General features: G+C 70.3%; 100 protein-coding genes (1 of these 100 only partly in view). 60 read left to right on the forward strand and 40 right to left on the reverse strand.

The genetic code is table 11. The features are described 5' to 3' along the window. Window positions 1–1,134: serine/threonine-protein kinase (locus KRR26_RS04570; protein ID WP_217079206.1), on the reverse strand; the 1,134-nt coding region annotated here is incomplete at its 3' end. A 206-nt stretch (window positions 1,135–1,340) separates the two neighbouring features. After that, window positions 1,341–2,441 carry a hypothetical protein gene (locus tag KRR26_RS04575; RefSeq protein ID WP_120201162.1) on the reverse strand — a complete coding sequence of 367 codons (1,101 nt, stop codon included), beginning with the start codon at window positions 2,439–2,441 and terminating at the stop codon, window positions 1,341–1,343. 215 nt (window positions 2,442–2,656) lie between these two features. On the opposite strand from KRR26_RS04575, the gene KRR26_RS04580 reads away from it, so the two are divergent. The 4 genes from KRR26_RS04580 to KRR26_RS04595 all read left to right on the forward strand — a co-directional run bounded on the left by KRR26_RS04580 (window position 2,657) and on the right by KRR26_RS04595 (window position 5,784). Then, window positions 2,657–3,628, forward strand: a complete 972-nt coding sequence (locus KRR26_RS04580; RefSeq protein ID WP_236068314.1) for a zinc-binding dehydrogenase — start codon at window positions 2,657–2,659, stop codon at window positions 3,626–3,628. Next, window positions 3,625–4,443: a glycerophosphodiester phosphodiesterase gene (locus KRR26_RS04585; RefSeq protein WP_217079208.1), complete on the forward strand. Its 819-nt coding sequence runs from the start codon at window positions 3,625–3,627 to the stop codon at window positions 4,441–4,443. The genes KRR26_RS04580 and KRR26_RS04585 overlap by 4 nt, the downstream gene beginning before the upstream one ends. Window positions 4,444–4,457: 14 nt before the next feature. Next, window positions 4,458–5,231 (forward strand): deoxynucleoside kinase, encoded by a 774-nt coding sequence (locus tag KRR26_RS04590; RefSeq protein WP_120201168.1) that lies wholly within the window; start codon window positions 4,458–4,460, stop codon window positions 5,229–5,231. 79 nt (window positions 5,232–5,310) lie between these two features. Then, the gene (locus tag KRR26_RS04595; RefSeq protein WP_120201170.1) at window positions 5,311–5,784 is read left to right on the forward strand and encodes an acyl-CoA thioesterase; all 474 of its coding nucleotides are present in this window, start codon (window positions 5,311–5,313) and stop codon (window positions 5,782–5,784) included. A gap of 74 nt (window positions 5,785–5,858) precedes the next feature. On the opposite strand, the gene KRR26_RS04600 is transcribed toward KRR26_RS04595, so the two are convergent. Continuing rightward, window positions 5,859–6,242 carry a HesB/IscA family protein gene (locus KRR26_RS04600; protein WP_120201172.1) on the reverse strand — a complete coding sequence of 128 codons (384 nt, stop codon included), beginning with the start codon at window positions 6,240–6,242 and terminating at the stop codon, window positions 5,859–5,861. Window positions 6,243–6,370: 128 nt separating this feature from the next. Here KRR26_RS04600 and moeB point away from each other — a divergent pair, with 128 nt between their 5' ends. Together moeB and KRR26_RS04610 are read left to right on the forward strand one after the other, a co-directional pair. After that, complete coding sequence (gene moeB / locus KRR26_RS04605) at window positions 6,371–7,531, forward strand: molybdopterin-synthase adenylyltransferase MoeB (RefSeq protein WP_217079209.1); 1,161 nt, start codon at window positions 6,371–6,373, stop codon at window positions 7,529–7,531. A 27-nt stretch (window positions 7,532–7,558) separates the two neighbouring features. Next, window positions 7,559–7,891 (forward strand): rhodanese-like domain-containing protein, encoded by a 333-nt coding sequence (locus KRR26_RS04610; protein ID WP_120201176.1) that lies wholly within the window; start codon window positions 7,559–7,561, stop codon window positions 7,889–7,891. Here KRR26_RS04610 and KRR26_RS04615 read toward each other — a convergent pair. Continuing rightward, window positions 7,885–10,131, reverse strand: coding sequence for a serine/threonine protein kinase (locus KRR26_RS04615; RefSeq protein WP_217079210.1), 2,247 nt, complete (start codon window positions 10,129–10,131; stop codon window positions 7,885–7,887). The genes KRR26_RS04610 and KRR26_RS04615 overlap by 7 nt on opposite strands. Window positions 10,132–10,245: 114 nt before the next feature. On the opposite strand from KRR26_RS04615, the gene KRR26_RS04620 reads away from it, so the two are divergent. The 13 genes from KRR26_RS04620 (at window position 10,246) to KRR26_RS04680 (ending at window position 25,380) form a co-directional block, all read left to right on the forward strand. Next, window positions 10,246–11,034 carry a hypothetical protein gene (locus tag KRR26_RS04620; protein WP_217079211.1) on the forward strand — a complete coding sequence of 263 codons (789 nt, stop codon included), beginning with the start codon at window positions 10,246–10,248 and terminating at the stop codon, window positions 11,032–11,034. Window positions 11,035–11,245: 211 nt separating this feature from the next. Continuing rightward, window positions 11,246–12,406: a hypothetical protein gene (locus KRR26_RS04625; RefSeq protein WP_120201181.1), complete on the forward strand. Its 1,161-nt coding sequence runs from the start codon at window positions 11,246–11,248 to the stop codon at window positions 12,404–12,406. A 14-nt stretch (window positions 12,407–12,420) separates the two neighbouring features. After that, window positions 12,421–13,134, forward strand: a complete 714-nt coding sequence (locus tag KRR26_RS04630) for a VTC domain-containing protein (RefSeq protein WP_217079212.1) — start codon at window positions 12,421–12,423, stop codon at window positions 13,132–13,134. 6 nt (window positions 13,135–13,140) lie between these two features. Further along, window positions 13,141–14,847 carry a dTMP kinase gene (tmk, locus tag KRR26_RS04635; RefSeq protein ID WP_217079213.1) on the forward strand — a complete coding sequence of 569 codons (1,707 nt, stop codon included), beginning with the start codon at window positions 13,141–13,143 and terminating at the stop codon, window positions 14,845–14,847. Window positions 14,848–14,859: 12 nt separating this feature from the next. Continuing rightward, window positions 14,860–15,564, forward strand: coding sequence for a DUF4956 domain-containing protein (locus KRR26_RS04640; protein ID WP_120201186.1), 705 nt, complete (start codon window positions 14,860–14,862; stop codon window positions 15,562–15,564). Window positions 15,565–15,662: 98 nt separating this feature from the next. Then, window positions 15,663–16,979 carry a metallophosphoesterase gene (locus KRR26_RS04645; protein WP_236068315.1) on the forward strand — a complete coding sequence of 439 codons (1,317 nt, stop codon included), beginning with the start codon at window positions 15,663–15,665 and terminating at the stop codon, window positions 16,977–16,979. Beyond that, window positions 16,970–18,421, forward strand: coding sequence for an RsmB/NOP family class I SAM-dependent RNA methyltransferase (locus KRR26_RS04650; RefSeq protein ID WP_217079215.1), 1,452 nt, complete (start codon window positions 16,970–16,972; stop codon window positions 18,419–18,421). The genes KRR26_RS04645 and KRR26_RS04650 overlap by 10 nt, the downstream gene beginning before the upstream one ends. A 24-nt stretch (window positions 18,422–18,445) precedes the next feature. Beyond that, the gene (locus KRR26_RS04655; protein WP_120201192.1) at window positions 18,446–20,224 is read left to right on the forward strand and encodes a M61 family metallopeptidase; all 1,779 of its coding nucleotides are present in this window, start codon (window positions 18,446–18,448) and stop codon (window positions 20,222–20,224) included. Window positions 20,225–20,271: 47 nt separating this feature from the next. Beyond that, complete coding sequence (locus KRR26_RS04660; RefSeq protein WP_236068316.1) at window positions 20,272–20,721, forward strand: carboxypeptidase-like regulatory domain-containing protein; 450 nt, start codon at window positions 20,272–20,274, stop codon at window positions 20,719–20,721. A gap of 270 nt (window positions 20,722–20,991) precedes the next feature. Beyond that, window positions 20,992–21,861 (forward strand): ribonuclease HII, encoded by an 870-nt coding sequence (locus tag KRR26_RS04665; RefSeq protein WP_217079216.1) that lies wholly within the window; start codon window positions 20,992–20,994, stop codon window positions 21,859–21,861. Continuing rightward, window positions 21,858–22,493, forward strand: coding sequence for a hypothetical protein (locus KRR26_RS04670; RefSeq protein WP_120201198.1), 636 nt, complete (start codon window positions 21,858–21,860; stop codon window positions 22,491–22,493). The genes KRR26_RS04665 and KRR26_RS04670 overlap by 4 nt, the downstream gene beginning before the upstream one ends. A gap of 170 nt (window positions 22,494–22,663) precedes the next feature. Further along, entirely contained in the window at window positions 22,664–24,964 is a 2,301-nt protein-coding gene (locus KRR26_RS04675; RefSeq protein WP_217079217.1) for a glycosyltransferase, read from the forward strand. Then, window positions 24,964–25,380: a hypothetical protein gene (locus KRR26_RS04680; RefSeq protein ID WP_147422841.1), complete on the forward strand. Its 417-nt coding sequence runs from the start codon at window positions 24,964–24,966 to the stop codon at window positions 25,378–25,380. The genes KRR26_RS04675 and KRR26_RS04680 overlap by 1 nt, the downstream gene beginning before the upstream one ends. An 8-nt stretch (window positions 25,381–25,388) precedes the next feature. On the opposite strand, the gene KRR26_RS04685 is transcribed toward KRR26_RS04680, so the two are convergent. The 3 genes from KRR26_RS04685 to KRR26_RS04695 all read right to left on the reverse strand — a co-directional run bounded on the left by KRR26_RS04685 (window position 25,389) and on the right by KRR26_RS04695 (window position 28,893). Continuing rightward, window positions 25,389–25,814, reverse strand: a complete 426-nt coding sequence (locus tag KRR26_RS04685) for a hypothetical protein (protein WP_147422842.1) — start codon at window positions 25,812–25,814, stop codon at window positions 25,389–25,391. Between the two features lie 578 nt (window positions 25,815–26,392). Continuing rightward, on the reverse strand, window positions 26,393–28,348 hold the full coding sequence (gene acs, locus KRR26_RS04690) for an acetate--CoA ligase (RefSeq protein ID WP_217079218.1): 1,956 nt from the start codon (window positions 28,346–28,348) through the stop codon (window positions 26,393–26,395). A 59-nt stretch (window positions 28,349–28,407) separates the two neighbouring features. Beyond that, window positions 28,408–28,893 carry a hypothetical protein gene (locus tag KRR26_RS04695; RefSeq protein WP_233576513.1) on the reverse strand — a complete coding sequence of 162 codons (486 nt, stop codon included), beginning with the start codon at window positions 28,891–28,893 and terminating at the stop codon, window positions 28,408–28,410. A 72-nt stretch (window positions 28,894–28,965) separates the two neighbouring features. Here KRR26_RS04695 and KRR26_RS04700 point away from each other — a divergent pair, with 72 nt between their 5' ends. The 3 genes from KRR26_RS04700 (at window position 28,966) to KRR26_RS04710 (ending at window position 31,773) form a co-directional block, all read left to right on the forward strand. Then, window positions 28,966–29,388, forward strand: a complete 423-nt coding sequence (locus tag KRR26_RS04700; RefSeq protein ID WP_120201210.1) for an NUDIX domain-containing protein — start codon at window positions 28,966–28,968, stop codon at window positions 29,386–29,388. Window positions 29,389–29,400: 12 nt separating this feature from the next. Then, a complete protein-coding gene (locus tag KRR26_RS04705; RefSeq protein WP_217079219.1) occupies window positions 29,401–31,005 on the forward strand; it encodes a site-2 protease family protein in 1,605 nt (534 codons plus the stop codon). Window positions 31,006–31,110: 105 nt separating this feature from the next. Continuing rightward, window positions 31,111–31,773: a hypothetical protein gene (locus KRR26_RS04710; RefSeq protein WP_217079220.1), complete on the forward strand. Its 663-nt coding sequence runs from the start codon at window positions 31,111–31,113 to the stop codon at window positions 31,771–31,773. A gap of 6 nt (window positions 31,774–31,779) precedes the next feature. Here KRR26_RS04710 and KRR26_RS04715 read toward each other — a convergent pair whose 3' ends face one another. From KRR26_RS04715 to KRR26_RS04765, 11 genes are all read right to left on the reverse strand, one after another. Next, entirely contained in the window at window positions 31,780–32,442 is a 663-nt protein-coding gene (locus KRR26_RS04715) for a molybdenum cofactor biosynthesis protein (protein WP_120202256.1), read from the reverse strand. Between the two features lie 11 nt (window positions 32,443–32,453). Next, the gene (locus KRR26_RS04720) at window positions 32,454–34,244 is read right to left on the reverse strand and encodes a PKD domain-containing protein (protein ID WP_236068317.1); all 1,791 of its coding nucleotides are present in this window, start codon (window positions 34,242–34,244) and stop codon (window positions 32,454–32,456) included. A 21-nt stretch (window positions 34,245–34,265) separates the two neighbouring features. Then, entirely contained in the window at window positions 34,266–34,982 is a 717-nt protein-coding gene (locus KRR26_RS04725) for an MXAN_2562 family outer membrane beta-barrel protein (RefSeq protein ID WP_120201217.1), read from the reverse strand. After that, complete coding sequence (locus tag KRR26_RS04730; protein ID WP_147422843.1) at window positions 34,979–35,986, reverse strand: MXAN_2561 family MXYO-CTERM-anchored protein; 1,008 nt, start codon at window positions 35,984–35,986, stop codon at window positions 34,979–34,981. The genes KRR26_RS04725 and KRR26_RS04730 overlap by 4 nt, the downstream gene beginning before the upstream one ends. Before the next feature lie 149 nt (window positions 35,987–36,135). Next, the gene (locus KRR26_RS04735) at window positions 36,136–37,167 is read right to left on the reverse strand and encodes an aspartate-semialdehyde dehydrogenase (protein WP_120201220.1); all 1,032 of its coding nucleotides are present in this window, start codon (window positions 37,165–37,167) and stop codon (window positions 36,136–36,138) included. Window positions 37,168–37,219: 52 nt separating this feature from the next. Next, the gene (gene tsaB, locus KRR26_RS04740) at window positions 37,220–37,954 is read right to left on the reverse strand and encodes a tRNA (adenosine(37)-N6)-threonylcarbamoyltransferase complex dimerization subunit type 1 TsaB (RefSeq protein WP_199723636.1); all 735 of its coding nucleotides are present in this window, start codon (window positions 37,952–37,954) and stop codon (window positions 37,220–37,222) included. A gap of 14 nt (window positions 37,955–37,968) precedes the next feature. Continuing rightward, window positions 37,969–38,439 carry a septal ring lytic transglycosylase RlpA family protein gene (locus KRR26_RS04745; RefSeq protein ID WP_120201224.1) on the reverse strand — a complete coding sequence of 157 codons (471 nt, stop codon included), beginning with the start codon at window positions 38,437–38,439 and terminating at the stop codon, window positions 37,969–37,971. 4 nt (window positions 38,440–38,443) lie between these two features. Further along, complete coding sequence (rseP, locus tag KRR26_RS04750; RefSeq protein ID WP_120201226.1) at window positions 38,444–40,075, reverse strand: RIP metalloprotease RseP; 1,632 nt, start codon at window positions 40,073–40,075, stop codon at window positions 38,444–38,446. Window positions 40,076–40,159: 84 nt separating this feature from the next. Then, complete coding sequence (locus KRR26_RS04755; RefSeq protein WP_120201228.1) at window positions 40,160–40,990, reverse strand: phosphatidate cytidylyltransferase; 831 nt, start codon at window positions 40,988–40,990, stop codon at window positions 40,160–40,162. Continuing rightward, entirely contained in the window at window positions 40,987–41,778 is a 792-nt protein-coding gene (gene uppS, locus KRR26_RS04760) for a polyprenyl diphosphate synthase (RefSeq protein ID WP_120202258.1), read from the reverse strand. The genes KRR26_RS04755 and uppS overlap by 4 nt, the downstream gene beginning before the upstream one ends. Window positions 41,779–41,912: 134 nt before the next feature. Further along, on the reverse strand, window positions 41,913–44,132 hold the full coding sequence (locus tag KRR26_RS04765; RefSeq protein WP_217079222.1) for a serine/threonine-protein kinase: 2,220 nt from the start codon (window positions 44,130–44,132) through the stop codon (window positions 41,913–41,915). A 134-nt stretch (window positions 44,133–44,266) separates the two neighbouring features. On the opposite strand from KRR26_RS04765, the gene KRR26_RS04770 reads away from it, so the two are divergent. Both KRR26_RS04770 and KRR26_RS04775 read left to right on the forward strand, forming a co-directional pair. Next, window positions 44,267–45,385: a serine/threonine-protein kinase gene (locus tag KRR26_RS04770; protein ID WP_120201232.1), complete on the forward strand. Its 1,119-nt coding sequence runs from the start codon at window positions 44,267–44,269 to the stop codon at window positions 45,383–45,385. Then, window positions 45,382–46,332, forward strand: coding sequence for an RluA family pseudouridine synthase (locus KRR26_RS04775; RefSeq protein WP_120201234.1), 951 nt, complete (start codon window positions 45,382–45,384; stop codon window positions 46,330–46,332). Before KRR26_RS04770 ends, KRR26_RS04775 begins: the two co-directional genes overlap by 4 nt. A 4-nt stretch (window positions 46,333–46,336) precedes the next feature. Here the strand turns inward: KRR26_RS04775 and KRR26_RS04780 are convergent, their stop codons facing one another. Beyond that, the gene (locus KRR26_RS04780) at window positions 46,337–46,750 is read right to left on the reverse strand and encodes a secondary thiamine-phosphate synthase enzyme YjbQ (protein ID WP_217079223.1); all 414 of its coding nucleotides are present in this window, start codon (window positions 46,748–46,750) and stop codon (window positions 46,337–46,339) included. Window positions 46,751–46,792: 42 nt separating this feature from the next. Between KRR26_RS04780 and dinB the strand changes: the two genes are divergently transcribed. Next, a complete protein-coding gene (gene dinB, locus KRR26_RS04785) occupies window positions 46,793–47,995 on the forward strand; it encodes a DNA polymerase IV (protein WP_120202260.1) in 1,203 nt (400 codons plus the stop codon). 140 nt (window positions 47,996–48,135) lie between these two features. Here dinB and pcnB read toward each other — a convergent pair whose 3' ends face one another. The 7 genes from pcnB to KRR26_RS04820 form a co-directional block, all read right to left on the reverse strand. Continuing rightward, window positions 48,136–49,821 (reverse strand): polynucleotide adenylyltransferase PcnB, encoded by a 1,686-nt coding sequence (pcnB, locus tag KRR26_RS04790; protein ID WP_217079224.1) that lies wholly within the window; start codon window positions 49,819–49,821, stop codon window positions 48,136–48,138. Between the two features lie 451 nt (window positions 49,822–50,272). Next, window positions 50,273–51,316: a phosphatase domain-containing protein gene (locus KRR26_RS04795; RefSeq protein ID WP_120201239.1), complete on the reverse strand. Its 1,044-nt coding sequence runs from the start codon at window positions 51,314–51,316 to the stop codon at window positions 50,273–50,275. Then, window positions 51,313–52,347, reverse strand: a complete 1,035-nt coding sequence (plsX, locus tag KRR26_RS04800; RefSeq protein WP_120202263.1) for a phosphate acyltransferase PlsX — start codon at window positions 52,345–52,347, stop codon at window positions 51,313–51,315. The genes KRR26_RS04795 and plsX overlap by 4 nt, the downstream gene beginning before the upstream one ends. A 10-nt stretch (window positions 52,348–52,357) precedes the next feature. Beyond that, complete coding sequence (locus KRR26_RS04805; RefSeq protein ID WP_456237606.1) at window positions 52,358–53,554, reverse strand: MFS transporter; 1,197 nt, start codon at window positions 53,552–53,554, stop codon at window positions 52,358–52,360. A gap of 180 nt (window positions 53,555–53,734) precedes the next feature. Further along, window positions 53,735–55,804 carry an adventurous gliding motility protein GltC gene (gene gltC / locus KRR26_RS04810; RefSeq protein ID WP_407931709.1) on the reverse strand — a complete coding sequence of 690 codons (2,070 nt, stop codon included), beginning with the start codon at window positions 55,802–55,804 and terminating at the stop codon, window positions 53,735–53,737. Beyond that, entirely contained in the window at window positions 55,801–56,679 is an 879-nt protein-coding gene (locus tag KRR26_RS04815; protein ID WP_120201246.1) for an outer membrane beta-barrel domain-containing protein, read from the reverse strand. Before KRR26_RS04815 ends, gltC begins: the two co-directional genes overlap by 4 nt. After that, on the reverse strand, window positions 56,676–57,506 hold the full coding sequence (locus KRR26_RS04820; protein WP_120201248.1) for an outer membrane beta-barrel domain-containing protein: 831 nt from the start codon (window positions 57,504–57,506) through the stop codon (window positions 56,676–56,678). The genes KRR26_RS04815 and KRR26_RS04820 overlap by 4 nt, the downstream gene beginning before the upstream one ends. A gap of 289 nt (window positions 57,507–57,795) precedes the next feature. Between KRR26_RS04820 and cglC the strand changes: the two genes are divergently transcribed. The 6 genes from cglC (at window position 57,796) to ybaK (ending at window position 63,290) form a co-directional block, all read left to right on the forward strand. After that, a complete protein-coding gene (gene cglC, locus KRR26_RS04825) occupies window positions 57,796–58,293 on the forward strand; it encodes an adventurous gliding motility lipoprotein CglC (RefSeq protein ID WP_120201250.1) in 498 nt (165 codons plus the stop codon). Window positions 58,294–58,383: 90 nt separating this feature from the next. Further along, a complete protein-coding gene (locus KRR26_RS04830; RefSeq protein ID WP_217079225.1) occupies window positions 58,384–59,808 on the forward strand; it encodes a vWA domain-containing protein in 1,425 nt (474 codons plus the stop codon). Between the two features lie 122 nt (window positions 59,809–59,930). After that, window positions 59,931–60,983 (forward strand): NAD(P)-dependent alcohol dehydrogenase, encoded by a 1,053-nt coding sequence (locus tag KRR26_RS04835; RefSeq protein ID WP_120201254.1) that lies wholly within the window; start codon window positions 59,931–59,933, stop codon window positions 60,981–60,983. 183 nt (window positions 60,984–61,166) lie between these two features. Next, entirely contained in the window at window positions 61,167–61,670 is a 504-nt protein-coding gene (gene purE / locus KRR26_RS04840; RefSeq protein ID WP_120201257.1) for a 5-(carboxyamino)imidazole ribonucleotide mutase, read from the forward strand. Beyond that, window positions 61,667–62,809, forward strand: a complete 1,143-nt coding sequence (purK, locus tag KRR26_RS04845; RefSeq protein WP_120201258.1) for a 5-(carboxyamino)imidazole ribonucleotide synthase — start codon at window positions 61,667–61,669, stop codon at window positions 62,807–62,809. The genes purE and purK overlap by 4 nt, the downstream gene beginning before the upstream one ends. Before the next feature lie 4 nt (window positions 62,810–62,813). Continuing rightward, entirely contained in the window at window positions 62,814–63,290 is a 477-nt protein-coding gene (ybaK, locus tag KRR26_RS04850; RefSeq protein ID WP_120201260.1) for a Cys-tRNA(Pro) deacylase, read from the forward strand. 7 nt (window positions 63,291–63,297) lie between these two features. Here ybaK and KRR26_RS04855 read toward each other — a convergent pair whose 3' ends face one another. After that, window positions 63,298–64,332 (reverse strand): zinc-binding dehydrogenase, encoded by a 1,035-nt coding sequence (locus KRR26_RS04855; RefSeq protein WP_236068318.1) that lies wholly within the window; start codon window positions 64,330–64,332, stop codon window positions 63,298–63,300. A gap of 76 nt (window positions 64,333–64,408) precedes the next feature. Between KRR26_RS04855 and KRR26_RS04860 the strand changes: the two genes are divergently transcribed. After that, entirely contained in the window at window positions 64,409–65,701 is a 1,293-nt protein-coding gene (locus KRR26_RS04860) for a coiled-coil domain-containing protein (RefSeq protein ID WP_236068319.1), read from the forward strand. 242 nt (window positions 65,702–65,943) lie between these two features. Then, on the forward strand, window positions 65,944–67,062 hold the full coding sequence (locus tag KRR26_RS04865; RefSeq protein ID WP_328707058.1) for an EAL domain-containing protein: 1,119 nt from the start codon (window positions 65,944–65,946) through the stop codon (window positions 67,060–67,062). Between the two features lie 48 nt (window positions 67,063–67,110). Here the strand turns inward: KRR26_RS04865 and KRR26_RS04870 are convergent, their stop codons facing one another. The 6 genes from KRR26_RS04870 to KRR26_RS04895 form a co-directional block, all read right to left on the reverse strand. Beyond that, window positions 67,111–67,389 (reverse strand): hypothetical protein, encoded by a 279-nt coding sequence (locus KRR26_RS04870; protein WP_120201265.1) that lies wholly within the window; start codon window positions 67,387–67,389, stop codon window positions 67,111–67,113. 76 nt (window positions 67,390–67,465) lie between these two features. Continuing rightward, window positions 67,466–68,152 (reverse strand): hypothetical protein, encoded by a 687-nt coding sequence (locus tag KRR26_RS04875; RefSeq protein WP_120201267.1) that lies wholly within the window; start codon window positions 68,150–68,152, stop codon window positions 67,466–67,468. A 2-nt stretch (window positions 68,153–68,154) separates the two neighbouring features. After that, window positions 68,155–69,531, reverse strand: coding sequence for an alkaline phosphatase (locus KRR26_RS04880; RefSeq protein WP_120201269.1), 1,377 nt, complete (start codon window positions 69,529–69,531; stop codon window positions 68,155–68,157). 23 nt (window positions 69,532–69,554) lie between these two features. Further along, the gene (locus KRR26_RS04885; RefSeq protein ID WP_217079227.1) at window positions 69,555–71,069 is read right to left on the reverse strand and encodes an alkaline phosphatase; all 1,515 of its coding nucleotides are present in this window, start codon (window positions 71,067–71,069) and stop codon (window positions 69,555–69,557) included. Between the two features lie 158 nt (window positions 71,070–71,227). Then, window positions 71,228–71,776, reverse strand: coding sequence for a DUF192 domain-containing protein (locus tag KRR26_RS04890; RefSeq protein WP_120201271.1), 549 nt, complete (start codon window positions 71,774–71,776; stop codon window positions 71,228–71,230). Continuing rightward, a complete protein-coding gene (locus KRR26_RS04895; protein WP_120201273.1) occupies window positions 71,773–72,174 on the reverse strand; it encodes a TIGR02266 family protein in 402 nt (133 codons plus the stop codon). The genes KRR26_RS04890 and KRR26_RS04895 overlap by 4 nt, the downstream gene beginning before the upstream one ends. A 25-nt stretch (window positions 72,175–72,199) precedes the next feature. Between KRR26_RS04895 and KRR26_RS04900 the strand changes: the two genes are divergently transcribed. The 3 genes from KRR26_RS04900 (at window position 72,200) to KRR26_RS04910 (ending at window position 75,688) form a co-directional block, all read left to right on the forward strand. Further along, the gene (locus tag KRR26_RS04900; RefSeq protein WP_217079228.1) at window positions 72,200–74,557 is read left to right on the forward strand and encodes a hypothetical protein; all 2,358 of its coding nucleotides are present in this window, start codon (window positions 72,200–72,202) and stop codon (window positions 74,555–74,557) included. Between the two features lie 55 nt (window positions 74,558–74,612). Next, window positions 74,613–75,143 carry a hypothetical protein gene (locus tag KRR26_RS04905; protein ID WP_120201277.1) on the forward strand — a complete coding sequence of 177 codons (531 nt, stop codon included), beginning with the start codon at window positions 74,613–74,615 and terminating at the stop codon, window positions 75,141–75,143. Between the two features lie 74 nt (window positions 75,144–75,217). After that, the gene (locus KRR26_RS04910) at window positions 75,218–75,688 is read left to right on the forward strand and encodes a YybH family protein (RefSeq protein ID WP_120201279.1); all 471 of its coding nucleotides are present in this window, start codon (window positions 75,218–75,220) and stop codon (window positions 75,686–75,688) included. Between the two features lie 18 nt (window positions 75,689–75,706). Here the strand turns inward: KRR26_RS04910 and KRR26_RS04915 are convergent, their stop codons facing one another. Next, a complete protein-coding gene (locus tag KRR26_RS04915) occupies window positions 75,707–76,675 on the reverse strand; it encodes a homoserine kinase (protein WP_120201281.1) in 969 nt (322 codons plus the stop codon). Between the two features lie 134 nt (window positions 76,676–76,809). On the opposite strand from KRR26_RS04915, the gene KRR26_RS04920 reads away from it, so the two are divergent. Then, window positions 76,810–78,399, forward strand: a complete 1,590-nt coding sequence (locus tag KRR26_RS04920; protein ID WP_217079229.1) for a tetratricopeptide repeat protein — start codon at window positions 76,810–76,812, stop codon at window positions 78,397–78,399. Here KRR26_RS04920 and KRR26_RS04925 read toward each other — a convergent pair. The 3 genes from KRR26_RS04925 to KRR26_RS04935 are packed head-to-tail and all read right to left on the reverse strand — an operon-like array spanning window position 78,391 to window position 82,397. Further along, on the reverse strand, window positions 78,391–78,885 hold the full coding sequence (locus tag KRR26_RS04925; protein WP_217079230.1) for a hypothetical protein: 495 nt from the start codon (window positions 78,883–78,885) through the stop codon (window positions 78,391–78,393). The two genes, KRR26_RS04920 and KRR26_RS04925, sit on opposite strands and share 9 nt — an antisense overlap. A gap of 1 nt (window position 78,886) precedes the next feature. Then, window positions 78,887–80,230 (reverse strand): cyclic nucleotide-binding domain-containing protein, encoded by a 1,344-nt coding sequence (locus KRR26_RS04930; protein WP_120201286.1) that lies wholly within the window; start codon window positions 80,228–80,230, stop codon window positions 78,887–78,889. A gap of 52 nt (window positions 80,231–80,282) precedes the next feature. After that, window positions 80,283–82,397, reverse strand: a complete 2,115-nt coding sequence (locus KRR26_RS04935; protein WP_120201288.1) for an FHA domain-containing protein — start codon at window positions 82,395–82,397, stop codon at window positions 80,283–80,285. A 172-nt stretch (window positions 82,398–82,569) separates the two neighbouring features. On the opposite strand from KRR26_RS04935, the gene KRR26_RS04940 reads away from it, so the two are divergent. The 21 genes from KRR26_RS04940 (at window position 82,570) to zwf (ending at window position 107,259) form a co-directional block, all read left to right on the forward strand. Continuing rightward, entirely contained in the window at window positions 82,570–84,051 is a 1,482-nt protein-coding gene (locus tag KRR26_RS04940; protein ID WP_217079231.1) for a TldD/PmbA family protein, read from the forward strand. A 27-nt stretch (window positions 84,052–84,078) separates the two neighbouring features. Beyond that, entirely contained in the window at window positions 84,079–85,428 is a 1,350-nt protein-coding gene (locus KRR26_RS04945; RefSeq protein ID WP_120201292.1) for a TldD/PmbA family protein, read from the forward strand. A gap of 131 nt (window positions 85,429–85,559) precedes the next feature. Continuing rightward, window positions 85,560–86,558 carry a ParB N-terminal domain-containing protein gene (locus KRR26_RS04950; RefSeq protein WP_217079232.1) on the forward strand — a complete coding sequence of 333 codons (999 nt, stop codon included), beginning with the start codon at window positions 85,560–85,562 and terminating at the stop codon, window positions 86,556–86,558. A 48-nt stretch (window positions 86,559–86,606) separates the two neighbouring features. After that, window positions 86,607–88,001: a sigma-54-dependent transcriptional regulator gene (locus KRR26_RS04955; protein ID WP_120201296.1), complete on the forward strand. Its 1,395-nt coding sequence runs from the start codon at window positions 86,607–86,609 to the stop codon at window positions 87,999–88,001. 195 nt (window positions 88,002–88,196) lie between these two features. Next, window positions 88,197–89,123 carry a type II secretion system protein GspC gene (gspC, locus tag KRR26_RS04960; protein ID WP_199723639.1) on the forward strand — a complete coding sequence of 309 codons (927 nt, stop codon included), beginning with the start codon at window positions 88,197–88,199 and terminating at the stop codon, window positions 89,121–89,123. Window positions 89,124–89,149: 26 nt separating this feature from the next. Continuing rightward, the gene (gene gspD, locus KRR26_RS04965; RefSeq protein ID WP_120201300.1) at window positions 89,150–91,747 is read left to right on the forward strand and encodes a type II secretion system secretin GspD; all 2,598 of its coding nucleotides are present in this window, start codon (window positions 89,150–89,152) and stop codon (window positions 91,745–91,747) included. 4 nt (window positions 91,748–91,751) lie between these two features. Then, entirely contained in the window at window positions 91,752–93,569 is a 1,818-nt protein-coding gene (gspE, locus tag KRR26_RS04970; protein ID WP_120201302.1) for a type II secretion system ATPase GspE, read from the forward strand. A gap of 44 nt (window positions 93,570–93,613) precedes the next feature. Beyond that, window positions 93,614–94,870 (forward strand): type II secretion system inner membrane protein GspF, encoded by a 1,257-nt coding sequence (gene gspF, locus KRR26_RS04975; RefSeq protein WP_120201304.1) that lies wholly within the window; start codon window positions 93,614–93,616, stop codon window positions 94,868–94,870. Window positions 94,871–94,885: 15 nt separating this feature from the next. After that, window positions 94,886–95,029, forward strand: coding sequence for a hypothetical protein (locus KRR26_RS04980; protein WP_199723640.1), 144 nt, complete (start codon window positions 94,886–94,888; stop codon window positions 95,027–95,029). A gap of 67 nt (window positions 95,030–95,096) precedes the next feature. Next, on the forward strand, window positions 95,097–95,504 hold the full coding sequence (gene gspG / locus KRR26_RS04985) for a type II secretion system major pseudopilin GspG (protein ID WP_199723641.1): 408 nt from the start codon (window positions 95,097–95,099) through the stop codon (window positions 95,502–95,504). A 60-nt stretch (window positions 95,505–95,564) separates the two neighbouring features. After that, window positions 95,565–95,999 carry a type II secretion system protein GspG gene (locus KRR26_RS04990; RefSeq protein ID WP_233576523.1) on the forward strand — a complete coding sequence of 145 codons (435 nt, stop codon included), beginning with the start codon at window positions 95,565–95,567 and terminating at the stop codon, window positions 95,997–95,999. Further along, window positions 95,996–96,727, forward strand: a complete 732-nt coding sequence (locus KRR26_RS04995) for a type II secretion system protein (RefSeq protein ID WP_120201308.1) — start codon at window positions 95,996–95,998, stop codon at window positions 96,725–96,727. Before KRR26_RS04990 ends, KRR26_RS04995 begins: the two co-directional genes overlap by 4 nt. After that, entirely contained in the window at window positions 96,724–97,653 is a 930-nt protein-coding gene (locus tag KRR26_RS05000) for a type IV pilus modification PilV family protein (protein WP_120201310.1), read from the forward strand. Before KRR26_RS04995 ends, KRR26_RS05000 begins: the two co-directional genes overlap by 4 nt. An 8-nt stretch (window positions 97,654–97,661) precedes the next feature. Then, entirely contained in the window at window positions 97,662–98,336 is a 675-nt protein-coding gene (locus KRR26_RS05005) for a PulJ/GspJ family protein (protein ID WP_120202269.1), read from the forward strand. Next, window positions 98,336–99,739: a type II secretion system minor pseudopilin gene (locus KRR26_RS05010; protein WP_120201312.1), complete on the forward strand. Its 1,404-nt coding sequence runs from the start codon at window positions 98,336–98,338 to the stop codon at window positions 99,737–99,739. Before KRR26_RS05005 ends, KRR26_RS05010 begins: the two co-directional genes overlap by 1 nt. A 1-nt stretch (window position 99,740) precedes the next feature. Next, complete coding sequence (pilM, locus tag KRR26_RS05015; RefSeq protein ID WP_120201314.1) at window positions 99,741–101,351, forward strand: pilus assembly protein PilM; 1,611 nt, start codon at window positions 99,741–99,743, stop codon at window positions 101,349–101,351. A 3-nt stretch (window positions 101,352–101,354) separates the two neighbouring features. After that, the gene (gene gspM / locus KRR26_RS05020) at window positions 101,355–101,912 is read left to right on the forward strand and encodes a type II secretion system protein GspM (protein ID WP_120201317.1); all 558 of its coding nucleotides are present in this window, start codon (window positions 101,355–101,357) and stop codon (window positions 101,910–101,912) included. A 3-nt stretch (window positions 101,913–101,915) separates the two neighbouring features. After that, complete coding sequence (gene gspN, locus KRR26_RS05025; RefSeq protein ID WP_120201319.1) at window positions 101,916–102,899, forward strand: type II secretion system protein GspN; 984 nt, start codon at window positions 101,916–101,918, stop codon at window positions 102,897–102,899. Window positions 102,900–102,999: 100 nt separating this feature from the next. Further along, a complete protein-coding gene (locus KRR26_RS05030; RefSeq protein ID WP_217079233.1) occupies window positions 103,000–104,637 on the forward strand; it encodes a sigma 54-interacting transcriptional regulator in 1,638 nt (545 codons plus the stop codon). Between the two features lie 126 nt (window positions 104,638–104,763). Then, complete coding sequence (gene gnd, locus KRR26_RS05035; protein ID WP_120201323.1) at window positions 104,764–105,786, forward strand: phosphogluconate dehydrogenase (NAD(+)-dependent, decarboxylating); 1,023 nt, start codon at window positions 104,764–104,766, stop codon at window positions 105,784–105,786. 3 nt (window positions 105,787–105,789) lie between these two features. Next, window positions 105,790–107,259 carry a glucose-6-phosphate dehydrogenase gene (zwf, locus tag KRR26_RS05040; RefSeq protein WP_217079234.1) on the forward strand — a complete coding sequence of 490 codons (1,470 nt, stop codon included), beginning with the start codon at window positions 105,790–105,792 and terminating at the stop codon, window positions 107,257–107,259. Window positions 107,260–107,268: 9 nt separating this feature from the next. On the opposite strand, the gene KRR26_RS05045 is transcribed toward zwf, so the two are convergent. Beyond that, complete coding sequence (locus KRR26_RS05045; protein WP_217079235.1) at window positions 107,269–109,281, reverse strand: APC family permease; 2,013 nt, start codon at window positions 109,279–109,281, stop codon at window positions 107,269–107,271. 314 nt (window positions 109,282–109,595) lie between these two features. Between KRR26_RS05045 and KRR26_RS05050 the strand changes: the two genes are divergently transcribed. After that, window positions 109,596–110,105 carry an RNA polymerase sigma factor gene (locus tag KRR26_RS05050; protein ID WP_217079370.1) on the forward strand — a complete coding sequence of 170 codons (510 nt, stop codon included), beginning with the start codon at window positions 109,596–109,598 and terminating at the stop codon, window positions 110,103–110,105. Window positions 110,106–110,118: 13 nt separating this feature from the next. On the opposite strand, the gene KRR26_RS05055 is transcribed toward KRR26_RS05050, so the two are convergent. Continuing rightward, window positions 110,119–110,778 (reverse strand): hypothetical protein, encoded by a 660-nt coding sequence (locus tag KRR26_RS05055; protein ID WP_120201329.1) that lies wholly within the window; start codon window positions 110,776–110,778, stop codon window positions 110,119–110,121. Continuing rightward, window positions 110,778–112,955, reverse strand: a complete 2,178-nt coding sequence (locus tag KRR26_RS05060; RefSeq protein ID WP_217079236.1) for a S46 family peptidase — start codon at window positions 112,953–112,955, stop codon at window positions 110,778–110,780. The genes KRR26_RS05055 and KRR26_RS05060 overlap by 1 nt, the downstream gene beginning before the upstream one ends. Window positions 112,956–113,076: 121 nt before the next feature. Between KRR26_RS05060 and KRR26_RS05065 the strand changes: the two genes are divergently transcribed. Continuing rightward, window positions 113,077–113,367 carry the start of a M50 family metallopeptidase gene (locus KRR26_RS05065; protein ID WP_120201333.1) on the forward strand. Its footprint extends 447 nt past the window's final position, so 291 of the gene's 738 nt are visible here — the first part of the coding sequence; its start codon is at window positions 113,077–113,079; its stop codon lies beyond the right edge, outside the window.

A 113,367-nucleotide genomic window follows, 5' to 3' on the forward strand; every position in this document is an offset into this window, starting at 1 on the left:
CGGCACCGTCGTGCTGCTCGCGCGCGCGCCCGGCGTGGGCGTGGCTGTGGCGACCGGCGGGCGCGGCGGCGGCGCCGTGGGCGAGGGCCGAGACACCGGCGCGGTGGGCTCCGCGGAGATGGGCGGCGTGGCGCGCGGGGCCGACAGCGGCACCGTCGCGTCCTTGCGTCCCGCGGGCGCCGCCACCGGGATGTGGAGGATGGTCCGCTCCTCCTCCTCCCCGAGCAGCCGGGAGATGTAGTCGGCCACGTCCGTGCTCTGGCGCAGCGTGCCCGAGGCGAGGAACGCGTCCAGGTCCGCCTGCACGTCCGCGGCGCGCTGGTAGCGCTGCGCGCGGTCCTTGGTCAGGCACCGCATCACGATGCGCGAGAGCACCTCCGGGTAGTCCGGGCGCATCAGGTGCGGCGGCGAGGGGTCCTCATACCGGATGGCGTAGAGGATGCCCTCGGTGGTGGGCTTGGCGAAGGGCTGCCGGCCCGTGCTGATCTCGTACAGCATGGAGCCCAGCGCGAAGATGTCCGCGCGATGGTCCAACCGCTCCTGCATGACCTGCTCGGGCGCCAGGTACAGGAACTTGCCCTTGATGACGCCGGGCTTGCTGCGCTCCATGAACGCGCCGGCCTTGGCGATGCCGAAGTCGACGAGCTTCACCCGCCCGTCGTAGGCAATCATCACGTTCTGCGGGCTGACGTCCCGGTGGATGAGCTCCAGCGGGCGCCCATCCACGCCCCGGCTGTGGTGCGCGTAGTCGAGCCCGCCCGCCACCTGCGCGCAGATGCGCGCCGCCACCCCGTACGGAATCGCCGTGCCGAACTTGGACTCCTCGGCCATGACGCGCCGCAGGTCCACGCCCTCGACGTACTCCATGGCGATGAAGATGTTCTCGCCCAGCTTCCCCAGCTCATGCACCTGCACGATGTTGGGGTGATGGAGCTGCGCGGCGATGCGCGCCTCGTCCAGGAACATCTGGACGAACTCCGGCTCCTCCGAGAGGTACGGGAGGATTCGCTTGAGGACCACCAGCTCGGGGTTCGGCGGCTCCTGGGCCAGGAACAGCTCTGCCATCCCTCCCACCGCGAGCCGCTTGATGAGGAGGTACTTTCCGAACGGAATGGCCGTCTGGGGCGAGCTCACGGGAACTTGGGTGTGCCTTCTGGTTGAACGGTGGACCTTTTCCGGAGCTTACCTGCAATCAGGAGTCAGGGGGAGCAACGGCACCTCCCGACGGACAGCCTGGATCCAGGAGGGGCCCCCTGGAAATAAAAAACCGCCCCCCGCGACAGGCGCGAGGGGCGGCATGAGGGCAGGCCGGCGCGAATGCCCGGCCCAGGCCCCAAGGCCTACGGGGGGCTCCCAGCGTCGAACTCGCCCACCGCGTCGCCGCAGTTATCCGGGTAGATGACGTAGGTGAACTTCTTGGTCGAGCCCGGCACCGTGCCGTTGAGGCGGCGGCAGGTCAGGACGTCCGTGTTGTTGTCCGTGCCGTCGCACTGCGCGAACGAGTACGTGTCCCAGACGCCGCTGATGCCGTTGGGGAACCGGACCGTGCCGCCGTTGCGCACCGCCGCCTGCCAGTCACACCGGATCACCGTGCCGCCATCCGACAGGTGCTGGTCGCGGGTGTTGTCGTGGTTCACGAGGATGCCGTCGGCGACCTCGAAGCCGTAGAACACCGCCGGCCCCCCGTCCGTGCCGGGCGCGTCGATGCGCGCGAACGCCGCCGGGGTCGGGTTGGTCATCGCGATGTCGCCCGTCAGGTGCACGCGCGTGCCCGCGTAGCCGGCATCCGCCTGGCTGGAGGCCTGCATCGCGTCCTTCAGGTTCTGCACCGTCACTTCGTTGTCCGCCGGGCGCGACGCCTTCACCTTGAAGGTGATCTTCAACGGCTTCGAGTTCTTGAAGTCGTTGACGACCTTCTGGCGGTAGGCGCGGAACTGCTCGTAGGGGAGGTCCGTGTTGACGAAGCCTTCCACGTCAATCTTGTCACCCACCGTCGGGTGATAGTCCGTGGGCGTGTCGCTGTAGAACTTGTCGACGAAGATGCCCTCGGTGGGACGCGCGGGGTCCGTCACCCAGAAGCGCGAGCGCCAGTCCTTGCCGTTCTGGTCGCTGAGCTTCTCGTACTCGATGCTGGTGATGACCACGTCGTGCAGCGTGACCGGCGTGGCGAACTTGAGCTTGCGGATCTCCGGAATCGTCGGGCCCGTGTTGCTCCCGGCATCCGTGCCCGCGTCCGGCTTGATCTCCGTGCCCGAGTCCGGCTTGATCTCCGTGCCCGAGTCCACGCCGGCATCGAACCCGGCATCCTGGCTGCACACGCCGGTGCAACCCGGGTTCTCGGGGCCAGGGCCCTCTTCATCGCGCCCCGAACATCCCGCCGAAACCATCATCGCGGTAGCCGCAACCACCGCTGCGGCGCCCAGCGCCTTGCGCAGTTCCATCACTGAAGTTCTCCTATTCGTTGGGGCGCCACACTTCTTGAAGTCCGACGCCGGTCGGCCTGAGGATGACGGGCCTTATACCGGCGCCCCGCGGGGGGCGGCAAGGAACGCCGCGGCATGCTGCCGGTGACACCTCTGTGAACCCGGGAGACATCCGCATGAAGGCCGTGGCGTTTCAGCAGCACGGAGACGAGAGAGTCCTTCAAGTCGTGGAAATGGCAGACCCTCCCGTGGGCGCGCGAGAGGTGCGAGTCCGGGTCAAGGCCGTGGCCCTCAACCATCTGGACGTGTGGGTCCGCCAGGGCTGGCCCGGGCTGAGGCTGGAGCTGCCGCACGTGCTCGGCAGCGACATCGCTGGCGTGGTGGATCAGGTGGGTGCGGAGGTCACCGACCTGGCGCCGGGCACCGAGGTGCTCGTCAATCCGGGACTCTCGTGCGGCGCGTGCGAGCGGTGCCTCACGGGCGAGGACAACCTGTGCCGTCAGTACCGGCTGCTCGGTGAGCACGTGCGTGGCGGTTACGCCGAGTACGTGAGCGTGCCGCGCCAGAACATCCTGCCCAAGCCCAGGGAGCTGACGTTCGCGGAGGCTGCCTGCCTGCCCCTCACCATGCTCACCGCGTGGACGATGCTGGTGCGCCGCGCGGAGCTCAAGCCAGGGGAGACGGTGCTGGTGCACGCGGCGGGCTCGGGCGTGGGCAGCGCGGCGGTGCAGATCTGCAAGCTCATGGGCGCCACCGTCATCGCCACGGCCTCCACGGAGGAGAAGCTGCGGCGAGCCAGGGAGCTGGGCGCGGACCACACCATCAACTACGTGGAGCAGGACTTCTTGGAGGAAGTGAAGCGGCTCACCTCGCGGCGCATGGTGGACGTCGTCTTCGAGCACACGGGCGCGGCCACCTTCGACAAGAGCGTGGCGTGCCTGCCGTACGGCGGGCGGCTCGTCACCTGCGGCGCCACGTCTGGCCATGAGGTGAAGCTCGACCTGCGGGTCCTCTTCTACAAGCGCATCTCGCTCCTGGGCTCCACCATGGGCTCCAAGGGCGACCTGTTCCGCGTGCTCAAGCTCGTGCAGGACCAGAAGCTGCGGCCCGTGTTGGACCGGACACTCCCTCTGGCCGATGCCGCACACGCGCATCAATTGCTGAAAGACCGCTCGCAGTTCGGCAACATCGTCCTCATCCCATGACGTTCCGCCCCGCCTTCCTCCACGGACTGAAGCCCACGCTGCACATCGCCCACCGAGGCGGTGCACTCCTCGCGCCGGAGAACACCTTGGTGGCCTTCCGCCAGGCCGTGGAGCGCTACCACACGGACATGCTGGAGCTGGATGTCCACCTGTCGCGCGACGGCGAGTTGGTGGTGGCGCACGACGAGACGCTGGAGCGCTGCACGGACGGCACGGGCCCCCTGGCCGCGCTGACGCTGGCCGAGCTCCAGCGCCTGGACGCGGGGCACGGCTTCACGCCGGATGGCGGCGCCCACTTCCCCTTCCGAGGCCAGGGCGTGCGGCTGCCCACGCTGCGCGAGGTGCTGCGCGCCTTCCCCTCCCTGCGCCTCAACGTCGAGCTGAAGCCAGACACCCCGGGCATCGAGCACGTGTTCGCGTCGCTCCTGCGCGAAGAGGGCGCGATGGACCGGGTCTGCATGGGCAGCGAGTTGGACGCGGTGGGCGAGAGGCTCGTCACCGCCCTCCCCGATGCGTGCCACTTCTACCCGCGCGATGCGCTGGCCGCCGCCGTGCTCAGCTTGAAGGCGGGCGAGCCCCCACCGGAGGACTCGCGCTACCACGTGCTCGACATGCCGCTGTTCTTCGGCGAGGTGCGGCTGGTGGACCCGGAGCTGCTCGCCTGGGTGGCGTCGCGCGGCAAGTGGCTCAACGTGTGGACGGTGGATGATCCGGAGCAGATGGACCTGCTGCTCCAGGAAGGGGTGGGTGGAGTCATGACCGACCGACCCGACCTGCTGCGCCAACGAATGGACGCCTTCGGCAAGCCGGGTTAAGCCCAGGGGCCCCTATGCCCCGTCCCAGCGCACGCAAGCGCCCGCGTTCGGTCGCGTCCCCTCCCCCGCCGGCTCCCGCCTCCACGCCGGAGCCGACTCCGTCCCCCGCGCCGCCCGAGGCTCCCGCGCGCAAGCCGCGCAACACGGTGCGCACCAAGGCGCCGCTGTCCCGGCGCTTCCTGGCGCTCGCGGGGAACATCGGCGCGGGCAAGACGACGGCCGCGAAGATGCTCAGCCAGTCCTTCGGCTTCGAGCTGTTCGACGAGCCCGTCATCGACAACCGCTTCCTGCGTGACTACTACACCGACATGAAGCGGTGGTCGTTCACGCTCCAGTTGGAGTTCCTCATCCGGCGCGTGGAGCACCACGAGCTCATCCACTCGGTGCGCAAGAGCTGCGTGCAGGACCGGACGCTCTACGAGGACCCGGAAATCTTCGCCAAGTACCTGCACGGCCTGGGGCACCTGACGGACTCGGAGCTGGACCTCTACTACGAGTACTTCCAGCGGCTGTCGCGCAACATCGTGCGGCCCGACAAGGTCATCTGCTTCGAGGTGGGTTCGGTGGACATCCTCCTGGACCGCATCCGCACGCGCGGGCGCGAGGAGGAGAAGGGCATCGGGCGCGACTTCCTGCGCGGGCTCAACGGCTACTACACGAGCTTTCCCCAGGTGCTCCAGGAGAAGTACGGCGTGGACTGCCTGGTGCTGGACGTGTCCCAGCAAGACATCCGGCGGGGCCGCGGCCGCGAGGAGTTCCTCGACCGCGTGTCTTCCTTCCTGGCCTGACGGGCATCCGTCACGCCGCATCCCAGGTGTACCCGTGCATTCGACGACGCCGAAGAAGTCCCGCGACTCGGAAGTGGTGATGACGCAGCTCATCCTTCCGCCCGACGCCAACAACCTGGATGCCGCGTTCGGTGGAAAGGTGATGCAGTGGATCGACATCTGCGGCGCCATCGCGGCCCAGCGTCACTGCCGCGAAGTCGTCGTGACGGCGTCCATGGATGACCTGCACTTCCACGCCCCCATCCGCGTGGGGTGGATTGCCCTCTTGCACTCGCGCGTGCTGGCCACGTTCCGCACGTCCATGGAAGTGGGCGTCACCGTGCACGCGGAGAATCCGCTGACGGGCGAGCGGCACCTCACCACCAGCGCCCTGCTCACCTTCGTGGCGTTGGACAGCGCGGGGCAGCGCGTGCCCGTGCCCGGGCTCATCCTGGAGACGGACTCCGAGCGGGCGGCTTTCGCCGAGGCCGAGGCTCGGCGCGCCCAGCGCATCGCGCGCCAGAAGGAGAGCCAGTCCTGGCTGAAGGTGATGACCCCGTTCGCCGGGGCCTGAAACACCCCGGGCCGGGAGGGGCGCCATGAGCACCCGCTTCCGGCCCGCGAGTTGTCATCGGAATGCGGCGTGGCTCAGGTCGTGAACGACGTGCCGCAGCCGCACGAGGACTTCGCGTTCGGGTTGTTGAACTTGAAGCCCGCGCCGGTGATGGCGGAGACGTAGTCAATCTCCGTGCCCAGCAGGTAGTTGGCGCTCAGGGCGTCCGTGGCGATCTTCACGCCGTCCTGCTCCCACATGGAGTCGCCGGCCTTGCACTCCTTCACCAGGTTCAGGTCGTAACCCAGGCCGCTGCAGCCGGCGGGGACGACGCGGATGGAGAAGTAGTAGCCCTCGAAGCCCTGGGCCTGGATGACGCTCTTCACCTGGGCGATGGCGGCGCTCGACAGGCGAACCGGAACTTCGGGGCTGGGCTGGAAGGCCGGCGCGGCGGTGGGCGTGGAAGGGGTGGTATCCATGTCCTTGAGTCTCCTCTGAAAAAAGCCTCATAACGCCCTGGCCCGCTGAAAACCAGCGGCCGCGCGCCGGAGCGCCCCCTTCTTCAACAGGAGGACGCCCTCCGAGCCCCGGGTTATACCCGGCGGACATGGCGCCCACCTTTCGAGAGCTCCTGGCGGCGGTGAAGTTGGAGATTCGCGAGGTCTCCGTGGAGGAGCTGCGCCAGTTCCTGGACGCCCGGACGCCCGTGAAGCTGGTGGACGTGCGCGAGGCGGACGAGTACGCGGGCGGCCGGCTGCCCGGCGCCCTGCACATCCCCCGAGGATTCCTGGAGCTGCGCATCGAGGAGCGTGCCCGGCGGGACGAAGCGCTCGTCGTGTACTGCGCGGGTGGAACGCGCTCGGCGCTCGCGGTGAAGACCCTGCGGGACATGGGCTACGTCAACGTCGCCTCCCTGGCGGGTGGGTTCAACCGGTGGAGCGACGCGGCCCTGCCGGTGGAGAAGCCCGTCGTCTTGAGCGCCCAGCAGAAGGAGCGCTACCGCCGCCACCTCATGCTCCCCGAGGTGGGCGAGGAGGGACAGGCGCGGCTGCTCGGCGCGCGCGTGCTGCTCCTGGGCGCGGGCGGGCTCGGCTCTCCCGCCGCGCTGTACCTGGCCGCCGCGGGCGTGGGCACGCTGGGCCTCGTCGACTCGGACGTGGTGGACTTGAGCAACCTGCAGCGGCAGGTGATTCACACGCAGGAGCGCCTGGGGCAGCCGAAGGTCGAGAGCGCGCGGGCGGCCCTGGAGGCCCTCAACCCGGACGTGAAGGTGGTGCCCATCCAGGAGCGGCTCACCGCGGCCAACACGCTGCGCATCCTCGAGGGGTTCGACCTGGTGCTCGACGGGGGCGACAACTTCCCCACGCGCTACCTGCTCAACGACGCCTGCGTCCTCACGGGAAAGCCCAACATCCACGGCTCCATCTTCCGCTTCGAGGGACAGGTCACCACGTTCCTCCCCGGCCAGGGGCCCTGCTACCGTTGCCTCTATCCCGCGCCGCCGCCGCCGGAGCTGGCGCCCTCGTGCGCCGAGGCGGGCGTGCTCGGCGTGCTCCCCGGCGTCATCGGGCTGCTGCAGGCGACCGAGGCGATCAAGCTCATCCTCGGCCAGGGCGAGCCGCTCGTGGGCCGACTGCTCACCTTCGACGCGCTCGGCTCGCGCTTCCTGGAGCTGCGCTCGCGAAGGGATCCGAGCTGCCCCACGTGCGCGCCCGGCGCCCGCGTGGACCTGGTCGACACCGAACGCTTCTGCTCCACTGGCGGGTAACACCCGCGCGCCCGAAGGACGCACGCCATGCCCATCCCCGAAATCATGCCGGCCGACCTCGCGCGCCTCCTCGCGGGCCCCGCCGAGTCGCGCCCCGCGCTGCTCGACGTGCGGTTCCCCGAGGAGCACGAGATGGTCGCGCTGCCCCACTCCGTGCTCATTCCGCTGCCGGAGCTGCCGGATCACGACGAGGCGCTGGAAGCCTTTCGGGGCCGGCCCGTGGTCGTCTACTGCCACCACGGCGTGCGCAGCCTGGATGGCACCGCGTACCTGCTGTCACGCGGGCTGGAGGCGGTGTCGCTGCGCGGTGGCATCGACTTGTACTCGCGGACGGTCGACCCCGCCCTGCCCCGCTACTGACCCAGGGCGGAGGTGACGTCCAGGGTGACCTCCGTCGTCTCCCCTGGCTTGATGATGGCCTCGAAGAAGACGGGGTCCTTGAACTTGGGACCGCGCAGCTCGAGCTTCTGCTTGCCCTCCATCAGCGACAACTGGCTGCCGGGGAGCCCCACGCGCTGATTGTCACGCATGATGGTCAGCCCCGTGAGGCCCTTGGGGGTGATCTTCAAGCGGAGGTTGCCCTCCTTGAACGTGCGGTCCAGGACCTTCACGTCCCCGGGCTCACCGAAGGCGAGCACGTCCGGATCCTCGACGTAGATGCCCCGGTCCTCGTTCTCCAGGATGAGCGTGTCCTGCAGGTGCGCCCCGTCCTTGCGCGTGAAGGGCGCGAAGCCCAGCACCGTCACGGGCTCGGCCGCGCTACAGCGCTCGGTGTGCTTCACGGACACCTTGACCTTCTCATTGGTGTTGACCGTGAGCCACACGCCCTGCCCGTCCGACGCGGTCGAGTTGAGCACCTTCAGGATGGGCTTGTGGAACACGCCGAGCACGCCGAGCAGGCCCACGATGAAGCCAATCATCGCGACGTTCCGGAACTCGATGCCCCGGCGCATCTTGCGGTCGTCGGCGGCGATGACGCGCTCAGGACGGCGCTCGGACTCCTCGGAGTCCTCATCGCGAGGCGCGGGCCGAGGCCGAGGCGCGGCCGCGACTTGATCCACGCGGCTGGACGTGCGGCGACGAGGCGGCTCCGACTCGGCGGCGGCCTGCACCATGCCCGTGCGGCGGCGCGGGGGCGGCTCCGGCGGCGGCAACATGGTCCGCTCGTCGTCCGCCTCCTCATCCATCGGGTGCACGCCCGAGCGTGAGCGAGGCGGCGGCTCCTCGGCCATGGGCGCGACGCGCGACTGCGTGCGCCGGGGCGGAGACGAAGGCTCAGCCCCCCCCGCGCGGCTCAGGTCCGAGCGGGAGCTGGTGCGCGCCACCTGGGTGGCGTTGGGATTGGACGTGGACGTACCCCGGCGCGCCGCGGGCTCCGCCACGCTGGTGCGACGCCGAGGAGGCACCTCGACGCCCGTGCCCGAGGGGGCCTCCCACTCGTTCGGCTCCTCGGGCTGGACTGCCGGAGCCACGCTGCTGCGGCGCGGAACGGACGTGCGAGACGGAGACGAAGCGCGCGAGCGATCACGCGGAGCCGACTCACCCGGAGGAGCCTCCCAGCTCATGTCCATGGTGGCCGGGCGGTTGCGGCCCCGGTCCGGCTGCGCGGGAGGGCTCGAGCCCGAGCCGCTCGCCTCTTCGTCCACCGGCACGAACTGGCCCTGCTTGCGCTCCTCCTCCAGGCGGTCCGCGAACAGCGTCTCCATCAACTCGGAGATCTGCACCGAACCCGCCACCCAGCGCTGGCTGACGAGCAGCTCCTCCAGCGCCGTCTGGAACTGGCGGGCCTCGCGGTAGCGGTCGTCGGCGTTCTTCGCCAGCGCCCGCATCACCACCGCGTCCATGTCCTCGGGCACGTCCGCCACGGCGGAGGGCACCTGGATGGCGCACTCCATGGCGGCCTGGAGCGTGGCCAGCTCCGAGTCGCGCTTGAGCGGCCGGTGTCCGGTGAGCAGTTCGTACAGCACCAGGCCGATGGCGAAGATGTCCGCGCGCGCGTCCAGCGGCCGGCCCGCGGCCTGCTCGGGCGCCATGTACGCGAACTTGCCCTTGATGGCGCCGGACTTGGTGAGCGAGGCCTGGTCCGCCGCCTTCGCGATGCCGAAGTCCACCAGCTTCACCGAGCCGTCGAAGCTGATGAGGATATTCTGCGGCGAGATGTCCCGGTGCACGACCTTGAGGGGACGCCCCGCGTCATCCGTGCGCGTGTGCGCGTAGTACAGACCCTCGCAGGCCGAGGCGACGATGCGGATGGCCAGCGGACGCGCGATCCACTGATTCGCGCTGTACGCCTTGCGCATCACCCGGCCCAGGTCCTCGCCGTGGATGAACTCCATGGCGATGTAGTAGGTGCCGTTGGCTTCGCCGAACTCGTAGACCTGCGCGATGTTCGGATGGTTGAAGCGCGCCGCAATCAACGCTTCGTTGCGGAACATCTCCACGAATTCGCGGTCTTCCGCGAGATGCGGGAGGATGCGCTTGACTACCAGGTTCTTCTGGAAGCCCTCGATGCCCATCTGGCGCGCAAGCCAAACCTCGGCCATGCCACCGGTGGCGAGCTTCTTAAGGAGCTGGTATTTCCCGAAAGATTGAGGGTTCATCCCGGGGTCTCGCCGGGGGGAGCGAACTCGGTGGAAGGCGTCAAAGCAGCGCATCCTAGGCGACACACCGCGATGAGGCAAAGGTGTCTGAGAAGGTTTTCCTGGACACCCCTCTTGTGGGTCTGGCTGTGGGCCATGCAGGCGGCCGCGGAGCCGGCGGCGGATCAGATCAACGTGGAGCGCCGTGGCGGCGTGCTGGAGCTGTCCTGGCAGGACGCCGAGGACCGGCTGCAGGGCTCCTTCACGCCGGTCACTCCTCGGCCTGAGACACCGCTCCAGCTCACCTTGAGGGTGAACAGCTTCGAGGGGCCCGCCTTCGAGGGGCCCATCACCGTCACCTTCCAGCAGGAGGGCGCCCTGTCTCAGCAGACCGTCACCCTGCAACGGGACGGCAAGAGCTGGCGCACGGAGTTCACCCCGCCGAGCACGGGGACCTGGCAGGTCGACGTGCGTTTTCGCACCACGCGGCTCAAGGTGCTGCACACGCACTTCGACGTCACGTCCAGCCCTCCTCCCAAGGAGCTTGCCTGGGCGCTGCTCGGCGCGGGCGTCGTGGCGGCGCTGGTGCTGGGCGCGCGCAGTCTCCTGAAGCGCGAGGGTGAACCGGAGCCCCGGGTGGATGAGACCCAGCGTGCTGTCGCCGTGACCCAGGTGGCGCCCACCGCGGTGCCCGAAGCGGGCAGCGTGGTGCCCACCGAGCCCCGTGACGCAAGTGCCTCCACCTCCTCCGAGGCTCCTCCCACGGGTGCATCGGACGACAAGGGGGCCACGGTCATGGAGGAGCAGGCCGCCTCGGCGCCCACCGAGGCCGCGCCGGTGCCTGAAGGTTCCGTCCCGGCGCCCCACGAGTCCTCGGCGGGAGCGCCGGTGGAGACCTCGCCGGACCGCGGCAGCGGGCAGTAACGCGCCACTTCTTACAGGGGGCCGTTACAGGCTCCCTCGCCCTCCGAGGGAAAAAACCTTCCCAGGCCGGGGCGCGCCCATTCCTCTGGGGACGGCCGAATCACGACGCGGGGCCCGTGCGCGCGTCGGCCACCACACACCGCCTCGAGGCATTCCCCCTAGGCACCCTGGTTGCACCAGGGGCCTGCGACTGCGGCGGGAGGCGAGGGGAATGGTGGGGTGGCGGTTGGCTGAACAGGAGTGGCGGGGACTTCTCGCCGCAGTCCTCCTGGGGATTCCGGCGGGAGCGGGGGCGGAGCGGGACGAGGGCGGGCCTCCGCCGGACCCCAGCGAGTCGGTCACCCAGGCCGAGCCCCCATCGCGTGCGTCGGGTGGCGCGGAGCACGCGGCGGCGCCTCGCAAGGTGAAGCCCGCGGACTCGATGGGCGAGGACCCGGCGGGTGCGGACAAGGTGGATGACGCGGCTCAAGATTCGGACGCTCCCGTCCACTCGCTGCGACTGTTTGGACGGGTCTTCGCGCAGGCGCGAGCGGATGAACGGGCGAACTACGCGCGTTCGCTCAGCATCCCTTCCGCGCGCGTGGGCGTGGAGGCGTCCTTCCCCAACGTGGACGCGGAGCTGAGCGCTGACCTCGCCTCCAAGTCCATCCTGAAGGACGCGTTCGTGCGGCTGTCCAACGACTCGAAGCGGCTGCGCCTGTACGGCGGCCGGTTCAAGGCGCCCTTTCTTGAGCGCGAGCTGGGCTCCTCGTGGACGCTGCCGTTGCAGGGGCGCGGACTGGTGGCCGACTATCTGGTGGACACGAATGACCTGGGGGGACGTCGCCTGGGCGTGATGGGCGAGGCGCGGTGGAAGGAAGCCTGGGGCCTCAAGGTGTCCGCGGGCCTCTTCCAAGGCGCCGAGGGCGAGACGGGCGAGCGACTCAGCGAGGACGGCGCGATGCGCGTCACCCTGCACCCGCTCAAGCGCCTCACGGTGGGCGCCAGCACCTATCTCACGCAGGTCTTCGATGGCACGCGCCAGTACGCGCTCTCCACCGACGCGCAGTTCCAGGCGGGCGCGCTGCTGCTCGCCGCCGAGGGCGTCGCCGGGCAGGTCGCGATGGGGCCCTTCACCGCGCAGCTCGTCCTGGCGTCGTGGCTGGTGGGCCTGGGGCAGCAAGGCTGGGCGCTCCAACCGGTGCTCGGCGCGGAGGCGCTCCAGCTTCGCATCGACGCGGTGACGAAGACGGGCCACGCCTTGGTCGGAGGCCTCAACCTGTTGCTGGCCGACCTGTTCAAGGTCCAGCTCCAAGTGGAGCGCGCCCTGCGGCCTGGAGAACCAGCGGCCGCGCTGGAGCTGTCGCTGCAACTCGCCACCCGCTTCCAGTGAGTCGGAGTCCGCCCATGCGCTCGTTCGCCGAAGGCGATGTCACTCGGCTGCGCCGTGAGTTCAAGCTCGTGCTCGAGGAGCGCCAGGTCGCGGCGCTCCACGACCGGCTGTCCCAGGAGATGGAGGGCGTGTCGAGCCCGCCCACCCGCATCGTGTCGGTCTACTTCGACAAGCCGGGCTGTCCCCTGGCGCTGCGCGCGCTGCGCACGCCCGAGGACTGCGTCAAGGTGCGCACGAAGGAGTACGCGCCGGACCTGGGCGCCGAGGGCCACGAGCGCGTGGTGCTGGAGGTCAAACGGGAGCGCGGAGGCGTAACCCAGAAGCGGCGTCTGTGGGTGCCGCGTGCGCGGCTCGGGCAGGCGGTGCGCGGGGGCGCGCGGCTGCTGCCCCTCATCGCGGGAGGCAGTCTGCGGCCCGTGCTGGCGGTGACGTATCAGCGCCACGTGTATCAGGTGGAGGAGACCTGGCGGGTGACGATGGACCGGGACATCGGCTTCCACGCGATCACCCCGGAGGTGGCCCTGGGCGACACGGCGCTGACCGTCGAACGACTGGGCGTGCCCGTGGCGAGGGACTCGCGCGTGGTGGTCGAGGTGAAGCACCTGGGGCGGGAGCTGCCCGGGTGGCTGGGCGCGCTTCATGTGGAGGGCGCGCCGGCCTACAGCAAGTTCGCGGAAGGCATGGCACGCGTCCACGCCTTCACGGCGGCCGGGGCGACGGGGGGATAGGGCACTGTGTTCATCGACTTCGAAGGCATCGACGGCAGCGGCAAGACAACGCTGTCCAACCTCCTGGCCGCGCGGCTCAAGCGGCTTGGATACAAGGTGGTGCACGCGCGTGAAGGTGGCGAGCTGCAGTCATCCACCGCGCGGCGGATCCGGGAGCTGACGCGCGACTCGCGCCTGTTGGAGATGACCTCGCGCGCCGAGTTCTTCCTCAACCTCGCGCGCGACGCGCAGCAACTGGAGGAAGTGGTGGCGCCCGCGCTGTCTCGCGGTGAGGTGTGCATCACGGACCGCTACCTGCACTCGCAGCTCGCGCTGAGCAGCGGGGGCCGGGGGCTGCCCATGGATGCCTTGCAGGGTGCCTGTGAGCTGGCGGCGCAGGGGCTATGGCCCGACCTGATCATCCTGGTGGACGTGGACCCAGAGATGGCGCGCCTGCGCAAGCGCCTGGGCAAGGTCCAGGGAGGACGCGCGCAGGACGCCGACAGCCGCAAGGGCCTGTCCGGCGCGGGCCTGTCCGTGCGCGTGCGCGAGTCCTTCCTCGCCATGGCGCGGAAGGATCCGCACCACTGGCTCATCTTGGAGAACAACGAGCAGCCCCTGTGGGTGTTGGAGCAGCGGCTGGTGGAGGCGGTGGTGGCGCGGCTGGAGCAGCGCGAGCTGCCCGTGCAGCGGCTGGTGCCCGCGCCTCCGGCCCCGCAGCCGGGTGCGACATCCGTGGCGGATGTGGAGTCGCGATTCTTCCTCGCGCTGGATGCGCTGGAGACTCGCGAGCCCCATCTGGCCGCCTGGATGCTGGGCCGCATCCCGGGCCTGCCCGCGCATCAACGGCGCCTCGCCCTGGCCGAGCGCTACCCCGCCCTCATCGCGGGCGGACTGCTCGGTCTGGATGACGAGGCCGCGTGGGACTTGCGGGAGGCGCTCGCGGCGACGACGCCCACGAGCGTGGCCAGCGGGCTGGAGGCGCTCTCGTCACCGCGCGCGGATGCCCTGCGCTTGAGGCTGTATGCCCAGGCCACGCCGGAGGTTCTCGCCAGCCTGACGCGCCATGACTCCCCCGAGGCCTGGGCGCTGCGCGAGCGCGGCCTGCGCGACGGACGGCTGGCTGATGTGCTCGCGGGCCTGGGAGGCGTGGACGGAGACGATGCCTGGGAGGTGCGCGAGGCGGGCATGCGGCGCGAGCTGTACGGGGCGATCGCGCTCAGCCTCGCGGGGCTGGACTCGGCGCGCGCCGAGGCACTGCGCCAGGAGCTCGTGCCTCACGACCGGTTGGCGGTGCTGCGCAGCACCACGGGATTGGACACGCCGGTGGCGAGGACCCTTCGGGCCCAACTCGAGGGCAAGGCGCTGAAGCTGGTGCTGCGCTCGGTCACGGGGCTCACCACGGACGACGCGTGGGCCTTGCGCGAGCGCGGCGCGACGCGGACGAAGGAGGCCATCGACTCGTTGGATGGCCTGGATGATCCACGCGCCTGGAGACTGCGCGCCCGCCACGCCCGACAGTGGACCTGCACGGTGGTGTCTTCGCTGCGCGGCCTGCCGCTCGGTCCCGAGGCACGCGTGTTGCTGGAGCGCGCGCTGGAGGCGCATCCGGGGCGCCTGCCGGTGCTGCGCAATGCCTATGCCGTCGTGGCCACGGCGCGCGAGGCGGCGCGCTCGGGCCGTGCTCCCCGCTCCGGGACTCAACCGAGCCCCACGGTTCAACTCGAATCCTAGGAGGCCGCCGACATGGACACCGCGTTCGCGCCCCTGATGCAAGAGGTACAGACCGAGCTGCACGCCTTCTCCCTGGCGTCCATGGTTCCGCGCATGCTGGCCGCGGTGCTCATCGGGACACTGCTCTCGCTGAGGCCCTGGCGGCCCCTGCTGGGCCATCCCCTGCCCCGCGCGGAGATGGTGCAGGCCCAGGTGCTGCTGTGCGCCGCGGCGGCGGTCATCACGACCGTCATCGGCAACAGCGTGGCCAAGGCCTTCGGGCTCGTGGGATTGGGCGGCTTCGTGCGCTTCCGCTCGGGGCTGAAGGACCCTCGTGACGCCGCCATCCTCTTCCTGGTGATCGGCTTCGGCATGGCGTGTGGACACGGGAACCTCGTGCTAGCGGCCATGGGCACGGCGTTCACCACCGTGCTGCTGTTCGTCCTCGACCTCTTCAATCGGCCCGCGAAGACGGCGGCCCGGCAGCGGCTGCTGCTCAGCGCCCAATCCGATGACCTCGTCGGAGCGGAGGCCGCGCTGCGCAAGGCCCTCGGAGACCGAAATGTGCTGGTGAAGAGCTGCGCGTTGGACTTCGACGGCCGCCGGCTGGAGCTGGAGGTCGAGGAGTCCGAGCCGGGCATGCTGGCCGCGGCCATGGGCCGCACGGTGGGCCCGCCCCTGCGGGGGCTGCGGTGGACCGCGATGGCGCCCCGGAGCACGAAGGAGGACTCCGCATAAAGCCCGGATGGACTGGACGGCCCGGACCGAGGAACGAAGCGCCTGTGACGTGACGGCGCCCTAGCGACACGCTCGCGCGGGGGGATGGCATGGCGCACATGCGCATCGGGTGGCTCCTCGCGCTGCTGCCCTGGCTCGTGAGGGCCCAGGCCGCACCTGTGCCCTCGCTGATCCGCGAGCCGTACCTCCAGAAAGTGGAGCCGACCCAGGCCCTCGTGGCCTTCCGCCTGTCCACCGACTGCGTGGCCCAGGTGGACTATGGCGTGGGTGATGAGCACCGGCTCGCCACGTCGCGAGACTCGGGGCGCATCCACGCGGTCTCGCTCACGGGCTTGGCTCCAGGGACTTCGTACCGCTACGCCATCCGCGCCTGCGGGCTCCAGTCCGCCGACCATGCGCTGCGCACCGCCCCGGCCCCCGGCTCGCGCTCCGCGCATTTCGTGGCAGTGGGAGACCTCGGCACGGGCGGCGGAGACCAACGGGCCATCGCCGAGCGCATGCGCACGCGCCAGCCGGAGCTGTTCCTCGCGCTGGGAGACCTCGCCTACGCCTCCGGCACCGAGGCGGAGTTCCAGGCGCACTTCTTCCAGCCGCTGGCCCCCCTGCTCTCCGAGGTCCCCCTCTTCACCGCGCCCGGCAACCACGAGTACGTGACGAACGAGGCACAGCCGTACCTCGACAACCTGTACCTGCCCAGTGGCAACCCGCAGGGCACCGAGCGCTACTACGCGTTCGACTGGGGACCCGTGCACTTCGTCGCGCTCGATTCCAACTGCGCGCTGGGGATGGCCTCACCCGCGCACTGCACCGCCGCCGCGCAGCGGGCCTGGGCCGAGACGGACCTGACCGCGTCGCGGCTCCCCTGGAAGGTGGTCTTCTTCCACCACCCACCGTGGTCCAGCGGGACGCACGGCTCGCAGGTCACCGTGCGTCGCCAGTTCGGGCCCATCTTCGAGCGCGCGGGCGTGGACCTCGTGCTCTCCGGGCATGACCACGACTACGAACGCACCCGCCCCATGCGCGGCGACGTCGAGGCCCGCCCGGGCGAGCGCGGCATCCCCTACCTCGTGGTGGGGGGAGGCGGCGCAGACCTGCGTCGCTTCCCCGGTGCCACCCCCACCTGGAGCGCCCGACGGGACGACACGCGCCATGCCTTCCTGGAGGTCGTGGTCCAAGAGGGTACCCTCACCGCCTGGGCGATGACGCCCACGGGCGAGATGTTGGACGGCTTCGTCCTGAACAAGCCCCTGCCCCCTGGCCCGGCCCCTTCGGGCCCGACGCGCGGTGTCCTCCCGAGCCACCCCATCCCCCGTCGGGGTTTCCAGGAAACCCAGGGTCCCGAGGGGCTTCCCGCACATCAGCGCTTGTCAACCCGGCCCGGGGAGTGCGATGGCCCCAGTCCTCCATGGCCATGAAACGAAAGTCCGGGCCGTCCCGCCGGCATGCCTCCACCTCCTCGCCCTCCTCGTCGCGCGCGCCCGGCGAGCGCCCGGGCAAGCGGCCCAAGCCGACCGCCGCCGAGAGCGCCACCCGGCCCATGCGCGAGGACCTGGTGCTCCAGGCGAGCCTGGAGGCCTACGGACTCGTGCGCCACGAGGGCCGCCTGTCCGACCGGGCCCTGGACTTCGTGCTGCGCCGCAAGACGAACCTCTACTCGTCCGAGCGCCGCGCCGTGGCCGAGCGGGTCTACGCGCTCCTGCGCCGCCAGCGCACGGTGGACTTCCTCCTCGGCCGCGCCCACAAGCGCTTCGACTCGCTGGACACCACGCGCCAGGACGTGATGCGGCTGGCGGCCTCGCGCGTGCTGTACGGGGAGTCCCCGTCGATGGTGGCGCGCACCAGCGCGCTGAGCAGCTCGGAGGCCGCCGTGCTGGACGCGCTGCCGAGCGCCGCCGCCGCGCTGGAGGCCCTGCCCGAGAACGAGCGCTTCGCCATCGCCGCGTCGCTGCCGGACTTCCTCGCCGAGCGCTTCCGCGACGTCTTCGGCGCCGAGGCCGCCCGCGCCGCCGAGGCGATGAACGAGCGCGCCCCGCTGACCGCGCGGGCCAATCCCATCCAGGGTGACCGCACCGCGCTCCAGGCCCGACTCCAGGCCGAGGAGGTGCAGTCCAAGCCCACGCCGCTGTCCCCGTTCGGGCTCGTGTTGGAGACGCGGCTCAACATCTTCTCCCTGGAGGCCTTCCGCGAGGGCGGGCTGGAGATCCAGGACGAGGGCAGCCAGCTGTTGGGCATGCTCGTCGACGCGCCGCCCACCCGCGTGGTGGACGCGTGCGCGGGCGCGGGCGGCAAGACCCTCCAGCTCGCGGCGCAGATGAAGAACCGCGGCGACCTGCACGCGTTGGACATCGACGAGCGCCGGATGGACGAGCTCAGGAAGCGCGCGCGGCGCGCCGGTGTGCACAACGTGCGCACGCTGCTCATCCCGCCAGAGGGTCCCGAGGTGGACACGGCCCTCGAGCCCCTGAAGGAGAAGGCGGACCGCGTGCTGGTGGACGCGCCGTGCAGCGGCACGGGCACCTTCCGCCGCAAGCCAGACGCGCGCTATCGCCTGACGCCGGATGATCTGGCCATGCACGTGACGCGGCAGAAGACGCTGCTCGCGCGCTTCGCCCAGCTCGTGAAGCCCGGCGGCCGGCTCATCTACGGCACGTGCAGCGTGCTGCGCGAGGAGAACGAGCAGGTCATCGAGCACTTCCTCGCCCACCATCCAGAGTTCACGGTGCGCCCGGTGTCCGAGGTGCTCGGCGCCGAGCTGGGCGCGAAGCTCGGCCCCGGGCCGTATCTGCGACTCGCACCGCACACCCATGGCACGGACGGCTTCTTCGGCGCCGTGCTCGTCCGGGCCAAGCGCCCGTAGGACCTCCGCACGAGGGACACGTCCATGTTGGAAGCGGTCCACTATCGCGTCGCCATGCCTCGGCCGCACACGCACCTCTTCGAGGTCGAGGCCCGCTTCCCCTCGGGCCCGGATGTGCTCGAGGCCCTGATGCCGGTGTGGACGCCGGGCAGCTACCTGGTGCGCGAGTTCGCCCGGCACGTGCAGGACGTGTCCGCGCAGGACGCTCAGGGGCGCCCGCTGCCAGTGTCGCGCGTGGACAAGCGAACGTGGCGCGTGCAAGCCGGCGGGCAGGCCGTCACGCTGCGCTACCGCGTCTACGCCAACGAGCTGACGGTGCGCACCAGCCACCTGGATGGCAGCCACGGCTACTTCAACGGCGCCACCGTCTTCCTCTACACGGAGGCCACCCGGCGCCTCGCGCATCACGTCACCGTGGTGGCCCCCGAGGGCTGGCGAGCCTTCTGCGCGCTGGAGCAGCAGGACAGCGCGTTCGTGGCCGACGACTTCGACGCGCTCATCGACAGCCCCTTCGAGGTCGGGCCGCACACGCCCCTGAGCTTCACCGCCGCGGGCGTGCCCCATGAAGTCGTGGTGTGGGGCGACAGCGTGCCGGACGCGGAGAGGCTCTGCGCGGACCTCCAGCGGGTGTGCGAGACGCAGGCGCGGATGTACGGCGGCGCGCTGCCCATGAAGCGCTACCTGTTCCTCGTGTACCTCACCGACAAGGGCCGGGGTGGGCTGGAGCACCAGGCGTCCACCGTGCTCGTCTTTCCTCGGCTCGGGCTGGGCTCGCACCGCGGATGGGAAGACTTCCTCACCCTGGCGGCGCACGAGTACTTCCACCTGTGGAACATCAAGCGGGTGAAGCCGCGCGCGCTCGTGCCGTTCGACTACGCGCAGGAGAACTACACCACGCTGCTGTGGGCCTTCGAGGGCGCCACGGCGTACTACGACAACCTGCTCGTGCGCCGCGCGGGGCTCATGTCCGCCGCGCGCTACCTGCAACGGCTGGGCGAGACCCTGACCGCGCTCCAGTCCACGCCGGGCCGCAAGACCCAGACGCTGGCCGAGTCGTCGCTGGTGAGCTGGGTGAAGCACTACCGGCCGGACGAGAACTCCCTCAACAGCGCCATCTCCTACTACCTCAAGGGCGAGGTCGTCTCCGCGCTGTTGGACCTGGAGCTGCGCCGCGCGACCCAGGACGCGCGCGGCCTGGACGACGTGATGCGCGGGCTGTGGCAGCGCTACGGAGATGGCTCCGGGGTTCCCGAAGCTGGCGTGGAGGCGCTGGCCAGCGAGCTTGCGGGCACGGACCTCACGCCCTTCTTCGACCGCGCGGTGCGCTCCACTGAGGAGCTGGACTACTCGCTGTTCTCGCACGTGGGCCTGGAGCTGCGCCTGCGCCCGCGCGAGTCCGCGGGCGACAAGGGCGGCAGCGCGCCCCGCGTGAAGGCCCATGAGCAGAAGCCCAAGGGATGGCTGGGTGTCACGACGAAGGGGCAGGCCACGCTCGCCTCCGTGTTGGAGGGCTCGCCCGCGATGGAGGCGGGCCTCTATCCCGAGGACGAAGTCGTCGCGCTGGACGGATGGCGCGCGGACGGCGCGGCGCTGGTGGCGCGCTGCGAGGACAAGCGCCCCGGCGAGACGGTGCGCGTGACGCTCTATCGCCGTGACCGCCTGCTGACCGTGCCGGTGGTGCTGGGGCAGAAGCCCGCCGAGGCCGCGTACCTGGTGCGGGTGGACAAGCCCACCGACACACAGAAGGCCGCGTTCCAGGCCTGGCTCGGCGCGCCGTGGGACGAGGCCCCCGGCCCCAGCTAGCACCGGACTCCCGGCGCGACCGGAGCGACTTCCGGGCGACAGTCGCGTTGCCAGCGACACCGCTCCGCCCCACCTTCTCCTCCATGGCGCGGGTGGGCGGGACGGGAGCGAAGCGGAGGCGCGGGTCGTGGCGCTCGGGAATCCTCGGGCTGCTGCTGCTGGCGGGGTGCGACGACGCACCTCGCGGCTCGCGGACAGAGTCCGCCTGTCAACCGGATCCGCTGGCACTGCACGTGGAGGTCGTCGCGGCCGACGGCGCGTTGGTGCGCGGCGCGACGGTGGTCGCCACCAACCTGGACTCGAATGTCAGCATCACCGCCCTCACCAATGACCACGGTGTCACCACCGCCATCGACGAGGTGCTGGCCCCGGGCCCCTTGCACGTGGTGGCGACCGCGGGCTCCAAGACGTCCTCCGCGGTGCGGGTGGAGTGGACGTGCGACCCGTGCCACTGCGCGCCGGTCCCCCCGGACCTCCGCCTCCAGCTGAGCGAATGACAGCCCGGGCGCTGTGGGCGTCCCGGTGAAATCCGCCCGAGGCCCTCCTCTGGCGGTTGTGCCGACCCCACCGCCTGGGATACGGCTTACGCCATGCGTCACGTCCTCGCGGCTGTCCGATGCCCGGCCTCCCTCCCCTTCTTGGCGGCGGGACAGCGGTGCGCTCGGACGGACGAGGACCGGGCATGTTGTGGGAGCGCGCGTGTTGGCAGTGTCCAGCAGGTCGTTCCCCCGGATACCTCTAGGGCATAGCCCTTCGCAGGCCCCGTCATGTCCGTCGACAGCGTGGAATTGCTTCTCCAGTGCTCGCTCTCCGAGCTGACCGAGCGCTACGTCAATCTGGCGCAAGCGGTGCCCCAGGGGCTGCTCCAGGCCCTGGAGGCAGATACCCGTCAGGGCGCGCGCACCCTCGCTCGCCGCATCCGCGCCCGGCAGGAGAAGAACCGCGCCGAGGGACAGCGGCTGCGGCACCTGCTGCGCTTCGAGACCGAGCTGTGGGAGCAGGGGCTGCTGAAGGTCGCGGGGGTGGATGAGGCGGGCATGGCGCCGCTGGCCGGCCCCGTGGTCGCCGCCGCCGCCATCCTCCCCAAGGGCTTCAAGCTGAAGGGGCTGGATGACTCGAAGAAGATTCTCGACGCGGAGAAGCGCGAGGCGCTCGCCGTGGCGATCAAACGCGACGCAGTGGCGTGGGCGATAGGCCAGGCGGAGGTCGAGGAGATCGACCGCCTCAACATCTACCACGCGGGCCTCCTCGCGATGCGCCGGGCCGTCGAGGGGCTCTCACACCGGCCCGACTATGTGCTGGTGGACGCCCGCACCATCCCGGAGTGCCCGGCCCCCCAGCGCGGCATCATCCACGGCGACGCCCTGTCGCTGAGCATCGCCGCCGCCTCCATCCTCGCGAAGACGACGCGCGACCGGCTCATGGGCGAGTTGGACGCGCGCTATCCCGGCTACGGACTGGCAGCGCACAAGGGCTACCCCACCGCGCAGCACTTCCAGGCGCTGCGCGAGCGCGGCGTGCTGCCCATCCACCGTCGCTCGTTCGCGCCGGTGCGCGAGGCGCTCGGGCTGGATGCGCCCGGCCCCGTGCAGACGGACCTGTTCGCGCCTCGCGCCAAGCCGGCGGGCTCGCCATGAGCGCGGACCGGGACATCGACGGATGGCTGGCGGAGCGCGGCCTCACCCTGACCGAGACGCGCGCGCGGGCGCGTGAGGTGCTGGAGGGCGCGGGCCTCACCCGCCAGGGCAAGGCGCGCATGAGCGAGCCCAAGCTCTTGCGCGCCGCCGAGCTGCTCACCGAGCGCTTCTTCCCCGTCTGCGCGGATCCCGCCTGCCTCCAAGTGGCGCGAGCGAGCGGGCGAGAGCCCCTGCGCGTGGAGCCTCGCAGCCACTGCGCCCGGTGCGGAGGCTCGGCCAATCACCGCGCCGAGGTGGCCTTCCTGGAGGCGTGCCGACGCCATGGTGTCCACCGGGTGGTGGTGGTGGGCGGCTCTCCCGCGGTTCGAGAGGAACTGGAAGCCAAGCTGGGCGAGCACATCGCGCTGCGGATGGTGGATGGGACGGAGCGGCGCACCGCGGACCGGGCGAAGAGCGACTTGGAGTGGGGAGACCTGGTGCTTGTCTGGGGTGCAACCGAGCTGCACCACAAGGTCAGCGGCCACTACACGCACGGGCCGTCGATCCACCACCACAAGGTCGTTCACGTGGTACGTCGAGGCGTGGCCGCCCTGTTGGACGAGGCCATCATCCACCTCCAACGAGGCCCGTAGTCCGCCATGAAACCCGCGGGTGTTGACGTGCACCACAAGACGCGGCGTCCGCTCATTTTTCGCTCTGTTTCATCCATCATCCGGTGTTGGTTCCCAAGAGGGCGGATGGCATTCTCTCCGTCCTCCAGATCCCAGGCCCCCGCCTGGGTCGGGCCGGGATGGGGAGTTCCATGAATCGCAAGCCAGTCGTCCTCCTCGTTTTCGGCGAGTACCCTCCCTACACCGCCTGGGGCGGCGCCGCGTACCTCGCCCAGCACCTCGCCGTGCAGCTCCAGCGTGAGGGCTTCGAGGTCGAAGTCATCGCCGAGTCCGATACGGATGAGGAGTTCATGCACCTCGACGCGGCGGGCAACCTCGTCCACCGCGTCACCGGGTCGCGCTCCTATCTGTCCAAGGCCCTGCAGAAGGCCGTGCCGGTGCTGGGTCGCAAGCTTCACTTCGGCAACGTCGCGTTCGCGGCCCGCGTCCTGGAGAAGACGTTCGAGCTCACGCAGCTCTGGGGTCGCGAGATCCTCTGGGTGGAGACGACCAACTGGCGCGCGGAGACGCTCTTCTTCCACTTCGTACCGTGGCTCAACGAGCGCACCGTGGTGCGCATCGTCACGCCGTATGAGGAAGTCGTTCAGCAGAACGGGCTCGACCGCGGCGACCTGGGCGTGCAGGTGCATCTGCACACGGAGACCCTCCAGCAGCTCCTGCTCAAGCACCGGCTGTACTCGAACCCGGACTATGCCGGGTACTTCAAGGAGCGCGTGCGCACCTCGCTGCTGGGGGTGAGCCGCGCGCGGGAGCACGACTTCCTCCTGCCGTTCAACTTCGCGCGGATCGCCCCGCGCACCAAGCGCGCCCGCGCGCCCTCGGACAACGTGTTCCGGCTGGTCATGGTGGGGCGCATCGAGCACCGCAAGGGCTTTGACCTGGTGTGCTCGGCGCTCGCGGGACTGACGCCCGAGCAGCGCCGCCGCGTGCGCATCCAAGCCGTGGGCCGCGACGTCCCCATGGGCCCGTTCGGCAGCTACCAGAAGATGCTCGAGGAGCGCTTCCCGGGCATCGCGGACACGGCCTTCGAGTGGATGGGGAGCGTGTCCGACGCGGAGCTGGCCCGCATCATGGCGAACGCGGACGGCGGCCTCATGGCGTCCACGTCCGAGTCGTTCGGCTTCAACCTGGTGGAGCTGCTCGCGGCGGACCTGCCGGTCATCGCGGCCGAGGTCGGCGCGGCCCGCGAGTTGGAGCGGCGGGGCATCCGCTATCTGGGCCTGTTCAAGAAGGCGCAGGAGCTGACGCAGGTCCTCGCGGAGCTGCCCGAGCGCATCGCGACCTACGAGTCCAGCGCGCCCCGCAACCGCGCGGTCCTCCAGCAGCTCTACACGGAGAACGACCGCGCCTACCTGGAGTTCGTGCGCACGCAGGTGGCGCCCACCATGCCGGACGCCACGCTGGAGCGCACGCGCAACGCGCGCCTGCGGGAGCTGCCCGTGCGCAGCGTGGACATCGTCTGCTGCTCGTACAACCGCTTCGAGGAGCTGACCATCTCGCTGCCCTCGCTGCTGCGCGAGGCGACCGCGGCGCGCGAGGCCGGCATCCAGGCGCAGGTCATCGTCGTGTACCAGAACGAGGGCATGCCCGAGCGCGTCTACGAGATGCGGCCGGACTGGCGCGACGAGCCCGCGCTGCGCTTCGTGCCGTCGCAGCCCGCGGGACTGACGCGCGCGCGCAACGTGGGCGTGGCCTCGTCGCATGGTGACCTGGTCATCTTCGTGGATGACGACGTGGTGCTCGCGCCGGGCTTCATCATGGCGCACGTGCGCGCGGCGCAGGACAACCCGGGCGCCATTGGCGTGGCGGGGAGGATCCGCTCGCGGCTGGACGCCGACCGCACCACGAAGGAGCGCGCCGTCGGACAGGTGCGCATGTCGGGCTTCGTCGAGGCGAACTTCGACTCGGTGGAGCGCTCGGCGGTGCTGGTGCCGCACACGCCCATGGGCGCGAACATGAGCTTCAAGCGCGCGCCCACCACCGCCCTCTTCGGCCACGCGTGGTTCGACGAGCGCATGGCGCCCTCTGCCTTCCGCGACGAGACGCTCTTCTGCTCGGAGCTGTTCCGCCACGGCGAGCACCTGGTGTACGCGCCGGACGCGGTGCTCTACCACTTCGAGTCGGCCCAGGGCGGCTGTGAGAACCGCGCCAGCATGTCGATGCGCAAGCGGGTCAACCACCTGTCCACCGAGTACCTGTTCCTGGGCGTGCTGTACTCGCCCGTGACGGTGCTGCGGAACACGGCGCCGTGGCTGCTGCTGCGGCGGGACGTGGAGGCCTCCGCCACGCTGCGCGGCAAGGCCAAGCGCATGGTGCTCAACGCGGCGGCCTTCATGCGGGGCAAGAAGCTGCTCGCCTCCGAGCGCCCCGCGCGTCCCGCCTCCCCCGAGCCCGCGCCCGCCCCCGACGTGCGCAACGTCCGCGCGGTCTGATGGCGGACACCCCCACGCGACAGGCCGAGCGCCCTGGCGTCCGGAGAGCACGGCCCCTCGCGTGGGCGCTGCTGGCAGGCGGAGTCCTGGTGGTCGGCGCGGCCCTCGGGGTGACGTACCAGGAGGGCACCGTCATCTCCGTCCAGGTGAGCCCCGATGGGAACTTCCAGTTGGAGCGCGCCGTGCTCTGGAGCTTCCCGCCCAGGTTCCTGCACATGACGCTGCCCGGTGACGGCGGCGACACGTACAGCCCGGGTTACGTGCGGCTGCGCGATGCGCATGGGCGCAAGCTCGACGAAGTCTTCACGGACGCGATTGGACTGGTGGACCGCGTGGAGTGGACTCCCACCAGCGTGTCCTTCGTGTACACGCGCGAGGACCTGCACTTCATCGAGTGGGTGCTCGCTCCGAACTAGGCGCGCGCTCACTCGCGCACGGACAGCCGGCCCATCGCCGCGTCGACGGTGGCCGCGTCGCAGTTCTCGAAGACGATGCGCACCAACCAGTCCGCGCCTTGAATGAAGGCGACGTCCACGCGCGTCTCCTGGCCCTCGAACACGCGGGTGGTGGACAGCTCCAGCGTGCCCGCGCCCGTGCGCACCACGCGCCGCGAGGCCACCACCATGGGATGGCCCGGCGACAGCGGTTGATCCCAATGGCGCGTCATGCGCACGCACGCGTTCCCGCGCTCGAAGGACCAACAGCGCAGGTTGGGCGGCCCCCCCGCCTCGGTGCCTTGGACCGTCATCGTCCAGCCCGGCAGATCCAACGTCACGGGCTCCTGGCCCTCGTCGTCACGCCTCGCCCAGGTCGCGGCTTGCCCAGGTAGATACGGAAGGAGCGCTGACATGCACCGAGCATAACGCGCGCATCCGCCACGCATGCCCGCACGCAATCTCGCGGAGCGAATTCCTCACGGGCCTCACCGCGCCAGCGGAGATTTCCTCGCAGCTTGCACATGCGGCCGCGCGCGATGCCGGAGGGTGAACAGCGACTCGGGCCGCGAACCCGCGACGCAGACGTTGACGTCCGACGCGTGCACGACGCCGCGGCGTTCGCGACGGATCCGCATGCGCCCCGCGCGAACTGCGAGCCGTGCTGCGCGGCGACGGCGCGCTTCAGGGGGCGGGTGGACACGTGGGACCTCGCCCCGACCTGCGCAAGCAGAGCGCCCCATGCAGAACCGCTCCCTCAACCCGCACTCCACCAGCGTCGATGGCGATGGCCGGAGCGACCTCGCCGTGTGGAGGCCCGGCTCGGGTGCGCGGCGCATCCGCTCATCCTCGCTCGCGGTTCACGGGGGCGCGCGCGGCGACGGGTACCGGGTACGACAGCTCCTTCGCCCGCGGACTTCCGGGCGACCTCGCGATGGTTCGCTGCGAACCAACTCGGGCCCCGCGCGCGTTCGACGCGGGGCCCGGGGCGCGGCTACTCGTCGTTCTGACTGAGGGCCGCGAGCACGTTGAGGTCCTCCAACGTGGTGGTGTCACCCGTGGCCTGCTTGCCCGCGGCCACGTCGCGCAGCAGCCGGCGCATGATCTTCCCCGAGCGCGTCTTCGGCAGGCCCTCGGCGAAGCGAATCTCATCCGGCCGCGCGATGGCGCCAATCTCCTTGGACACGTGCGCCGCCAGCTCCTTCTTCAACTCCGGCGACGGGCGGATCCCCGCCTTCAGCGTGACGAAGGCGACGAGCGCGGTGCCCTTGAGGTCATCCGGGCGGCCCACCACCGCGGACTCGGAGACCTTCGCGTGCGCCACGAGCGCGCTCTCCACCTCGGCGGTGCCCAGGCGGTGGCCGGCCACGTTCACCACATCATCCACGCGCCCCATCAACCAGAAGTAACCATCCTGATCCGTGCGCGCGCCATCGCCCGTGAAGTAGCGACCGGGCAGCTCGCTGAAGTACGTGCGCACGTAGCGCTCGGGATCGCCGTACACGCTGCGCAGCATGGACGGCCACGGCTTCGTGATGAAGAGCAGGCCGCCCTGCCCGCGCGGCACCGGCTTGCCCGCGCGGTCGAGGATCTCCGCGTGGATGCCGGGCAGCGGGAAGGTGGCCGAGCCCGGCTTGGTGGGCGTGGCACCGGGCAGCGGGGAGATCATGATGCTGCCCGTCTCCGTCTGCCACCACGTGTCCACCACCGGGCAGCGTCCGCCGCCGATGACGTCGCGGTACCACATCCAGGCTTCGGGGTTGATGGGCTCGCCCACGCTGCCCAGCAGGCGCAGCGAAGACAGGTCGTGCTTGCGCGGGTGCTCCTCGCCCAGGCGCATGAAGGCGCGGATGGCGGTGGGCGCCGTGTAGAGGATGGTGGCCTTGTAACGCGCGATGAGCTCCCAGAAACGGTCCGGCCCCGGGTGCGTCGGCGCGCCCTCGTACATGACGGTGGACACGCCGTTCATCAGCGGGCCGTAGACGACGTAGCTGTGTCCCGTCACCCATCCCACGTCTGCGGTGCACCAGTAGACGTCGTCCTCGCGCAGGTCGAACACCCAGCGCGTGGTGAGCGAGGCGCCCAACGCGTAGCCCGCCGTGGTGTGCAGCACGCCCTTGGGCTTCCCCGTCGAGCCGGAGGTGTAGAGGATGAACAGCGGGTGCTCGCTCTCCACCCACTCGGGCTCGCACACGTCGGACTGGCCCTGCACCAGCGCGTCCCACGCCACCCACTTCGAGCCCGAGGGAATCGCCACGTCCGCCGTGCGCTTCAGCACGACGACCTTCTCCAGGCTCGGCGTGTTCGCGAGCGCCGCCGTCACGTTCTTGAGCAGCGGCACCACCGCGCCCTTGCGCCAACCGCCATCCGCGGTGAGGAGCACGCGCGCGCCCGCGTCGTTCATGCGCTCCTGGAGCGCCTCGGCGGAGAAGCCACCGAACACCACGGAGTGCACCGCGCCGATGCGCGCGCACGCCAGCATGGCCACTGCTGCCTCGGGCACCATGGGCAGGTAGATGCCCACGCGGTCACCCTTGCGGACGCCCAGCGACTTGAGGCCGTTGGCCATCCGGTTCACCTCGGCGGAGAGCTCTCCGTAGGTGATGCGGCGGCGGTCCCCGGGCTCACCCTCGAAGAGGATGGCGGGCTTGTCCTTGAGCGCGGGAAGGTGCCGGTCCAGGCAGTTGTACGCGAGGTTGGTGCGGCCCTCGACGAACCAGCGCGCGTGCGGCGGCTTCCAGTCGAGCACGGTCTGGAAGGGCTCCTTCCAGTACAGCTCCTCGCGGGCCCGGTCGCCCCAGTACTTCTCCGGCGCCTTCGCGGCCTCGTCCCAGAGCCGCTGATAGTCCTGCATGCCTCGGATGTGGGCTCGCCGAGCGAACGCCTCGGGCGGCGGGAAGACGCGAGCCTCGGTCAGGACCGAGTGGATCTCCTGCGGTGTGTCAGCCATGGGGCTCCCCTCCAGACAGGTGGCAACGCCCCCTGTTCTAGGAACCCCGGGCACTCAACTCAAGACTCCGGCACGCACCGTTTGTCATCCTGAACGGCCTGGTAGCGGATCCACAGCTCGCACGAGCAGCGCTCCAGGCGGTTGGACTGGTAGATGACCCGCAGGACGCCATCGAACTGCGTCGCGCACTGCGTCGTGCCCTCCATGTGGACGCTCACATCATCCAGGAGGCACTCCAGCCCGTTGGTGTTGGTGCTGACGTTGGCCACGCTTCCATCGGCGGTGAAGGACTCTCCCTCCTCGAGGAAGAAGCCGATGAGCTGCATGTTCTGCACGCCGAAGTCGATGCGGACCACGCGGCCGGTAATCTGGAGCGCGAGGTGGAGATCCGCCTGCGTCTCCTTGAGGAGCTCGCAGTCGTCACGCAGCACCTCGGTGGGCGTGATGTTGTACTCGCCTTCGCGCTGGGCGAACGGCAGACAGCCCGTCTGCGTGAGAGCAGAACACACGAGGAGCGCAAGCACGAAGCGTCGGAGGGTGGACACGGCTCTCACCATACCCCACGGGATGCACGCGGCGCGGTGCGTCCGCGGCGGCAGGGGGTAGACTGCGTCCCCATGCCCGAATACCGCAACCCCAAACCCACCGTGGACTGCATCATCGAGCTGCCGGGGGACCGCATCGTGCTCATCCGGCGCGCCAATCCGCCGGTGGGCTGGGCCTTGCCTGGCGGCTTCGTGGACGAGGGCGAGCCCCTGGACAAGGCGGCGGTCCGCGAGGCCCGTGAGGAGACGGAGCTGGAGGTCACGCTGGAGGAGCAGTTCTTCACGTACTCGGACCCGAAGCGTGACCCGCGGCTGCACACCATCTCCACGGTGTTCATCGGCAAAGCCCAGGGCGAGCCCCACGGCGCGGATGACGCCGCCGAGGCGCGGGCCTTCCCGGTGAGCGCGCTGCCCCAGGACCTGTGCTTCGACCACGGCACCATCCTCGCCGACTACCTGACCTACAAGCGGACGGGGAAGCGCCGGAAGCTGTAGCCCGCGCCACGGATGCACTACCTCTTCGTCCTCCTCGCCCTCGAGGCGCTGCTCGTTGTTCACGAGCTGGGGCACCTCATCGCCGCGCGCCTGCTCGGCGTGCCGGTGCCCAGGTTCACGTTGGGCTTCGGGCCGCCCGTGCTGTCGTTCGGCGTGGGGGGCACGCGGTTCATCGTGGGGGCGGTGCCGTTGGGCGCGGCGGCCCATCTCCAGGGGATGAATCCGCATCGCGCGGACGCGGCCGAGGAGACGGCCTTCGATCGGCGCCGCCCTTGGAGGCGGCTGCTCATCATCCTGGCGGGGCCGCTGGCCAACTACGTGGTGGCGGTGGGAATCCTGTTGGGCTTGTACCTGTCCGGCACGCACGTGGTGGTGCCGTTGACGGTGGGCACGGTGTTGCCGGGCTCCGAGGCGGCGCGCGCGCAGCTGCTGCCGGGAGATCGCATCGTCCACGTGGACGGCAAGGCGCTGTCGAGCTGGTCTGAGTTCGTGGAGCGCATGGCGCAGGGAACCGGCCGCGCGTTGACGCTCGGGGTGGACCGGCACGGCGAGGCGCGCGAGGTGACGGTGCGCCCCCGCTCCGACGAGCGAGGCCAGGGCCGCATCGGCGTGAGTCAGCAGTACGTCTACCGCACGCACGCCCCCGGCGAGGCGCTGAGGCAGGCGTTCGTGCACACGGGGAACGTGGCGGCCGAGGGACTCGCGACGATGACGGAGCTGCTCCAGGGCCACGACGCGGGGCCGGGCGGCCCCGGGGCGCTGATGCGGCAGGAGTCCACGGACGTGGCGACGTCCGACGTGGATGCGCTCTTGCGCGCCTTGGTGGCGGCATCGGTGGCGCTGGCCTTGTTGACGCTGATTCCCGTGCCGGGCTTGGACGGGGGACGGGTCCTGCTGCTGCTCATCGAGGCGGTGAGCGGCCGACGGCTGCCCACGCGCGTGGAGACGCTGGCGCAGACGCTCGGGTTCCTGGCGCTCGCGTCCGCCATCGTGCTCATGGCGGGCGCGGAGATCCGCCGGGCGCTCCCGAGCGTGCGCCTGTCGATGTTCGCGACCGCAACGAATGACGGAGGAGCCACCGCATCCGTGGACGCGGGGATGGGTGCGACAGGCGTTGCCGCGCTTCGTGGGGACGGCGACGGTGGGGTGACGAGCGCGGATGGAGGGACACTCGCCGCGTCGACAGCGCGTGCTGATGCCGGCAGCACGGACGCAGGCGCGCTGGCCGCATCGACGCTCCGCTCGGATGGCGGGTTCTCCTCCGATGCGGGGAGCCTCGCGATGACGGCAGCGCAGCGGGATGCGGGAAGCTCGGAGCCGCCAACGCTCGCGACCTCAGCGCCGCTCATGGATGCAGGCAACGCGAGCCCCTCCACGCTCATCGCGGCCACGCATTCCGCGGATGCAGGCGGCGCGGGCACACCATCGCTCGCGGCGATCGCCGCTCATGTGGATGCCGGCAGCAGCTCGACGACGCTCATGCACACGGACAGCGCTGCGACAGCAGCGCGCGCGGATGCAGGGAGCGCGAATGCTGTCGCGCGAATCGCTTCGGAATCGCGTCCCGACGCTGGCAGCCCGAGCACCCAACACCTGGCGCAGCCGGCACCTCCGTGAGGCGTCGGACGTGGGGCAAGCGGGCAGGCCGTCGCGTTGGCGGCGCAACGGGCCTGCGCGGGTGAGTGGGCCCACCGAGTCAGAACGCCTATGCTGCCGCGACCGATGGACACCCGCACTCCGAGCACCCGCGCCCCCGCGAAGGGCGGCCTCTTCTGCGAGCTGTACTGGGGCACGACCCTGTCAGAAGCGTGGAGCTACGGCCCCGAGCAGGTGAACGTCCACGCGGCACCGGACGAGAAGGCCCCCCTTCCCCTCTACGGCTTCACCCTGCCCCACGAGCCCTTCCTGCTCGCGGAGAAGACCGACCAGGGGTGGCGCATCCATGTACCGCCCGCCGCGCGCGTCGAGTACAGCCAGTCGGGCACCCCCTTCGCCCCCCTCACTCAAGGCTCCAAACCGGACGCCTTCGAGCTGCGCGAGGGCATGAGCCTGCGGCTCAGCGAGGGCGAGCTGCGGCTGATCGTCGCGCCCTCCGTCGTGAAGGACGCGCCTCGCCGCGTTGAGACCCAGGACGTCGTCCGGCTCATCCTCGCCGTCCTGTTCTTCCTCAGCGCGCCCCTCGCCTTCCTCACCATGGCGCCCGATCCCGCGCGCCTCGCCGCGTCCAACGCGCGCGTGCTGCAGCAGGCCCGCGCCCAGGAAGCCGAGCGCCTCAAGGCCCAGGGACTGGACAAGCCCGCGCGCCCCATGACGGAGCAGGAGCGGGCCGATGCCCAGGACGCGGGCACACGCATCCGAGTGCCCGCCAGCTTCGGCGTCCGCTGACTCGGCCTACGGCCCCAGCCCCACCCAGACCTCCCCATCCTCGAAGAACTCCTTCTTCCAGATGGGAACGTCCTGCTTGAGCCGCTCGATGGCGTGCTCACAGCCGCGGAACGCCTCCGCGCGATGCGCCGCCGCCGCCGCGATGACGACCGCCAGCTCGCCCGGCGCCAACGTGCCCACGCGATGGACGATGGCCAGCCGGGTCCCAGGCCACCGCGCGGCCACCTCGTCCCCAATCTCCGCCAGCTTCTGCTCGGCCATTGGCGCGTAGGCTTCGTATTCCAGCCGCAACACGCGCCGGCCGCGCGTCTGGTTCCGCACCGCGCCCGAGAACGTCACGAGCCCACCCGCGGACTCACCCGCCACCGCGTCCACCACTTCCTCCAGCCGCAGCGGCCGAGCCACCACGGAGAAGAGTCGCGGCGCGCCCCCCGCGACCGGCGGAATCAACGCCAGCTCCGCGTCCGGAGGGACTGGCGCATCCAACCCCACGAACTGCTGGTTCACCGCCACACGCAGATGCGGCAGCAACGGCGCGAGCGACGGGTGCCGCTCCGTCAACAGTCGCAGCACCTCCGCCACCCGCGACGACTCCGGAACCTCCAGCGACTCGCGGGACGCCCCAGCGCGCTCCCGTGCGGCGGCGAAGTACAGGACAGTCAGGGGCATGGGCATCGCGCTCAGTGCTCGCGCAGGACGACCCGGCCCTTGAGCCGTCCTCCGCCTTCGGTGGGCGTGAAGTCCAAGAAGCCGTGGTCCAGCGGCGTGAGCTGATCCAACAGCGCGCCCACGAAGGCCTGCGCCGCGATGAGCTGCCCCTGCGGAACCCCGACCACCTCACGCCGCGCCTGGAGTTCCTCGCGCAGCCGCCCCACGTCCACCATCAGCGACAGGTGTCCCGGACCGAACGCCTCCGCGCCAAACCGCTCGCGAAGCCGCGCCCCCACGTCGCCCGTGGGCTGTCCCGCCAACGACTCCCCCGCGAGCAACGTGGCGCCGCGCGAGGTGACCGTCAGCTCCACCGGCTGATCCAACAGCCGTGTCCGGAAGCGCATGCCGTCATTGAGCCGCTGGAGGTCGTAGCGCAGGCCGCTCTCCTCGAGCTGCCGCGTCAGCAACTTCAATACGGGGTCCGCCGATGAGAGCCCCGCCTCCATCACCACCGTGCCCTTGGGCGACGGCTGCCGAGCGCGGATGAAGTCGCGATAGAACGCCGCCGCGTCGAAGTAGACGAGCATCGCCACGTCGCCGCGCAGGGCCTTCAACAACGCCTCGGCGTCCACGCCCTGCGCCTTCCAGCGCTCCAGCATCTTCTCGCGCCGCGCCGATCCCGGTGCACCGAAGGTCAACCGAGCCAGCTCCTCGGGAGGCACCGACAACTGCGCGACGGCGACCGGCCCCAGCACACTGCGAGACAGCACCGCGGCGGCCGGCCCTCGCTCGCCTTCGAGCAGCGGCGCGGACGTGCTCAAGAAACCATCCAGCGACATCTCGGTGGCCTTCACCGCCAACGAGCCCAGGAAGCCGCGCACCGTGCCCGCCTCCTCCGGCACCTGCTTGGGCGGCGACGCGAAGAGGAACACATCCCCCGGAGCCACGCGCTCGCGCAGGTCGCTGAGCAGCGGAGACTCGGACATGCCGGCCGCGGGCGAGCGCTCCACCTTCGCACGCACAATCGACAAGTCCGCGGGCACATCCGAGATCGCCTGCACCGGCGTGCCCTCCGGAGGCGTATCGTCCGCGTCCGGCACCGCCAGGTACACGTAGCCTCGGTCCGCGAAGAGCAGCATCGCGTGGCCCCCGTCGCGAGGCATCACGCGCACCGTGCCATCGGCCTGCGGCAACACCTGGTGCCCCGCGTTGCGCAACTCGGCGGACACCGCCTCCAGCGCCGCGGGCGTCTCCGTCACGCCCAACAGGGCCACCACGCCTTCGAAGTCCGGCACGAGGAAGAAGCCGAGCCCCTCCTCCGGGTCCACGACGCTCGGCCCGCCGACGAGGCTCCGCAACACGAGCGGCACGAGCGGCGCCTCCTCCAACGTCGTGCGCGCATTCTCCGCGCCGACCAGGCGCTCATAGAAGTCGACGAGCGGCTCCACGCCCCCGTGCAGGCGCGGCAGCCACAGCACGGTCTGAGCATCCGGCGGCACCGCGCGCAACAGCGGACGCGGCACCACGGTGAGCTGGACCCGAGCCGCCTCGGTGTCCGCGCTCAGCGCGCGCACGGTGTACGTGCCGGCGCGCGCGAACGCATGACTCACCTGGGCCGCGGACTGGTGCGGCGTGCCATCTCCGAAGTCCCACGTGACCACCGGGGCCTTCGGAGACGCGGAGCCGAAGGCTTCCGGTACGCCCGCCTCCAGCGTTCGCGCCTGCCCCACCTCGGGCCGCACCGCGTGGCAGCCGGAGGAACCGAGCCCCACGGCGGCCAGACACAACAGGAGCGGCAGAGGCTTGGAAGCGGAACCCAACGGAGGCGGCATATCCGCCCGTTAGTAATCCAGCCCCAGTCCGAACATCCAGCGCCGACTGGACAGGACGAGTCCAGCCTCGCCGAAGTTGTTCACTTCCACGTGCGAGTACTCAGCGAACAGGAACGTGTGGTTCACGCCCAGGTCCGAGTCGAAGTCGCGCGCGAAGCGCGGCTCCAGCACGTCCAGCAGGAACGCCACGCCGCCGGTGGCCGCCCAGCCCCACTTGCCGCCCGAGGCCTTGTTGCCGTTGATGAGGCCCGTGCTGGAGCCCTTGGTCATCCACCACGGCGTGTAGACGAGGCCGAGCTTTCCGTAGGGGATGAGCGGAATGCCCCACTCGAACGCGGCGTAGTCGAACTTGTAGAAGGCGTCGAGCTGAAGCGGCACGAGCTTGAGGGCCGTCTTCTCCGCCGAGGCCGCGCCCGAGTCGAGCTTCGCGGGCGCGTACTTCTCTCCGTACCCAACGGAGAGGCCCATGCCCGCGGTCCCGATGCCCTGGTAGAAGAACCGCTGAAGCTCCAACTCGATGACGAGCAGCGACGCGTCGTTGAACGTCTCTTTGTAGGGCTTCTTCGTCAGCCCCTTCTCCGTGTCGATGCGCGGCATGTAGCCGCCACCACGGAAGATGACCGCGCCATGACGCGGCGAGCGCATGGGCGGCGCCGTGATGTCCTGCGCCATCGCAGGCAGCGCGAACAGCAGCGCCGCGATTCCCAACCCCAGAACCCGCCTCATGACACCTTCCTCCGGGACGACAACCAGAAGCCCAGGGCGGCCATCACCGCGCCCCCCGCGAGCCCCCCGCCCGTCGCGCCACAGCCACCCGTCTCATGCCCACCCGCGGACGCGTACGCATCCGAGAGGCCCAGGCTCGCCACGGGCGTGCCCAGCGCCGTCGCCGAGGCCGGGCTCGTGTTGCCGGCGCGGTCGGTCGCGGTCGCCGTGAGCACATACGTCACGTCGTTCGTCAGGCCATCGATGATGACGGCCCCCTCGCCCTCCACCTTCGTGCCCGTGCGCTGCATCGCGGTGACGATCTGCGCCGTCACGATGCGCGGCCTCGCGCCCACGCCCGCCTGCCCCGCATCGCCACCATCCGTCTGGCCACCATCCGCCACGCCGGCGTCCGAGCCCGCGTCCGTCACCGGCTGGGCCTCCTGCGGCACCGCCGTCACGGTGATGGTCGAGTCCGTCTCGGCATTGACCGACACCGCGAGCGCGGAATCCCGAGGCGTGACGCCGGTGATGACCGGCGCATCCGGGGCCTGGGGGTCGTACTTCACGTTGATGGGGTTGCCGATGGACGAGAAGACGGTGTCACACGACGTCGTGCCCACTCCGGACGTGGAGAACTTGCGCGTGGTCGCGCAGACCTTGAAGTTGCGCTCGATGCCCTGGTCATTGCTGCACGAGATGGGCGGAGCGCCGTCCGTGGGCACGGCCAGCTTCGCCAGCACCTGCGAGACGCTGAAATTCAGGGTCCCCGAAACCGTGGTGGTGTCGCTGGTGGGAATCTCCTTGAGGATCAAGTCCGCGGTGCTCGGCTGCGAGTTGTTCGACGAGCACGAGCCGCCTGACGCCACCCAGAGGGTGATGACGTCGCAGCTTCCGCCCGAGCGGGAATAGCTGACCTGACGGCTGGTCTCGCAGTTGTCCTTGGGCACGAGCACATCCGTGCCGTTGGTGGACGTCACCGTGAACGTGACGGCCTGAGCGAAAGCCGTCGACGCGCAAAGCATGAGGCCGACGAGTAGAAGGCGCATGAGTAGGCGGACGCTAGCAAGCGGGAGGCCACTCACAAGCCCCGCGTGCTCCGTCGGAAATCCCCCGGTTCGCCCGCCTCACCGCGCCAAACAGACACGGCGGGGAGAGGGGGATTGCCAAAATGTCAGGAAGTCCGTTCCGCCAGCTTGAGCCCGGCCTCGACGAGGTGCTGCGCGGCCCGACCGGCGTTGTCCACGGCGGCGAACAGCGTCACCCACTCCGGCGCCTGCGGGAAGGCGCGCACCCGTCCCACCTGGATGGCGGGGTCCGAGACGATGAGCATGGGCATGGGGTAGATGCGCTCGCCGGGCGCATCCAGCACCTTGAGCGAGGGGGACGTCTTGAGCGCGGCCCGCACCTGCTCCACCGGCCCCGGCGTCTTGAGCTGAACGTTCACCGTCAGCCCGTGGCCGTGGAACGTGGGGACCTGCACGGCGGTGCCGGCGATGACGGGCACCTCGCCCCGAGCCGCGAACAGGCGCGCGGCCTCCAGCGTCCAGGCCCCCTCTTCCTCGGTCCAGGGCGAGTTCACCATGAAGCCGCCCACCTGCGGCACGAGGTTGAAGCCCACGCGGTGCGGAAAGGCCTGGGCCTCCGGCTCACGGCCCGAGAGCAGATCCGCCGTCTGCTTCTCCAGCTCCGCCACGCCGCGCACCCCCGCGCCGGACACGGACATGAGCGCCGTCACCTGCGCGCGCACCACGCCGAAGGCTCGGCGCAGCGGCTCCAGGATGTGAATGACGGAGGCGGACACCACGCCGGGCAGCGCCACCACGCGGCCCTTGAACGAGAACTGCGGCCCCAGCGCCTCCAGGTTGAAGCCCGGCAGCACCATGGGGACGTTGCCGTCGCTCCGGAACGCGGAGCTGGCGTCCACCACCCATGCCCCCGCGGCCTGCGCGGCCGGGGCGAGCACGCGGGACGCCTCGGCCGGCGTGGCCAGGAGCGCGAGCCCCACGCCCCGGAACGCCTCGGGCGTCGCCCGCTCCACCTCCAGGGTGTCCTCGCCGTACTCCACCTCGAGCCCCTGGGAGCGCTCGGAGCCGAACGCCCGCACCCGCTCGGCGGGGATGTCGCGCGCGTACAGCGCGGCCAGCACCTCGCGGCCCACCACTCCGGTGGCGCCCACCACGGCGATCTTCAGGTCGTCTCTCATGGCGGGTCCCTTTACGCCACCGGCCGCCACGGCGCGAGCACCTCGCGGCGCTTCAGTCTTCCTTCAACCGCGCCGTGGGCGCGGGCCCAGGCAGCGGCGGGAACTTCGGGTTGCGCTCCGGCTCGGAGGCCCGCACGTAGTGGGGCTCCAGCGCGAAGAGCGCCTCCAGCGTCTGGGACTCGGGGATGCGCGCCAGCCGAGCCAGCGACACCGCCGACGGGAACATGGGGCCCTCCAGCAGCCGCTCCGGCGCCACGCCATGCGACACCAGCGCCGCGCGGTAGTCCCCGAGCGCCGGCCCCAGCGCCACCGCGCCAGGAGCGGCGGCCAGCTTCGCGGCCACCTCCTCCGGGGACATGGCCGTCTCCGGCGCGAGCGCCTCCACGGACTGGCCCCGCCGCACATACGCGCCCAGGTACAGGTCGTCCTTGCGCGCCACGGCCAGGCAATACAGGGGCACGCCCTCCGGGCCCTCCAGCGCCACCGCCGCCAGCGAGGACGCCCCGGCCACCTTCAGCCCGGTCGCGTACGCCAGCGCCTTGAAGGTGGCCAAGCCGATTCTCAAGCCCGTGAAGGAGCCCGGCCCCAGGCCCACCACCAGCCCCTCCAGGCTCGCGAGCGCCACGCCGTGACGGGCGAGCAGCTCCCCGATGATGCCCGGCAGCACCTCGCTCTGCTTCTGAGGTGGGCCCACCACCGCGTGCTCCACGACGCGCAGGGACGCGCCCTCGCGCTCCACCAGGGCCAGCGACAACGTCAGCGTGGAGGTATCCAGCGCGAGCAGCACGGCAATCCCTATCGTCAGGAAGGAGAGGCCCCAGGGGGCGCCAACAACTCGGACACGCGAGTACCACATCGGTACAGGCGCACGCGCGCCAGTCCTTTGTCGAGCATGCCCAGCGCCTTGGCCGCCGCGCGCGACACGTCGATGATGCGGCCCTCCACGAACGGACCGCGGTCGTTGATCCGCACCTCGACCGAGCGCCCGTTCTCCATGTTGACCACCTTCACGCAAGCGCCGAAGCGCTCCGTGCGGTGGGCCGCGGACAGGGCCTGCTGGTCGAACCGCTCCCCGCTCGCGGTGCGCTGCCCATGGAGTCCCGGGCCGTAGTACGAGGCGAGGCCCTCGCCCAGGTACGTGCGCGGCATCTTCTCCCGCGTCGTCACGCGCCCCTCGGACGCGTCACCTTCGGACGGCGTGGGCCGAGCCACCCGCGAGGCACAGCCCGCGAGCAGCCCGCACACCATCGCCAGCACCACCGCCCCTCGCATGGCGCTAGTGGCGCGTCACGTCGTTGGTGACGGCCAGGAGCATCAGGAGGATGAGCAGCGCCAGCCCCACGACGTTGGCCACCTCGCGGACGCGGATGGGGATGGGACGGCGGCGAATGCCCTCCCACACCGCGGACAGCAGGTGGAAGCCGTCCAACACGGGGATGGGCAGCAGGTTCATCACGCCCAGGTTGATGGAGATGATCGCCATCAAGTTCAGGAAGCTGTCCAGGCCCTGCTCGGCGCTCTTCGCGGCCAGTTGGTACATCATGATGGGCCCGCCGATGGTGCGGCTCGACACCTGGAACGTCGCCAGGCCGTAGAGCACCTTCACCATCTGCACGACGATGCGCGGGACGATGAGCACCGCCTCCTTCAGCGCGGCGCCCGCCCCCATGTGCACGGTGACTTCGTCCACGGGGGTCGCATCCGCGGCGGAGAGCGCCCAGTTGCGCACGCCCAACACCGGCACCTTGCTGGGCCGGCCCAGCTCGTCCTCCACCGCCAGCGGCGCCTGCGCCAGCGTCTGCGTCTGCTCGCCGTCCGCGCCCCGCCACGTCAGGGTGAAGGGCGTCTCCTTCAGCCCATTGAGCCGCACCGCCAGGGCCATGAACGAGTTGAGCGGCTGGCCATCCATCGACACCAGCCGATCCCCCGTCGCAAGGCCCGCCTTGGCCGCCACGCTGCCGGGCGCCACCGAGGCCACGTAGAGGTCCGCCGCCTCGGCGCCCAGGGCCGCAGGGCCATCGCCGGGCTGCCGCGGCACGGCGACCTCCACCACCTGGGTCACCCGCCCCATCACCGCGCCCGCCATCACCGGGGACAGGCGGCGCACGACCACCTTCAACGGGTCGCCCACCGGGTGCTTGTCCAGCACGCGGTAGAGGGCCGCCTCGTCCTGCACGCCTTCGCCGTTGATGGCGATGATGCGGTCGAACGTGCGCAGACCCGCCTGCGCCGCGGCGGAGCCAGCCGGCACGCCCAGCAAGGGCGTCTTCGCCGGGGCCACGCCGATGATGCCGCGGTCCACGGACTCCAGGGCCGTCGACTCGGAGTTCTTCTGCGGCGTCACCTGCACCACGCGCGACTGACCGTCACGCTCGAGGGTGATGGGGATGGGCCGCTCGAACCGCCCGATGAAGGCGTCGCGCATGTCATCGAACGTGCGCACCTGCTCGCCATCCACGGACGTCACGCGGTCGCCGGGACGGATGCCGGCCATGGCCGCGGGCATCCCGGGCTCCACGCCGCCCACGAGCGTGGACGTCGCCTGGTGCGGCCCGACGAAGACGAAGAAGTAGACCAGGATGGGGAACAGCAGGTTGAACGCCGGCCCGGCGATCACGATGAGCGCGCGCTTCCACGGCGGCTGGGCCAGGAAGCCTCGGCTGGCTTCTTCCGGGCTGAGTTCCTCATGGGGAAGGTCGCCCGCCATCTTCACGTAGCCCCCCAGGGGGAGCAGGGCGATCTGGTACTCCGTCTCGCCCTTGGTGAAGCCGATGAGCTTCGGCCCGAAGCCGATGGAGAACTTGAGGACCTTCACCCCACAGGCTTTGGCCACGATGAAGTGACCAAACTCGTGCACCGTGACGAGCACGCCCAGCAGCAGGACGAAGTACCCGGAGTTGTGGAGCATGGGCGCAAGAGTAATCGCGGGTGCCAGGACGGACAACGCGCATCCGACCCCGGGCACCAGACGGGCAGGCGCGAAAACAGCCACTTACGGCAACAGGCCCCGCACGAACTGCACGTAGACGAACACCAGCGGCGCGTTGAAGAGCAGCGCGTCGATGCGGTCCAGCACGCCGCCATGCCCCGGGATGAGCGATCCCGAGTCCTTCACCGAGTACGCCCGCTTGAGCATGGACTCGCACAGGTCACCAATGGGACCGAGCACCCCGCCGGCGATGCCGAGCAGCACGCAGTCCCACACGGTGAAGACAGGGAAGAAGAATCCCCGGGCGATGAACATTCCCAACACCGAGCCCACCATGCCGCCGAAGAAGCCCTCCCACGTCTTGTTGGGGCTCACCGCCGGGTAGAGCTTGTGCTTTCCGAGGAAGCGACCCGCGAAGTAGGCCAGCGTGTCATTGGCCCAGGTGATGGTCAGCGCGCAGATGACCCACGCCAGCCCGTCCTGGGGCAGCAGGCGCAGGGCGGACAGCGCGGTGAGCCCGATGCCGCTGTAGAGGAAGCCCGTGACGAGGTGCGCCGCGCGGGAGGGCGCCTCGGCCAGGGGGCCGTGGAACAGGTGGTAGATCCACGCGAAGAAGAAGAAGACGGCCGTCACCCAGAAGGCCGTCTCCCCCGTGCGCGCGGCGTCCCGCAGCGGCAGGAAGGGCAAGAGGGCCGCGGCGGCCATTCCGACCCAGGCGGCCACGCCCAGGCGCTTCTGGGTGATGAAGTAGTACTCGCCGGCACATGCCGCCGCGGCGGCGCCGAGGAGGCCCGCGCTGAGCACCCCGCCCTTGAAGAGCAGGAACAGCACGAGCGGCAGGAGGGTCACCGCCGTGACAGCGCGGATGATGAGGTTTTTATTCTTCTCGTTCACGCCTTGGCCCGCTGGGGAGGGTCCTCCCGCTGCACCTGCGCGGAAGTCAGACCGAAGCGCCGCTCCCGGCCCTGATACTGGGACAGGCAGCGCAGGAACTCATCGGTCCTGAAGTCCGGCCAGAGCGCGTCCGTGAAGCACAGCTCCGCGTACGCGAGCTGCCAGAGCAGGAAATTGGAGACGCGCTGCTCGCCACTGGTTCGCACCACCAGGTCCACCGGAGGCAGGCCCTGCGTCCACAGACGCGACTCCAGGTCCGTCTCCTCCAGTTGGGCCGGGTCCAACTCGCCCCGCGCCGCCGCCTCGGCGAGCCCGCGCGCGGCCCGGAGGATCTCCTCGCGCCCGCCGTAGGACAGCGCCAGGGACAGGACCATGCCCGTGTTGTGCGACGAGTCGGCGATGAGCCGCTCCAGGGGCTCGCGCACGTAGCGGGGAAGCTTGTCCACCTCGCCAATGGCGTTGAGGCGGATGCTGTTGTCGAGGATCTCCGAACGCTCCGACTCCAGGTACTCGCGCAGCAGCTCCATCAGCCCCGCGACCTCCTCGGCGGGGCGGGCCCAGTTCTGCGACGAAAAGGCGTACAGGGTAATCGCCGGGATGCCGAGCCGGCGCGCGGCGCGGGTGACCTCGCGCACACTCACGCTGCCCTCGCGGTGGCCGTCCAGCCGAGGCAGTCCTCGGGACTCAGCCCAGCGCCCGTTGCCGTCCATGATGATGCCCACGTGGCGCGGCAGGGGCCGGGCCTTGACCTGCAGTTCGAGGGCGCTGGGTACGGGGGGGCGTTCCATGAAGCCGCGCACCCTAGCGGTGGCGCCGCGTCGCGTCCACGGGCGCGTGGCCCAGCCGTCCCCCCGCTGCGCTGGACGGTCGCGACCGCTGCGCGAGCGGCGCCCGGGCTTGGAAGGGGTGGGCCAATGTAGGCTCACTCCGCCTGGAGGTTGAGCTTGAAGACCGTTGGCTCCCCGGGTTTGACCTCGACCTGACGGGTGACCTCTTTCTGGAGGTCGCGGTTGACCAGCCGCACCGCATGCATCCCCACGGTGACCTCGACGGGGTCCATGGGGGTCTGCCCCAGGTTCTTTCCATCGAGGAACACCGTCGCGTACGGGCGAATGCGGAACTCGAGCATGGCGCGGCGGACCGGAGCCGCCGCGCGGCGCACGGCCAGAGGGGTGGAGGGGCGCACCTCGCGCTGAGCGACCTTGGGCTCGGGGAAAGGCGTCGGCGCGGGCTCCGGAGGAGTCTCGCGGGGCGGCGGAGTGGGCTGCGCCTCTGGCGTGCGGCCCGCTTCGGGCACCGGAGGAGTCTCGGCCCCGGCGGGCGCTTCAGCGACGACCATCGGATTCGCGGGAGGCGTGGCCCCCTGCCCCGCCACCCCAGGCGCGCTTCCGCGTGTGTCTGGCACCTTGGCGCCGCCCGCCTGGTGCGCGGTGTCACGGGCAGGCTCCGGCTTCTCCAGGGCGGCGCTCGGAAACGCGGCGTCGCCCTCGGACTCCTCCGTCGCCCAGGAAGCGCGCGTCAGCGCGACGCCTCCGACCACCAGGAGCAAACCCGCCACCGTCGCCGCCACGAGCCCCCCGCGCAGGCCTCGTGGCGCAGGCACGGGCTCCTCGACAGGCTCCGGCGTGTCGACCTCGGGGGTGGCGACATCCAATGGAGCCGGCACTCGAACCGTGGGGCGCTCTGGAGTCCGGCGGGGCCCCGCGTTGGACTTGGGCGTTCGAGGTCCCTCGGAATCCGTGGGCGGCGCGGTCGAACGCCCCTTCACCAGCGTCCCCGCCACGACATCTCCCGCGCGGGGTATGACCTCCGATGGCGACAGTCTGGCCAAGCGCTCACGACCCCCATTCGGGACCGCTGCGCCAGCCACCGCGGGCGACACGGGCACGGCATCCGAGGACGACGCAGCAGCGCGCGTCCGTCCCCCCGCAGGGACCGCAACCGCCTCCGCTCCGGTCGCCACGGGCACCGCATCCGACGATGGCGAAGCAGCGCGGCTCCTCGCGCCCACTCCCGGTGGCGCGTCCACCGAGCCGAGGTCTTGTCCACCCGACGGAGCGGCCTTCACCCCTGCCGCGGGCGTCGCGGGATCGGTCCGGTCATCGGAATCACGCTTCTCAACAGGCGCCCCACCCCTGCCCGGATTCGGCTTGGGCTCTGCTCGCGCGGCTTTCTCCGCGGCCTCGCGCGGCGGCGTCACAGGCGACGGCAGCGCCCCGCCTCCCGTCTCCGAGTCCGCCAGCTGCGCCACGAACTGGGCGATCTGATACGCGCCCACCGGCTCGCCTTCGGACAGGAGGAAGCGCTCCAGCTCCGCTTGCAGCGCTCGGCAGTCCGGGTAGCGCGCCTCCCGGTCCTTCTCCAACGCGCGCGCCAGGATGCGCTGCATCGCCACCGGCAAGCCCGGGCGCCGCTGAACCGCGGGCACGAAGGGCTCGAACATGATGGCCTGCATCATGCTGACTTCGGTCGTCGCGTCGAAGGGACGCCGCCCGGTCAACAGCTCGTAGAGCACGACCCCCAGCGCGTACACATCCACGCGGCGGTCCATGTTCCGCCCCTGGAGCTGCTCGGGCGGCATGTACGCCACCTTCCCCTTCACCACGCCCGTCTGCGTGCGGTGCCCCTGGCCCGCCACCTTCGCGATGCCAAAGTCCACCACCTTCACCGCGCCCTGCCGCGACACGAGCACGTTCTCCGGGCTCACATCGCGGTGGATGAGCCCCAGCGCCAGCCCCGTCTCCGGGTCCGCCAGTTCGTGCGCGAACGCGAGCCCCTCGGCCGCCGACGCCACCAGCTTGGCGCAGATGCCCACCGGCAGCTCGCGCCCCTGCTCGCCCGCGCGCTTGATGAGCCGCCGCAGGTGCGGCCCATCGATGAACTCCATGGCCAGGAAGTAGCTGCCCGCCGCCTCGCCGAAGTCGAAGATCTGCACGATGTTCGGGTGGTTGAGCTGCGCCGCCAGCTTCGCCTCGCCCAGGAACATCTCGACGAAGGCCACGTCCTCCGCCAGATGCGGGAGGATGCGCTTGAGCACGAGCGTCTTCTCGAAGCCCATGGGCCCCGCGGCCTTCGCGAGGAACACCTCCGCCATCCCTCCGGAGGCGAGTTTGCGGATGAGCTGATACTTCCCCAGTTGCATTGACGAGAGGATTCTCCGGTTTGTCGGAAAAGGGAAACCCTCTTGGTCGCCAGGCGTCCCACACGGCACACGCCGGAGCAGGCGCACAGGGTGTTTGACCCTGGCGTGACCGGGTCCGTAGGATCCGGCCCCCCATGCCCCCGAAGGCCATTGGCCCCTACCACGTCCTGGAGACGCTCGGCAGCGGCGGGGCCGGGACCGTCTATCGCGCCCTGGACCGCCGCACGAACGACGAGGTCGCGCTGAAGCTGTTGTCAGCGGGCCCGGCGCTGGACGCACGCGCGTCGCAGCGGCTGGCGCGCGAGTTCGAGACGCTGGCGGACCTCTCGCACCCCAACGTGGTGAAGGTCTTCGACGCGGGCGTCCACCAGGGCTGGCCGTACCTGGCCATGGAGCTCATCGAGGGCCTCACGCTGCGGCCCTACCTGGAGATGCGCGGCGCGGAGCTGCACTCCCCGCCGAGCGGCCACACGCCCCGCCGCCCCCTCTCCGTCCGCCGCACGGCCGACGACGACTTCGGCAGCGACAGCGAGCGCGAGCCCTTCGACGACTCGGACGACGACGTCCTCCCCGGCACCTTCAACCTGGATGCCTTCGCGGAGGAGTCCCCGAGCGAGGACCTCGCCAGCTTCCAGGGTGACTCCGCGCGCCACGCGCTGGATTCCGATGACTCGATGGAGCCGCCGCGTCCCGTGCCCGCGCCGAAGAAGGCGCCCGCCCCGACCGCGCCGCGCGTGGAAGACCTGAACCGTCCCGAGCGGATGGGTCGACTCAAGGACGCCATGCTCCAGGTCTGCGAGGCGCTCGCATACATCCACGGGCACGGGCTGGTGCACCGCGACCTCAAGCCCTCCAACATCATGGTGGACGAGGATCGCCAGGTGCGGTTGATGGACTTCGGCCTGGCGAAGTTCCTCGCGGATGACGCGCAGATCACCGCGGACGGCAAGCTGGTGGGCACGTACCGGTACATGGCGCCGGAGCAGATCCTCGGCGAGCCATTGGATGGGCGCGCGGACCTGTACAGCCTCGGCGTCATCCTGTACGAGCTGCTCGGTGGGCGTCCGCCGTTCGACGCCAAGACACCGCACGAGCTGTGGCGTCAGGTCCTGGAGACCGAGCCGCCACCCCTGCTCGCGCTCAACCTGCATGGGGACCCTCAGTTCGCGAGGGTCGCCCACCGCCTCATCCGCAAGGAGCCGGACGATCGGTTCCAGACGGCCGAGGAAGTCTACGAGGCCCTCTCCGAGTGAGCACCCCCACCACGCACACCCTCACCGTGGACGCCGACAAGGCGGGCCAGCGGGTCGACCTCTTTGTCGGCGAGGCGCTCGGCCTGTCGCGCGCGCGCCTCAAGCGCCTGTTCGACTCGGGCGCGGTGCGCGTCAACGGGCGCCCCGCGAAGAAGGGCCTCACGGTGACGGCCGGCCAGCAGGTGGCCGTCGTGGTGGAGCCCGACGCCCCCGAGGCGGTGCCCGACGAGGGCTTCCCCCTGGTCGTCCTGCACGAGGACGCCACGCTCGTGTTCGTGGACAAGCCCGCGGGTCGGCCCTCGCATCCGCTCCAGCCCGGCGAGACAGGCACCGTGGCCAACGCGCTCATCGCGCGCTATCCCGAGTGCGCGCAAGCGTCGCTGTCGCCGCGCGAGGGCGGCCTCTGTCACCGCCTGGACGTGGAGACCTCCGGCGTGCAGGTGGCCGCTCGCACGCGCGAGGCGTGGACCACCGTGCGCGAGGCCTTCAGTGAGCGCGCCGTGGACAAGCGCTACCTGGCGCTGGTGACGGGCCCGCTGGTGGACGAGGGCGAGATTGAAGTCCCGCTGCGCCACCACCCGCGCCATCCGGACCGCGTGGAGCCCGCGCCCCACGGCGCCGAGGACGCGCGCGAGGCCCTGTCTCACTTCCGCGTGCTGTCGCGCGCGGGGGACTACAGCCTCGTCGAGGTGCGCATCCTCACAGGCGTGCTGCATCAGGTACGCGCGCACCTCGCGGGCGTGGGCGCCCCCATCGTCGGCGACGCGCTCTACGGCGGGCGCGAGTCGCCGGGCCTGTCGCGCTTCTTCCTCCACGCGCGCGCGCTCGAGGTGACGCACCCCGTGACGCACAAGCGGCTGCTCGTGCAGAGCCCGCTGCCAGCCGAGCTGCGCGCGGAGCTGGAGCGCCACCACCTCACGCTCCCCGAGCCCACGCCGCGAGGTTGAGGGGCTACTCGCCCATCACCTTCACGACGACGCGCTTGCGGCGTTGTCCATCGAACTCGGCGTAGAACACCTGCTGCCAGGGCCCCAGGTCGAGCTTCCCCGCCGTGACGGGAAGGATGACCTGGTGGTGGACGAGCAGCGACTTGAGATGCGCGTCGCCGTTGTCCTCCCCGGTGCGGTGGTGCCGGTAGTCAGGACCCGCGGGGGCGAGGTGCTGGAGCCACTCCCAGATGTCCTCGTGGAGACCGGACTCGTCGTCGTTGACGAAGATGCCCGCGGTGATGTGCATGGCGGACACGAGCACCATGCCCTCCTGGATGCCGCTCTTGCGCACGAGCGACGTCACCGTGTCCGTCAGGCGCACCAGCTCGCGCTTCGCTTTCGTCTCGAACCAGAGATACTCGGTGAGGGTCTTCATGAGGACGCTCTGTCAGAGGGGACCGCTACAGTGACCCACGTCATGCGAGCCATCATCCACGTGGACATGGATGCGTTCTATGCATCGGTGGAGCAGCGGGACAACCCGTCCCTGCGAGGCAAGCCCGTCATCGTCGGCGGACATGCCCAGCGCGGGGTGGTGGTCGCCGCATCCTACGAAGTCCGGCCCTTCGGCGTGCGCAGCGCGATGCCCATGGCCCGAGCCATGAAGCAGGCGCCGCACGCCATCGTCGTCAAGCCCCGCTTCCCCGCCTACGCCGAGGCCAGCGAGGCCGTCTTCAACATCTTCGAGCGCTACACGCCCCTCATCGAGCCGCTGTCGCTCGACGAGGCGTTCCTCGACGTGACGGCCTCGGTGGGATTGTTCGGCTCGCCCGCGGAGATTGCGCGGCGGATCCGCAAGGAGATCGCCACGGAGCTGGGACTGCCGGCCTCGGCGGGCATCGCGAACGCGAAGTTCGTGGCGAAGATTGCCTCGGACCTCGCCAAGCCCAACGGGCAGCGCGAAGTGCGCTCCGAGGAGACGGTGGCCTTCCTCGCGGGCCTGCCCGTGTCGCGCCTCTGGGGCGTGGGGCCCAAAACGGAAGAGGCGCTCAAGCACGAGGGCCTGGAGACCATCGGGGACGTGGCGCTCAAGGACTCGGCCTGGTTGGACAGCCGGTTCGGCAGCAGCGGGCGGCACCTGTGGGAGCTGTCGCATGGCATTGACGCGCGCGACGTGGTGCCGGACCGCGCGGCGCGCAGCGTGGGCGCCGAGGACACGTTCGACGAGGACCTCACGGGCCAGGAAGCGCTCCGGCCGCACGTGCACGCGCAAGCGTTGCGCGTGGCGCGGCGACTGCGGCGCGCGGGCCTGAAGGGGCGCGTCATCCAGCTCAAGTTGAAGTTCAGCGACTTCACGGTCGTCACGCGGCGCACGACGCTGCGCGAGGCCACCGACGACGGTCAAACCCTCTACCGCACGGCGCTCGACCTCCTGGAGCGCGCGCACGAGGGGCGCGCGCTGCGACTCACGGGGGTGAGCGTCCTGCTGGACGAGGAGCCGCCCCAGCTCGGCCTCTTCCCCGCCGCGCCACCGCGCAGCGCGAAGCTGAACGCGGTGTTGGACCGCATCGCGGACCGCTTCGGGACCAAGGCCATCACCACGGCGGACATCGCGGGCGCGGATGCCTCGGACGACGGGGCGCATCGCTCCGAGCGGCCGGTGGACAAGCCGCGTCGCTGAAGGCGCCTGGAGCAAGGCCCCCGCATTCAGCAGGCGAACGACCAGGCACTTGCGCCCCCCCGCGGTGAGGGACACGCCGCAGCAGTGCCCACCAACACCGAGGCCCATCCCTGGGAAGAGATGGGCCTCGAAGGTGAGACTCAGGCCTCGCCTGCGTCGGAGCCGGATGAAGAGCCCGAGCCCTTGCCCGAACCGCTCCCCGGGCGACGGCGACGACGGCGACGACGCTTGCGGCCCGGCCCGTCGCCTTCCGCGGACGGGGCGGCGGAAGAAGCATCGGGGCGAGGCGGCGGCACATCGCCGGCCTTCCACGCCTCCAGTTGCTCGCGCCCCTCGTCCGTGGCCTCCACCGTCATCTCGAAGACGGCCAGCGCCTCGTTGAAGAGCGGGTGGCGACGGAAGGCGCCCGTCTTGCGGCGGCGCTCGCCCGAGAGCGTGCGCTGCGCCAGGAGCAGCATGCGGCACCGCTCCGCGATGCGACGCGGGAGGCGCGCGGACTGCACGAAGCCCGCGAGGAGATCCTCGATGACGTGCGCGACGGACGGGCGGCCCGCGTCCTGCGGCTCCTCTGGCGGCTGCGCGCGGCTGATGGGCACCAGGAGCGTGGCCAGGAGAATCGCGTCATCCAGCGGCTCACCCGCCGCCAGCCGGCGATCCAACGCCCCGGCGAAGGCGTAGAAGGTCTTCTCCCCTTCCTTGCCGTACTGCTTGAGGTACGCGTCCAGCGGGGGCAAGAGGAGCTTCAGCGCATCCAGCGCGGACAGCAGCTTGAGCGCCGGGGCCGCGACGCCGCCGCGGATGAGCCGGAAGGTCTCCTCCAGCAACCGCGCGGGAGCGCAGCGCGGCAGGTCCTCCACCGCGCCCTCCATCGCCGCGTAGGTGCGCGACTCGATGTCCAGGTCCAGCTTGGCCGCGAACCGCACCGCGCGGAGGATGCGCACCGGATCCTCGCGCATGCGAATCTCCGGATCGCCGATGGTGCGGATGAAGCGCTCGTCCAGGTCGCGCCGGCCGCGGACGTAGTCGATGACCCGTCCCTCGCTGACGTCGTAGAACAGGCCGTTGATGGTGAAGTCGCGGCGGCGCGCGTCCTGCTGCGCCGTGCCGAAGACGTTGTCGTGCGTGATGAGCAGGTCGTCTTCCGACGGCGCGGCCTCGCTGTCCTCTTCGACGGCGGGCGCCTCCATCTCCAGCGGGTTGGCGCGGAAGGTGGAGACCTCAATGATCTTCCCGCCCTTGAAGTAGACGTGCGCCAGACGGAAGCGACGACCAATCAACCGGCAGTTTCGGAAGATGGCGCGCACCTCGCCCGGGTGGGCGCTGGTGGCCACATCGAAGTCCTTGGGCTTGCGACCCAGCAAGAGGTCGCGCACGCAGCCCCCCACCAGATAGGCCTGATGGCCGTGCTGGTGCAGCCGCAACACCACCTTCAGCGCGTCGGGGTCCAACGAGTCCGGGTCAATCTCCGCGGGCTCTCCGGTGCGCGTCGTCGTGGGGGCCTGTAGCTCGGGCTCGAAGGAGGCGGGCTCTGGCTCGGGCTCGGGGACCGGCTCGGGCTCCGCCTCGGCGACTTCCTCGGTGCCGAGGGCGAGCAGGACGTCGTCACCCTCCTCGGGAAGTCCCGAGTCGTCGCCGTCATCGGTGTCGTCGTCATCGAACGCCTCACCGGCATCCGCCGCGTCGGCGGCGAGGGAGGGTTCGGCGGGCTCCGGGTCTCGGGGATGGGAGGACAGGGTTTCACTCTCGACCGGGAGCGACGCGGGGACCGTCGGCGCGCTCGCCTCGGTCGACTCCGTGTGTCCCGTGAGTTCCAGGGGGGAAGACATAGAAAGAACCTCGCGCGCTGAGCCGAGCGCCGCCACCTCGGAGGAGGCATCCCCGCGCGCATCGTTCTCGGGCGCGGTTGGCGGCAGTTCGCCGTCTGTCGGCGTGTCGGTCGGGTCTCGCGTCATTGCCATGGACGCCCCGAACGGGGCGCTACAAGGGCAGCCGTCTATACCGCATCCTCCCGGGAAGGGAGTAGCGCAGGAAGACATTGTTGACCGGGGCCCCCCAGCCGGCGCGCGGCCGCCTCCGCCCACCTGCCAGGTAACCGGAAAGACGGGCCCTTCCCTTCCGCTCGGAGCGGAGCGGCCATCGGGGACAGGGATGTGGGAAGGGCCCGGGCCATCCCAGGGTGAACGCCTCCCAGACACGGAAACGTTCTGGAACCGGCCCCGCGCCTGAGGCCCGCCTATCCGGGGAGCGGGCAGCCAGCGGGCCATCCGCCCCGTCAGGTCACGTGGCCGGCTTGGTGCGCGCCTTGTGGTTTCGAGGCAGCGCGTGGGAGATGAGTGACACGTAGTCCACGGCCTGGACCGGCGGCGGGGGCGGCGGTGTCCCCAGCGCGGCCAGCCGCTTGCTGAAGGCCGCGAGGATGTCCGGCACCGGCCGCATGGCCTTGAACAGCGCGTTGGGACCCTCCAGCGCCTGCGACAGCGCGATGGCCGCCTGCTGCAAGGGCAGGCCGCGGCGCAAGAGGTCCTGGAACGAGTTGGACAGGGTGATGATGTTGTGCCCCGCCGTCTGCACCATCTCCACGGCGATCTTCAGCACCTGGGGCGCCGTGAGGTGCCCGTCCGCCAGGAGCACCAGCGCCGCCTGGAAGTAGTTGAACACGGGCACCACGCGGGGCCCGTAGGGCGTGAAGTGCGCGGGCGGCGTCAACCGGTCCAGGTGGATGAAGATGCGGCGCACGGGATCCGCGACGGGAATCTTCTTCCAGGCCGCGTGCACCCGCGTGACGTCATCCGGGTACACCCCGCCGGCCTCCAGCACCTGCGACAGCACGCGCTCGTCCACGCGCCCCGCGATGAGGTCCGCGTAGAGCGAGTAGATGAACGCGTCCGCCTCCGCGTCGTCGCCGAAGAGCACCTCCTCGGCCTCCACGGGCGCGTTGACGCGGCTCTCGAGGATCGCCGGCAGCTTGTAGCCCACCTGTCCGCGCAGCGCCCGGAAGCGCCCGCGCAGCAGGTTGCCCACGTTGTCCTTGAGGACGAACTCGTCCCACTGCACGCCGTCCAGCTTGAGCTTCTCCTCGAGCACGGCGCGCATCTGCTTGGGGCTCCCCGAGACGATGCACAGCCGCGAGTCCCCGTTGGCCGCCAGCTCGCGGATGAGCGCGCTGGCGCCCGGCACGGCGGTCTTCTCGTGCGCCTTCTGGAACGCCGTGCGCACCAGGTCCCGGAGCGACTCGAACTCCGTCTGGAGGTACGTCTTGTCCAGGTCCCACCGGTAGATGCGCCGAGGGGGCCGGGGATCGATGCGGTCCGGCAGGCTCACCGCTCGAGCCCCTCCCGGATGGCGGTGCCCAGCTCATGCGCCACGGCCTTGGCCGCCACCTTCCCCGCGTTGGCGATGGCGCGCGCCCGCGAGCGTCCGTGCGCCTTGATGAAGATGCGGTCGAACCCGAGGATGGGCGCGCCCCCGTACTGCTCCCAGTCGGTGATGTCCTTGAGGCGCTGGATGCCGCTGGACAGCATGGCCAGGCCCGCGCGCCAGCGCAGGCTCTCCTTGTAGGCGTACTGGGCCAGCTCCATCACCGTGTCGTGCACGCCTTCGAGCATCTTCAGGCACACGTTGCCCACGAAGCCGTCCGTGACGATGACGTCCGCGGTGCCCTTGGGAATGTCGATGCCCTCCACGTTGCCCGTGAAGTTGAGGTTCGGCATGGCGAGCAGCCTCGCATGCGCCTCCGTCACGCGGGGCGGGCCCTTCTGCGGCTCCACCCCGTTGGAGAGCAACGCCACCTTGGGCCGCTCATTGCGCGAGATGATGCGCGCATAGGCCGAGCCCATCACCGCGAACGCCACCAGGTCATCCGCGGTGGCCTCCACCGTGGCGCCCACGTCGAGGATGAGGCTGAACGGGTCCTGCTTCTCACCGCGCACGCCCCGCGTGGGGTACACGGTGGCGAGCGCCGCGCGCCGCACGCCGGGGATGAGCTGGAAGTGCCGAGCGCACGCGAGCACGCCCGCGCCCGTGTTGCCCGCGGACACCAGCGCCTGCGCCTCGCCCTCGGCCACCAATCGCGCCGCCACGGACACGGAGGCCTGGGGCTTGCGCGCCAGCGCCTCACCCGGCTTCTCATCCATGCCGACGTACTCTGCGGCGTGGTGGATGGAGAGGCGCTCGCCGTTGTGCTTGGTCTGCGCCAGCACCTCATCGATGAGCCTGCGATCGCCCACGAGCAGCGTGTGGATGTGAGGTGACTCCAGCGAGAGCTGGGCCGCGCCGCGCACGACCTCCGTCGGCCCGTAGTCTCCCCCCATCACGTCGAAAGCGATCGTGATCTGCTCCGGCTTGCCCACCATGCCTCCCATCTTACGAGCTTTGCCTCTGCCCCGCCCCCGTCATTCGCACCTGGGCCATCAGGGTCAGCCCCACCACCCCGCCCACCGCCACCAGCGCGGCCGCCGTGCCGTAGGGCGCCGCGGGCCCCAGTCGGGTGAACAGCAGGCCGCCCAGCGCGGGGCCCAGGATGCGGCCCAGTGAGCCAAAGGCCTGATACGCCCCCAACGACGCCCCCTGCCGGTCCTCCGGCGCGTGGAGCGAGACGAGCGCGGATAAGCACGGATTCACCAGCGCCGAGCCCACCGCCAACAGTCCCATGATGGGAAACAGCCCGACGTAGGAGGTCGCCATCGGCAACAGCCCGAGCCCCGCGGCCGTCAGGCCGAAGCCCACCACGGCCACCGGGGCCTCTCGCCCTCCCTGTCCCTTCTTGCCGCCCACCAGCCGCCGCACCAGCCCGCCCTGCACCAGGGCGGACAGCACGCCCACGAGCGCGAACAGCCACCCGGCGCGCAAGCTCGCCTCGCGCAGCACCGCCGCGTCCGGCATCACGGGATGCAGCAGCCACCCACCCGCCAGGGCGACCGGCCCGGACGACAGGAAGCGCGTCAGCAGGTAGACCGAGAACGTCCCCTCCATCTGCGCGAAGGCCGTGTTGAACAGCAGCACGAGGAGCAGGCACCGCCCCACCACGGGCAGCCGCAACGCCAGCGCCGCGCCCTTCGCCGAGCGCTCTGGCACGCCCGGGGCCCCGGGCACCCGCGTCTCGGGCAGGAAGCGCCAGGTGCAGGCCAGGTTGATGGCGGTGAGCGCCGCCGCGAACAGGCCAATGGCGAGGTTGCCGCCCCACGCGCCCAGGAAGCCGCCCAGCGCCGGCCCCAGCACGAAGCCTAGCCCGAAGCCCGCGCCGATGAGCCCCATGCCCCGCGCCCGCTCGTGCGGTGGCGTGATGTCCGCCACCACCGCCTGCGCCGTGGAGATGTTGCCGCCCGACAGCCCGTCGATGACGCGCGACAGGAACAGGAGGGGCAGCGCGTGCGCGAACGCGAACAGCACGTACCCCAGCAGCGAGCCCACCTGACTCAAGAGCAGCACGCGGCGCCGCCCGAAGCGGTCCGACCACCGGCCCAACACCGGCGCCGCCACCAACTGCATCAGCGAATAGACGGAGACCAGCAACCCCACCGTGAAGGGCGAGGCGCCGTACTTCACGCCGTACACCCCCAATTGGGGAATCAGCAGGCCAAACCCGATGAGGTCCAGCGCCACGATGCCAAACACCACCCGCAACGACGCCACCCGAGCCACCACCGTCTCCTTCACGCACGGACCTTCAGAAAGCGAAAACCGCCGGAGCGCGCGCAGGCGCTCCGGCGGACGGGAAGAACATCCCTTCGCCCCGAGGCGCTAGTTCGCCTCGGCCGACTGGATGTTGCGGTTGGCCGTATCCCGCTCGATGCAGCCCTTGGTGAGCGTGTACTGGTACGTGCCCAGCTCGTCGCGCCAGTACTCACCCTCGTACGGCCAGTAGAGCTGATCGTCCGCCACGGCCACCGAGAACTTGTACTTCTTGACGATGGCGGTGCGGCCACCGGCCTTGAGCTGCTCCTCGAGGAACTCCTTCTCCTTCGTCGTCGTCTCGAACTTGATGCGCAGGCCGTTGGCGAGCAGCTGCTTGAGCGAGCCCAGCTCCGTCTCCAGCTTGCCCTTGGCCATGATGCCGGCCTTGGAGATGAGCCCGGTGCGCTGTCCCTTCAGCCCCTCCAGCAGCTCCTTGGTCAGCTCCGAGTACTTGAAGGTGTCGCCCTTGTTCGAGAACAGGTCCATCTCGCCTTCCAGCTCGAGGATGGAGTCGTTCGTCTTCTTCAGGTCCTGGTCCGTGAGGGCCAGCCGGAGGATGCGCTCCAGGATGACGTCGGTGCCGTTCTTCTCCAGGCCTTCCTTGTTCTTCTTCTGCACGTCGGCGAGCACCGTGTAGTACTCGCTGGCGTCCATGTTCTTCTTCACGAGCGAGTCCAGCTGGTCATGCACCGGCAGGTACGTGCGCTCGAAGTCCTGGAGGATGAGGTTGGACTCCCGGTAGCGGCAGTTCTCGTAATAGATGACCGCCTTGAGGATGAGCGCCTCCGGGAAGTACTCCTCGCGGAAGAACGGCGACGAGAGCGTGATGAGGTTGCCCAGCGCCTGCTCGTACTGGCCGATGCGGTAGTTGGCCCAGCTCGCCTCGAAGAGGGACTCCAGCCACTGCGTGTTCCCGCGCTCCACCTTGTTCAAATAGAAGATGGCGAAGCGGTTCTGCTGCATGCCGTAGTGCGTGCGCGCCAGCTGCATGAAGGCCAGCTCGCGCAGCGACTGATCCAGCTTCGCCTGCTCGCCCACGTGGCCAGCCTGCGGACGGGTGAGGCGCACCACTTCCTTCATCGCCTCCACGGACGCGACCACGTCGTTGTTCGTGCGCTTGCCCGCGGCGTCCTTCGAGCGCGTGCCGTTGCGGAAGTACGCCAGGCCCTCCAGGTACTTGGCGCGCGCGAAGAACGTGTCCGTGCGCGGAATGGAGAGCGCCAGCCGCTTCACTTCCTCGAAGCTCTTGTCCGCGTCCGCGTACTGGCCCACCTGATCCAACGCGCGGCCACGCACGAAGTGGTAGCGCGCCAGCAGGTAGCGGAACTCGTTGCGGAACTTCTCCGGGAACTCGTAGTTCGCGTACCGGGCAATCTCATCCAGGATGACCGTCTCGTTCTTCGTCTTGCGGCTGATGAAGAACAGCCACTCCAGGCTCGACTTGAAGAACCGCGTGGACGGGCCCACGGCGAGGATCTTCGAGAACTCGCCGAGCGACGAGTGGTACAGCCCCATGCGGTAGAGCGACTTGGCGAGCACGTAGCGCGCCTCGGTGTGCAGGCCCGCGAGCTTGGGGTCCTTCAAGAGCTCGTGCGCCGCCATGGCGGACTTCTCGTACTCGTCGTTCTTGAAGAGCGACACCGCCACGTCCAGGCGCTGGCGGTCCGCCGTCTTGCCGGACACGTCCACCGCGTCGAACGTCATGGTGGGCGCGGCGGGCTTGGGCGTGTCGCTCGTCAGGTCCAGGCCGAATCCCCCACTGCCGGAGGACGCGGTGGCGGGCGAAGGCGTCACGGGCGAAGGCTTGACCACGACGGGCGCGGCCGGGGTCACCGGCGCGGGCGTGGCGGCAGGCGTCGCGAGGGCGGGCGTCGCCGGGGCGGGCGCGGCGCTCTCGGCGGTGGCGTCATCAGGCTCGGCAGGAGCGACCTTGCCTTTGGCCGTGCGCGACTTGCGCGAGGACTTCTTCTTCGCGGACGCGCTGGAGGAGGTAGTGGAGGAGCCGCCGCGCTTCTTCTTCTTCTTGGTCTGACCGGCGAGGTCCAGACCCTCGAAGCTCTGCGCGTGGCTGGGGGCCGCCCACACGAGCACAAGCCCGAGGACGGCGATGCGGAGGAGCCGGTGGATGCTCATCATGACTCGGGATGGGCAGTGGGGAAGAAGAAGGACACACCCAGCTCGAACATCAGCTGGTTGCGCAGGTAGTGGGGCGTGGGCTCGCGGCCCTTCTCCACATAGATGAGGTCACGCACCTCGGTGCGCAGCGTCATCCAGCGGTTGAAGAAGAAGCGCAGACCGACGCCCACGTTGCCGCCGCCCGTGAGGTACGACTTGCTCACGACGTCGAGGGGCGTGGAGTCGTTCTCCGTGCGGAAGTAGGGCCCCTGGTACTGCACCACCGAGGCGCCGACGATGCCGTACATGTCGAAGTGGACGAACTTCTCCGCCAACAGCGACAGCTTGCCGTAGATGGGCGCCCACTGAAGGTCCGCGCCCCCCATCAGCGTGAGCTGTCCGGGCGCGCTCCCGTTCAGCTCGCTCTTGCTCGGGGCGCGGCAGCCGCGCTGCGAGCCATCCGTGCCCTCGGTGAAGGAGCAGATCTGCGCCGAGCCCGCCACCGAGTTGAGCGCGTAGCCGGCGCGCAGACTCACGCCGAGCGTCTCCATGGGGTGGTACGTCAGCGTGGCGCCGAAGATGTACTTCTTGAAGAACGCGTCGCGGATGGTGACCGTGGCCGAGGGGCTGAACTCGAAGCGCCCCTTCTTCAGGAACATGTGGCCGGACACCGGACGGATGCGCTCGCGAAGCGGGCCGAGCGCGTCCTTGTCCACCTCGGACACGTCACCGGCCTCGTCCTCGGAGTTGCCGACGGGAGACGGGGGCCGCGCGGCGGCGGGCACCGGCTTGGCGTCGGTCCCCTCGGGCTTCGCGGCGGGCGCGGGGTCGGCGGCGCGCGAGAGCGCCGGGAGCACCAGACACAGAGACAACAGCAGGCGGAGGGCGGACTTCATTCCGAGTCCCTCCCCGTCGAGTGCAGCGGCAGGAAGATCGAGATGCCGGCGTTGAGGGTCATGACGTTCTGGATGGCGCCCTTGGTGCTTCCCAGCGGCTGATCCACGTAGGCGGTGTTGATGAGGGCCACGTTCACGGCCAGGAAGTCCTTGGTCACGAACCGCATGCCCAGGCCCAGGTCCGCCGCGGGGTTGAGACCCCGGCCCGGCAGCGACGACGTCTCCGTCTTCACCACGCCCAGGCCACCCAAGAGGTACCCGTCGAAGTGGAGGATGGAGTTGAGGAAGGCGACCTTGCCGTACAGCGGCGCCCACTCCACGTCTCCCATGCCGGACCACTCCGGCACCGAGTTGTAGATCTTGCTGTTGAAGGTGCGCTTGGCGGTGCGCACATCATCGGAAGGAACGACTTGGAGGAGCGAGACGCGCGCCGACAGGGCCAGCGTGTCCGCCAGGTACCACGCGCCGCGAACCGACAGTCCCACCTTGGAGTAGAACGGATCGTTCACGGAGATGCTCACGAGCGGCGACAGCTCGAAGCGGTTCTTCTTGAGATAGACCTTGCGCTGCACGCTCTTCACCCGGTCCTCCTGGGTGATGTCGATGAGCGGCGGCGGAGCATCCGGCACGGGCGCATCCGCTGTACTGCTGGCGAGCGTCGTCGCGGGTCGGGCCTCCTCTGCGGGAGGCGGGGCGGGGGTGTCTTCCTGAGGCTTGGCCTGGGTGTCCTCGGTGAGGTCGAGACCCATACCCTCTTGTTGCTTCTGGGCAAGGGCCAGCGTGGGCCACATCAGGCTCAGCGCGAGCAGCAGCGTCGGGCGGTTCAAGTCCGGGGGCTCCGTGGGGGAGGGGGCGTACTGCCACCGGGGTTCAGCGTGACTCTGGTTTGTGCATCCTATCGGCCGTGTTCCGAACCATCAACCGCCACGCAGTGCGTGGATGCGATGTATCCCTTCGGTATCTCTGCACAATTCCACTCTGGTCAGGAGAACACCTGCTCCGGGAGCTTGCGTTGGCAGGCCGAATCGGTGTGGTAGCCTCGACCCACGAAGCGGCTCCCTTCGTTTGCAAGCGGCCCCCGCCGCTCACTCCCCCTTTCGTCCGAGGTTCCTGACGATGTCCGCGAGATCCGCCCTCCTGCTTTGCGCTGTCGTCCTGCTGGGCGGCTGTAATGTGACCACCGAGCTGGGACTGCCGTGCACGCTGGTCCGCAAGCCGAACGCCACCGATCCGAATCCCCAGGCCAAGTTCATCGCCATGAAGGAGAAGGAGCTGCAGCCCAACCAGGACTTCATCTCCTTTGGCGCGGTGGAGTGTGAGGACCTGATTTGTGTGCGCGACGCCTCCATCGCGCCCTCGGACAATCCGGAGCTGGAGGCCAAGGGCTACTGCAGCAAGTCCTGCGTCGAGGGGTCCTCCAAGAGCTGCGACGTCACCAGCAGCGACGTGCCGAAGGATCTGCGCGACCGCCTCACCTGCCGGGCCATGATGCTGGATCAGGCCACCCTGGACGCGCTGCGCATCGCCGATGAGACGGCCTACCGGCGCATCTTCGGCGAGAACACGTCCACGTTCTTCTGCGCGGCGGCGGTCCCCACAACGCAGACTCCCTGACAGTTCCAGCGTGGGGACGTAGACCTATTTCCCCACGTCGTTCGTAAAGGCAGGGCGGCGTCCCCTCCGAGGACGCCCAGGAGCCCTGCCATGAACCGAACGGTCCTCTTCCTCGCCCTGGCCGGCGGCCTCGCTCTCACCGCGCTGGTGCTGGGGCTGCCGCGGGCCGGTGGGTCGCCGCAGCCGCCTCCCCCGGCGACGCATGTGGCGCCCCCCCTCCCCCCCACTCCGCCGGCCACCGCGTCGCTGGGCTCGCTCACGCTGACGGGCCGGCTGTCGCATCCGTACATCCCGCAGGGTGCCTCGGAGGTGTTCGCCACGGTGGACCTCACGGGCGCGCAGGTGCCGGGCGCCACGCGCAGCCCGGTCAACCTCGCGGTGGTCATTGACCGCTCGGGCTCCATGAGCGGCTACAAGCTGTCGCAGGCGAAGCAGGCCGCGCGGCACCTCGTGGGTCTTCTGCGCGACGAGGACCGGCTCGCCATCATCCACTACGGCTCGGACGTGAAGAGCCTGCCGTCGCAGGCGGCCACTCCCGCCAACCGCGAGCGGATGTTGCAGTTCATCGAGGGCATCTGGGACGACGGCGGCACCAACATCAGCGCGGGCCTGTCCGCGGGCCGCTTCCAGCTCGCCTCCGGGATGGAGCACTTCCGCGTCAACCGCCTCATCCTCATGAGCGACGGCCAGCCCACCGAGGGCATCAGCGACGCGGCCGGGCTGCAGCAGGAGGTGCGCGACATCCGCGCGGCGGGCATCACGGTGAGCGCCATTGGCGTGGGCACGGACTTCAACGAGGACCTGATGCAGTCCTTCGCGGAGTACGGCGCGGGCGCCTACGGCTTCCTCGAGGACGCGGGCAAGCTGGCCACCCTCTTCCAGCGCGACCTCCAGCAGGCCTCCACCACCGTGGCGCGCAACGTGGAGCTCTCCTTCGAGCTGCCCGACGGAGTCTCGCTGGGCGAGGTGCTGGGCTACACCGCGCACCAGGCGGGCAACGTCGTGCGCGTCGCCATGCCGGACTTCTCCGCGGGCCAGGTGGAGCGCGTCGTGGTGCGGCTGCTCGTCCAGGGAAGCGCCGTAGGCCAGGCCGTGCAGGTCACGGGGCTGAAGCTGGCGTACACCGACCTGCTCCAGAACAAGGGCGTGGAGAGCGCCGCCTCGCTGAGCGCGCAGGTCACGGACCGCCGCGAGGAGGTCCTCGCGCGCCAGGACAAGGACGCCACGGTCTATGCGGCCCGTGCGCGCAGCGCCCAGAACCTCCAGAAGGCCGCCGAGGCGATGAGCCAGGGACGTAAAGACGAGGCCAAGGGCTACCTGCAGGACAACCAGACCCTCTTCACCGAGACCGCCGCCGTGGCGGGCGCGGCGGCGGTGGCCGAGGATCAGGCCCAGCAGAAGGCCGCCCTCGACGAGTACGAGTCGGCCGCGACGCCCTCGGCGGTGGGCGCGGCGGTGAAGAACAGCAAGGTGCGCGCGCTCAAGAGCTTTGGCCGGCTGGGCACCACCTACTGAGCGACCCAGCCGAGGCGCTGGCGCTTTCCTCGGCGGACGCGCGCCTTCGTCACTAGTCTCCCGCCGCGCGGCCTCGGTCCTGGACCGGGGCTGCGCCGTTTCCACCCTTGCGGAGAGACCCCATGCTGAAGACCCGCGCCTATGCCGCCCCGAGCGCCAAGGCTCCCCTCAGCCCCTTCACGCTCGAGCGCCGAGAGCCCGGCGCCCATGACGTGCTCATCGACATCCTCTACTGCGGCGTGTGCCACTCGGACCTGCATCAGGCCAAGGATGAGTGGGGCGGCGCGATCTTCCCCCTCGTCCCCGGCCACGAAATCGTCGGGCGCGTGACCCAGGTGGGAAGCGCCGTGCGCCGCTTCAAGGCAGGCGACACCGTGGGCGTGGGATGCATCGTCGACGCGTGTCGCGAGTGCGCGCCCTGCAAAGCCGGCGACGAGCAGTACTGCGACCACGGCATGGTGGGCACCTACAACAGCCGTGAGCGCGGCACTGGCGCGGTGACCTACGGCGGCTACTCCACCCGCATCACGGTGGACGAGAACTTCGTGCTGCGCATCCCGGAGGGCCTGCCGTTGGACAAGGCCGCGCCGCTGCTGTGCGCCGGCATCACGACGTACTCGCCGCTGCGCCACTACGGGCTCAAGGCGGGAGACCGCATCGCCGTGGTGGGGCTCGGGGGCCTGGGCCACATGGGCGTGAAGCTCGCGCGGGCCATGGGCGCCGAGGTCACCGTGTTGAGCACCTCGCCCTCCAAGGAGAAGGACGCGCGAGCGCTGGGCGCCAGCGACTTCGCCGCCACCTCACGGCCGGAGACGTTCCAGCGGCTGGCGGGGCGCTTCGACTTCATCCTCGACACCGTGTCCGCGCCGCACGACTACAACGCGTACCTGAGCCTCCTGAAGGTGGATGGGACGATGATCCTCGTGGGCGCGCCCGAGGAGCCCACCCCGCTGTCCGCCTTCCCGCTCATCATGCGGCGGCGGCGGCTCGGCGGCTCGCTCATTGGCGGCATCCGCGAGACGCAAGAGATGCTGGACTTCTGCGCCCAGCACGGCGTGACGTCCGACATCGAGCTCATCCCCATCCAGAAGATCAACGAGGCCTACGAGCGCATGCTCCGCGGAGATGTGCGCTACCGCTTCGTGATTGACATCGCCAGCTTGCAAGAGAAGTAGGCGCACACGGCCACCGCCCTCCCGGCCGCCCGTCGGGAGGGGCACGGCTCGCGCCACGGCATTGTGAAGTCGGTGCAACGACGGAGGGCGCACATTCCCGGTTGACCGATGGAATCACGCCGCCCTATCTCCGCGTTCCTCCGGGCTTCAGCCGGAAAGTGCGCATGGGAGGCGCTTCACAGCATGGCGAGCGCGGCGAGCACCCCGTGGGTCGGGGTCATCATGGGTGGCAGGAGCGATCTCGAGTTCCTGCGGCCCGCTATCGATATCCTCAACGAGCTGGGCATCCCTCACGAGGTGCGCATCGTGTCCGCGCACCGCACTCCGGACTGGATGATGGAGTACGCCTCCACCGCGGAGGCGCGCGGCCTGTCCGTCATCATCGCGGCGGCGGGCGGCGCGGCCCACCTGCCCGGCATGGTGTCCAGCAAGACGCTGCTGCCGGTGCTGGGCGTGCCCATGCCCACCACCGTCCTCAACGGCTTCGACGCGCTGCTGTCCATCGTGCAGATGCCCAAGGGCGTGCCGGTGGGAACACAGGCCATTGGCAAGCCGGGCGCCGCGAACGCCGCGCTGCATGCCGCCGCCATCCTCTGCCTGAAGTACCCGGAGCTGCGCGAGCGCCTGTCCGCCTACCGCACCGCCCGCACGCAGGAAGTGCTGCGCGAGCGCGAGGTGGAGGGATGAAGGCGCGCACGGTGCTCCCCGGCGGCACGCTGGGCATCCTCGGCGCGGGACAGCTCGGGCGGATGATGGCCCTGGCCGCGCGCACGCTCGGCTACCAGGTGCAGGCGTTGGATCCGGACTCGACCGCGCCCGCGCGCTCGGTGGTGGATCGCTGCCTGACCTCGGCGTTCTCCGACATCGACGCGGCGAGCGACCTGGCGCGCGCGTGCGACGTCGTGACGCTGGAGATCGAGAAGATTCCGCTCGCCACGCTGAACGCCGTGGCCCGGCAAACCCCCATGCGTCCCGGCGCGGGCGTGCTGGAGGTGATTCAGCACCGCGGCCGGCAGAAGAGTTGGCTTGCGCGCGGAGGATTCCCCTTGGGCCCGTGGCGCGAGGCGCACTCCGCCGCGGAGCTGGCGCAGGCCATCGAGGCCCTGGGCGGCCGGTGCTTCGTGAAGTCCAGCGAGGGGGGCTACGACGGGCGAGGCCAGTACGAGGTCTCTCGCGCCGACGAGGCCGCCACCGCGTGGCGCGAGTTGGGTGAGCGCTCGGTGGTGGTGGAGGCCGCGCTCGACCTGGAGTCCGAGCTCTCGGTCCTGGTGGCGCGCGGCCCGGACGGGCAGGCCGTCGTCTACCCGCCCGCGTTCAATCACCACGAGCAGCGCATCCTCGCGTGGTCGTTGCTGCCGGGACAGCTGCCGCCCGCCATCACCGCGCAGGCCACGGAAGTGGCGCGCGCCATCACCGACGCGCTCCAGGTCGAGGGCCTGCTCGTCGTGGAGATGTTCCTGCTGCGCGATGGCCGCCTGCTCGTCAACGAGCTGGCGCCGCGTCCGCACAACAGCTTCCACTCCACCGAGGTGGCGTGCCTCACCAGCCAGTTCGAGCAGGCGGTGCGCGCGGTGTGCAACCTGCCGTTGGGCTCGGTGGAGGTCGTGCGCCCGGCGGCCATCGTCAACCTGCTCGGCGACCTGTGGCTGCGCGAAGGCGGGCCTCGGTTCGCCCAGGCGCTGGCCATGCCCGGCGTGCGGCTGCATCTGTATGGCAAGCGCGACGCTCGCAAGGGCCGGAAGATGGGCCACCTCTCGGCGGTGGGCTCCACCCCCGAGGAGGCCCTGGCTCGGGTCAAGGCAGCCGCCACCGCGCTGGGGATGTGACGCCATGAAGACGAATGCCGCCCGGCTGTTGGACTCGCTCGGCGTGCGCTACGAGCTGCGCGACTACGAGGTCGACCCGGACGACCTGTCCGCGGAGACCGTCGCCGGCAAGGTGGGCATGCCCGCCGAGCAGGTGTTCAAGACGCTCGTGGCGCGCGGCGACCGGACCGGCGTGCTGATGGCGGTGGTGCCGGGCAACGCCGAGTTGGACCTCAAGGCGCTCGCCCGGCTCAGCGGAGACCGCAAGGTGGACACGGTGCCGCTCAAGGAGCTGCAGCCGCTGACCGGCTACGTGCGCGGCGGCTGCACCGCGATTGGGGGCAAGAAGGACTACCCCGTCTTCGTCGATGAGACGCTGGAGCTGTTCGACACCATCGCGGTGTCCGCAGGCATTCGCGGCACGCAGCTCGTGCTCGCGCCCGCGGACTACCTGCGCGTGACGAAGGGCCGCACCGGGCCCATCTCTCGCCCCAAGGCCTAGGACCCGCTCAGGACTGCGCGCCACCGTCGAGGCTCGGCGCGAAGAGCACCTTGCCGCTCGTCATGTCCGAGGAGGCGATGCGCAGCGCTTCGCCCGCGGACTCCAGGGGCAGGCTCGCGCGGAGGGGCGTCTCCAAGGCCTTGCCCATCAGCGTCGCCGCGCCCACGAGCGCCCGGAGCTGCTCGCGTCCGAAGCGGCCACGCCCCCAACGCGCCAGCCAGAAGCCGTCCACCTTCTTGTCGTGGAAGATGAAGTCTCCGGGGTCGATGCGGCACTCCTGCTCCGCCAGCGCGCCGTAGACCGTCACCGTTCCGCCGTCCGGCATCGCGCTCAAGAGGCGCCCCGTGAGGTGACCGCCCACCGCGTCGAACGCCAGCGTCACGCGCAGCTCGTGGAACAGGAGCCGCAGTCGCTCGTCGAACTCGGGCTCCGCGCTGCTCAGCACGTGCTCGGCGCCCAGCGCGCGCAGCACCTGCACCTGCTCGGGACGACGCACCACGTGCACCATGGGCAGTCCGCGACGCCGGGCCAGCGTGGCCAACATGCGCCCCAGCGCGCTCGCCGCCGCCGTCTGCGCCAGCGCGCCATGGCCCTCCTGCCGCGCTCTGTCCAACAGCGCCCACGCCGTCAGCGGATTGATGAAGAGCGTGGAGCCCTGCTCGTCGCTCATGCGCGCGCGCAAAGGCAGACACTGCGGCAGGGGCACCACCGCGTACTCCGCCCACAGCCCCTCGCCGTCCAGCGGCGCCAGACACGCGACGCGGCGTCCCACGAGCAGCCGCCCCGCGACACCTCCCGCCGCCACCACCGTCCCGCTGCCCTCGAAGCCCGGCACCACGGGCAGCGACTTGCGGACACCGTAGCGCCCTCGCACGAACATCAGGTCCGAGGGGTTGATGGGCGAGGCGGCCAGCCGCACCAGCACCTGTCCCGGTCCGGGCCTGGGAACCGGACGCGATTGGACCCGCAGCGACTCGGGGCGGCCGTCGTAGGCGGTCAACACCAGGGCGCGCATCGTCTGGGGGATGGGGGGAGCACTCATCGGCAGACCTTTTAATTCGGTCACGCGTTCCAGGTGGAATTCCTGGCCTGACGCCACGCTGTTCCAGGGGCGACCGATGAGTGCCACCGTGCTGCAGTTCCATCACCGAGAAGCTTTCGAGCGCACCGTGACGCGCGCCCTCGCGGCGGGCGCCGGCGCGGGCCTGCTCCAGTTCGCCACCGGCCGGGTGGGGCTCCCCCTGCCGCTGTCCTGGTGGGTCCCCGTCGCGGTGGTGCTCGCCTGTGCCCAGGGGGACAAGTGGGACCGGGCCCTCGTGGCGGGCCTGGGGGTCGTGCTCACCTCCCTGCCCTACGCGCTGGGCATGACGCCGGGGTGGACGCTGGCCATCAGCGCCGCCGCGGCGGGTGCCCTGCTGGTGCGCGCGCGACTCAACGAGCGGGGCGAAGAGGGGCAGGTGGCCGAGGCCCGCCCTACCCTGCTGCACTTCTCGCTCGGGGCGTTCCTCGCCGCGGGCCTCACCCTGGCGGGCACCGAGGTCGCGAACGTCTTCGCCTCGCGCCTCGCGGACGTGGCCACGCCCGCGCTGCTCAGCGCGAGCCTCACCGGTGGAATCCTCGGCCTGTTCGTGGGCCTGAGCGCCATCGCCGCGCACGTCGGGTTGTCCGCCGACCCTGTCGAGGCGCGCGCCGAGGAGCTGCTGCCCCAGCTCGCCGGAGACTTCCGGACGCTGGCCGAGCGCGCCCTCAGCCTCTATCGCCATTGCGGCGAGTCCCTCGCGAAGCTCCCGCGCGAGCCGGCCCGCGAGGAGCTGGCTCGCACGCTGGCGCGCATCACGCGCGGCGCGGTGGAGCTGGCCTCGGAGTGGGCGGGCGTGGAGGCGCAGCTCGAGGAGCGCGCCCAGGCGGAGCTCCAAGCGGAGCGAGACGGATTGGAGCGCAGCGCTCGCGCCAGCACGGATCCGGTGGCGCGTCGGCAGCTCGAGCTCGCGGCGCAGTCGCTCGGCGAAGAGGTGGAGCGGCTGGGTGAACTCAGGCAGCGCCGCGAGCGAATCCTCGCGAAGCTGCGCGCGGAGGTCGCCTTGTTGGAGCGCGCTCGCGTGGCGCTCCTGTCGCTGCGCAGCGGACATGCCCAACTCAAGGCCGCGGAGTTGGCCGCGCTGGCCCGACGCTTCCGCTCGCTCTCGTCCGCGCAGTGGGAGGAAGGGCATGCGCTGGACACCGTGGCGGCCCAGGCCACGCTCGCCCAGGTGCCCGCGGCCCCGGTCATGGAGGCGCCCGGGGAGACATTGGCCGCCACGGCCGGGGGCTCACCGGTGGCCGTGCCCCCTCCGGCTGCGCCCGCCCCCGTGGAACCCATCTCCGACGCCGCCCCGAGCGGCGCGGAACAGCGCCCGTTGACCGAGCGATAGCGCGAGGTGGAGTAGTCCTCCGCGGTGGTTCAGGGAGCCACCGCGCGCGCAGGCGCTGACCTGGTCGCCGTGATGCGGGCGTGACGCCAGCGCCATGCTCGCGTGGCTGCTCGTGACACGAGGGTCCCTGAAGCACGGAGGACTTTCGGCTACATCTTTCGGACATGAACCCACCCCGCTCCCCCCCGGTCGCCCCGGCGCAGTCCTGGCTGTGGCGCGGAGACGAGCCTCGGATCGCGTCCGTGTTCCAGCCCATCGTGGACCTGCGGACCGGCAACATCGTGGGCCATGAGGTGCTGTCCCGAGGCGAGGGCTCCTCGGAGTCCCCTCTCGACTTCTTCGCCCGCGCCCGCCACGAGGGACTCACCTTCGAGGTCGAGGACGCCTGCTGGCGCTCCGCGCTCCGCCGCATCGCCGCGCTTCCCGAATGCCACCGCCGCGCGCCGTTCTTCTTCAACGTCAGCCCCGAGGTCCTCGCCGACGCGCGCTTCGCCGACGCCACCCTCGAAGCCGTGGTCCAGCAACACGGACTGCACCCAAGACAGTTCGTGCTGGAGATCACCGAGAAGGGCGCCTTCGAAGACACCGCGCAGTTGAGGCGCCTCGCACGGGCGCTCGCGACGCGAGGCTTCGGCATCGCGTTGGATGACTTCGGCGCGGGGCACTCGGGGCTGGTGACGCTGGTGCACAGCGCGCCGGACTTCATCAAGTTGGATCAAGCGCTGGTGCGCGACATCCACCACCATGCGTACCTTCAACATCTGGTGAAGTCCCTGGTCGCCTTCGCCGCCAACGTGGGCGCCACGCTCATCGCGGAGGGAGTGGAGTCCTGGGACGAGCTGGCGGTACTGCTGCGCTTGGGAATCCGACACGCGCAGGGCTTCCTGCTCGCGCGCCCCGCGCCCACGCCGCCACTCCCCGAGGAGGACTTCGAGCGGCGACGCCACGGCACCATGCGCGCGCTGCACCACCGCGCGTCCTCGGGCGATGACACCGTGGGCAGCCTCGCGGTCCGGTGCGCCAGCGCGCAGGCGCCCGCGACGGATTCGGCCCTCGCGGCCCTGTTCCACCAGACGCCAGGCCTGGAGCATGTCGTCCTGCTGAAGGACGACCAGCCGCACGGGTTGATCACCCGTCAGCGCTTCGAGGCCCGCGCGGACGCGCACCCCGCACCGTTGATCGCCGAAGAGGACATGTCGGTCTGCGCGCTCATGCCCCTGGCGCTGGCGCGGGCGATGCCAGCGACCCAGGACCCCATCGTCATCACGGACGCGGCCGGTGCGTTCCTGGGCACCGTGACCATGCGGCAGCTCATCCTGCGCATCGCCGAGCTGGCCGCCCGCGCGCACGGGACTTCGTGACGACCCAAGCACCCCCTCCTGTCTGGGAAGGGGGGCTCGGTGAACGACTCAGCAATGATAGACAGCCGTCCTGACGTACTGCGTGCGATAGCCTTCCAGCTTGTACGTGCCGTCACACTTCGTGAGGGCCCAGCCGACCTGCACCGTGTACGTCGAATCCGAGTAATACACCTGGCTGACCTCGGAGCCGCCCACGATGATGGCGGACTCCTGCGTCGCCACCGGGGCCCCCTGCGCGTCTTCCGTCGCCGCCCCGCCACAAGCTCCCAGCATCAAGCCCGCTGCGCACGCCAGGACCGCCGCGACTCGCTTCACTCCAATGGACATACCGTCTCCGGGTGTGTGGTGAAACACCCGGAGCGTATCAACGCGAAACGAGTTCAAGAAGATTTATCGGCTCATCTCAGTCACGATAATCGTTGATGTCCTTGCGAGCGAAAGCGCGAGTCGACTCCCAAGGTGCCGTCGCGGGGAGCGCTTCCAGTTGGACCTTGGCGCGATGCAGCGCAGTCCCATCCTTGCGACCGGACTCCATCTCCAGCGCGAGGGCGAGCGTGTCACTCCACAACACCCGGAGGTAGCGGTCCGCCGTGGTGGCCTCCAACCACCGTGCCCCCTCGGGGGCATCGGGGCGCGACGAGGGCGTGAGCCTCGCGAGCACCGCGTTGGAGACTTGATGGGACAGCTCATCCCATGCGGGCGTGAAGCCCACGGAGTCGTACTCCGGGGGCTCCACCTCCACCACCTCGCGGGAGTCCGCGAGGACGAAGCGCAGGCGCACCCGCCCATCGGCCTCGCGTGACACCCAGCGCGGCACCACGCTCCAGTCATGCACGTCGCGCCGCGACTCGGGATGGGCTACCGCGGGCACGCGCCCATCCAGCACCCGCTCCGACCACAGCTGACCGTCCCGCCGCAGCACGCGCTCCTGATAGCGGAGCACCTGCGTCACCCCATCCGGTCGGACTCCCAGCTCCTCGTGCGAGATGAGCACCGCCACGGCGGGCTCGCTGCCCGGAGCCCGAGGAGGCTCCGCGCACGCGGCCCACCCGAGGAGCCCCCCCACCAGCAGCAACGCGACGCGACGCATGACTACAGCCCCGCCGCCGTCTTCAGGAGCTGGAACACGCGCGTGTTGTCGAGCGTGCCCTTGAACAGCTCCGCGTCCGCGCCGCCCGCCATCAACATCACATCGCCACCACCGTGCGTCTCGCTGGCGACGCGCACGGCCGACAGGTGCGTGAAGTTCTTGTCGAGCACGTTCACCGTGTCCGTACTGGAGCGCACGAGCGGCCGGTTGGGCCCATTGCCGAACACCAGCGTCGGATAGGGATAACCATCCCCATCCACCAGCGGCGTGCCCGTGGCCGGGTCACGCACCACGTCCACCACGTGCGTCCCCTGCCCGCGCTGGCCATAGCCGTTCATCGCCAGGGTGTGGTCATGGTCCGCCGTCACGACGATGAGCGTGTTGCTCAGGTCCACGCTGTCCACCGCGGCCTTGATGGCGGCGTCGAACGCGGCCGCGTCTCCGAGCGCCTTCTGCACCTGCGTGCCGTGCAGCGCGTGGTCGATGCGCCCGCCCTCCACCATGAGGAAGAAGCCCTGGTCATCGTTGTCCGCCGCCGAGGCCTTCTTCAGGACCTGGATGGCGGCCACCGTCATCTCCGCGAGGCTCGGCTCCTTCGTCGCGTCTCGGTCCAGCTCGTAGTTCATGTGGCTGGTGGCGGAGAACAGGCCGAACAGCTTCGTGGTCGTCGACGGCAGCGTGCGCAGGCCCGTCGCATCCTTCACGTAGGTGTAGCCCTGGGCGCGCAGCTCCTCGGTGAGGTCGCGCCCATCCGGTCGGCCCTTCGGGTTGGTGGTGGCGTTGACGGGCGTCCAGTGGTTCGCGCCACCGCCCATCAGCACGTCCACGCCGGTGCCCAGCGAGGGGTTCGCGCCCGCCCCACCCGGCACCGCCTGCGCCGCGATGTCATACGCGAGGTCGCGATGGCAGATGTGCGAGTACGTGGCGGCGGGCGTCGCGTGCGTCAGCTCCGTCGTGGTGATGGAGCCCACCGCCTTGCCCGCGGCCTTGGCCAGCTCCAGGAAGGTGCGCACCGGCGCGCCGTTGCCCGTGGCGGCGCAGTGGCCGTCCGCCTCGACGCGCGCGACGGTCTCCGCGCTCATGGACAGCACTTCATTGCGCATCTTCACGCCCGTCATGTACGCGGACATGGACGGCGCGCTGTCGGTGGTCTGCGCATCCAGCGAGTACGTCTTGATGAGGGCCGTGCGCGGCAGCTTCTCCATGTTCAGCCTGCCCGCCTCGCCGTAGACGTAGATGCGCGTGGCGGTGACGGTGGTGGGGCCCATCCCGTCGCCGAGGAAGAAGATGACGTTCTTCGCCTTGCCCGCGGCGTGCGCGGGAGCGGCCACCAGGGCCAGGGCGGCGCCCCCGGCGAGCAGCGTGTTCTTGAGGTTCATGGCTGCGATTCCCTTTGTCCGCGTCACAGCTTGGAGGCGTTGCGAAGGAGGCCGAAGACCTCGGTGTTGGTCATGAAGCCGTGGAACTGCTCGGAGCCGAAGCCCACGGCGCGGATGGTGACGTCGGTGCCGCCGTGCGTCTCGGCGCCGGTGGGCATGTGGATGGCGGCCTCCTGGTGGTACTCGTCGCCCGCGGTCAGGTCCTCGGTGAGCGTGGGCGCGAAGGCGCGCGAGCCCATGACCCGGCGCTCGCCGTTGCCAAAGCCGAGGATGGTGTACGGCTGGCCGTCCGCATCCAGCGTGGGCGCGCCCTCCGCCGCGCCGGCGTAGTTGCGCACGAGGCCCAGCACGCCCGCGTTCGTCGCCGTGGTGGCGCCCGTGCGCTTCGCGTAGCCCAGGTGCACGAGCGTGTGGTCATGGTCCGAGGTGAGGACCACGAGCGTGTGCGCCAGGGTCGGATCCTTCTTCTTCACCTCGGCCAGCACCGCCGCGAGCGCCTCGTCGAAGGCCACCGTGTCCTTCAGCGCCTTCTTCGCCGTCGTCTCGTGCAGCGCGTGGTCGATGCGCCCGCCCTCCACCATGAGGAAGAAGCCCTTGGGGTTCTGGTCGAGGACCTGCACCGCCTTGACGGCCATCTGCGCGAGGCTCGGCTCCCTGGCCGGGTCGCGGTTCAGCTCGTAGGACATGTGGCTCTCGGTGAAGAGGCCGAGCACCTTCTGCTTCGGCTCGCCGGAGAGCGGCAGGTCCTGGAGCTGCGCGGCCTGCGTGACGTAGCCGTAGCCCCGGGCCTTCAGCTCGGCCACCAGGTCACGCTTGTCCGCGCGCGTGGTGAACTGCTTGCTGCCACCGCCGAGGATGACCTCCAGGCCATCTCCCAGGCTGGAGTTGGAGCCCGGCGCGCCCGGGACGAGCTGCTGCGCGATGGCCTCCTCCAGGTCGCGGTTGCTGATGTGCGAGTACGTGGCGGCGGGCGTCGCGTGCGTCACGCGCGTGGTGGTGACGACGCCGGTGGACCAGCCGGCGGCCTCGGCCCACTCGAGGAACGTGGGCACGGCGGAGCCCTTGCCGTTGAACGCGGTCTCCGGCGACATCGAGAGGACGTCGTTGTTCATCTTCACGCCCGTCATGTACGCGGACATGGACGGCGCGCTGTCCGTCACGCGCGAGTCGCGCGAGTACGTGCGCACGAAGCCCGTCTCGGGCAGCGTGTCCAGGGTCAGCTCGCCGTCCTCGCCCCGGGCGAAGATGCGCGCGGCGGTGACGACGGGGATGCCCATGCCGTCGCCGAGGAAGAAGATGACGCGGTCGGCGTGTGGCGTGCCGGCCTGATGCGCGGCCACATGCGCCGAGGCGAGCGCGCCGGGGCCCGGGTCCGGGACGCCCGCGTCGGGAATGACGGCGGTGGGCCCCTGGGGCCCCTGGGGACCGGCGACGCCCGTATCTCCCTTCGGGCCCTTCTCTCCTTCGCAGCCCACCAGGGCCGTGGTGCTGCCCAGGAGCAGCGCCGCGGTGGCGAGCCCCACGAGACGTGAAGACATGAACCGAAACCTCCAGAGGATGAGCGCCTCGCCGCGTGGCGTGACGCGGGGCGCATCCTGGGGAGGCCATGTGGCGAACGGTCGCTGCGGGCGGTGACTTGTTCATCACGGGGACGCCGGGAAGGTGACAACCCGGCGACCGCGCGTGACGTTCTCACTCAGGGTTCAGCGTGCACGCCGCCCAGTCCTTCGAACTCCACGGTGCCACCGCGCGCCACGCCCACGGACTGGCACCACCCGCCGGGAACCTCCAGCACGTACAGGCCCGGGACACCCACCGAGCGGCCCGTGAGCGTGCGCGGCTCCGCGCGCTCGATGATGCCCACCACGCGGCGCTCGGCGTTGATGAACAGCATGTCCAGCGGGATGAGCGTGTTGCGCATCCAGAAGCTCTGGACCTCTTCCTCGGGGAAGATGAAGAGCATGCCCTGGCCGGCGGGCAGCGACTTGCGCCACATCAGGCCGCGGGTGCGAGCATCCGCCGTGGCGGCCACCTCCACCTCCACGCGGTGCACGCCCCCGAAGGCGTCCTTCAGCCGCACGGCCGCGCGCGGCAGCGCTGGCATCACATAGTCCTCCGCGGAGAGGTCCTTCGAGGCGGGGCGCGGGGCGGCGGGCCGGGGCGGCGGCGCGGCCGGGGCCTCCTGGCAGCCAGGCACGCCGAGCAACGCGGCGCCCAGGGCCACGGCACGAAGCGAGCGCGTCATGGGTGCTGGGGGTGCAGGGGCTTGTTGAGCAGCTTCTCGGTCAGGTCCGAGCCCAGGCTGTCCGACATCAGCCGCTCGACGAGCGTCTCGAAGTCCACGCGCTGGGACTCGCTGCTGTAGATGAACCGGATGCCCATGCCGGGCTCCTCGCCATCCGCCTTGGACCAGACGACCTCGCCGAGCAGCTCGAAGGGGGCCTCGCGCTGGGGCACCGTCAGCTTGAAGAGGAAGCGCGTGCCGATGGGCAGCGGCTTCTTCGTCTTGATGAACGTCCCCCCCTTGCTGATGTTCTTCGTGTAGTCGGCGAAGAAGGAGTTGAGTTTCTTGTAATCGACCTTGAGCTCGATTGGGGCGCGCCCGTGCTGGCGCAGGTCGGATCCGCTCTTCTGTTCGGACATGCTGGCGGGGAGTATAGGGGACGCCATGCGGCAAGTCCTCCTTCGCGCCCGGGGCCTGCTGGCCCGCCCGGCCGTCCTGGCCATCGTCCTGCTGCTCGCCGGGGGTGGCTCGGCGCTCGTGCTCGCCCCGCTCTTCGAGGTGCCCGGCTTCGAGCTGGGGCTGGCCCTCTCCATCGCCGGGGGCCTGCTCGGAGGTGGCACGGGCATCGCCGCGGCGTTCCAGGAGCGCCGCGTCCTCCAGGCGACGGGACCCCGGCCCGCCGGGGTCGAACCCGCCACCTCCTCCGCCGTCACCGTGCTGCGCGTCTGGGGGGCCAGTGCCCTGCTCAACGTCGCGGTGCTGGTGCCCCCCTTCGTGTGCGCCACGCTCTTCGCGCGGCTGCGCACCGCGTGCGACCCCTTCGAGCTGGTGGGCTTCTATCCCCTGCTCACCCTGCCCACCGCCCTCCTGGCCGCGGCGGCTGGCGTCTTCTCGGGCCTCGCGGCGCGCCGCCCCAGGGGGGCGGTGGGCGTGTACACCCTGCTGGTGCTCGGCTCGGCGGTGGCCACGGCGTGGCCGCTGGTGGCCGGCCCCCAGGTGTTCGCCTTCAACCACTTCCTGGGACACCTGCCCGGGCCGCTGTACGACGAGGCGCTCCACATCACGCCCGCGCTGGGCTGGTTCCGCCTGGAGACCCTGCTGTGGGCCGTGCTGCTCGCGAGCCTCGCCGCGGCGCTGCTGGACGCGAAGACGGGGCGGCTGGGACGCCCCCGGAGCGCGGGGGCCCTGGTGCTCGTCGCGCTGGCGGCGGCCAGCATCGGGGGGATGGAGCGCCACGGGCCGCAGCTGGGCCTGCGCATGACGGACGGCTATCTGGCGGAGCAGCTCGGCGGCGTGCGCGAGACGGACCACTTCGTGCTGCACTACCCACGAGGCAAGGCGCGCGAGGACATGGACCGGATGGCGCGCGACCTGGAGTTCCGCTACGCGCAGCTGTCGCGCTTCCTGGGCGTGGCGCCCGAGGGCCGCGTCACCGTGTGGCTCTACCGCTCCGAGGACGAGAAGCAGCGGCTGGTGGGCGCGGGGCGCACGCAGTTCGCCAAGCCGTGGCGGCGCGAGCTGCACATCCAGGACCGGCCCTTCCCGCACAGCACGCTGCACCACGAGCTGGCGCACGTCATGGCGGGCCCCGCGGGCAGCGGCTTCTTCCACGTCACCACGCGGCTGGGCGTCTGGCCGCTGATGGGCGTCATCGAGGGGCTCGCGGTGGCCGCGGATGATCCCGTCCAGGGCGACCTGACGCTGCACCAGTGGGCCGCGGGCATGCGCAAGCAGAAGCTGGCGCCGGACATGCGCAAGCTGATGGGCCCCGAGGGCTTCTACCAATCCGCGCCCGCGCGCGCGTACACCGTGGCGGGCTCGTTCCTGCGCTACCTCGCGGACACCTACGGCGCGCCCAAGCTGCTCGCGGCCTATGCGCATGCGGACTTCGCGGGCGCCTACGGGCGGCCCCTGGACGAGCTGGTGTCCGAGTGGGAGCGCTACGTGGACGCGCTGCCTTTGGATGCCTCGGCGGTGGCGCGCGCCTTCGCTCGCTTCCGCACCGGCAGCCTCTTCTCCCGGGCCTGCGCGCGCGAGGTGGCCCGACTGGCCGACACCGCCCGCGACGCGCTGGCGAGCGACCCCGAGGACGCGCTGCGACGCTACGCGCGCGCAGCGGAGCTTCAGCCCGAGGAGCCCACGTACCGGCTGGGACAGGCGGTGGCCCTGGACGCGCTGGAGCGCTCGGACGAGGCGGCCTCGGTGCTGAGCGCGCTGGCGGAGCAGGTGAAGGACCGGCCCGCGCTCGCCGCCGACGTGGCCCTGGCCCGCGCCGACGTGGCCCTCCGCCAGGAGCAGCCCGACACCGCGCGCGGCTTCCTGCAGCGCGTGCTCACGCTGGACGCGGGCCCCGACCCCACTCGCACCGCGCAGGTGAAGCTGGCCGCGCTGGACACCCCCGGGCTGCGCGAACCCATCACCGCGTACTTCCGCGCGCCCCGCGAGGAGCTGCGCCTGCTGCTCCTGTCGCGCGCGCTCCAGGGGGCGCCTCAAGACGCGTACCTGCACTACCTGCTGGGGCGGAGGTTGGGACAAGCCGGCGCGCCCGCGCTGGCCGCCGAGCACCTGCAACGCGCCCTGGCGCTGGACGTACTGCCCGAGGCCCTGCGTCGCGAGGCGTGGCGGCTGAGCATCGAGACGGCGTACCTGGCGGGAGATTGCGGCGCGGTGCGGCACGCGCTCGGTTCGGTTCCCGACTATGGGCCGGCGTTCCGTCTGGCGGCGTCCGAATGGCAGGCTCGGTGTGATTTCGAGGAAACCACCTTCCGCGGACCTCTGGTGCCGCGCCAGGCTTTCCGCTAGACGCTGGCGCCCGCGCCACGGGCGCGACATTGCCTACACCCGCAGGAGGCAGGGCATGCGATTCGAGACGAGGCAGCGGATCCAGGGGTCGGTGACGGAGGTGGAGAACGCGCTGCTCGACGCGCGCTACTTCGACTTCCTCCTCAAGCACCACGGCGTGCTGCTGGAGCTGCAGCCCCTGGAGGTGAAGGACGAGGGCAACGTGGTGCGCCGCAAGGTGCGCTACCGCCCCAAGCCCGTCATCTCGTCCATCGGGCCCAAGCAGGTCCCGCCCGAGTGGTTCGCCTTCATCGAGACGTCCGCCTACGACAAGCGCAAGAAGGAGCTGTCGTTCTCCAACGTGCCCACCTCCGGCACCATCTCCAAGATGCTGGTGAACACGGGCGTGCTGCGCTTCCGAGACCTGGGCAATGGGCAGACGGAGCGCTCGCTCGACGGCGAAATCTCCCTCAAGCTGCCCTTCCTGATGAAGCCGCTGGCGCTCATCGGCGAGAAGATCATCCAGGCCGAGGGCCTGAAGATTCTCGACAACGAGATTCCCGTCCTCAACCGCTTCATCGCCGAGGTCATCCGCAAGGCCGCCTGAGGCGAGCGACGAGGCAGCCTGTGGGGCCAGGGAATGGGTTGACACCCGTGTGGTTCACCCCATAAGGCCCCGTCATGCACAAACGCTTCCTCGTCGTCTGCTGCCTGTCCCTGCTGGCCGCGTGCGCCCCGAAGCGCATCCCCGGCACCAACATCAGCGACACGTCCGAGACGCGCGCCATCCTTCAGGAGATGGAGCGCTACCGGGCCGCGCTCGAGGCGCTGGACGCCAAGGCCATCGTCGCGCTCGTGTCCCCGAAGTTCCACGATGACGCGGGCACCGAGGACCCCGAGGACGACCTCACCTACGCCAACCTCCAGCCGCACCTCCAGGCCCTGTTCCAGAAGATCAAGGACCCGAAGGTGGAGATGAACGTGCGCCGCGTGGAGTTCAACGACGCGGGCGACGTGGCCGCCGCCGTCTACTACTGGAAGGCGAGCTGGCGCCTGCCGGGCCTGACGCCGCGCGCGGATCAGGACTCGGAGCTCAAGCAGATGGTCTTCCAGCGCGTGGATGGCCAGTGGAAGATTGTCTCCGGCATCTAGTGCCGGAAGGCGCGCCCCTCAGGCCCCCACGAGGTCACGCAGTCCCTGGGGGCCGAGGGCCGCCAGCGTCCGCGCCCGGGACAAGTAGGTGCGGTAGTCCTTGGGCGTCAGCTTGTCCGGCGGCAGCGGGGACAGGTGGTAGTCCCGGATGCGGCTGGCCGTGAAGCGCACGGCGCCGAAGAGCGCGTGGCCGTAGAGGCTGGCGCGCTCGACCTCGGCCAGCGGGCGCGCGTCCTGGTAGCCGCGCACCAGCGCCCGGCACAGCTCCGGCTGGTAGGCCCCGTCAAAGCACCAGGCGTTGAGCGTGATGGCCACGTCGAGCGTGTACGCCTCGCGGCAGGCCATCTCGAAGTCGAAGAACGCCCCCACCCGCTCCCCGAGCCACTTCACGTTGTCCAGGAAGAGGTCCGTGTGGATGACCCCCAGGGGCTCCAGGCCCTGGCGCTCGGACTCGGCGCGCGCGAGCAGCGCGGTCAGCTCTCGCGCCGCCTGCGCCAGTTCGGGCTCGGGCCGCTGGCGCAGCCCTTCCAGCCAGCCGCTCACCTGCGTGGGGCCGTAGGGGTTGTCCCGCGAGGCGCTGAAGGACTGGGTGGCGCGGTGCAGCTTGCCCAGCTCCAGGCCCAGGCGCTCCACATGCTCGGGGGTGAGCTGCTCGCGTCGCAGCTCCTCGCCCACCAGCCAGCGAAAGACGCTGATGCGCCCGCCCTCCAGGGGCAGGAAGTCCGCACCCTCGCGCGTGGACAGCAACACCGGTGACGGGAAGTGGAACTGGGACAGGTGCGCCAGGAGCGCGGCCTCGAAGCGCAGGTCCGCCTCGCTGCGCACCGTCGTGTGACGGACGAAGTAGCGACCACGCTCCGTGTCCAGGCGGTGGTTCGTGTTGATGGAGCCTTGCGGGATGGGAGTGACCGTCCGCACCGCCCCCAGCTCGAACGCCTCGGCCACCCGCGCGAACGCCTCGGCCGAGAGTGTCGTGTACACCGCCATCGCGCACCTCCCGAGCGGATGCCCCACCGGCTCCCGGCGTTGACACCCACGGAAGCCAGACATATCAGTGCATCTCGTATAGTCATCATAACCGTCCGAAACCATTCAATTTTCGCGCGGGAGAGGGGCGTCCCATGGACACGGCAGGCGGCAAGGGGCGCAACGGGGGCCCGCGGCGCGAGAGCCTGGGAAGCGCGCTGGCCCAGATTGGCGTGGTGGCGGCGCTGCTGGCCGGCGGGGTGACTTACGGCGTCCATCGCGGCCAGGTGCGGCAGGAGACCGAAACACACCTGCGCATGGCGCGCGCGGCGGCGCAGCGGGACAACCCGGCGGACCTCGCGGTGGCGATGCAGCAGTTGGACGCGCTCTTCGCCCTCAACGCCGACATGCGGGACGCCCAGGCGCTCGCCGCCGACGTGCAGGCGGAGCTGTGGCTGGAGCATCGGCAACCCGGAGCGGATGCGAGGGCTCGAGAGCACCTGGAGCGGGCGGAGGCGCTGGGCGCTCGCTCCGGCGAGCGCTACGGCGCGCGCGCGCAGCTCCTGCTCGCCGAGGGCAAGACGGCGGAAGCGGAGCGGCTGCTGGAGGAGCTTCGGACCCAAGGGGCGAACAGCCCTCGGCTGACGCTGGCGCAGGCCCGGGTCCTCCAGCTCAAGGGGGACCTGGCGGGCGCGCGGCAGGCCTATGCCCGCGCGGCGGATGCGTCGTGGAAGGACCCTCGCTTCGCGACCGCGTACGGCGAGGCCCTCTTGGACGAAGGCCAGTACACCCAGGCCGTGGAGGCCTTCTCGCGCGCCACCACTGCGAACCCGGATCATCTCCTGTCGCGCGTGACGGCCGCGCTGGCGCGACTGTATGCAGGCCAGCCCCGGGAGAGCGCCGAGCCCACGCTCGCGGACGTGCGTGGACGCGGCCGAGAGCTGACGCCCACGCTCCAGGCCCGGGCCGAGGCGCTCCAGGCGGAGCTGGCCCTGGCGAAGGGCGCGATGGAGGAGGCCCTGGGCGCGGCGGACCAGGCGATCCGGGCGCGCGCCGATGAGCGCTTCGCCCTCTTCACCCGGGCCCGCGTGCTCGCCGCCAGGAAGTCACCCGAGGCCCGAGCCGCCTTCGAGGCCGCGGTGGCCGCGCGACGCACCGCTCCCCTGCCCTATGTGGAGGGAGCCCGCGCGCTCCAGTCCGCGGGAGACGGCGCCGGCGCGCTGGCCCTGCTCGACGCCTACGCGACGACGTTCAAGGACGTGAAGGTGACGCTGGCGGATGGCAAGCCCGTGGCCGCCCTGAGCCGGGATGATCGCTACTGGCTGGCGCGCGGCGGCGTGTTGGAGGCCGCGGGGAAACAGGACGACGCGCTCGCCGCCTACGAGCAGGCGCTCGCGGTGCGCGGCGTGGGCATGGCCCGAGCGCAGTACGCGAAGGGCGCGCTGCTGCTCGCGCGCAAGGACTACGCGGGAGCCAGACCGCTGCTGGCCGCGGTCGCACCGGAAACAGGCGCGGGCACGCTGCCAGCGGCCTACGCGGCGATGGGCGACCTGCTCTTCGCCCAGGGCGACTTCGCGGCGGGTTGCCAGCACCACTACTTCGGGCTGGTGCGAGCGCGGGCGCAGGGAACGCCCCGCGCCCAGCTCGCCTCGCGCATCGAGGCGGTGCGCCAGCGGCTGGAGGCCGCCGGGCAGGCCAACATGGCCAAGGCCTGGGTGACGCAGACGGCGGCGACGCTACAGTAGCTCCGCCGGGTCCAACTGGCGGTGCTTCGCCTTCACCACGCGCCACGCTCCGTCGGCTTCCTTCTCGAACGTGCCCTCGATGGCGTAGGCGTTGAGGACGCTCTCTCGGGCCAGGTCCTCCAGCTTGTCCGCCTGCGAGCGGCCGAAGATGAAGCGCGCGCGGAAGTCGCCCTGCGTGGGTGACACCTCGTGCACGTCGATGTCCGTGGTGAAGATGCGCACCCATTGGCCGCGGAGGACTTGCGCCGCCAGGATGCGGTGCACGTCCTGGCGGTTCCAGCCGTCCGTCGTCTTGAAGCGCTCGGAGACGCCCTCCATCACCGCGCCGACGTTCTTCTCCTCGGCGGCGCGGGTCATGTTGATGATTTGCCGGGTAATGGCGTCCTTCACCCCGGGCTCCTCGCGCGGCCAGAAGCACAGCACGAGGAAAGCCGCCACCAGCGCCAACCCACCCGCCACCACGCGCGAGCGCGTCACCGTCACCATCTCACGCCACTCCCGCCTCGGTGTCCGGCTCCACCACCAGTTCGTCCGCGTCGATGATCTCCGCGGGCCGCAGCGCCTCGCCAATCTGCTTCAGCCGGCGATCCGAGAGCTGCTCCAGGTACGTGCGGATGTGCGGGAAGGCCTTCACCAGTTCGTGGAAGGCGCCGCGATCCAGCGAGGCCGCCGCCGTCTTGCGCGTGGCCACCACCGTGGCCGTGGCACGCAGGCCCGTGAGCAGGGAGATTTCTCCCGCTACGTCGCCCTCGCGCAGCACGCCCAGCGTCACCACGCCGCCAGCGGGGTCCTCCTTCTGCACCACCAGCTCGCCGGCCAGCACCAGGAACAGGCCCGGTGAGTGCTCACCTTCCACGAGCACCTTCTCGCGCGCCTGGAGGGCTCGGAAGGTGAAGCGCTGGAGCATCGCGCCGCGCTCCGACTCCGGGAGCTGCTGGAACATGGGCGAGGTGGCCATCAGGTTGCGGGCCATGCGCTGCTGCGCGAAGTCCGCCAGCACCTGCGGCACGTCCGGGTGGCTCTTGGCCACCGCGTTGAGGTGCTCACGGCGGATCTCGAAGACCTCCGCGTCGGACACCGCGGTGACCGTGGCCGTGGGCGGCGCGCCGGTGAGCAGCGAGATTTCTCCGAAGATGGAGCCGCCGCCCAGGAAGCCCAGGGTGCGCGCCTCGCCCTCCACCCGGCGCGTCACCTCCGACTTGCCGGCGACGATGACATGCAGGTGGTCGTTCGGCTCACCCTCGTGGATGATGACCTCGTCCGGCTTGACGACGCGCCAGCCCATGCGGGCCACCAGGTCGATGAACGCGTCGCGGCCCAGGTCCGCGAACAGCGGCAGCGGCGGACGGCCATGCGGATCCGCGACGCCCCCCGGATCCGGCGCGGCGAGCACCTCGATGGCGCGCGAGGACAGCTCCTCGCCCATCAAGCCCATGAGGTCCGTGTCCACCTTGCCGTCGTAGAGCACCTCGGGCGGCAGCGGTGGAGGCACGGCCGCGCGCCCCGGAGCACTGCGCGCGGCGCGCGAGTGGACGCGCACGAGCGTGTCCTTCAGCCGCCGCTCCGAGGGCGACAGCTCCAGCCCCAGCTTGCAGGCCGCGATGGCGCTCAGCAGGTAGTCGCGGCGCAGGAGCCCTTCCGCGCACGCGTGGTACGCGGTGACGGCGCGCTCGCGCTCGCCCAGCTCAGCCAGGCACCGCGCCGCCAGCATGCGCGAGCGATGGTCCGCCGGAACACGGCGCACCGCCTCCGCGAACACCGCGAGGGCGCGCTCGAACTGGCGCTCCTCGATGAGGTCCACCCCGAGTTCACGCAGCGACGACTCACTCATCCCGAACCTCTCGCCCTGTCTGCATCATCCCAGCCTGCGCACCGCGCACGTGTCACTCTCCCGACTTCGGCTGCATCTCGCCCAGGTACATCTCGGCCTTGCGCTTGACGTCCGCGTCCTCCGCGGACGCCTCGATGACGATCTTGAACTTCTCCGTGGCGGCCTGCGGATCCCTGTCCCGCTGGATGTACGCCTGGAGGAACAGCTCCTCCACCCGCTTCTGGAGCGTGCTGAGCCCGTCCCGCGCGCGCGAGTCGCCCGGGTTGAGGCGCAGCGCCTCGCGGAAGTGGGTGGACGCCGCGCCCAGGTCTCCGCGCTTCAACGCGGCCTGCCCCGCGGACACGGACGCCGAGGCCAGCTGCTCGTCGATGGAGTTCACCAGCGAGCCGCTGAAGCCAATCTGCCGGTACAGCTCGGCGGCGCGGCGCAGCGGCTTCACCGCGGCCTCCAACGCACCGGACTGGTACTTGCGCTGACCGTCCTCGAACGCCGTCTTGAACAGCGGGATGAGGCGCTTGAGGTCGCGCGCCCGGTCGCGGATGTCCTTGTCCGCCTTGTTCTTGTCCACCACGCGGTCGCACTCCAACACCGCGCGCTGGAAGTCTCCGCCGTTGAAGCGCCGCTCCACGTCGATGAAGGCCTCGGCGACCTGCTCCTCGCGCCGCCGCTTGGCCGAGTCCGCCGCGCTCGCGTTGCGGATGCGCGTCTGCCGGGCCGCGTCCGTCGCCTCCTTCGCCAGCTCCGCCTCCAGGTCCGTCAGCTTCTGCTGGTAGATGGGCCGGGCGTTCTCGGGGAGCTTCGCGAGGAGCGGGCGCACCGCCTCCGGGTCCCTCGACGCGAGCGCCGCGTCCGTCTGCGACACGAAGAACTGGCCCTCCTTCTCCTGGAGCTCGGTCTCCAGATGGGTCTTCTCCTCGTCGCTCTTCGCCGTGCCCTGGGGCGCCGCGGCCAGCTTCGCCCGCGCCTCCTCGAACTTGTTCTCGCCGATGAGCGCGCGCGCCTGCTCCAGCGCCTCGGCCACCGCCTGCTGCTTGCGAGCGGCCTTGCCCAGCCCGTCCACGTCCACGCCGGGGTTGAGCTTCTCCGCCTCATCCACGAAGCGCACCGCGTCCGCGAACTCACCGCTGCGAACCGACTCGCGGGCCCGCTGCATGAGCTGGGTGGACTTGGCGATCTTCGGGTCCGGAGGCGGCGGAGGTGGCGGGTCCTGCTTCGCGAACACGAGGCCCATCACCAGCAGCAGCACGACCACGCCGCCGCCGATGGCGAAGAGCTTCATCTTCGGGTCCATCCCCTGCGGCGTCCGACTGACGGAGCGCGCCGGCGGTCGCGACTTGCTCGCCCCACCCGCGGCCCTGTCCTGCGACTGCGCGCCTGGCCGCATCAGGTCCGAGAGCTTGTAGTTGGCGTTGGTCGCCTCGTTGAAGCGCGGATCATTCGGATCCACGTCCGAGCCGCGCGCCGCGCCCGAGGCCCGTCCCCCCTCCTTGGCCGGAGCGGGCTTCTCCTTGGGCGGCGCATCCTTCTCGCTGTCCGCCTTGGCGCGCAGCTCCTTGATCTGCTCGGCCTCGTCCACGAAGCGCAGGCGCGTCTTGCCCACGGCGATCTCGTCGCCGTGCTTCAGCAGGCATTCGTCCACGCGCTGATCATTGACCTTGGTGCCGCTGACGCTGCCCAGGTCGCGCATGACGACGCCCTTCTCGCCGTACACGAACTCCAGGTGACGCCGGGACACCGACTGGTCCGTGAGGACGAAGTCGCAGTCCTTGCCGCGCCCCACCACCAGCCGCACGCCCTGGAAGCGCTTCTTGCGGCCCTTGTCCGGCCCCTCCAGGGACTCCACCAAGACAGGAGGCCCCGCGCGCGTGGCGTCGGAGTTGTCGTCCTCGTCCTCCGGGCCCTCGGACGCCTCCTCGCGCAGCACCTCCACGGAGGCCACCCGCGTCTCGCCGGTGAGCGAACGCTGGGAGTCGTCCTCGCCGTACAGCTCCGGTCGGGCCTCGTCCGAGCCCCCATCCTCCGACTCGGGCGCGGACCAGTCCTCCTCCTCCGGCGCCGGACGGGAGGCACGGCCCGAGGCCGCGGGCTTGGGTCTGCGTTCCGCCGGCGCGCCATCCGGACGGCCGGTGCCCGCGCGAGACGAAGGTGGGGGACGACGAGGAGGCATGTGCAGGTTCCAGGTTGAAGCGGCGGGCATCTTAGATTGCCGCCCCCACGGTGGGAATGCGGACAGGCCCGTCCCTCCAGGAAGACTGGCCCCCCTTGTCCGTTGAACCGGGGCGCCGTGCCTCCTATGTAGGTACTTCGCACCCCACCCTTCACCCTGGGAGAGTCCGATCATGCCCCGAGCATCAGCCCCGCCACGGCGCGCCCGCCCCTCGCAGCTCGCCCCGCTGGCGACGCGGCAACCCGCGCCCGCCCCGCTGCTGCCCTCGGGGTTGCTCGAGCGCCTCCTGGCCGAGGCCATGGCGCGCGGAGGGGACTTCGCCGAGGTCTACGTCGAGCGGACCTCCACCACGGCGGTGGTCCTGGAGGAGTCGCGCATCCGGAGCGCCCAGGTGGGCCTGGTGCAGGGCGTGGGCGTCCGAGTCATCGCCGGGGCCAAGGTGGGCTACGCCTACTCGGACGACTGGGACGAGCCCGCCCTGGTGCGCGCGGCCCGGACCGCCGCGATGATTGCCCAGGGGGGCGGCGCCGAGCGCGCGTTCCCGGTGCACCGCGCGCCAGTGCCCAGCCACTACCGGGTGGCCACGCCGCTGGAGGACGTGGCGGTGGCGCTCAAGACGAAGCTGCTGACCCGCGCGGACCGGGCGGCGCGCGGCTTCGACTCGCGCATCCAGCAGGTGAACGCCACCTACGTGGACCAGACGCGGCGCATCGCCGTGGCGAACACGAACGGCCACTACTGCGAGGACACCCAGGACCTGTGCCGGCTGGCGGTGCACGTGGTGGCGCTGGGCAAGGGCAACGAGCGGCGCACGGGCATGTACGGCGGCGGCGGCCGGGTGCCCTTCACGCACTGGGACCTGCACCCGCCCGAGGAGGTCGCCCGCGAGGCGGCCCGGCAGGCCGTCGCCACGTTGGGCGCGGTGGACTGCGCGGCGGGTCCGCAGACGGTGGTGCTCGCGCCGGGCTGGAGCGGCATCCTCCTGCATGAGGCGGTGGGCCACGGCCTGGAGGCGGACTTCATCCGCAAGGGCACGTCCCTCTTCGCTGGGAAGCTGGGCGAGAAGGTCGCCTCGGAGCTCGTGACGGTCATCGACGACGGCACGGTGGCGAGCGCCCGCGGCTCCATCAACGTCGACGACGAGGGCACGCCCGCCGAGCGCAAGGTCCTCATCGAGAAGGGCGTCCTGAAGGGCTACCTCTATGACTCGCTCAACGCGAAGTTGATGGGCCAGCGATCCACGGGCAGCGGACGCCGCGAGACGTTCAAGAGCATGCCCCTGCCCCGCATGACGAACACGTTCCTGGCCCCCGGAGACCACGCGCCCGAGGACATCCTCGGCGAGGTGAAGCGCGGGCTGTACTGCGCCACCTTCGGCGGCGGACAGGTGGACATCAGCAACGGCAACTTCGTCTTCGAGGTGAGCGAGGCCTATCAAATCGAGGACGGCAAGCTGGGCCGCCCGGTGAAGAACGCCATCCTCGTGGGCGTGGGACCCGAGGCGCTGAAGAACGTCACGCGCGTGGGGTGCGATCCGCGCCCGGATCCGGGCATGGGCGTCTGTGTGAAGGACGGGCAGATGCTGCCGGTGGGCGTGGGGCTGCCCACGGTGCGAATCGACAACGTGACGGTGGGCGGCACGCGGGTCGGCTGAGGCCGGACGGAAAGGGAGACGTCGACCATGAGCAACTACGAGCAGCTCGCGAAGAAGGTCGTCCAGCGCGCGAAGAAGAAGGGCGCCCAGCAGGCCGAGGCGTTCCTCGAGGTGGGCCGCCAGAGCAGCGTCCGCGTGCGCGAGGGCCAGGTGGAGGACCTCACCGAGGCCACCAGCAAGGGCGTGGGCGTCCGCGTCATCGTCAAGGACCGGCTGGGCTTCGCCTTCACGTCCGACTTCACGCCCTCCGGCTTGGACCGCGTCGCGGACCTCGCCGTGCAGTTGGCCGAGGCCGCCGCCCCCAACAAGCTCAACGGACTGCCCACGCGCAACGAGCTGGGCAAGTCCGTGGATCCAGGCCCCCTCTTCGACCCGAAGGTGGCGGGGCTCGCCGGCGATTGGAAGATTCGCGCCGCCCTCGAGGCCGAGAAGGCCGGGCGCGACGAGGACGCTCGCGTGGCCACGTTCGACTCGGTGTCCGCCGGTGACTTCGTGACGGAGGTCTACCTGGCCTCCAGCGAGGGCATGACCGGGAGCCACAGCGGCACCTACGTGTACATCGTCGCGGTGCCAGTGGCCTCGGAGGCGGGCCAGCTCCAGACGGGCTACTGGCTGGACTACAAGCGCTTCCTCGACGACCTGGAGTCGCCCGAGTCCATCGGCCGCGAGGCCGCGCGCCGGGCGGTCCGGATGCTGGGCGCCCGACAGGTGAAGACACAGCAGGTGCCAGTGCTGTTTGATCCGCTGGTGGCCGCTTCCTTCGTGGGCAACCTCGCCACCGCCGCGGACGGCAATGCCGTGCACCAGAAGGCCAGCGTGCTGGCGTCGCTCAAGGGCAAGCGGCTGGCGGGCTCGCATGTGACGCTGGTGGATGACGGCCTGCTCGCGCGCGGCCTCGCCACCACGCCGTTCGACGGCGAAGGCGTGCCCACGCGGCGCACGCCCATCCTGGATCAGGGCGTGCTCACCCACTTCCTCTACGACGCGTTCACGGCTCGCAAGGCCAAGGCGCGCACCACGGGCAACGCGGCGCGTGGCTACAACGCGCTGCCGGGCATCGGCACCACCAACCTCTACCTGGAGCCGGGCCAGCGCGCGCCCGAGGAGCTGATCCGCGAGGTGGATCAGGGCCTCTACGTGACGGCGCTCCTGGGGCACGGCGCGGATCCGGTGTCCGGAGACCTGTCCGCCGGGGCCACCGGCCTGTGGATCCACAAGGGCGAGCTGACGCATCCCGTGCAGGAGGTCACCGTGGCGGGCAACCTGCTCCAGATGCTGACCGACCTGGACGCGGTGGCCAGCGACCTCCAGTTCCGCGGCGGCCCCGTGGGCGCGCCCACTGTCCGCTTCCGGCAGCTCACCGTCTCGGGCGCGTAGTCCGCCCCGACACGTCGCCCTACGCTCCAGCGCGGCTGAGCCTTCTCGCTCTGGGGCGAGAGGATGTCAGGGGTCTCTTGTATCCACACACCCGGCGCGCCATCGCGGCGCGCTCAGGGAGGGGCAAGCACATGGCAGCGAAGTCCGCACGCAAGGCCGCCGCCAAGACGACGACGCGCAAGCCGCGCCGCAAGAAGGCCGAGCCGGAGTCCCGAGGACTCACCGTGGCGGAGGTCGCCAGCGACGCCGCCGCGTACCCCGTCGAGTTGCTGGAGGCGGTCCGCGCCGACGGCGGCGAGGTGCTCAGCGTCTATCGGGATCCGCTGGGCGCGCACCCGGTGGTGCTCGCCGCGCTGCCCATCGACAAGGTGGAGCCCACGCCCTACCAGCGCGACCTGTCCGAGCCCCACGTGAAGCGGCTCGCCACCGCGATGGAGCGGTTGGATCGCTTCCTCGACCCCGTCATCGCGGTGCGCAAGGACGGCCGGTACTGGACGCCCAACGGCAACCACCGGCTGCACGCCAGCAAGCTGCTGGGCGCCAAGGCCATCGTCGCGCTGCTCCTGCCCGAGGAGGACGTGGCCTATCAAATCCTCGCCCTCAACACGGAGAAGGCCCACAACCTCAAGGAGCGCTCCTTGGAGGTCATCCGCATGTACCGCGGACTGGTGGGCGCCGGGCGCGCGGGCCCCGAGACGAACTTCGCGCCCCTCTTCGACGAGCCCTCGTTCATCACCCTGGGCGCGGCCTATGAGCTGCGCCCCCGCTTCTCCGCGGGCGCCTACCACCCCTTCGTCAAACTGGTGGAGTCCTTCCAGGCCCGGCCACTCGCCGAGATGCTCCCCCTGCGCGAGGCCCGCGCCGCGCGCCTCCTGGAGCTGGACGACGCGGTCGTCGCCGTCGTCAACGCGCTCAAGGAGCGGGGCATGCAGAGCCCCTACCTCAAGAACTTCGTCGTCGCGCGCATCAACTTCCTGCGCTTCCGCAAGGACGGCGCGCCGCCGGACTTCGACGCCACCCTGGACCGGATGCTCGCGAGCGCCCGCAAGTTCAAGGTGGACTCGGTGCGCAAGGAAGACATCGGGCGCATGGGCGGCGGGCCCCTGGAGCCGGATGAGGACGCCAGCTAGGGAACAAGCCTTGCAAGTCCGAGGTCCGCGAAAGGCACACGCACACCCATGACATCGCCCACGGTCCTGGTCGTCGACGACGACCGCGCCAACCTCGATTCGGTCTCCCGCATCTTCCAACGGGAGGGCTTCGCCACGCTCACCGCAGCCCAGGGCACCGAGGCGCTGGAGCTGCTCCGGCGCCCCGAGGTGAGCGTGATGGTGACCGACCTGATGATGCCCGGGATGGATGGGCAGGAGCTGCTCAAGGCCAGCCGCGCCATCCGCCCGGACGTGGAGGTGGTGCTGATGACCGCCTACGGCACGGTGGAGACGGCGGTGGCGGCCATGAAGGACGGCGCCTACGACTTCATCACCAAGCCCCTCAAGCGCCACTCGCTGGTGAAGGCCGTCCAGAAGGCGCTGGAGAAGCAGGCGCTGGTGGCGGAGAACCAGTCGCTCAAGGCGAAGCTGGCGGAGATATCCCCCTCGGGTGGAAAGGCCATGGTGGGCCAGTCCCCTGCCTTCCGCGCCATGCTGGACACGCTGCGGCAGGCCGCGCCCTCCACCGCCACCGTGCTCCTGCTGGGAGAGTCCGGCACGGGCAAGGAGCTGGCCGCCCGCGCGTTGCACGAGTACTCGGCGCGAGCCCGGGCGGCCTTCATCGCGGTCAACTGCGGCGCGCTGCCCGAGAGCATCCTGGAGGCGGAGCTGTTCGGCGTGGAGCGCGGCGCCTTCACCGGCGCGGTCGCGCGACGCGAGGGCCGCTTCGAGCGCGCTCACGGAGGCACCCTGTTCCTGGATGAAGTGGGCGAGCTGCCACTCACCGCGCAGGTGAAGCTGCTGCGCGTGCTCCAGGAGGGAGAGCTGGAACGCCTGGGCGGCACGCAGACGGTGAAGGTGGACGTGCGGCTCGTCGCCGCCACGAACAAGGACCTGCAGAAGGAGGTCGCCGAGGGCCGCTTCCGCGAGGACCTCTACTACCGCCTGCACGTGGTGGAGATCCGCGTGCCCGCGCTGGCCTCGCGCCGAGAGGACATTCCCCTGCTGGCGGATGCCTTCCTGCGCCGCTTCGCCGCGAAGAACGCCAAGGTGCTGCGCGGCTTCTCCGCCGAGGCGCTGGGCGTGCTGGAGAACTACGCGTGGCCCGGCAACGTGCGCGAGCTGGAGCACGCCGTGGAGCGCGCCGTGGTGCTCGCCCGCGGAGAGGTGCTGGAGGCGAGCGATCTCCCCGAGTCGGTGCGCAAGGGCCCGCTCGGCTCCGCGGGACAGCTCGTCATCCCCATCGGCACGCCCATGGAGGAAATCGAGCGCCGGGTGATCCACGAGACGCTGCGCCACACCCGGGGCGACAAGACGCTGGCCGCGCGCCTGCTCGGCATCGCCGCGCGCACCATCTACCGCAAGCTCGAGCGCGAGCAGACCGGCCCGGAGACGCCCCCTCCCCCGGGCGTGCCGGACTGACAGGGCGTCACACCAGCCCCCGCTCGCTTTTGACAATTTGTCCGCACGGCGGCACGGGCCTGCTCGCCCCCTCGGGCGCGTCCGCTATTCCGAAATAATTCCGAGCACTTGGCCGTAAGGCTCCAGTTCCCCGCCCGCCTCTGCCGGTGGCACTTGGCTTGCTGAATCCGGGGCTGGCTTTCTCTTGGAAGCGTGATGGAACTCTTCTTTCGCAAATACTTCTGGACGGTGAGCTTGCTGTTCATCCTGTTCGTCGCCTTGCTGGCGGCGCGCACGGTGAACCTGTTCGTCGAGTCCGCCATCGCGCCGGCCCCCTCTTCGGGGCAGTCCGCGCGCGCGCCGCACCACGCCCGTGCGGCGGAAACCAGCATGGCCTCGCTCGACATCGAGCGGCTGTCCAAGCTCACCGGCATCAAGATTCCCGAGCCCGAGGTGGCGGTGAAGGAGCCCGAGGGGCCGCCTCAGATGGACCCCAACGCGCCCCCCGCCAAGAGCGGCATGCGCGTGAAGCTCCTGGGCACGCTCGTGGCGGCCAACCCGGAGTGGTCCTTCGCGTCCATCCAGGACATGGTGACCCAGCGCTCGCAGACATACATGGTCGGCAACACGCTGCAGGGCGCCATGATCATGGAGATCGAGCGCGAGCGCGTCATCATCAACAACGGGGGCCGCCGCGAGTTCATCGATGGGCAGCCCGGTGACGGCGCCGTCGCGGCCTACACGCCGCCGCCCACCACCGCGCCCGCCAACACCGCGCCGCCCGCCAGCAACGGCCTGGGCAACGGCATCAAGGCGCTCAGCGAGAACGAGTACGAGGTGCCCAAGGCGGAGATTGACCGCACCCTGGGCAACCTCAACGACGTGGCCATGCAGGCGCGCATCGTTCCGGCCTTCAAGGATGGGCAGGCCGTGGGCTTCAAGCTCTTCTCCATCCGCCCGGATTCCATCTATTCGAAGATTGGCGTCCAGAACGGTGACGTCATCCGACGCATCAACGGCTTCGACATGAACAGTCCAGAGAAGGCTCTGGAGGTCTACTCGAAGCTGAAGGACTCCTCTCGTATCGAGATCGAGATCGAGCGCAACGGAGCGCCGATCCGCAAATCGTACAACGTCCGTTAAACACCCCCAGCAGCGCCCGCTCCTCCATGAAGACGCTCCTGTCCTGGATGCTCTGTCTGTGCCTCGCGCTCGCCGCTCCCGCGTGGGCGCAACGCCGTCCTTCGCTGCCCGATAACGCTCCTCCGGGAACGCGGACGATCTCCCCGCAGGCGCCCACCGCGCCCGCCACGAACCCGGGCTCCGGCAACGAGTCCCAGGGCTCGCGCACCACGCCCACCTGTGAGGACGCCCGGCGCCACGCGCGCTACGGCATCTACTTCGACAAGGTGGAGATCGAGAAGCTGGTGCAGACCGTCTCGGACGCGACCTGCAAGACGTTCATCCTCCCGGAGAACGTGCGCGGGAAGATCTCCATCATCGGACCGGAGAACGGCCGCGTGGAAGTGGACGCGGACCAGTTCTACTCCGCGTTCCTCGCCGCGCTCGACGCCAACGGGCTCGCCGTCTACCCCTACGGGCGCTTCCTGAAGATTGTCGACAAGCGCTCCGCCAAGCAGAACCCCATCCCCACCATCACGGATCCGGATCAGCCGTACACCACCAATGAGCAGATGGTGACGAAGCTGTTCAAGATCAAGAACGTGGAAGTGGAGCCCCTGCGTGGCGTGCTCCAGCAACTCGTGTCCAAGGACGGCGACACCATCCCGTTCCCGCCGGACACCATCATCGTCAACGACGTGGGCTCCAACATCCACCGCTTGGAGCGGTTGATTGATCAGCTCGACAGCCGCGCCGCCAGCGACGAGATGCGCGTCATCCAGGTGCAGTACGCCACCGCGCAGGACGTGGCCACCACGGTGCAGCGCCTCTTCGAGTCCAAGACGACGCGCCCGGGTCAGCGCCCCGGCTCGTTCACGCCGCCCGTCAACCCGGGGGGCCCTCCCGGCGAGGGCTCCGTGGCCGCGGGTGGCCAGGAGGCCAGCGGTGGCCCGGTGACGCTCACGCAGATCCTCCCGGACGAGCGCACCAACAAGCTCATCATCGTCGCCAGCCCCGCGGCGTTCGCGCGCATCCAGGACATCGTCCGGGAGATCGACATCCCGGCGGGCGGCGGCGGCCGCATCAACATCTACGCGCTGGAGAACGCCAACGCGGAGGAGCTGGCCAGCACGCTCCAGTCGCTGGCGCAGGGCACGGCCAATCGTCCGCGCAACCTCCCCGCGCCCCAGCCTCCCGGTGGCATGCAGCAGCGCCCGGCGGGCACGCAGGCGGCGGAGCTGTTCAGCGGCGAGGTGAAGATCTCCGCGGACAAGGGCACCAACTCGCTCGTCATCATCGCGAGCCAGTCGGACTACAAGAACCTGGTCCAGGTCATCCAGCAGTTGGATCAGCCGCGCCGGCAGGTGTTCGTCGAGGCCGTCATTATGGAGGTGAACCTCGACCGCAACAGCGAGTTCGGCATCAACGTCCACCAGGGCTTCAGCCTGAAGGCGGGAGACAACGACGCCGCGGGCATCGTGGGCACGAAGTACACCTCGTCCGGCGCGCCCCCCTCGTTCAGCCTCGCCAACCTGGCCAGCTTCGGCGGCTTCCTCGCCGGCATCCAGGGCCCGGTCATCCCCGCCCTGAAGAACCTGGGCATCGACATCCCCGCCTTCGGCGTGGTCCTGCACGCGCTCCAGCAGTCCTCGGACGTGAACGTGCTGTCCACCCCGCACATCCTCACCAGCGACAACGAGGAGGCGGAGATCACCGTGGGCCAGAACGTCCCGTTCCAGTCCGGCTTCTCGCCCTCCAGCCTGAGCGGCGCCGCGGGCGGCACCGGCACCGCTGGCGGCCTCAACCCATCGCTGCTCGCGTCGCTGGGCGGCCTGGGCTCGCTCTACGCGCCCATCACCCGCCAGAACGTGGAGCTGAAGCTCACCGTCAAGCCGCAGATCAACGAGAGCGACTACATCCGGCTGGTCATCACCGAGCAGACCGAGGAGATCGCCTCGACGGATCCGGTGCTCGGCCCCACCACCAGCAAGCGCAGCGCGAAGACGACGGTCATCGCCAAGGACCAGGAGACCGTGGTCATCGGCGGCATCATGCAGGACCGCACCATTGAGTCCGTGGCCAAGGTGCCAGTGCTCGGCGACATCCCGCTCATCGGTCACCTGTTCCGCCAGACGACGAACAAGAAGACCAAGACGAACCTGCTGCTCTTCCTCACGCCCTACATCATCCGGGGCCAGGAGGACTTCCGCCGCATCTTCGAGCGCAAGATGAAGGAGCGGCAGCAGTTCGTGGAGCAGTTCTACGGCCAGGTGGCGGGCTACGACGTGGCGGTGGACTTCAGCCGCAAGCCCGGTCCGCTCATGCGCATGAACCAGGCCGTCATGAAGGAGGAGCAGCGGGTGGAGAATGGTGGCCCGGGCTCAGCGGGCGAGCGCGTCATCCGGCCAACCGCCCCCCAGGCTCCCCAGGCAGCCCCCCGCGCGAACCCGCAGTCCCCCGCCCCCTCGCCCGCTCCGGGCGCGGGCCCCGAGGTCCAAGCGCCGGCCAACGGCCGGGACTTCGCAGCGCCCGCCACGGGTTCCGACAAATCAGCGCCCGCTCCGAGCGCGCAGCCCGCGGCCCCCGCGTCCCGTCCGGACGCGTCGCCCGAGCGCCTGCGCATCCAGCCGGGCCAGGGGGAATGAGTCCATGAACGTGACCGCGGATCCCACCACTCAAGGCGCCGCCCCGACCGGCGCGTCGCCACGCAACGACGCCACCCAGGTCGTCGCCCATGGTCAGGCCTATCTGTGCGGCCGTCCGCTGGGGGAGATCCTCCGCGCGCTCGTTCCGGCGCTGACCGAGGAGAAGATCCAGGAGGCGCTCGCCACGCAGGCCGAGAAGGGTGGCCGTCTGGGCGAGGTGCTGGTCGGGATGAAGGCGGTCACCGAGGAGGACGTGGCGCGCGCACTCGGCCACCAGCTCGACCTGCCCTATCTCCAGCGCATCTTCACCGAAGAGGTGGATGTCGAGCTGGTCAAGCGCATCCCCATCAACTTCGCGCGCCAGACGCACATCCTGCCGCTCGCCGTGGAGGGAGACGCCGTCGTCCTCGCCGCGGCGGATCCGCTGGACACCACCGCGTTGGACCACGCGCGGCTGCTGCTCGGGCAGAACATCAGCCCGCGCATCGCGCTGGCGTCCACCATCGTCGACACCATCAACGCCGTGTACGACCGCTCGGTCAACGAGGCCGAGCAGCTCGTCGACGAGATGGAGACGACCGAGGACCTGGACTCCCTCGCCCATGAGCTGGAGGAGCCCAAGGACCTGCTCGACGCGGACGACGAGGCTCCGGTCATCCGACTGGTGAACTCGGTGCTCTTCCGCGCCGCCAAGGAGCGCGCGAGCGACATCCACATCGAGCCCATGGAGCGCGAGCTGCTCGTGCGCTTCCGCGTGGACGGCGTGCTCCAGGAAGTCATCAAGCCGCCCAAGCGTTACCAGAACTCCATCGTCGCTCGCGTCAAGGTGATGGGGCAGCTGAACATCGCGGAGAAGCGCCTGCCGCAAGACGGCCGCATCCGCATCAAGCTGGCCGGACGCGACATCGACATCCGCTTGTCCACCATCCCCACCTCGTTCGGCGAGCGCATCGTCATGCGTCTGCTGGACAAGTCGGCCACGCTGCTGGACCTGGCGGAGATTGGCATGAGCCAGCAGGTGCTGGGCTCCATGTCGGCGGTCATCAAGCGCTCGCACGGAATCGTCCTGGTGACGGGCCCCACGGGCTCCGGCAAGACGACCACGCTCTACGGCGCCCTGTCGAAGATCAACACGCCGGACCTCAACATCCTCACCGTCGAGGACCCCGTCGAGTACCAGCTCAAGGGCATCAGCCAGATGGCGATCGCCCCGAAGATTGGCCTCACCTTCGCCCAGGGCCTGCGCTCCTTCCTGCGCCAGGACCCGGACGTCATCATGGTCGGTGAGATCCGCGACAAGGAGACGGCGGAAATCGCCATCCAGGCCTCGCTCACCGGCCACCTCGTGCTCTCCACGGTGCACACCAACGACGCGGCCGGCGCCGTCACCCGTCTGGTCGACATGGGCGTGGAGCCGTTCCTCGTGGCGTCGTCGCTCACCGGCATCCTCGCCCAGCGCCTCGTGCGCCGGGTGTGCCCGGACTGCCGGCAGCCGTACACGCCCACGGACATCGAGCTGCGGGAGCTGGGACACACCCTGGCGTCCTTCAAGGCCCGCTATGGCGTGGACCGCATCTACAAGGCGCTGGGCTGCCCGGCGTGCAACCGCAACGGCTACCGCGGCCGCACCGGCATCTACGAGTTCCTGACCGTGGACGATGACGTGCGTCAGCTCGTCCTCAAGAACGTGGACGCGGGCACCATCAAGAAATCCGCGCTGTCCAAGGGGATGTTGACCCTCTTGGAGGACGGTGCACGCAAGGTGGCGCTGGGCGAGACGACCATCGCCGAGGTGCTGAGCATCACGCAGGAGGACATCTAACCCCGCGCTCCCCTCGCAGGAGCGCCGGGGGGTGAGCCATTCCCATGCCGGTCTTCGAATACAGAGCACTCAACAGCGCGGGTAAGCAGATCAAGGGTCTGCTGGAGGCGGACTCGCCCAAGACGCTGCGCACCAAGCTGCGCGCGGATGGCCTCTTTCTCACGGACGTCCTCGGCCAGGCCGAGGGCAGCCGCGGCGCCGTGGCCCAGGGGGGCAATGCCTCCCTGGTGGCGCGCGACATCAACCTGCGCAAACTGGCGGGCGGGCGCGTCAGCACCGAGGACGTCGCCATCCTCACCCGCCAGCTCGCCACGCTGCTGGGCGCGGGCGTCACCGTGGTGGACTCGCTCAACGCCCTGGTGGACCAGGCGGAGAAGGAGCGCCTCAAGCGCGCCCTCTCGGACATCAAGCAGCGCGTCAACGAGGGCTCGTCCCTGGGTGACGCGTTCGGAGCCCACCCGAAAATCTTCCCCAGCATCTACGTCAACATGGTGCGCGCGGGAGAGGCCTCGGGCGCGCTGGAGACGGTGCTGCTGCGTCTGGCGGACTTCACGGAGAACCAGGCCAAGCTGCAGCAGAAGATCATCGGGACCATGCTCTACCCCGCCATCATGATGGTGGTGGGCGGCGGCATCCTGGTGCTGCTGATGGTGTTCGTCGTTCCGAAGGTGACGAAGATCTTCGAGACGATGAAGGCCACGCTGCCCATCCAGACGCGCATCCTCATCGCCACGAGCAACTTCCTGCAGGGGTGGTGGTTCGTCATCTTCCCGGCCATGGTGGCCGGGGCGATCTTCTTCGCCCGCTGGACGAAGAGCCCCAAGGGCAAGCCCAAGTGGGATCGCTTCACGCTCAAGGCGCCCATCTTCGGCAGCCTCGTGCGCCTGCTGGCCATCTCGCGCTTCGCCCGGACGCTGTCCACGCTGCTCAAGAGCGGCGTGCCCATGTTGGCCGCGCTCGACATCGTCAAGGCCATCATGACCAACTCGGTGCTGGCCGAGGCCGTGGAGAACGCCCGCGAGTCCATCCGCGAGGGCGAGAGCATCGCCAACCCGCTCAAGCGCTCGGGACAGTTCCCGCCGCTCGTCTACCACATGGTCGCCATCGGCGAGCGCTCGGGCCAGCTCGAGGACATGCTCATGTCCGTGGCGGACAGCTACGAGACGCAGGTGAACGTGCGCATCGGCGCCCTCACCTCGCTGCTGGAGCCCATCCTCATCGTGATGATGGGCGCGGTGATTGCATTCGTCGCGTTCTCCATCCTGATGCCAATCCTTCAGGTGAACACGGCCATCCACTAGGGAGCCCAGGACCCGATGAACCACACGCTCGACCGGTGGATCCAACGCGCGACGCTGGCGGGGCTTCTCGCTCTGGCGGCGGCCCTGGTGACAGTGGGAGCGCGGCTGTACGCGGAGCCGACCTCCCGCGCCCAGCCAGGACTCAGCGCCTCGCCCTGAGTCTGACACGACGACACAACGACATCCCGGTGGCTTGCCAGAAAGTCACCCGAAGAGGAGTGCAGAGATGACGACGATGAACACGAAGTCGCAGCGCCGCCGCAGCCGTCGAGGCATGACCCTCATCGAGATCATGGTGGTCATCACCATCCTCGGCCTCATCGCGGCCGCGGTGGGCGTGGCCGTGATTCCGAAGCTGGAGGAGGCGAAGCAGGACACGGCTCGCCTGGACATCAAGAACATCCAGAGCGCCCTGAAGCTCTACTACACGAAGAAGGGCAGCTACCCCGACACGGGCACGGGCCTGAAGGCGCTGGTGGACACGCAGAACCTGGAGAAGGTGCCCACCGACCCCTGGGGTCACGAGTACGTGTACATGAACGAGGGCGGCAAGCCGGTCATCATCTCGTACGGCGCGGATGGCAACGCGGGCGGCGAGGGCTCGGACGCCGACATCTCCTCCAAGGACAAGTAGGCGCGGCGCTCGAACGCGAAGCCGACGCGCCTCTCACGTGTTGTCGTAGGAATGGCCCCGATGACCGAGCTTTCTTCCTCTCCGACTCCTCCCGCGCAGGCGCGTCCTCCCCGGACCGGGAAGGTCCTGCTCGGCGTCGTCTTCACCGCGGCGACGCTGCTGGCCTTCGGTCTGGTGTGGGCCACCAACGACGCCACGCTCAGCCCTCCACAGCGCCAGGCGCGCGACCAGATTCGCCGCTTGGAGGGCATCTTCAAGTCCTACAACCGGCTGATGGGGCGCTTCCCCACGCAGGAGGAGGGCTTCCAGCCGCTCCTGGACTCGAAGGTGCTCGGCCAGATTCCGATGGACCCCTGGGGCCACCCGTACGTGTACCGGATGGAGGGCCGCACGGGCGCCGTGCTCTCGCTCGGCTCGGACGGCCAGCCGGGGGGCACGGGAGACGCAACGGATGTCTTCAGCGGTGGGCTCGTGGCGCAGGGAGGTCAACCTTGAGGTTCTCGCCCTTCTCGGCCGCGTGGCGTCAGCGCTCGCGCCGCGGGCTGACCCTCATTGAAATCTCCATCGCGCTCGCCATCGCCGCGGTGTTGTTCGGCGCCGTGGCCATTGGCATCGGGGCGCTGACCGGGGCCAAGGCGAAGAGTTCCGCGGTGGAGATGGCGGGCGTCATCCGCTCGCTCTACGACTCGGCGGCGCTGAGCGGCAAGACGTGCCGGCTCGTCTTCGAGATCCCCGACCCCAAGAGCGAGGAGGCCACGCGCTACCACGCGGAATGCGCGGGCAGCGGCGTCACCACCTCGCGCGACCGGGACTCCGCGCTGAAAGACGACGCGAAGGCGCGCACGGAGCGCGCACGGGCCCACGGCAGCGGGCGCGACGAGCGGCGCAACTACACGCGCTCGGACAACAGCACCCCGTCCGCGCAGGAGCTGATGGCCCAGGAGAAGGAGCGCGTCGAGGAGACGACGAAGTTCTCCTCCTTCACCGCCGAGGAGGTGGGCCCTCGCGAGTTGCCCGCCGGCGTGTCCGTGTCCGTGTGGACACGCCAACAGCACGCCGCGGTGGAAAGCGGCGTGGCGTACCTCTACTTCTTCCCCCAGGGCTACACGGAGAAGGCGCTCGTGTACCTGCGCCAAGGCGAGAACGTGTGGACGCTGGATGTGTCACCCCTCACGGGCAAGGTGAACATCGTCGCCGAGGCCCTGGAGGTGCCCCGCTCATGAGACGCACGCGCGGCTTCACCCTGCTGGAGGTGGTGGTGGCCATGGCCATCCTCTCGCTGGCGCTCATGGCCATCTTCGACCTCAACTCGGGGGCCGTGGCCAACCACGCCTACACCAAGCGGCTCACGGTGGCGGCGCTCCTGGCCCGCTCGAAGATGACGGACCTGGAGCAGAAGCTCTACGACGAGGGTTTCCAGAACGACGACGACGAGGACTCCGGCGACTTCTCCGAAGAGGGCTGGCCCCAGTTCAAGTGGCGCGCGCGCATCATCGCGCCCCGAACGCAGGGCGTGTCACCGGATCAGCTCATCGGCGCCATCTTCAACCTGCCCATGGGGGGCGGCGGAGACGGCGACGGACTGGGTGGTCTCGCGGCGATGTTCGGCGGCGGCGCGGGAGACAAGAAGGGCGGAGACAGCGCCGCGGGCATGACGCAGGGAATGAGCGGCCTGCAGGGCTCGGCCATGAGCATGGCGCAGCCCATGTTCACGCAGATGGTGGACCAGCTCACCAAGTCCGTCCGCGAGGTGCACCTCACGGTGTACTGGAAGGACGGCAAGCAGGTGGAGAGCATGGACGTGGTGACCCACGTCGTGTCGCTGGGGCCGGGTGGCGACCGCAATGGCTCCACGCCCTTCACGCCCAATCCGGGGAGCCAGCCGCAGAACTTGAGCGGCCAGTGGGTGGATCCGACCACGGGGATGATCGTCCAGAATCCCGTGCCGGGTCCGGACGGTCGCACCATGCTCGACCCGATCTCGCGCAAGCCCCTGCAGAACCGCACCGAGTGGCTGCAGCAGCAGAACGGCGGCTCGCAGCGCCCGGGCACGGGCATGGGCACGGGCGGCATCGTCCCGAATGCACCGAACAATCCGTTGGGCCGGTTCAACATGCCGAACTTCGGTGCGGGAAGGAACTTCCAATGAGCTCTCGCATGAAGCGCCTCGGGCGCAGAGGGTTCACGCTGATGGAGGTGATGGTCGCCGTGGCCATCACCGCGCTCATGGGCACCGTGGTGGCCATGGCCTTCCAGACGGGCTTCAGCGCCAAGGAGACCGTGGAGGGCGAGGCCGAGCACTACCGGATGGTGCGCGTGGCGCTCAACCGCATGGCCCGCGAGATTGGCTCGGCCTACGTGAGCGACCGGTATGACCTGAAGCGCTTCCGCGACCAGAACGACCGGCCCACCAACTTCGTGGGCGAGCGCGACAAGCTGCTCTTCACCACGTTCGCCAACCAGCGCCTGTACACCGACGTGAAGGAGTCCGATCAGGCGGTGGTGGAATACTTCGTGGAGGCCTCCAACGACCGCGGCGCACGCGGGCGACTGGACCTCAAGCGGCGGGTCAACCCCAACGTGGGTGACCGCATGGATCGCGGCGGAACCACGGACGTCCTGTTCGAGGGCGTCAAGACCTTGGAGTTCGCCTACTGGAACTCGGAGAAGAAGGAGTGGGATGACGAGTGGGACACGCGCCGCAATGAGCAGCGCTCCATCCTCCCGACTCGCGTTCGAATCACCGTCACCGCGCTCGACGAGAATGGAAAGGAAGCGCGCTACACCACGCAGACGCGCGTGATGCTCAACACGGAGCTGCCGAGGTTCTGATGCCCCTGCCCTTCTTCCAGCAGGCGCCCCGACGGAGGCGCCCCGCCAGCGCCGCCGCGCAGCCGCCTCGGGGACCGGCGGTCCGCGAGGGCCGTCGCTCGCGCGGCGTGGCGCTCATCATCGCGGTGGTGTCCATCGCGCTGCTCACGGTGGTGGCCACCGAGTTCGCGTACAACACGCGCGTGGACCTCCAGCTCGCCGCCAACCAGCGTGACGAGGTCCGCGCCTACTACATGGCGCGCTCGGGCATCGCGATGGGCCGGCTGCTCATGCGGTTCCAGAAGCAGGTGGACCAGACGCCCATCCCGAACATCGGCGACCTGCTCAAGCAGTTCATGCCCGGCGCCCAACAGGGAGGCCAGCAGCAGGCCCAGCCGCAGTCGCTCAACATCCAGCTCTGGAAGCTGGCGCGAGTGGACTGTCACATGCTCAAGGGGCTGGTGAAGAGCGACGCCGCGACGGACGAAGAGGGCCGCTCGGAGACCGCGCCCGTGAAGGCGGACTCCAAGTTCCAGATGGAAAACGAGGACGAGGAGCAGGGCGGCTCATCCGAGGTCGCCTCGCAGATGCACAAGCGCTCCTTTGGCGGATTCGAGGGCTGCTTCCTGGCCACCATCAGCGACGAAGAGGAGAAGCTCAACGTCGTGCGGCTCAACTCGGGCGCGGGCGATGCATTGCCCACCGCGTCTCGACTCTTGGACATGATGTCCGACAAGCGCTTCGAGTTCCTCTGGGACCACGAGGACGCCAACAAGGTCCGCACCACGCCCCAGGATGTCCTGCTCGCGATGAAGGACTGGGCTGACGACGACACCACCCAGTCCTCCCTCAACTTGAAGGACCCCACCAACCCGCTGGTGAATGGCTTCTCGGACGAGGGTTCGCCCTACAGCCGCTATGAGCCGCGCTACGAGCCGAAGAACGCCCGCTTCGACAGCCTGGACGAGCTGTACCGAGTGCACGGCGTGAACGACGCCTTCATGGCGGCCTTCCGGGACCGGCTCACGGTGTATCCGGACCCCAACTCCAAGCCCAACATCAACACGGATGATCCGGTGATGCTCGGCTTGGCCATCATGTCCGCGGCGGACCCGAGCCGGCCGGATCCCCGGCTGTCGGATCCGGTGTTCCTCAACGAGCTCATCTCGCGCATCCGCGCCGCGCGCATGTTCAGCTTCTTCGGGATGTCCGTGCAGGACTTCCTCGCCGTGATGGAGGCGGCGGGGGTCGCGACCAACCCGAGCATCAAGAGCAACGTCGCCAACAATCGCTACCTGGGCGACAAGAGCACGACGTTCACCATCAAATCCGTGGGAGAAGCGGGCAGCGTCCAGAAGACGCTCACCGCGGTCATCCGGCTCGACGACGGGCTGGGCAAGCTCCTGTACTGGAGAGAGGAATAGCATGGCCCGCATCCTTGGCCTGGACCTCGGCAGCCAATCCGTGAAGGCGGTGGTGCTGGAGTCCAAACAGAAGGGACACACCCCCAAGGCCTACGCCGAGGTGCGCCGCGCGCCCGAGGGGGACAAGGCGGAGACGCTGCGCGCCGCGCTTCGGGAGCTGATGGCGGCGATCCCCCCCGGGCATCTGGATCAGGTCGTCATCGCCCTGCCCGGTCCGGGGCTCACCACGCACGCGCTCCAGCTGCCCTTCTCCGACGCTCGCCGCGTGGAGGCCGCGCTGCCCTTCGAGATTGGCAGCCAGCTCCCCTTCGACGTCTCCGAGTCCGTCTACGACTACCAGGTCGTGGGGCTGAAGGACGCGGGGAACGCCAAGGACAAGGCCGCGGACCTGCTCGTGGGCGTGGTGCGCCAGGAGGAGCTGAAGGGCCTGCTCGAGATGCTCGGGGAGCTGAAGCTCGATCCGCGCGTCGTCACGCACCCGGGGCTCGCCTACCAGAACCTGCTCCAGCAGGCGCCGGGCCTCTTCCAGGGCCTGGGCGAGGGCGGCACCGTGGCGGTGGTGGACATCGGGCACGAGCGCACGTCCGTGGCCATTGGCCGACCGGGCCAGGGCGTGGAGCTGGTGCGCACGTTCGCCGGCGGCGGCCGGGACCTGAGCCGCGCGCTGTCCACCGAGTTCCAGACGTCCTACCCCGAGGCGCACCAGTGGAAGGAGCAGCACGGGGCCATGGCGGGCGCGGCGCAGGGGCCGGACGCCGAGCGCGCCTCGGCGGCCTTCGTGCGCGGCCTGCAGCCCGTGCTGCGCGAGCTGCGGCCCACGTTCAAGGCCTTCACCGCCCGCACGCGCCGGCAGGTGGACGCGATCGTCCTGTGCGGTGGCACGGCGAGGATGCCCGGGCTGGCGGACCAGCTCAGCCAGGACCTGCGGGTGCCCGTGCGGGTGCTCGCGCTGCCCGCGGACTCGGTGGAGGTCATCCCCGCCGCGCAGCAGTCCACGGCCGCGCAGGCGTACGCGCTGGCCATGCGGGGCAATGCCTCGGGCGCGCGCGCGCCGCGCTTCAACCTGCGCCGGGGCCCGTTCGCGTTCAAGGGCGACTTCGACTACGTGAAGGACAAGCTGGGGCTGCTGGCGTCGTTCGGCGTCACGCTCCTGCTCCTGCTCGTGGCGTTCGGCGTGGTGCGCAACACGGTGCTGTCGCGGCGCGAGGCGCAGGTGGATGCCGTGCTCTGTGACACCACGCAGCGCATCCTCGGCACCTGCGAGAAGAACTACGACCGCGCGCTCAACATGCTCAAGGGCGTGGAGAGCCCGGCGGCGGCGCTGCCGCAGATGTCCGCCGTCAACCTGCTGTCGGAGGTGACGCAGCGGATCCCCCCGGAGATTCCGGTGAAGTTCGACCGCATCCAGATCGACCTGGACCGCATCATCCTCCAGGGCGAGACGGACAGCTCGAAGCAGATCGACGCGCTCTCCACGGCCTTGAAGAACCATCGCTGCTTCAAGGAAGTGAAGGAGGGCAAGGTGGAGAAGACGCGCGACGGGCAGAAGCTCTCCTTCCGCCTGGACGTGCAGGTGCAGTGCCCCGGCGAGCAGCAGGGCGGGGAGAGCTAGGCCATGGGAAAACTTCGGGAACTCTTCGGTCCCCTCCAGACGTGGTTCGAGCGGCTGAGCGATCGCGAGCGCAAGCTCGTGGCGCTGGCGGGCTCGGCCGTGGTGGCGTTCACCGTGTTCGCCATCCTCTTCAGCTTCGCCAACAGCGCGCAGGGCTACCGCCGGCGCACGCAGGACAAGCAGGCGAAGCTCCAGGACGTTCAGGCGCTGGCCGCCAGCTACCGCGAGGCCCAGTCCGAGCGGCAGGCGGTGGAGCAGCAGCTGACGCGCAGCAACGTGCGGCTCATCAGCTACATCGAGGACAAGGCCACGGCGGCCGGCCTCACCGTGCCCAACATGACGCCCAAGGGAGACGTGGGGATCGGGGACGGGAAGATCATCGAGAGCTCCGTGGAGCTGACCTTCACGGACGTGGACCTGCGCAAGCTGACCGACTTCCTGCGCACGGTGGAGAGCGGCCCGGGCGTGGTGAAGGTGAAGTACCTCCGCGTAGAGCCGCGGCCCGCCACCGACACGCTGGCGGTGTGGACCACCGTCGCCACCTACCGGATGAAGCAATAAGCCATGAGCCCTGACTCCAAGCCCGCCCGCTGGAAGGTCGTCCTCGGCTACGCCGCGTTCGCGGTGGTTGCCTTCATCCTCTGCCTGCTGTTCACCTTCCCGTACGACGCGGTGCGCTCGCGCGTCGTCACCGAGGCCGCCGGGCAGGGACTTGCCGTGCGCATCGGCAGCCTGCGTCCGGGGCTGTATGGCATCACCGCCCACGACGTGCGCCTGAGCAAGCCGCCCGCGCCGCTGAGCCCGGACACGGTCGCGTCGCTCGCGCGCGGCGAGAGCACGGTGTTGGGCGCCGCGGAGTTGGGCGAGGCGCTCGTCTTCGACAGCGTGGCGATGCGCCCCACCCTCTTCCCTCCCGGTCTGGCGGTGAACGCCAGCGCCATGGGGGGCTCGCTCTTCCTCAGCGTGGGCGGGCTCTCCGACCTGGCCGTCCGGCTGGAGGCGCGGGGCCTGAAGGCCAACGGCGGCAACCTGCCGGCCTACACGGGCTTGGACATGGAGGGCAACGTGAGCGGGAACCTCGCGCTGAACATGCCGGGCTCGGTGTTCAAGATTGCCTCCGCGGACTGGTCCGCCGCGACGGGGACGCTCACGCTCGACACCAAGGGGCTGCTCATCAAGAGCGGCAAGGTGGCCATCCCCATCTCGCCTGGAAGCCCCGCCATGCCCATGGACGCCCCGCGCATCGAGCTGGGCGAGCTCAACGGGGACATCCAGTTCGACAAGGGCCTGGGCACGGTGAAGACGCTGACGCTCAAGAGCGATGACCTGGATGGCTCGGGCACCGGCACGGTGAAGCTGGGCAAGCGTCCGGAGTACAGCGAGCTGGCGCTGGACGTGCGCCTCAAGTTCGACCCGGACTTCCAGAAGCGGCTGGGGCCCCTGAGCATCGCGCTCAACTTCTTGCCGACGGACCGCGAGAACCCTCAGTACCGCGGCGGCAAGCTGACGGGCATGCTGAGCAGCGTGCGCTTCCAGCCCAAGCGCTAGGCCCGCGCGGGCCCCCGCGCCCGCTCCGGGCGTGGGGTTGAAAGCCGGCCAGCGCGCCATGTAAAGGCATCCCCGGACTGACCTTCTGGGAGTGGCTGGGATGCCGGAGCTGGTGTTCTTCCGTCGTGGCGAGGAGGTGTTGCGGGTAGGGGTGGAGCGTGCCCGGCTGGTGTTGGGGCGCGGCGACGCATGCGACGTGGCCATTCCAGACCCCGAGGTGAGCCGCCAGCAAGTGGCCCTCGCGTGGGACGGCCAGCGCTGCCTCGTGGAGGACCTGTCCGGCAAGGGCACCGTGGTGGCTGGCCAGCGCCTGGAGCGCGGCGAGCTGGCGGACGGCGCGGACCTGGAGCTGGGCCCCTGGCGCGCGGTCTTCCGAGTGAATACTCGCGGCGACGCCGAGCCGGACACCGAGGTGGGCGCGCACACGACGGCGGTGCGCGGTCCGGATGCGCGAACAGGACGCTGGCTCCCGGCCCAGGTGCGCGTGCGGCAAGGACTCTCCGAGTCTGTGCATCGGATGACGGGCGACAGCTTCACGGTGGGGAAGGACCCAGGCTGCGACCTGGTGCTCGCGCAGGACCGGTTCATCTCCGGTCGCCACATGAAGGTGACGCGGCGAGACAGCGCCTTCCAGGTGATGGACCTGCGCTCCACCAACGGCACGTGGGTGGGGCCCGTGCGAGTCCACGAGGCCGAGGTCGCGCTGCCCACCACGCTGCGCGTGGGCGAGACGGAGCTGGTGCTGGAGGCCGTGCCGGCGCAGCGCAAGGAGACGTCGTTCCACGGCATCATCGGGAATGACCCCTCCGTGCGCCGCATCGCGGAGCTCATCGAACGCGTGGCCCCGTCCACCGCCGCGGTGACCATCCTGGGCGAATCCGGCACGGGCAAGGAGCTGGTGGCGCAGGCGCTCCACGCGTGCTCGCCGCGCGCGGACCGCACGCTCATCCCCGTCAACTGCGCGGCCATCTCCAAGGAACTCATCGAGAGCGAGCTCTTCGGCCACGAGAAGGGCGCCTTCACAGGCGCGGTGAACGCGCGCAAGGGCGCCTTCGAAGAAGCGGATGGCAGCACCCTGTTCCTCGATGAGATTGGCGAGCTGCCCCTGGACGTCCAGGCCAAGCTGCTCCGCGCCCTGGAGAGCGGGGAGATCAAGCGCGTGGGCGCCAGCCGTCCGCTCCACGTGGACGTGCGCGTGGTGGCCGCGACGAACGTGGATCTGCTGACCGCGGCGCGCGAGGGACGGTTCCGCGAGGACCTGTACTACCGCCTGTGCGTCATCCCGCTGCACCTGCCCCCGCTGCGCAGCCGTCGCGGGGACATTGTCGCGCTGGCGGAGCACTTCCTGCGGCTCTTCGCGCCACGCGGCCAATCCGTGACGTTCACCCCCGCCGCCGCCGAGCGGCTGCAGCAGCACGCCTGGCCCGGCAACATCCGCGAGCTGCGCAACGTGGTGCACCGGGGAATGCTGTTGCGCAAGGGCGCCGCCGTGGACGCGGGCGACGTCTCCTTCGACCAGGAGCTGAACCGCGAGACGGGCGTGGTGGTTCCGGGGCTGCTACCCGGCATGACGCTGGAGCAGATGATGGAGAAGCTGGAGCGGCAGATCGTCGAGGCCGCGCTGCGCCGGTGCAACAACAACCGCGAGCGCGTGGCGCGCGAGTTGGGCGTGGCCCGCTCCACCCTCTTCAAGCGGCTGAAGGACTGGGGCCTCACGAGGCAGGACGAGCAGGAATAGGCCCGCGCGAGCGCGGGGCGGCCTTCCAGGCAGGCCCTGTGCTCGCCCCGTGCTGCCGCGTCCGTCCACCAGTGCTCACCGTGAGCACCGCCCCGTGGCGCAGACTCCCGGGGCGGGGAGGCGCGCATGGACGTGGGCATGGTGGGGTTGGGGCGGATGGGCGCGAACATGGCGCTCCGGTTGCTCCAGGCGGGACACCGCTGCGTCGTCACCGACATCCGCCCAGCGGCCGTGGATGCGCTCCGTCAGGAGGGCGCGACGGGCGCGGACTCGATCGAAGCGCTGGTCCGCCAGCTTGCCCCACCGCGCGCCGTCTGGTTGATGTTGCCCGCGGGGCTGGTGGACCTGACGCTCCAGGCCCTGATTCCACTGCTGGAGCCCGGCGACACCGTCATCGACGGCGGCAACTCGTACTACCTCGATGACCTGCGCCGCGCGGCCGAACTTCGGGAGCGGCACCTGCACGCCGTGGACGTGGGGGTGAGCGGCGGGGTGTGGGGTCGCCAGCGCGGCTACTGCCTGATGGTTGGGGGCGAAGCCGACGTGGTGACGCGGCTCGCGCCGCTGTTCGCCTCGCTCGCGCCCGGGGTGGCGAGCGCGGAGCGGCTGTCCGGCGACGCCTCGCCTCCCCTGCCCGCCGAGGAGGGCTGGCTGCACTGCGGGCCTCACGGCGCGGGCCACTTCGTGAAGATGGTGCACAACGGCATCGAGTACGGGCTGATGGCCGCCTACGCCGAGGGCTTCAACATCCTGCACAAGGCCAACGCGGGGAAGCATCCCCGCCCGGTGGACGCGGAGACCGCGCCGCTGCGCCACCCCGAGCACTACCTCTACGACTTCGACCTCGGGGCCATCGCCGAGGTGTGGCGGCGCGGCAGCGTCATCTCCTCGTGGTTGTTGGACCTGTCCGCGCGCGCGCTCCGGTTGGATCCCACGCTGCAGAACTTCTCCGGCCGCGTGGCGGACTCAGGCGAGGGCCGGTGGACACTGGAGGCCGCGGACCATGAGGGCGTGCCGGTGCCGGTGCTCGCCGCGGCGCTGTTCGCGCGCTTCAGCGCCCAGGGCGCGAGCACCTTCGCCAACCAACTGCTGTCCGCCATGCGCTTCCAGTTCGGCGGACACCTCGAGCGGCCCACCCCGGGAGCCTGAGCCATGGCTGAACTCCTGTCCGATGCCCTCGTCTTCTTCGGCGCCACGGGCGACCTGGCGTACAAGAAAATCTTCCCCGCCCTCCAGGCCCTGGTGCGCGCGGGGCGGCTCTCCTGTCCCGTCATCGGCGTGGCCAAGTCCGGCTGGACGTTGGAGCACCTGCGCCAGCGCGCCCGCGACAGCGTCATGGCGCACGGCGGAGTGGACCCCGTGGCCTTCCCCAAGCTGTGCGCGCTCTTGCGCTACGTGGACGGGGACTACCGCGCTCCGGACACCTACGCGCGGGTGAAGGCCGCCATGGGCGAGGCGACCTGTCCGCTGCACTACTTCGCCATCCCGCCGGTGCTCTTCGGCCGAGTGGTGGAGGGGCTCGCGCACGCGGGCGCGCTCGCCAATGGGCGCGTGGTGGTGGAGAAGCCGTTCGGACGGGATTTGACCTCGGCGCGCGCGCTCAACCAGGAGCTCCATCGCTTCCTGCCCGAGGAGTCCATCTTCCGCATCGACCACTTCCTCGGGAAGGAGCCGGTGCTGAACCTGCTGTTCTTCCGCTTCGCCAACTCGTTCCTGGAGCCGGTGTGGAACCGCCAGTACGTCAGCAGCGTGCAAATCACCCTGGCGGAGAGCATCGGCGTGCAGGGGCGCGGCTCGTTCTACGAGCAGGTGGGCGCGATGCGCGACGTGGTGCAGAACCACCTGCTCCAGGTGGTGGCGCTGTTGGCCATGGAGCCTCCCGCGGGCCCGTCCCCCGAGGACATCCGAGACGAGCGCAGCCGCGTCTTCCGTCACATGGTCGCGCTGGGGCCCGATGACGTGGTGCGCGGCCAGTTCACCGACTACCGCCGTGAGCCGGGCGTGGCTCCCACCTCCAACGTGGAGACGTTCGCCGCGGTGCGGCTGCACATCGACTCGTGGCGCTGGGCCGGGGTGCCCTTCTACCTGCGCGCGGGCAAGTGTCTGCCGGTGACGGCCACGGAGGTGCGCGTGGAGTTCAAGCGCCCGCCCTACCCCATCTTCGACAATGGCCACCCCGGCACGCCGGACTTCGTGCGCTTCCGGCTGGGGCCCGACGTGCTCATCTCCATCGGCGCGAGGACCAAGCGCCCGGGTGAGGCCATGGTGGGCGAGGACGTGGAGCTCATCGCCCTGCGCAACCGCGGCGCGCAGAAGGAGCCCTATGAGCGGCTGCTCGGGGACGCGATGCGCGGTGACTCGTCCCTCTTCGCGCGGCAGGACGCGGTGGAGCAGGCCTGGCGCGTGGTGGACTCCGTCCTCGGAGACGTCACGCCGTTGCATCTGTACTCACCTGGCACCTGGGGCCCCTCGGAGGCGGACGCGCTCATCGCGCCGGATACGCGGTGGCACGACATGCGCCAGCCCGACCTGTCCAGCTACGCCGCGCAGGCGCGCATGAGCGAACCCCACGAGGTGCGCTCGCGCGAGGCCACGCACGAGCACGCCCCGCAGACGGTGTAGCGCGGGCCCTCAGTGGGAAGGGGCCTCGTCGCCCGGGGATGCGCTCCACCAGGCGGAGTGAGGCTCGGGGCGCTCGGCGCTGGGCAGGTACCAGGGAACGCTGGTCACCACGAGCCGCCGCTCGTCGCTCATGAGGAGGGCGCTGCGGAGCACCTCGGAGCGGTGCCCATAGAGCGCGGCGCGCAGCCAGCGGCGCTCCAGCAGCTCGGGCAGCACCACCACCACGGTGCGAAGGGGCGCGGCCTCCAGCAGCGAGTCCACGTGGTCCAGCAGCGGCCACACCACGCCGCGGTACGGAGACGGGACATGAACGAGGCGCGGGGGTTCACGCCCCGCCGCGACCAGCGGCGCCTCCACGTAGCGGCGCCACGCGACATTCAGCTCCGCCTCCGAGTCCTCGCCCGTGCACACGTGCACCGCGTGGACGTCCTGGCTGAGTTCCAGCGCGAAGCACACCGCGGCCTCGGAGGCGTGGGACCAGCGGTCCACCGGCACGACGACGATGAAGGGCGGAGTGTCAGCCAGACGGATGGGACGCCGCAGTTCGGTGGCGCGGGCCATGCGCGCGTAGGCCGCGTGGACGCGCGAGAAGAGCAGGACCCCCATGGGAATGAGCAGGAGCGCGGCCCAGCCCCCCTCGGCGAACTTGGACACGCCGACGATGAGCAGCGTCAGCGCCGTCAGCACGCCGCCCACGCCATTGACCGCGCGCCGCCACTGCCAACCCACCTGCGCCCGGTGGCGGTTCCAGTGCACCACCATGCCGAGCTGCGACAAGGTGAAGGCCAGCAGCGCGCCCATGGCGAACAGCGGGATGAGGCGATCCGTGATGCCTCGGCAGACGATGAGGAGCAAGGCCGCCAGCAGCGCGAGCGTGAGGATGCCGTAGGAGAACACGAGCCGCCGGCCGCGATGCGCGAACGACACCGGGAGGTTGCGGTCCTGGGCCAGCAGTCGGCACACGCGCGGGAAGTCCGCGAAGCTGGTGTTGGCGGACAGCGAGAGGACCGCGAGGATGGTCGCCATGGCGCCGTAATAGAAGACGCCGCGCCCCATCACCGCGCCGATGAGCTGGGACAGCACGCTCTGGTAGCTCGAGGAGCCCGGCACGGTGGCGCCCACGGCATAGGCGCGGCACAGCACCGCCACGCCCGCCAACAGCGCCACGAGGGTGCCGACGATGAGCGCGAGCGTGGTGCGCGCGCGTCGGATGGAGGGGTCGCGAAACAGCGGGACGCCGTTGCTGATGGCCTCCACGCCCGTCATCGCCGTGCAGCCACTGGCGAACGCGCGCATCACCAGCCACACCGTGGCCGCGCCCGTGGGCGAGGGCAGCGGTGGCGGCGGAACCTCCGCGATGGGATGTCCCCCGTGGGACACCATCTGGAACGCACCCACGCCCAGCGTCGTCACCAGCGCGGCGATGAACAACCAGGTGGGGAGCACGAACACGGCGCCAGCCTCTCGGACTCCGCGCAGGTTGATGAGCGTGAGCAACGCGAGCAGACCCAGCGTGAGCGGGAGCGTGTACGTGTGCAGCGCGGGGAAGACCGACACGAGCGCGCCCACGCCCGCGGAGATGCCCACCGCCACGTTGAGCACGTAGTCGAGCATGAGCGCGGAGGCGGCCAGGCGTCCCGCGCGCGGCCCCAGGTTCTCGCGCGCCACGGTGTACGCGCCGCCGCCGTGCGGATAGGCCGCGATGGTCTGCATGTACGAGTTGGCGACCATCAGCAGCAGACCGATGATGCACGCCATCAGCGGCAGCAACAGCCACACGCCTTGGGTCCCCAGCGGGCGCAGCATGGTGAGCGCGGCCTCGGGGCCGTAGGCCGCGGACGACAGCGCGTCCAGGCCCAGCAGCGCCACGCCGGCCACGATGCCAATGCGCTCGTGCAGCGCCTGGGCCGTGGAGAGCGGTCTCCCCAGGAGGAAGTCGAGGACGCCCGAGCTCGCCCCCCGTCGAGTCCGTCGTCCCGGGGCTCGGTGCGCCCCTCGCTCCGGATCGGCCGCGCGCTCCATCCGTCCCTCCCTCGCCCGCACGCCACACGGCGCGCCCAGGACAAGCTGGGGCCCTCCCTGGCGCGCGCCCGCTGACGGGCGGCCCCATCGCCCGCCTCCTCGTCCGGCGCGCGACCCGGCATCCAGGGAGCCTCCTGCCATGTCCCCCCACCCCGCGGGACGAGCCCCACGTCGCGGACAGGCCCGTGCGCGGCCCTCACGGCCATGCCGGAGGAAATCGCCGGGTCCGGCCGGGCGGATTAGACCCTTCCAGGCGCTCGTGCGTTCCAGCCTCCAAGCCCTCTTCGGGGGAGCAGAGGAGACCCCCACGCATGATGCAAGCCGCCCTCATCCCGCTGCCCGCCCTCTCCGAGCTGTATGCCGAGCACCGTCCCCGCGCGCTGGCGATCGCCCGGCGCATCGTGGGGGACATCGACGACGCGGAGGACGTGGTGCAGGACGTCTTCTCCCGTCTGGCGCGCCGGAGCCCCGGGTTCGGCGGACGCGCGGCGTGGACCACGTGGCTGCATCGGGTGATGGTGAACAGCAGCATCAACTGGCTGCGCGCGCGCCGCCGTCGTGAGCGCCTCGGCCATGAGCCGCAGGAGCTCGCGTCCCCCGAGGCCCAGGCCGTGGGCGCGCAGATGCAGCGGCACTTCCACGAAGCGCTGGAGGAGGTCAACGCGCAGCAGCGTCAGGTGCTCTACCTGCGCGAGGAGCGCGGCCTGAGCTACCCGGAGATTGCGCGGCTGCTCCAGATTCCGGAGGGCACGGTGAAGAGCGCCCTGCACCGGGGACGGATCCGCGCCCTCGCGGTGATGGAGGAGCGCGGACAGCAACCGTGACGACGCCGCGGCGCTACTCGTCGCCCTTGCTGCCGACGAACTGGTCGCCCTTCTCCTTGAACAGGATGTTGAAGCTGGTGAGCGAGCCGTACACGCGCGTGACGTAGCTCTGCATCTCCACCTTCTCCGCGTCCGACAACTTCGGGTGCGCGTTGAGCTTCTGCTCCAGCACGCGCAACCGGTCGCGAATCATCACGACCTTGTGGAACAAGTTGTCGATGGGAAGGTCCTTGGCCTGCAGCTCCGGGTTGCCCGGGACGAGGCGCACCGTGCCGCCCTCCCACTTGTTGGCCAGCGGCGGCGCATCGGCCAGGCCCGCGGCCTCCCGGAAGATGTCCATCAGCTCTTCACGCGTCATGCTCAACCCTTCCAGGTCCACCAGTTCGTTCGGGTCCACGCGGCGCCGGATGATGACGGGGGCCACGGTCCGGGCCGTGCGCTCACGCCCGGCTCCGGGCTGCGCCGTCGGGGCCACCGCGGTGCCCCGAGGCGCGTACTTGTCGCAAATGGGAGCCGACGGAGGGTACAGCCCACGCTGGGGTTGGAGCCGACACGGCCCCACCCACCCTCGGTGGTCCACCGAGTGCGGGCTCCACAGCTTGCAGTTGCCGCAGACCTGCTCCTCGGGTCGGAACGTCGGCAGCGTGGGCAGTCCATCCGTCGCATCCGCCATCAGCGCGTCTCCTTCGCCACCGGCGCCCCCTTGCGCACGCCCAGCTCGCGCAGCAGTCCGTCGGCGTCCTCCACCTGATCCAACATCCACAGCACGTAGCGCACGTCCACGCTCACGTTGCGCGCCACGTCCGGGTTGTAGCCGAAATCGTTGGCCACGTTCTCCCAGACGCGGTCGAAGTTGACGCCCACGAGCTGCCCCTTGCCGTTGACGGTGGGGCTGCCCGAGTTGCCGCCCGTGGTATCCGCGTCCGCGAGGAAGTCCACCGGCACGTCCTTGAGGCGGGGATCCGCCCAGGCCCCGAAGCGCTTCGCCTCGGCCACCGCGCGCACCTTCTCCGGCGCGTTGAAGGGCTCCTGGCCCGTGTGCTTCTCCAGCATGCCGGTCAGCGTGGTCTGCGGCGTGTAGATGACGCCGTCGCGCGGCGCGTAGCCCTGCACCTTGGCGAAGGTGACGCGCAGGGTGCTGTTGGCGTCCGGCGCCACCGGCTTGCCCGCGTGCGCCATCACGGCCTTGCGCCACGCCGGCCGCAGCCGGGACATGGCGCCCTGGCGACGGTCCTTCAGGTCATCCAGCGCGGACTGCTCCTTGGCCAGGTCCAGACCGAAGGCGAGCAGCGGATCCTTGCGCGCCTCCAACTGCGCCACGGACTCCCCCACCATCTTCAGGCGCTCCTCCAGCGTGAGCACCTTCGTCTGCGCGTAGAGGGCATCGATGCGCGCGGTCAGCTCCGCGTCGGTCGAGGCCTTGCCGAAGTGGGTGTCGATCGAGGCGATGCGCTCGTCGGGCCCCAGCGCCTGCGCGCGCTTGACGAAGGCGAACAGCACCTTCTTGTCCGCGGTGAGGAAGAGGTTCTTCTGCTCGCGCTCCAGCCGGTCCTTGATGCGCGGCAGCTCGCGGTCCATGTACTCGGGGCGCCGCTCCATGTCCGGCTTGGCGCGCTCCTGGGCCAGCCGCGCCACCGTCGTGGCCAGCGCCGTGCTGCGCGCCAGACGTCCCGACATGGCCAGGAGGAACTCGCGGTCATAGGTCGCCGCGGCGGCGCGTCCTTCCGCGAGCAGCGCCTCGCGCGCCTGGAGGGACTCGGCCCACTTCGCGCCGCCCTTCTCGGCCCACGACACCACGGCCGCCTCGGCCGCGTGCTGCTTCTGCACGATGTGGCCGCGCTTGAGGCCCGCGAGCTGCCCGCCCGAGTTCTTGTAGAAGTTGTTGAGGCCCTTCACCAGCGAGGCCACGGCGATCTTCCCCGCTGGGTCCTTCTCGCCCTCGGCCTCCATGATGCGGATGGCCTCGCCCACGACGTCGCGCACCTTCGGATAGAAGCGCGACTCGCGCTCGGCCATCTCGTCCGCCAGCAGCGTGCGGAACGTGGTGCCCGGGTAGCCCAGCACCATGACGAAGTCGCCCGGCTTCACGCCTTGGGTGGCCAGCGGGAAGAAGAACTCCGCCTTGTAGGGCACGTTCTTGTCGCTGAACGGCGCGGAGCTGCCGTCCGGCGCGGTGTACGCGCGGATGATGGCGAAGTCACCGGTGTGGCGCGGCCACATCCAGTTGTCCTCCTCGCCGCCGTACTCGCCCACCTCGCGCGGCGGCGCGTAGACGAGCCGCACGTCCTGCAGCTCCACCGCGTCCACCAGCGTGTAGTTGACGCCGCCGTCGAACGTGGCGACCTGGCAGCGCGTGGCCGGGCGCTTCTCGCACTCAGCGACCAGCTCCTTCTGCTTGCGGTCAATGGCCTTGTAGCGCGTGAGATCATCCGCGCCCGTGGGCACCGCGGCGAGCACCTCCGCCGTCACGTCCTTGAACGCCCGCGGCACTTGCACGCGCGAGCCCTTGCCGGGCAGCTCCTCCGAGCGCTCCTTGGCGAGGAAGCCCTGGGTGATGAGGTCCTTCTGCGGGCTGCTGTGCTCCTGGACGATGGAGAAGGCGCAGTGGTGGTTGGTGATGATGAGGCCGGTGCCGGAGATGAAGGAGCCGGAGCACCCACCCGTGTTCACCGTGCCGGCCAGGAGGCCCGTGCCACGCTGCGGATCCCACAACTTCTTGGGAGGGAGCTGAAGGCCCTGGGCCTTGAGCCACGCAGGGTCCAGTTCCAGGACCTGCTGCGGGGTCCACTTCCCTTCCCCAGCGAACGCTGGGGCAGCCACGAGCGAGAGGAGAAGGAGCGTCTTCTTCATGGTCCTCCCTCCCTACCCCGTCCGCCGCCCGCACGCGACTCCTCCAGTACGCAGCGAGCCGTTTTCGCGGAAGATGGACCAGACTTAGGAGTTCCCGTGTCCAGGGGAGGGAGCAACCGATATGCGAACCGCGAGCGGAGCCACGCTGGACCTGGGACGGATGACCCTCCTGCTCTTGCTGCTGGGAGTGTCCTGGTATTTCTGGGACTCGCCCGTGTTGTGGCCCCTGAAGCTGCTGGTGGTGATGATGCATGAGAGCGGACACGCGCTCGCCACGCTGCTCGTGGGGGGCTCGGTGGATCGCATCCATCTGGCGGCCAACGAGTCCGGCGCCTGCCTGTCCCGTCTGCCGCCCGGCGTGTTCAACCAGGTGGTGGTGTACTCCGCGGGGTATGTGGGCAGCGCGGTGGCG

The organism is Citreicoccus inhibens (genome assembly GCF_019039035.1).
Classification (GTDB): Bacteria; Myxococcota; Myxococcia; order Myxococcales; family Myxococcaceae; genus Citreicoccus; species Citreicoccus inhibens.

What these genes read in the sequence shown, in the direction of transcription:
- KRR26_RS05005 (WP_120202269.1), top strand. Translation starts at nt 97,662, where the DNA reads ATGAAGCGCCTCGGGCGCAGAGGGTTCACGCTGATGGAGGTGATGGTC.
- KRR26_RS04615 (WP_217079210.1), bottom strand. Translation starts at nt 10,131, where the DNA reads ATGAACCCTCAATCTTTCGGGAAATACCAGCTCCTTAAGAAGCTCGCC.
- KRR26_RS04645 (WP_236068315.1), top strand. Translation starts at nt 15,663, where the DNA reads ATGCGCATCGGGTGGCTCCTCGCGCTGCTGCCCTGGCTCGTGAGGGCC.
- KRR26_RS04950 (WP_217079232.1), top strand. Translation starts at nt 85,560, where the DNA reads ATGGCAGCGAAGTCCGCACGCAAGGCCGCCGCCAAGACGACGACGCGC.
- KRR26_RS05050 (WP_217079370.1), top strand. Translation starts at nt 109,596, where the DNA reads ATGCAAGCCGCCCTCATCCCGCTGCCCGCCCTCTCCGAGCTGTATGCC.
- KRR26_RS04895 (WP_120201273.1), bottom strand. Translation starts at nt 72,174, where the DNA reads ATGTCCGAACAGAAGAGCGGATCCGACCTGCGCCAGCACGGGCGCGCC.
- KRR26_RS04655 (WP_120201192.1), top strand. Translation starts at nt 18,446, where the DNA reads ATGTTGGAAGCGGTCCACTATCGCGTCGCCATGCCTCGGCCGCACACG.
- gltC (WP_407931709.1), bottom strand. Translation starts at nt 55,804, where the DNA reads ATGATGAGCATCCACCGGCTCCTCCGCATCGCCGTCCTCGGGCTTGTG.
- KRR26_RS04710 (WP_217079220.1), top strand. Translation starts at nt 31,111, where the DNA reads ATGGACACCCGCACTCCGAGCACCCGCGCCCCCGCGAAGGGCGGCCTC.
- KRR26_RS04830 (WP_217079225.1), top strand. Translation starts at nt 58,384, where the DNA reads ATGAACCGAACGGTCCTCTTCCTCGCCCTGGCCGGCGGCCTCGCTCTC.
- KRR26_RS04765 (WP_217079222.1), bottom strand. Translation starts at nt 44,132, where the DNA reads ATGCAACTGGGGAAGTATCAGCTCATCCGCAAACTCGCCTCCGGAGGG.
- pilM (WP_120201314.1), top strand. Translation starts at nt 99,741, where the DNA reads ATGGCCCGCATCCTTGGCCTGGACCTCGGCAGCCAATCCGTGAAGGCG.
- KRR26_RS05000 (WP_120201310.1), top strand. Translation starts at nt 96,724, where the DNA reads ATGAGACGCACGCGCGGCTTCACCCTGCTGGAGGTGGTGGTGGCCATG.
- KRR26_RS04870 (WP_120201265.1), bottom strand. Translation starts at nt 67,389, where the DNA reads ATGTCCATTGGAGTGAAGCGAGTCGCGGCGGTCCTGGCGTGCGCAGCG.
- KRR26_RS04940 (WP_217079231.1), top strand. Translation starts at nt 82,570, where the DNA reads ATGCCCCGAGCATCAGCCCCGCCACGGCGCGCCCGCCCCTCGCAGCTC.
- KRR26_RS04880 (WP_120201269.1), bottom strand. Translation starts at nt 69,531, where the DNA reads ATGAACCTCAAGAACACGCTGCTCGCCGGGGGCGCCGCCCTGGCCCTG.
- KRR26_RS04945 (WP_120201292.1), top strand. Translation starts at nt 84,079, where the DNA reads ATGAGCAACTACGAGCAGCTCGCGAAGAAGGTCGTCCAGCGCGCGAAG.
- KRR26_RS04625 (WP_120201181.1), top strand. Translation starts at nt 11,246, where the DNA reads ATGGTGGGGTGGCGGTTGGCTGAACAGGAGTGGCGGGGACTTCTCGCC.
- KRR26_RS04835 (WP_120201254.1), top strand. Translation starts at nt 59,931, where the DNA reads ATGCTGAAGACCCGCGCCTATGCCGCCCCGAGCGCCAAGGCTCCCCTC.
- gnd (WP_120201323.1), top strand. Translation starts at nt 104,764, where the DNA reads ATGGACGTGGGCATGGTGGGGTTGGGGCGGATGGGCGCGAACATGGCG.
- KRR26_RS04860 (WP_236068319.1), top strand. Translation starts at nt 64,409, where the DNA reads ATGAGTGCCACCGTGCTGCAGTTCCATCACCGAGAAGCTTTCGAGCGC.
- KRR26_RS04600 (WP_120201172.1), bottom strand. Translation starts at nt 6,242, where the DNA reads ATGGATACCACCCCTTCCACGCCCACCGCCGCGCCGGCCTTCCAGCCC.
- KRR26_RS04915 (WP_120201281.1), bottom strand. Translation starts at nt 76,675, where the DNA reads ATGGCGGTGTACACGACACTCTCGGCCGAGGCGTTCGCGCGGGTGGCC.
- KRR26_RS04705 (WP_217079219.1), top strand. Translation starts at nt 29,401, where the DNA reads ATGCACTACCTCTTCGTCCTCCTCGCCCTCGAGGCGCTGCTCGTTGTT.
- rseP (WP_120201226.1), bottom strand. Translation starts at nt 40,075, where the DNA reads ATGCTCCACAACTCCGGGTACTTCGTCCTGCTGCTGGGCGTGCTCGTC.
- KRR26_RS04815 (WP_120201246.1), bottom strand. Translation starts at nt 56,679, where the DNA reads ATGAAGTCCGCCCTCCGCCTGCTGTTGTCTCTGTGTCTGGTGCTCCCG.
- gspN (WP_120201319.1), top strand. Translation starts at nt 101,916, where the DNA reads ATGAGCCCTGACTCCAAGCCCGCCCGCTGGAAGGTCGTCCTCGGCTAC.
- KRR26_RS04980 (WP_199723640.1), top strand. Translation starts at nt 94,886, where the DNA reads ATGAACCACACGCTCGACCGGTGGATCCAACGCGCGACGCTGGCGGGG.
- KRR26_RS04650 (WP_217079215.1), top strand. Translation starts at nt 16,970, where the DNA reads ATGGCCATGAAACGAAAGTCCGGGCCGTCCCGCCGGCATGCCTCCACC.
- purE (WP_120201257.1), top strand. Translation starts at nt 61,167, where the DNA reads ATGGCGAGCGCGGCGAGCACCCCGTGGGTCGGGGTCATCATGGGTGGC.
- KRR26_RS04630 (WP_217079212.1), top strand. Translation starts at nt 12,421, where the DNA reads ATGCGCTCGTTCGCCGAAGGCGATGTCACTCGGCTGCGCCGTGAGTTC.
- ybaK (WP_120201260.1), top strand. Translation starts at nt 62,814, where the DNA reads ATGAAGACGAATGCCGCCCGGCTGTTGGACTCGCTCGGCGTGCGCTAC.
- KRR26_RS04640 (WP_120201186.1), top strand. Translation starts at nt 14,860, where the DNA reads ATGGACACCGCGTTCGCGCCCCTGATGCAAGAGGTACAGACCGAGCTG.
- KRR26_RS04855 (WP_236068318.1), bottom strand. Translation starts at nt 64,332, where the DNA reads ATGAGTGCTCCCCCCATCCCCCAGACGATGCGCGCCCTGGTGTTGACC.
- gspC (WP_199723639.1), top strand. Translation starts at nt 88,197, where the DNA reads ATGGAACTCTTCTTTCGCAAATACTTCTGGACGGTGAGCTTGCTGTTC.
- plsX (WP_120202263.1), bottom strand. Translation starts at nt 52,347, where the DNA reads ATGGTGGGCAAGCCGGAGCAGATCACGATCGCTTTCGACGTGATGGGG.
- KRR26_RS05010 (WP_120201312.1), top strand. Translation starts at nt 98,336, where the DNA reads ATGCCCCTGCCCTTCTTCCAGCAGGCGCCCCGACGGAGGCGCCCCGCC.
- KRR26_RS05055 (WP_120201329.1), bottom strand. Translation starts at nt 110,778, where the DNA reads ATGGCGGATGCGACGGATGGACTGCCCACGCTGCCGACGTTCCGACCC.
- KRR26_RS04780 (WP_217079223.1), bottom strand. Translation starts at nt 46,750, where the DNA reads ATGAAGACCCTCACCGAGTATCTCTGGTTCGAGACGAAAGCGAAGCGC.
- KRR26_RS04745 (WP_120201224.1), bottom strand. Translation starts at nt 38,439, where the DNA reads ATGCGAGGGGCGGTGGTGCTGGCGATGGTGTGCGGGCTGCTCGCGGGC.
- gspD (WP_120201300.1), top strand. Translation starts at nt 89,150, where the DNA reads ATGAAGACGCTCCTGTCCTGGATGCTCTGTCTGTGCCTCGCGCTCGCC.
- pcnB (WP_217079224.1), bottom strand. Translation starts at nt 49,821, where the DNA reads ATGTCTTCCCCCCTGGAACTCACGGGACACACGGAGTCGACCGAGGCG.
- KRR26_RS04900 (WP_217079228.1), top strand. Translation starts at nt 72,200, where the DNA reads ATGCGGCAAGTCCTCCTTCGCGCCCGGGGCCTGCTGGCCCGCCCGGCC.
- KRR26_RS04590 (WP_120201168.1), top strand. Translation starts at nt 4,458, where the DNA reads ATGCCCCGTCCCAGCGCACGCAAGCGCCCGCGTTCGGTCGCGTCCCCT.
- KRR26_RS04770 (WP_120201232.1), top strand. Translation starts at nt 44,267, where the DNA reads ATGCCCCCGAAGGCCATTGGCCCCTACCACGTCCTGGAGACGCTCGGC.
- KRR26_RS04685 (WP_147422842.1), bottom strand. Translation starts at nt 25,814, where the DNA reads ATGTCAGCGCTCCTTCCGTATCTACCTGGGCAAGCCGCGACCTGGGCG.
- KRR26_RS04675 (WP_217079217.1), top strand. Translation starts at nt 22,664, where the DNA reads ATGAATCGCAAGCCAGTCGTCCTCCTCGTTTTCGGCGAGTACCCTCCC.
- KRR26_RS04665 (WP_217079216.1), top strand. Translation starts at nt 20,992, where the DNA reads ATGTCCGTCGACAGCGTGGAATTGCTTCTCCAGTGCTCGCTCTCCGAG.
- KRR26_RS05045 (WP_217079235.1), bottom strand. Translation starts at nt 109,281, where the DNA reads ATGGAGCGCGCGGCCGATCCGGAGCGAGGGGCGCACCGAGCCCCGGGA.
- moeB (WP_217079209.1), top strand. Translation starts at nt 6,371, where the DNA reads ATGGCGCCCACCTTTCGAGAGCTCCTGGCGGCGGTGAAGTTGGAGATT.
- KRR26_RS04585 (WP_217079208.1), top strand. Translation starts at nt 3,625, where the DNA reads ATGACGTTCCGCCCCGCCTTCCTCCACGGACTGAAGCCCACGCTGCAC.
- dinB (WP_120202260.1), top strand. Translation starts at nt 46,793, where the DNA reads ATGCGAGCCATCATCCACGTGGACATGGATGCGTTCTATGCATCGGTG.
- KRR26_RS04730 (WP_147422843.1), bottom strand. Translation starts at nt 35,986, where the DNA reads ATGCTTTGCGCGTCGACGGCTTTCGCTCAGGCCGTCACGTTCACGGTG.
- gspM (WP_120201317.1), top strand. Translation starts at nt 101,355, where the DNA reads ATGGGAAAACTTCGGGAACTCTTCGGTCCCCTCCAGACGTGGTTCGAG.
- KRR26_RS04580 (WP_236068314.1), top strand. Translation starts at nt 2,657, where the DNA reads ATGGCAGACCCTCCCGTGGGCGCGCGAGAGGTGCGAGTCCGGGTCAAG.
- KRR26_RS04885 (WP_217079227.1), bottom strand. Translation starts at nt 71,069, where the DNA reads ATGTCTTCACGTCTCGTGGGGCTCGCCACCGCGGCGCTGCTCCTGGGC.
- KRR26_RS04920 (WP_217079229.1), top strand. Translation starts at nt 76,810, where the DNA reads ATGGACACGGCAGGCGGCAAGGGGCGCAACGGGGGCCCGCGGCGCGAG.
- KRR26_RS04735 (WP_120201220.1), bottom strand. Translation starts at nt 37,167, where the DNA reads ATGAGAGACGACCTGAAGATCGCCGTGGTGGGCGCCACCGGAGTGGTG.
- KRR26_RS04890 (WP_120201271.1), bottom strand. Translation starts at nt 71,776, where the DNA reads ATGACGCGCTCGCTTCGTGCCGTGGCCCTGGGCGCCGCGTTGCTCGGC.
- KRR26_RS04905 (WP_120201277.1), top strand. Translation starts at nt 74,613, where the DNA reads ATGCGATTCGAGACGAGGCAGCGGATCCAGGGGTCGGTGACGGAGGTG.
- KRR26_RS04595 (WP_120201170.1), top strand. Translation starts at nt 5,311, where the DNA reads ATGACGCAGCTCATCCTTCCGCCCGACGCCAACAACCTGGATGCCGCG.
- KRR26_RS04670 (WP_120201198.1), top strand. Translation starts at nt 21,858, where the DNA reads ATGAGCGCGGACCGGGACATCGACGGATGGCTGGCGGAGCGCGGCCTC.
- KRR26_RS04725 (WP_120201217.1), bottom strand. Translation starts at nt 34,982, where the DNA reads ATGAGGCGGGTTCTGGGGTTGGGAATCGCGGCGCTGCTGTTCGCGCTG.
- KRR26_RS04700 (WP_120201210.1), top strand. Translation starts at nt 28,966, where the DNA reads ATGCCCGAATACCGCAACCCCAAACCCACCGTGGACTGCATCATCGAG.
- KRR26_RS04955 (WP_120201296.1), top strand. Translation starts at nt 86,607, where the DNA reads ATGACATCGCCCACGGTCCTGGTCGTCGACGACGACCGCGCCAACCTC.
- KRR26_RS04715 (WP_120202256.1), bottom strand. Translation starts at nt 32,442, where the DNA reads ATGCCCCTGACTGTCCTGTACTTCGCCGCCGCACGGGAGCGCGCTGGG.
- uppS (WP_120202258.1), bottom strand. Translation starts at nt 41,778, where the DNA reads ATGGAACGCCCCCCCGTACCCAGCGCCCTCGAACTGCAGGTCAAGGCC.
- KRR26_RS04575 (WP_120201162.1), bottom strand. Translation starts at nt 2,441, where the DNA reads ATGGAACTGCGCAAGGCGCTGGGCGCCGCAGCGGTGGTTGCGGCTACC.
- KRR26_RS04925 (WP_217079230.1), bottom strand. Translation starts at nt 78,885, where the DNA reads ATGGTGACGGTGACGCGCTCGCGCGTGGTGGCGGGTGGGTTGGCGCTG.
- KRR26_RS05060 (WP_217079236.1), bottom strand. Translation starts at nt 112,955, where the DNA reads ATGAAGAAGACGCTCCTTCTCCTCTCGCTCGTGGCTGCCCCAGCGTTC.
- KRR26_RS04610 (WP_120201176.1), top strand. Translation starts at nt 7,559, where the DNA reads ATGCCCATCCCCGAAATCATGCCGGCCGACCTCGCGCGCCTCCTCGCG.
- cglC (WP_120201250.1), top strand. Translation starts at nt 57,796, where the DNA reads ATGTCCGCGAGATCCGCCCTCCTGCTTTGCGCTGTCGTCCTGCTGGGC.
- KRR26_RS04680 (WP_147422841.1), top strand. Translation starts at nt 24,964, where the DNA reads ATGGCGGACACCCCCACGCGACAGGCCGAGCGCCCTGGCGTCCGGAGA.
- KRR26_RS04875 (WP_120201267.1), bottom strand. Translation starts at nt 68,152, where the DNA reads ATGCGTCGCGTCGCGTTGCTGCTGGTGGGGGGGCTCCTCGGGTGGGCC.
- purK (WP_120201258.1), top strand. Translation starts at nt 61,667, where the DNA reads ATGAAGGCGCGCACGGTGCTCCCCGGCGGCACGCTGGGCATCCTCGGC.
- zwf (WP_217079234.1), top strand. Translation starts at nt 105,790, where the DNA reads ATGGCTGAACTCCTGTCCGATGCCCTCGTCTTCTTCGGCGCCACGGGC.
- gspG (WP_199723641.1), top strand. Translation starts at nt 95,097, where the DNA reads ATGACGACGATGAACACGAAGTCGCAGCGCCGCCGCAGCCGTCGAGGC.
- KRR26_RS04930 (WP_120201286.1), bottom strand. Translation starts at nt 80,230, where the DNA reads ATGAGTGAGTCGTCGCTGCGTGAACTCGGGGTGGACCTCATCGAGGAG.
- acs (WP_217079218.1), bottom strand. Translation starts at nt 28,348, where the DNA reads ATGGCTGACACACCGCAGGAGATCCACTCGGTCCTGACCGAGGCTCGC.
- KRR26_RS04990 (WP_233576523.1), top strand. Translation starts at nt 95,565, where the DNA reads ATGACCGAGCTTTCTTCCTCTCCGACTCCTCCCGCGCAGGCGCGTCCT.
- gspE (WP_120201302.1), top strand. Translation starts at nt 91,752, where the DNA reads ATGAACGTGACCGCGGATCCCACCACTCAAGGCGCCGCCCCGACCGGC.
- KRR26_RS04910 (WP_120201279.1), top strand. Translation starts at nt 75,218, where the DNA reads ATGCACAAACGCTTCCTCGTCGTCTGCTGCCTGTCCCTGCTGGCCGCG.
- gspF (WP_120201304.1), top strand. Translation starts at nt 93,614, where the DNA reads ATGCCGGTCTTCGAATACAGAGCACTCAACAGCGCGGGTAAGCAGATC.
- KRR26_RS04935 (WP_120201288.1), bottom strand. Translation starts at nt 82,397, where the DNA reads ATGCCTCCTCGTCGTCCCCCACCTTCGTCTCGCGCGGGCACCGGCCGT.
- KRR26_RS05030 (WP_217079233.1), top strand. Translation starts at nt 103,000, where the DNA reads ATGCCGGAGCTGGTGTTCTTCCGTCGTGGCGAGGAGGTGTTGCGGGTA.